Source organism: Paraglaciecola sp. 25GB23A (genome assembly GCF_040012495.1).
Lineage (GTDB): Bacteria > Pseudomonadota > Gammaproteobacteria > Enterobacterales > Alteromonadaceae > Paraglaciecola.
Genome location: NZ_JBDYKM010000008.1, coordinates 1 through 115,343 on the forward strand (window position 1 = coordinate 1; position 115,343 = coordinate 115,343).

The 115,343-nt window shown below is 42.3% G+C and carries 97 protein-coding genes, 1 tRNA gene and 1 pseudogene (1 of these 99 running past the window's edge); 40 read left to right on the plus strand and 59 right to left on the minus strand.

Annotation, left to right across the window (positions count from 1 at the left end; genetic code table 11):
* Positions 1-231: 231 nt before the first annotated feature.
* Complete coding sequence (locus ABKW31_RS12815; RefSeq protein ID WP_348616858.1) at positions 232-555, minus strand: DUF2956 domain-containing protein; 324 nt, start codon at positions 553-555, stop codon at positions 232-234.
* Positions 556-756: 201 nt separating this feature from the next.
* On the opposite strand from ABKW31_RS12815, the gene ABKW31_RS12820 reads away from it, so the two are divergent.
* Together ABKW31_RS12820 and cueR are read left to right on the plus strand one after the other, a co-directional pair.
* Complete coding sequence (locus ABKW31_RS12820) at positions 757-3,135, plus strand: heavy metal translocating P-type ATPase (protein ID WP_348616860.1); 2,379 nt, start codon at positions 757-759, stop codon at positions 3,133-3,135.
* 6 nt (positions 3,136-3,141) lie between these two features.
* Complete coding sequence (gene cueR / locus ABKW31_RS12825) at positions 3,142-3,549, plus strand: Cu(I)-responsive transcriptional regulator (RefSeq protein WP_348616862.1); 408 nt, start codon at positions 3,142-3,144, stop codon at positions 3,547-3,549.
* Between the two features lie 63 nt (positions 3,550-3,612).
* Here the strand turns inward: cueR and ABKW31_RS12830 are convergent, their stop codons facing one another.
* Together ABKW31_RS12830 and ABKW31_RS12835 are read right to left on the minus strand one after the other, a co-directional pair.
* Complete coding sequence (locus ABKW31_RS12830; protein ID WP_348616864.1) at positions 3,613-4,764, minus strand: acyl-CoA dehydrogenase family protein; 1,152 nt, start codon at positions 4,762-4,764, stop codon at positions 3,613-3,615.
* Between the two features lie 469 nt (positions 4,765-5,233).
* Positions 5,234-5,413 (minus strand): DUF2986 domain-containing protein, encoded by a 180-nt coding sequence (locus ABKW31_RS12835; protein WP_348616865.1) that lies wholly within the window; start codon positions 5,411-5,413, stop codon positions 5,234-5,236.
* Between the two features lie 220 nt (positions 5,414-5,633).
* Between ABKW31_RS12835 and ABKW31_RS12840 the strand changes: the two genes are divergently transcribed.
* Positions 5,634-5,972, plus strand: coding sequence for a 50S ribosome-binding protein YggL (locus tag ABKW31_RS12840; protein WP_348616867.1), 339 nt, complete (start codon positions 5,634-5,636; stop codon positions 5,970-5,972).
* Between the two features lie 339 nt (positions 5,973-6,311).
* Positions 6,312-6,638: a 50S ribosome-binding protein YggL gene (locus tag ABKW31_RS12845; RefSeq protein WP_348616868.1), complete on the plus strand. Its 327-nt coding sequence runs from the start codon at positions 6,312-6,314 to the stop codon at positions 6,636-6,638.
* A gap of 483 nt (positions 6,639-7,121) precedes the next feature.
* Here the strand turns inward: ABKW31_RS12845 and ABKW31_RS12850 are convergent, their stop codons facing one another.
* Positions 7,122-8,036, minus strand: a complete 915-nt coding sequence (locus tag ABKW31_RS12850; RefSeq protein WP_348616870.1) for a LysR substrate-binding domain-containing protein — start codon at positions 8,034-8,036, stop codon at positions 7,122-7,124.
* 127 nt (positions 8,037-8,163) lie between these two features.
* Between ABKW31_RS12850 and ABKW31_RS12855 the strand changes: the two genes are divergently transcribed.
* Positions 8,164-8,487, plus strand: a complete 324-nt coding sequence (locus ABKW31_RS12855) for a hypothetical protein (RefSeq protein WP_348616871.1) — start codon at positions 8,164-8,166, stop codon at positions 8,485-8,487.
* Between the two features lie 208 nt (positions 8,488-8,695).
* Here the strand turns inward: ABKW31_RS12855 and ABKW31_RS12860 are convergent, their stop codons facing one another.
* From ABKW31_RS12860 to ABKW31_RS12890, 7 genes are all read right to left on the minus strand, one after another.
* Positions 8,696-10,594 (minus strand): diguanylate cyclase, encoded by a 1,899-nt coding sequence (locus tag ABKW31_RS12860; RefSeq protein ID WP_348616873.1) that lies wholly within the window; start codon positions 10,592-10,594, stop codon positions 8,696-8,698.
* 301 nt (positions 10,595-10,895) lie between these two features.
* Complete coding sequence (locus tag ABKW31_RS12865; RefSeq protein WP_348616875.1) at positions 10,896-11,366, minus strand: GNAT family N-acetyltransferase; 471 nt, start codon at positions 11,364-11,366, stop codon at positions 10,896-10,898.
* Positions 11,367-11,526: 160 nt separating this feature from the next.
* Complete coding sequence (locus ABKW31_RS12870; protein ID WP_348616877.1) at positions 11,527-13,065, minus strand: tryptophan halogenase family protein; 1,539 nt, start codon at positions 13,063-13,065, stop codon at positions 11,527-11,529.
* Between the two features lie 39 nt (positions 13,066-13,104).
* Complete coding sequence (locus ABKW31_RS12875) at positions 13,105-14,604, minus strand: tryptophan halogenase family protein (protein WP_348616879.1); 1,500 nt, start codon at positions 14,602-14,604, stop codon at positions 13,105-13,107.
* Between the two features lie 20 nt (positions 14,605-14,624).
* Positions 14,625-15,647, minus strand: coding sequence for a cupin-like domain-containing protein (locus ABKW31_RS12880; protein ID WP_348616880.1), 1,023 nt, complete (start codon positions 15,645-15,647; stop codon positions 14,625-14,627).
* A gap of 32 nt (positions 15,648-15,679) precedes the next feature.
* The gene (locus tag ABKW31_RS12885) at positions 15,680-16,411 is read right to left on the minus strand and encodes a SapC family protein (RefSeq protein ID WP_348616881.1); all 732 of its coding nucleotides are present in this window, start codon (positions 16,409-16,411) and stop codon (positions 15,680-15,682) included.
* 180 nt (positions 16,412-16,591) lie between these two features.
* Positions 16,592-19,666 carry a TonB-dependent receptor gene (locus tag ABKW31_RS12890; protein WP_348616883.1) on the minus strand — a complete coding sequence of 1,025 codons (3,075 nt, stop codon included), beginning with the start codon at positions 19,664-19,666 and terminating at the stop codon, positions 16,592-16,594.
* Between the two features lie 521 nt (positions 19,667-20,187).
* On the opposite strand from ABKW31_RS12890, the gene ABKW31_RS12895 reads away from it, so the two are divergent.
* From ABKW31_RS12895 to ABKW31_RS12915, 5 genes are all read left to right on the plus strand, one after another.
* Complete coding sequence (locus ABKW31_RS12895) at positions 20,188-20,811, plus strand: gluconate 2-dehydrogenase subunit 3 family protein (protein ID WP_348616885.1); 624 nt, start codon at positions 20,188-20,190, stop codon at positions 20,809-20,811.
* A gap of 41 nt (positions 20,812-20,852) precedes the next feature.
* On the plus strand, positions 20,853-22,580 hold the full coding sequence (locus ABKW31_RS12900) for a GMC family oxidoreductase (RefSeq protein WP_348616887.1): 1,728 nt from the start codon (positions 20,853-20,855) through the stop codon (positions 22,578-22,580).
* A gap of 59 nt (positions 22,581-22,639) precedes the next feature.
* The gene (locus ABKW31_RS12905; RefSeq protein ID WP_348616889.1) at positions 22,640-23,533 is read left to right on the plus strand and encodes a TIM barrel protein; all 894 of its coding nucleotides are present in this window, start codon (positions 22,640-22,642) and stop codon (positions 23,531-23,533) included.
* Between the two features lie 483 nt (positions 23,534-24,016).
* Positions 24,017-24,601 (plus strand): DUF6151 family protein, encoded by a 585-nt coding sequence (locus ABKW31_RS12910; RefSeq protein WP_348616890.1) that lies wholly within the window; start codon positions 24,017-24,019, stop codon positions 24,599-24,601.
* Entirely contained in the window at positions 24,594-24,827 is a 234-nt protein-coding gene (locus ABKW31_RS12915; RefSeq protein ID WP_348616892.1) for a DUF6500 family protein, read from the plus strand. The genes ABKW31_RS12910 and ABKW31_RS12915 overlap by 8 nt, the downstream gene beginning before the upstream one ends.
* Before the next feature lie 225 nt (positions 24,828-25,052).
* Here the strand turns inward: ABKW31_RS12915 and ABKW31_RS12920 are convergent, their stop codons facing one another.
* Complete coding sequence (locus ABKW31_RS12920) at positions 25,053-25,922, minus strand: alpha/beta fold hydrolase (RefSeq protein ID WP_348616894.1); 870 nt, start codon at positions 25,920-25,922, stop codon at positions 25,053-25,055.
* A 248-nt stretch (positions 25,923-26,170) separates the two neighbouring features.
* Here ABKW31_RS12920 and ABKW31_RS12925 point away from each other — a divergent pair, with 248 nt between their 5' ends.
* Positions 26,171-26,419 carry a DUF6482 family protein gene (locus ABKW31_RS12925; RefSeq protein ID WP_348616895.1) on the plus strand — a complete coding sequence of 83 codons (249 nt, stop codon included), beginning with the start codon at positions 26,171-26,173 and terminating at the stop codon, positions 26,417-26,419.
* A 183-nt stretch (positions 26,420-26,602) separates the two neighbouring features.
* On the opposite strand, the gene ABKW31_RS12930 is transcribed toward ABKW31_RS12925, so the two are convergent.
* Positions 26,603-27,136 carry a hypothetical protein gene (locus ABKW31_RS12930; protein WP_348616897.1) on the minus strand — a complete coding sequence of 178 codons (534 nt, stop codon included), beginning with the start codon at positions 27,134-27,136 and terminating at the stop codon, positions 26,603-26,605.
* 116 nt (positions 27,137-27,252) lie between these two features.
* Positions 27,253-28,782, minus strand: a complete 1,530-nt coding sequence (locus ABKW31_RS12935; protein WP_348616899.1) for a YHYH protein — start codon at positions 28,780-28,782, stop codon at positions 27,253-27,255.
* Between the two features lie 253 nt (positions 28,783-29,035).
* On the opposite strand from ABKW31_RS12935, the gene ABKW31_RS12940 reads away from it, so the two are divergent.
* The gene (locus ABKW31_RS12940; RefSeq protein ID WP_348616901.1) at positions 29,036-31,309 is read left to right on the plus strand and encodes a CehA/McbA family metallohydrolase; all 2,274 of its coding nucleotides are present in this window, start codon (positions 29,036-29,038) and stop codon (positions 31,307-31,309) included.
* A gap of 413 nt (positions 31,310-31,722) precedes the next feature.
* Positions 31,723-33,003: pseudogene (locus ABKW31_RS12945) on the plus strand (CehA/McbA family metallohydrolase); the annotation flags it as partial.
* A gap of 574 nt (positions 33,004-33,577) precedes the next feature.
* Here ABKW31_RS12945 and ABKW31_RS12950 read toward each other — a convergent pair.
* Entirely contained in the window at positions 33,578-33,949 is a 372-nt protein-coding gene (locus ABKW31_RS12950) for a VOC family protein (protein WP_348616902.1), read from the minus strand.
* Positions 33,950-34,144: 195 nt separating this feature from the next.
* On the opposite strand from ABKW31_RS12950, the gene ABKW31_RS12955 reads away from it, so the two are divergent.
* Both ABKW31_RS12955 and ABKW31_RS12960 read left to right on the plus strand, forming a co-directional pair.
* Complete coding sequence (locus ABKW31_RS12955; RefSeq protein WP_348616904.1) at positions 34,145-35,434, plus strand: serine hydrolase domain-containing protein; 1,290 nt, start codon at positions 34,145-34,147, stop codon at positions 35,432-35,434.
* Positions 35,435-35,584: 150 nt separating this feature from the next.
* Complete coding sequence (locus tag ABKW31_RS12960) at positions 35,585-36,244, plus strand: pyridoxamine 5'-phosphate oxidase (protein WP_348616906.1); 660 nt, start codon at positions 35,585-35,587, stop codon at positions 36,242-36,244.
* A 539-nt stretch (positions 36,245-36,783) separates the two neighbouring features.
* Here ABKW31_RS12960 and ABKW31_RS12965 read toward each other — a convergent pair.
* From ABKW31_RS12965 to ABKW31_RS12980, 4 genes are all read right to left on the minus strand, one after another.
* A complete protein-coding gene (locus ABKW31_RS12965; protein ID WP_348616907.1) occupies positions 36,784-37,632 on the minus strand; it encodes an alpha/beta hydrolase in 849 nt (282 codons plus the stop codon).
* A gap of 114 nt (positions 37,633-37,746) precedes the next feature.
* Positions 37,747-38,334 carry a peptide-methionine (S)-S-oxide reductase MsrA gene (msrA, locus tag ABKW31_RS12970; RefSeq protein ID WP_348616908.1) on the minus strand — a complete coding sequence of 196 codons (588 nt, stop codon included), beginning with the start codon at positions 38,332-38,334 and terminating at the stop codon, positions 37,747-37,749.
* 85 nt (positions 38,335-38,419) lie between these two features.
* Entirely contained in the window at positions 38,420-39,973 is a 1,554-nt protein-coding gene (locus tag ABKW31_RS12975) for a DHA2 family efflux MFS transporter permease subunit (RefSeq protein ID WP_348616910.1), read from the minus strand.
* A gap of 93 nt (positions 39,974-40,066) precedes the next feature.
* Complete coding sequence (locus ABKW31_RS12980) at positions 40,067-41,158, minus strand: HlyD family secretion protein (protein WP_348616912.1); 1,092 nt, start codon at positions 41,156-41,158, stop codon at positions 40,067-40,069.
* Positions 41,159-41,294: 136 nt separating this feature from the next.
* Between ABKW31_RS12980 and ABKW31_RS12985 the strand changes: the two genes are divergently transcribed.
* Entirely contained in the window at positions 41,295-41,948 is a 654-nt protein-coding gene (locus ABKW31_RS12985) for a TetR/AcrR family transcriptional regulator (RefSeq protein ID WP_348616913.1), read from the plus strand.
* A 589-nt stretch (positions 41,949-42,537) separates the two neighbouring features.
* On the opposite strand, the gene ABKW31_RS12990 is transcribed toward ABKW31_RS12985, so the two are convergent.
* The 7 genes from ABKW31_RS12990 to ABKW31_RS13020 all read right to left on the minus strand — a co-directional run bounded on the left by ABKW31_RS12990 (position 42,538) and on the right by ABKW31_RS13020 (position 49,057).
* Positions 42,538-43,317 (minus strand): NIPSNAP family protein, encoded by a 780-nt coding sequence (locus tag ABKW31_RS12990; protein ID WP_348616915.1) that lies wholly within the window; start codon positions 43,315-43,317, stop codon positions 42,538-42,540.
* A 461-nt stretch (positions 43,318-43,778) separates the two neighbouring features.
* Positions 43,779-44,708, minus strand: a complete 930-nt coding sequence (locus ABKW31_RS12995) for a methyl-accepting chemotaxis protein (RefSeq protein ID WP_348616916.1) — start codon at positions 44,706-44,708, stop codon at positions 43,779-43,781.
* 40 nt (positions 44,709-44,748) lie between these two features.
* Positions 44,749-44,976, minus strand: coding sequence for a nitrate/nitrite transporter NrtS (gene nrtS, locus ABKW31_RS13000; protein WP_348616918.1), 228 nt, complete (start codon positions 44,974-44,976; stop codon positions 44,749-44,751).
* 213 nt (positions 44,977-45,189) lie between these two features.
* Positions 45,190-46,329, minus strand: coding sequence for a hypothetical protein (locus ABKW31_RS13005; RefSeq protein ID WP_348616920.1), 1,140 nt, complete (start codon positions 46,327-46,329; stop codon positions 45,190-45,192).
* A gap of 122 nt (positions 46,330-46,451) precedes the next feature.
* Positions 46,452-46,961, minus strand: coding sequence for a GNAT family N-acetyltransferase (locus ABKW31_RS13010; protein WP_348616921.1), 510 nt, complete (start codon positions 46,959-46,961; stop codon positions 46,452-46,454).
* A gap of 172 nt (positions 46,962-47,133) precedes the next feature.
* Entirely contained in the window at positions 47,134-48,375 is a 1,242-nt protein-coding gene (locus ABKW31_RS13015; RefSeq protein WP_348616923.1) for an acyltransferase family protein, read from the minus strand.
* 82 nt (positions 48,376-48,457) lie between these two features.
* Positions 48,458-49,057: a CIA30 family protein gene (locus ABKW31_RS13020; RefSeq protein WP_348616924.1), complete on the minus strand. Its 600-nt coding sequence runs from the start codon at positions 49,055-49,057 to the stop codon at positions 48,458-48,460.
* 202 nt (positions 49,058-49,259) lie between these two features.
* Between ABKW31_RS13020 and ABKW31_RS13025 the strand changes: the two genes are divergently transcribed.
* Together ABKW31_RS13025 and ABKW31_RS13030 are read left to right on the plus strand one after the other, a co-directional pair.
* Positions 49,260-50,888 (plus strand): sigma-70 family RNA polymerase sigma factor, encoded by a 1,629-nt coding sequence (locus tag ABKW31_RS13025; RefSeq protein ID WP_348616926.1) that lies wholly within the window; start codon positions 49,260-49,262, stop codon positions 50,886-50,888.
* 363 nt (positions 50,889-51,251) lie between these two features.
* A complete protein-coding gene (locus ABKW31_RS13030) occupies positions 51,252-51,518 on the plus strand; it encodes a hypothetical protein (RefSeq protein WP_348616928.1) in 267 nt (88 codons plus the stop codon).
* Here ABKW31_RS13030 and ABKW31_RS13035 read toward each other — a convergent pair.
* From ABKW31_RS13035 to ABKW31_RS13045, 3 genes are all read right to left on the minus strand, one after another.
* Positions 51,421-51,882: a hypothetical protein gene (locus ABKW31_RS13035; protein ID WP_348616930.1), complete on the minus strand. Its 462-nt coding sequence runs from the start codon at positions 51,880-51,882 to the stop codon at positions 51,421-51,423. The genes ABKW31_RS13030 and ABKW31_RS13035 overlap by 98 nt on opposite strands.
* A gap of 219 nt (positions 51,883-52,101) precedes the next feature.
* Entirely contained in the window at positions 52,102-52,470 is a 369-nt protein-coding gene (locus tag ABKW31_RS13040) for a rhodanese-like domain-containing protein (protein WP_348616931.1), read from the minus strand.
* Positions 52,471-52,520: 50 nt separating this feature from the next.
* Positions 52,521-53,222, minus strand: a complete 702-nt coding sequence (locus ABKW31_RS13045) for an MBL fold metallo-hydrolase (protein WP_348616933.1) — start codon at positions 53,220-53,222, stop codon at positions 52,521-52,523.
* A 1,195-nt stretch (positions 53,223-54,417) separates the two neighbouring features.
* Between ABKW31_RS13045 and ABKW31_RS13050 the strand changes: the two genes are divergently transcribed.
* From ABKW31_RS13050 to ABKW31_RS13060, 3 genes are all read left to right on the plus strand, one after another.
* Positions 54,418-54,735 carry a hypothetical protein gene (locus ABKW31_RS13050; protein ID WP_348616934.1) on the plus strand — a complete coding sequence of 106 codons (318 nt, stop codon included), beginning with the start codon at positions 54,418-54,420 and terminating at the stop codon, positions 54,733-54,735.
* A gap of 116 nt (positions 54,736-54,851) precedes the next feature.
* Positions 54,852-56,747: a copper resistance system multicopper oxidase gene (locus ABKW31_RS13055; RefSeq protein ID WP_348616935.1), complete on the plus strand. Its 1,896-nt coding sequence runs from the start codon at positions 54,852-54,854 to the stop codon at positions 56,745-56,747.
* Positions 56,748-56,775: 28 nt separating this feature from the next.
* Positions 56,776-57,483, plus strand: a complete 708-nt coding sequence (locus ABKW31_RS13060; protein WP_348616937.1) for a copper resistance protein B — start codon at positions 56,776-56,778, stop codon at positions 57,481-57,483.
* A gap of 223 nt (positions 57,484-57,706) precedes the next feature.
* Here the strand turns inward: ABKW31_RS13060 and ABKW31_RS13065 are convergent, their stop codons facing one another.
* The gene (locus ABKW31_RS13065) at positions 57,707-57,952 is read right to left on the minus strand and encodes a hypothetical protein (protein WP_348616938.1); all 246 of its coding nucleotides are present in this window, start codon (positions 57,950-57,952) and stop codon (positions 57,707-57,709) included.
* 506 nt (positions 57,953-58,458) lie between these two features.
* The gene (locus ABKW31_RS13070) at positions 58,459-59,280 is read right to left on the minus strand and encodes a tetratricopeptide repeat protein (RefSeq protein ID WP_348616940.1); all 822 of its coding nucleotides are present in this window, start codon (positions 59,278-59,280) and stop codon (positions 58,459-58,461) included.
* Between the two features lie 635 nt (positions 59,281-59,915).
* Here ABKW31_RS13070 and ABKW31_RS13075 point away from each other — a divergent pair.
* The gene (locus ABKW31_RS13075; RefSeq protein ID WP_348616942.1) at positions 59,916-60,791 is read left to right on the plus strand and encodes a hypothetical protein; all 876 of its coding nucleotides are present in this window, start codon (positions 59,916-59,918) and stop codon (positions 60,789-60,791) included.
* A 159-nt stretch (positions 60,792-60,950) separates the two neighbouring features.
* Here ABKW31_RS13075 and ABKW31_RS13080 read toward each other — a convergent pair whose 3' ends face one another.
* The 4 genes from ABKW31_RS13080 to gcvT all read right to left on the minus strand — a co-directional run bounded on the left by ABKW31_RS13080 (position 60,951) and on the right by gcvT (position 67,612).
* Positions 60,951-62,798: a hypothetical protein gene (locus ABKW31_RS13080; RefSeq protein ID WP_348616943.1), complete on the minus strand. Its 1,848-nt coding sequence runs from the start codon at positions 62,796-62,798 to the stop codon at positions 60,951-60,953.
* A gap of 265 nt (positions 62,799-63,063) precedes the next feature.
* Positions 63,064-65,976 carry an aminomethyl-transferring glycine dehydrogenase gene (gene gcvP, locus ABKW31_RS13085; RefSeq protein WP_348616945.1) on the minus strand — a complete coding sequence of 971 codons (2,913 nt, stop codon included), beginning with the start codon at positions 65,974-65,976 and terminating at the stop codon, positions 63,064-63,066.
* Between the two features lie 118 nt (positions 65,977-66,094).
* Positions 66,095-66,484, minus strand: coding sequence for a glycine cleavage system protein GcvH (gene gcvH / locus ABKW31_RS13090; RefSeq protein WP_348616947.1), 390 nt, complete (start codon positions 66,482-66,484; stop codon positions 66,095-66,097).
* Positions 66,485-66,532: 48 nt separating this feature from the next.
* Positions 66,533-67,612, minus strand: coding sequence for a glycine cleavage system aminomethyltransferase GcvT (gcvT, locus tag ABKW31_RS13095; RefSeq protein ID WP_348616949.1), 1,080 nt, complete (start codon positions 67,610-67,612; stop codon positions 66,533-66,535).
* A 155-nt stretch (positions 67,613-67,767) separates the two neighbouring features.
* On the opposite strand from gcvT, the gene ABKW31_RS13100 reads away from it, so the two are divergent.
* Complete coding sequence (locus tag ABKW31_RS13100) at positions 67,768-68,616, plus strand: LysR family transcriptional regulator (protein ID WP_348616951.1); 849 nt, start codon at positions 67,768-67,770, stop codon at positions 68,614-68,616.
* Positions 68,617-68,706: 90 nt separating this feature from the next.
* Here the strand turns inward: ABKW31_RS13100 and ABKW31_RS13105 are convergent, their stop codons facing one another.
* From ABKW31_RS13105 to ABKW31_RS13120, 4 genes are all read right to left on the minus strand, one after another.
* Positions 68,707-68,874: a hypothetical protein gene (locus ABKW31_RS13105; RefSeq protein WP_348616953.1), complete on the minus strand. Its 168-nt coding sequence runs from the start codon at positions 68,872-68,874 to the stop codon at positions 68,707-68,709.
* A 148-nt stretch (positions 68,875-69,022) separates the two neighbouring features.
* On the minus strand, positions 69,023-70,060 hold the full coding sequence (locus ABKW31_RS13110; protein ID WP_348616955.1) for an XrtA/PEP-CTERM system-associated ATPase: 1,038 nt from the start codon (positions 70,058-70,060) through the stop codon (positions 69,023-69,025).
* A 167-nt stretch (positions 70,061-70,227) separates the two neighbouring features.
* Complete coding sequence (locus ABKW31_RS13115; RefSeq protein ID WP_348616956.1) at positions 70,228-70,869, minus strand: hemolysin III family protein; 642 nt, start codon at positions 70,867-70,869, stop codon at positions 70,228-70,230.
* Positions 70,870-70,985: 116 nt separating this feature from the next.
* A complete protein-coding gene (locus tag ABKW31_RS13120; RefSeq protein ID WP_348616958.1) occupies positions 70,986-71,957 on the minus strand; it encodes a sigma-54 dependent transcriptional regulator in 972 nt (323 codons plus the stop codon).
* Between the two features lie 269 nt (positions 71,958-72,226).
* Here ABKW31_RS13120 and ABKW31_RS13125 point away from each other — a divergent pair, with 269 nt between their 5' ends.
* From ABKW31_RS13125 to glnE, 3 genes are all read left to right on the plus strand, one after another.
* Entirely contained in the window at positions 72,227-73,993 is a 1,767-nt protein-coding gene (locus ABKW31_RS13125) for an SLC13 family permease (RefSeq protein ID WP_348616959.1), read from the plus strand.
* Between the two features lie 98 nt (positions 73,994-74,091).
* A complete protein-coding gene (locus tag ABKW31_RS13130) occupies positions 74,092-74,397 on the plus strand; it encodes a GIY-YIG nuclease family protein (RefSeq protein WP_348616961.1) in 306 nt (101 codons plus the stop codon).
* A 10-nt stretch (positions 74,398-74,407) separates the two neighbouring features.
* The gene (gene glnE / locus ABKW31_RS13135) at positions 74,408-77,284 is read left to right on the plus strand and encodes a bifunctional [glutamate--ammonia ligase]-adenylyl-L-tyrosine phosphorylase/[glutamate--ammonia-ligase] adenylyltransferase (RefSeq protein WP_348616963.1); all 2,877 of its coding nucleotides are present in this window, start codon (positions 74,408-74,410) and stop codon (positions 77,282-77,284) included.
* Between the two features lies 1 nt (position 77,285).
* Here the strand turns inward: glnE and ABKW31_RS13140 are convergent, their stop codons facing one another.
* The 3 genes from ABKW31_RS13140 to ABKW31_RS13150 form a co-directional block, all read right to left on the minus strand.
* Complete coding sequence (locus ABKW31_RS13140) at positions 77,286-77,867, minus strand: toxin co-regulated pilus biosynthesis Q family protein (RefSeq protein WP_348617032.1); 582 nt, start codon at positions 77,865-77,867, stop codon at positions 77,286-77,288.
* A gap of 100 nt (positions 77,868-77,967) precedes the next feature.
* The gene (lpxL, locus tag ABKW31_RS13145) at positions 77,968-78,900 is read right to left on the minus strand and encodes an LpxL/LpxP family Kdo(2)-lipid IV(A) lauroyl/palmitoleoyl acyltransferase (RefSeq protein WP_348616965.1); all 933 of its coding nucleotides are present in this window, start codon (positions 78,898-78,900) and stop codon (positions 77,968-77,970) included.
* A 78-nt stretch (positions 78,901-78,978) separates the two neighbouring features.
* The gene (locus ABKW31_RS13150; protein WP_348616967.1) at positions 78,979-79,242 is read right to left on the minus strand and encodes a DUF3081 domain-containing protein; all 264 of its coding nucleotides are present in this window, start codon (positions 79,240-79,242) and stop codon (positions 78,979-78,981) included.
* Positions 79,243-79,371: 129 nt separating this feature from the next.
* Here ABKW31_RS13150 and ABKW31_RS13155 point away from each other — a divergent pair, with 129 nt between their 5' ends.
* From ABKW31_RS13155 to ABKW31_RS13175, 5 genes are all read left to right on the plus strand, one after another.
* Positions 79,372-80,904: a cryptochrome/photolyase family protein gene (locus ABKW31_RS13155; protein ID WP_348616969.1), complete on the plus strand. Its 1,533-nt coding sequence runs from the start codon at positions 79,372-79,374 to the stop codon at positions 80,902-80,904.
* Positions 80,901-82,448 (plus strand): deoxyribodipyrimidine photo-lyase, encoded by a 1,548-nt coding sequence (locus tag ABKW31_RS13160; protein WP_348616970.1) that lies wholly within the window; start codon positions 80,901-80,903, stop codon positions 82,446-82,448. Before ABKW31_RS13155 ends, ABKW31_RS13160 begins: the two co-directional genes overlap by 4 nt.
* Before the next feature lie 5 nt (positions 82,449-82,453).
* On the plus strand, positions 82,454-83,746 hold the full coding sequence (locus tag ABKW31_RS13165; protein WP_348617033.1) for a DASH family cryptochrome: 1,293 nt from the start codon (positions 82,454-82,456) through the stop codon (positions 83,744-83,746).
* Positions 83,747-84,145: 399 nt separating this feature from the next.
* Positions 84,146-85,999 (plus strand): EAL domain-containing protein, encoded by a 1,854-nt coding sequence (locus tag ABKW31_RS13170; protein WP_348616972.1) that lies wholly within the window; start codon positions 84,146-84,148, stop codon positions 85,997-85,999.
* 95 nt (positions 86,000-86,094) lie between these two features.
* The gene (locus ABKW31_RS13175) at positions 86,095-86,670 is read left to right on the plus strand and encodes a thymidine kinase (protein WP_348616974.1); all 576 of its coding nucleotides are present in this window, start codon (positions 86,095-86,097) and stop codon (positions 86,668-86,670) included.
* Positions 86,671-86,735: 65 nt separating this feature from the next.
* On the opposite strand, the gene ilvN is transcribed toward ABKW31_RS13175, so the two are convergent.
* The 6 genes from ilvN to ABKW31_RS13205 form a co-directional block, all read right to left on the minus strand.
* Positions 86,736-87,233, minus strand: a complete 498-nt coding sequence (ilvN, locus tag ABKW31_RS13180; RefSeq protein ID WP_348616975.1) for an acetolactate synthase small subunit — start codon at positions 87,231-87,233, stop codon at positions 86,736-86,738.
* Positions 87,233-88,951, minus strand: a complete 1,719-nt coding sequence (locus ABKW31_RS13185) for an acetolactate synthase 3 large subunit (RefSeq protein WP_348616977.1) — start codon at positions 88,949-88,951, stop codon at positions 87,233-87,235. Before ABKW31_RS13185 ends, ilvN begins: the two co-directional genes overlap by 1 nt.
* A 204-nt stretch (positions 88,952-89,155) precedes the next feature.
* Positions 89,156-89,527, minus strand: a complete 372-nt coding sequence (locus tag ABKW31_RS13190) for a DUF413 domain-containing protein (RefSeq protein WP_348616978.1) — start codon at positions 89,525-89,527, stop codon at positions 89,156-89,158.
* A gap of 155 nt (positions 89,528-89,682) precedes the next feature.
* On the minus strand, positions 89,683-91,071 hold the full coding sequence (locus ABKW31_RS13195; protein WP_348616980.1) for a TolC family protein: 1,389 nt from the start codon (positions 91,069-91,071) through the stop codon (positions 89,683-89,685).
* Positions 91,064-94,243 carry a multidrug efflux RND transporter permease subunit gene (locus ABKW31_RS13200; RefSeq protein WP_348616981.1) on the minus strand — a complete coding sequence of 1,060 codons (3,180 nt, stop codon included), beginning with the start codon at positions 94,241-94,243 and terminating at the stop codon, positions 91,064-91,066. The genes ABKW31_RS13195 and ABKW31_RS13200 overlap by 8 nt, the downstream gene beginning before the upstream one ends.
* An 11-nt stretch (positions 94,244-94,254) precedes the next feature.
* Positions 94,255-95,496, minus strand: coding sequence for an efflux RND transporter periplasmic adaptor subunit (locus tag ABKW31_RS13205; RefSeq protein ID WP_348616983.1), 1,242 nt, complete (start codon positions 95,494-95,496; stop codon positions 94,255-94,257).
* A 306-nt stretch (positions 95,497-95,802) separates the two neighbouring features.
* On the opposite strand from ABKW31_RS13205, the gene ABKW31_RS13210 reads away from it, so the two are divergent.
* The gene (locus ABKW31_RS13210) at positions 95,803-96,435 is read left to right on the plus strand and encodes a TetR/AcrR family transcriptional regulator (protein WP_348616985.1); all 633 of its coding nucleotides are present in this window, start codon (positions 95,803-95,805) and stop codon (positions 96,433-96,435) included.
* Positions 96,436-96,531: 96 nt separating this feature from the next.
* On the opposite strand, the gene ABKW31_RS13215 is transcribed toward ABKW31_RS13210, so the two are convergent.
* The 5 genes from ABKW31_RS13215 to orn all read right to left on the minus strand — a co-directional run bounded on the left by ABKW31_RS13215 (position 96,532) and on the right by orn (position 102,738).
* The gene (locus tag ABKW31_RS13215; RefSeq protein ID WP_348616987.1) at positions 96,532-97,020 is read right to left on the minus strand and encodes a DUF4442 domain-containing protein; all 489 of its coding nucleotides are present in this window, start codon (positions 97,018-97,020) and stop codon (positions 96,532-96,534) included.
* 78 nt (positions 97,021-97,098) lie between these two features.
* Entirely contained in the window at positions 97,099-98,664 is a 1,566-nt protein-coding gene (locus ABKW31_RS13220; protein WP_348616988.1) for a sulfotransferase, read from the minus strand.
* A gap of 54 nt (positions 98,665-98,718) precedes the next feature.
* Positions 98,719-101,196, minus strand: a complete 2,478-nt coding sequence (locus ABKW31_RS13225) for a TonB-dependent receptor (RefSeq protein WP_348616989.1) — start codon at positions 101,194-101,196, stop codon at positions 98,719-98,721.
* 708 nt (positions 101,197-101,904) lie between these two features.
* Positions 101,905-101,979 (minus strand) — tRNA-Gly (locus ABKW31_RS13230).
* 213 nt (positions 101,980-102,192) lie between these two features.
* Positions 102,193-102,738: an oligoribonuclease gene (gene orn, locus ABKW31_RS13235; RefSeq protein ID WP_348616991.1), complete on the minus strand. Its 546-nt coding sequence runs from the start codon at positions 102,736-102,738 to the stop codon at positions 102,193-102,195.
* A 112-nt stretch (positions 102,739-102,850) separates the two neighbouring features.
* On the opposite strand from orn, the gene rsgA reads away from it, so the two are divergent.
* The 4 genes from rsgA (at position 102,851) to ABKW31_RS13255 (ending at position 106,456) form a co-directional block, all read left to right on the plus strand.
* Entirely contained in the window at positions 102,851-103,885 is a 1,035-nt protein-coding gene (gene rsgA / locus ABKW31_RS13240; protein ID WP_348616993.1) for a small ribosomal subunit biogenesis GTPase RsgA, read from the plus strand.
* A 122-nt stretch (positions 103,886-104,007) separates the two neighbouring features.
* Positions 104,008-104,868, plus strand: a complete 861-nt coding sequence (asd, locus tag ABKW31_RS13245; protein ID WP_348616995.1) for an archaetidylserine decarboxylase — start codon at positions 104,008-104,010, stop codon at positions 104,866-104,868.
* 3 nt (positions 104,869-104,871) lie between these two features.
* Positions 104,872-105,741, plus strand: a complete 870-nt coding sequence (locus tag ABKW31_RS13250) for a DMT family transporter (RefSeq protein WP_348616997.1) — start codon at positions 104,872-104,874, stop codon at positions 105,739-105,741.
* Positions 105,742-105,745: 4 nt separating this feature from the next.
* Positions 105,746-106,456 carry a glycerophosphodiester phosphodiesterase family protein gene (locus tag ABKW31_RS13255; RefSeq protein WP_348616999.1) on the plus strand — a complete coding sequence of 237 codons (711 nt, stop codon included), beginning with the start codon at positions 105,746-105,748 and terminating at the stop codon, positions 106,454-106,456.
* On the opposite strand, the gene ABKW31_RS13260 is transcribed toward ABKW31_RS13255, so the two are convergent.
* From ABKW31_RS13260 to gpmI, 5 genes are all read right to left on the minus strand, one after another.
* Positions 106,437-106,856, minus strand: a complete 420-nt coding sequence (locus ABKW31_RS13260) for a MerC domain-containing protein (protein ID WP_348617001.1) — start codon at positions 106,854-106,856, stop codon at positions 106,437-106,439. The genes ABKW31_RS13255 and ABKW31_RS13260 overlap by 20 nt on opposite strands.
* Positions 106,857-106,946: 90 nt before the next feature.
* Complete coding sequence (locus tag ABKW31_RS13265) at positions 106,947-107,891, minus strand: DUF808 domain-containing protein (protein WP_348617002.1); 945 nt, start codon at positions 107,889-107,891, stop codon at positions 106,947-106,949.
* 13 nt (positions 107,892-107,904) lie between these two features.
* On the minus strand, positions 107,905-108,684 hold the full coding sequence (locus ABKW31_RS13270; RefSeq protein ID WP_348617004.1) for a divergent polysaccharide deacetylase family protein: 780 nt from the start codon (positions 108,682-108,684) through the stop codon (positions 107,905-107,907).
* Between the two features lie 140 nt (positions 108,685-108,824).
* Positions 108,825-110,000 (minus strand): peptidoglycan DD-metalloendopeptidase family protein, encoded by a 1,176-nt coding sequence (locus ABKW31_RS13275; protein WP_348617005.1) that lies wholly within the window; start codon positions 109,998-110,000, stop codon positions 108,825-108,827.
* A complete protein-coding gene (gpmI, locus tag ABKW31_RS13280) occupies positions 109,984-111,519 on the minus strand; it encodes a 2,3-bisphosphoglycerate-independent phosphoglycerate mutase (protein WP_348617007.1) in 1,536 nt (511 codons plus the stop codon). Before gpmI ends, ABKW31_RS13275 begins: the two co-directional genes overlap by 17 nt.
* Positions 111,520-111,729: 210 nt before the next feature.
* Here gpmI and ABKW31_RS13285 point away from each other — a divergent pair, with 210 nt between their 5' ends.
* Genes ABKW31_RS13285 through gpsA form a run of 4 tightly spaced genes read left to right on the plus strand, consistent with a single transcriptional unit; the run spans position 111,730 to position 113,974 of the window.
* On the plus strand, positions 111,730-112,155 hold the full coding sequence (locus tag ABKW31_RS13285) for a rhodanese-like domain-containing protein (protein ID WP_348617008.1): 426 nt from the start codon (positions 111,730-111,732) through the stop codon (positions 112,153-112,155).
* A gap of 13 nt (positions 112,156-112,168) precedes the next feature.
* Positions 112,169-112,426, plus strand: a complete 258-nt coding sequence (gene grxC, locus ABKW31_RS13290; protein WP_348617010.1) for a glutaredoxin 3 — start codon at positions 112,169-112,171, stop codon at positions 112,424-112,426.
* A 29-nt stretch (positions 112,427-112,455) separates the two neighbouring features.
* Positions 112,456-112,962: a protein-export chaperone SecB gene (gene secB / locus ABKW31_RS13295; protein WP_348617012.1), complete on the plus strand. Its 507-nt coding sequence runs from the start codon at positions 112,456-112,458 to the stop codon at positions 112,960-112,962.
* A 13-nt stretch (positions 112,963-112,975) separates the two neighbouring features.
* Entirely contained in the window at positions 112,976-113,974 is a 999-nt protein-coding gene (gpsA, locus tag ABKW31_RS13300) for an NAD(P)H-dependent glycerol-3-phosphate dehydrogenase (protein ID WP_348617014.1), read from the plus strand.
* A 236-nt stretch (positions 113,975-114,210) separates the two neighbouring features.
* Here gpsA and ABKW31_RS13305 read toward each other — a convergent pair whose 3' ends face one another.
* Positions 114,211-115,343, minus strand: the 3' portion of a protein-coding gene (locus ABKW31_RS13305) for a multiheme c-type cytochrome (protein WP_348617016.1). Its footprint extends 889 nt past the window's final position; only the last 1,133 of its 2,022 coding nucleotides appear in the window; its start codon lies off the right edge, out of view; the stop codon is at positions 114,211-114,213.

The following is a 115,343-nucleotide window of genomic DNA, read 5'->3' on the forward strand; positions in this document are numbered from 1 at the left end:
GAGTATCAATAAGACTGATTTGGCTTTGACGTGATTGTGGCATGACAGACCATCCGTGGTTGTTTGAACCTTTAAAGCGTAGTTCAAAACTGACTTTTTGCCAGTTTATGATGGCTGTCTCAATAGCATTTTTTTCACTGTAGCTAGTGTCTATTTACTGGCGACTACTCTTCGATACCTCTCTAAGCTAAAATCTAAGTCCGCTTTTTTAAAATGTCAGACAATCAGCAGTTAACTAGCTTGCCAGACAACATAAGCGATAAAACCCACCCAGCTTAGCGACAACAAAACCCAGGGTAGATATTTTAAACGACTGTCGTTGACTACCTCTTGCACGGATTCAGTACTTTCATTCTCCCGTTGCCTGATTGTTTGCTTCCGTTGTTTGTCTATTTTACGTATTTTTATACCGTGCTGCTTCTTATATTCAGCAACACCTTTTTGAATACCTTGAGCAATTAACTTGGTCTGCTCTTTAGTTTGCCCCTCTTTTTGCCTACCTTTGGCTATTTTTAGCGCTTGAGCTTCAACTTCTGGTGATACTTTATTTTTCATTTTTTGCATAACACTGATTAAAACTGATGGGTAATATTAGCAGCTTCTAGCTATATTTAAGACAAGTACTTTTTCAAACCTTGTCATCTCAAAAATAATTTACCTCACTCTGCAAGACTAATTTATCAACGCCTATTGACCTTACCATCATGGTAAGCTTTACCCTCTTCAACATTGTATGTAGGTATCAACGAGGTTGTTATGAATGACGTCATTCAGTTAAAAATTGAGGGTATGACCTGCGGGTCTTGTGTCGGACGAGTTGAAAAACAACTTAAGCAAGTCAAAGGCGTTGAAAGCGTCAACGTTAACTTAGCGGTTGAAACCGCAAGTATTCAAGGTTCAGCGAAGCTTGAAGCATTAGTGTCAGCGGTTGAGTCCGCCGGATATCATGTTCAAACGACAAACAGAATCTACTCTGTATCTGGCATGACGTGTTCGTCTTGTGCAGGGCGTGTCGAAAACGCACTACTCAAACTACCTCAGGTGTTAAAAGCAGGCGTCAATCTCGCAACTGAGCAAGTCTCAATTAGCCTTATTGCCGAACTTCAAGAATCTAAAGTGGCGACGACGCTAGATGATGCAGGTTACAAACTGCTTAGTCCCAACAAACCCACTGATGCTAAAACGAGCGGCAATCACCATAAGACCCCGTTTTACCATGCCGACTGGTTTGATGCTTTGGCTGCCAGTGTGCTGTCTTTACCCCTTGCCCTACCTATGTTTGGCATGTTGTTGGGTAAAGAATGGATGTTACCTGCGTTGTGGCAATGGCTGTTAGCAACGCCCGTGCAATTTTACTTTGGTGCGCGTTTTTATCGGGCTGCGTGGGGAGCGCTTAAAGCAGGCACTGGCAACATGGATTTGTTAGTGGCTATCGGCACCAGTTCAGCTTATGCCTTGTCACTTTACTTATGGTGGGCCCATAGTGGCCACTCTGGCTCGCCGCACTTATATTTTGAGAGCAGCAGCGTAGTATTAAGCTTGGTGCTGATCGGTAAATACCTTGAACACAAAGCCAAACGCCGCACCACCGACGCATTAAGAGCGCTAGAAAATTTAAAACCGACCACAGCCACGGTATGGCGTGACGATGATTGGCGACAAGTCACCGCCTCTACTGTCCAATCTGGTGAGCGGGTGCAGATTAAACCGGGTGAAAGAGTGGCGGTAGATGGTGAAGTCTTATCTGGGCAAAGCCAACTCGATGAAGCCTTGATTAGTGGTGAAAGTCTGCCTGTCAGCAAAAAAATCGGTGATGCGGTTACCGGTGGTTCTATTAATTTAGACGGCGTATTAGAAATTAAAGCCAGTAGTGTTGGCGCAGAGTCTACTCTAGCCAAAATAATAACACTGGTTGAAGAAGCACAAGGTGCCAAAGCACCGGTACAAGCGCTAGTCGATAAAGTGAGTGCGGTGTTTGTTCCTGTAGTCATGGTGCTAGCACTGCTCACCCTAGTCAGTTGGGGTATGTTTAATGGTAATTGGCAACAAGCCATTCTCAATGCAGTTGCCGTATTGGTAATTGCTTGCCCTTGCGCCCTCGGTTTAGCAACGCCGGCGGCTATCATGGCAGGTACTGGAACGGCTGCTCGCTTTGGTATTTTGATCAAAGATGCCAGTGCCTTAGAACAAGCCACTGCCATTGATATGGTGGTGTTTGATAAAACGGGCACACTGACCGAGGGAAAGCCGTCCTTAAGCCAAACAACGGCCTTAATTGGTAATGAACAAGAACTGATTCAGCTTGCGGTTTCACTGCAACAACATAGTGAACATCCTTTGGCCTTAGCGATTGTTAACAAAGCCAAGGACATGTCGATCTCCGCCCTCGATGTAAGCGATTTTCATGTAATGGCCGGTTTAGGTATAAAGGCCAAATTGGACGATGCCACCTTATTCTTGGGTAGTAGTCATATGATGAAGGACTTGGGTCTCAAGCTGCCCAATGACGCTGTACAAACGAAAGGAGCATCAACCTCGTGGTTAGCCAGACAAAAAGGGGATAAAACAGAGTTACTCGGTCTTTTTTGTTTTACCGATAAGCTTAAAACAAATGCATTATCCGCAGTCAAACAGCTAAAACAACAAGGCATTAAAGTGGCCATGTTGACTGGTGACAGTCAGGCAAGTGCTGATGACGTTGCCCAGCAATTACAACTTGATCAGTATCAGGCACAAGTTATGCCGGCAGATAAATCGACTTTTATTAAACAGGCTCAACAACAAGGCTTGCAAGTGGCGATGGTAGGAGACGGTATCAACGACGCCCCTGCCCTGGCGCAAGCGGATTTAGGCATTGCCATGGCAACCGGCACCGAAGTGGCGGTCAGTGCAGCAGCTATTACCTTAATGCGTGGTGAGCCTAATTTAGTGGCATCGGCTCTTTTAATTTCAAAATTGACCTACCGTAAAATTAAACAAAATTTGTTTTGGGCGTTTATCTTTAACTCTGTTGGTATTCCATTAGCGGCATTTGGTTTTTTAAGCCCTATCATAGCCGGCGCTGCCATGGCATGCAGTAGTTTGTTTGTCATCAGTAATGCTCTATTGTTACAACGTTGGAAAGCAAAGGAATAAGCCCTAATGACTAAACTAGCCACGATCGGCGAAGCAGCAACAATAAGCGGCCTATCGGCTAAAATGATCCGCCACTATGAAACAATAGGTTTGTTAGCTAAAGCTAATCGCACAGATGGGGGTTACCGTCTTTATAACCCTCAGCAATTAAAAGTAATGGGGGTCATTAAGCAGGCCAAAAAATTGGGATTCTCCTTAAACCAAACACATTCACTAGTGGACTTATGGCAAAATCCAAAGCGTGCCAGTCGCGAAGTTAAGCAACTGGCCGAACAACATTTAGTGGAGATAAACGAAAAAATTAACGAACTAGAGCAAATGAAACAAGCCTTACAAACATTGTCAAATAACTGCAATGCGGATGATAATGCCAGCTGTTCCATTCTTGATGGCTTAGCAAACAACCAAAACTAAGGACTGTTTGCCGCCCAAATTATAAGATATTAGTAGGATTGTTATTAACGATTCAAATATAAATTAACGACCTAAAATGCTGCGCGCAATCACTTCTTTCATAATCTCAGAACTGCCGGCATAAATAGTCTGTACACGAGCATCACGATAAAAGCGTGAAATAGGGTATTCATCGGTGTAACCATAGCCGCCAAATAACTGTAGGCATTCATTCACCATTTTAAGTTGCATTTCAGTTGCGGCCAATTTCAACATCGCGGCATCGGTTACCGTCATTTTATCCTGCTTGTACTTGCTCATATGCTTTTCAAGCATGGCTCGGCACAGTTCAAGTTCAGTCAGACATTCGGCAAGTTTAAAACGCGTATTTTGAAATTGCCCAACCGATTGGCCGAAGGCTTTACGTTGTGTCACATAATCAACTGTTAAATCTAAGGCGCCTTGTGCATGGCCAATTGCTTGCACTGCACAACCTAATCGTTCCCGCGGTAATTCTTGCATCAAATAAGTAAAGCCTTTGCCCTCTTCGCCCAGCAAAGCATCGGCGGGCAAACGCATGTCTGCAAAAAAGAGCTCAGCGGTGTCACTGCTGTGTTGACCTATTTTTTCAATGGGCTTACCCCTTGAAAATCCGGGAAGACTGGTATCAACTAAAAATAGCGAGATACCTTTTGCACCAGCTTTTAGATCTGTTTTAGCGCACACCACGATCATATTGGCCATGTTGCCATTGGTTATGAAGGTTTTTGAACCATTAAGAATATAGCTGTCACCGTCTTTTACAGCCTGCGTTCGCATACCCGCTACATCGCTACCTGCACCCGGTTCTGTCATGGCAAGTGCGGTTATCACTTCACCTGAAACCATAGGCGGCAACCAACGATCTTTCTGCTCTTCAGTGGCGATATTAAGGATATAGGGTGCCACAATATTGGCATGAATATTATAGCCAGTCGCTAAGCCATGAAGACCCAAACGACACATTTCTTCTTGGATCATTTGGCAAACATCAAAACTAGCGCCTGCTGCACCATATTTTTCAGGCATATCAACCAACAAAATGCCGGCACTGCCTAGGGTATTCCACACTTCTCGTGGCATATGATGATTTTTTTCCCAACCATCATAGTGGGGTATTATTTCCTGCTCTAAAAAGCGCAACACCATGTCACGAAAAATTTGAATTTCTTCATTATCAATAAGATCATTTGTCATCAGTGTGCCCTTTTACAGCCGGATAATTTGAATATGCTAAAAAGACGATTAACTCGTTTTTCTAAACATAGATTTCTAAAATTGCTTACTTCACTGAACATCAGACTTGCTGAGCCAAAGCCCGCCCACTCATCTATAATCAGCGCAAGTATATCTTTTCATCATAAACAGCATTGATGCGACAAAAAACTTATTAAATCTTATAGTTAAACATAAGTCCCCATGAGCGCTAAACGGAAAGAATAGCCGGGCTCAGTATCTAATTTAACTGTTTCAACAGAAGGGTTATGCAAACAGGTAGGCGGCGTGAAGTTTTATCAAGTTGATAAATTGAAAGTTTAAAAGCCAGGCGCAAAGTCACTGAAAATGGGGTAGCAAACCTTAAATCCTACCTTGGGTTAGTAATATCTTCAGGCAATCAATAAGTTACTATCACAGCTAGATCATGTGGGTAAACACTGCTGAAACGCTATGAAATATTAATAGTCGAATCTTCGGCTTCGTTTTCGGATTCTGACTCTGTTGATGCCTCTAGCTTTGCGCGATCGGCTTTAGAAATATAGGTACCCTTTTTTTTCACATTACCTTTTGCTTTAGCGGCTTTAAGCCGTTTCTGGTGTATTTGATTGATTTTCTTTTTTTTATTCATGACGATATCTTTATTTTTTAAGCGAAGAATTGTGGCTGAGATAAATCAATTTACCCCGTTATTTTGGCCATTATAGCCCATCTGTATTGCGCGGCTATTTTTACTTCAATACAAAGTGAAAAAAACTGGTAGTATGCGCGCAATTATCACTGAACACCGACGATCAACTCTTCGGTAGCCGTGACCGATTGAATCCTTTTTAGCTTTTATAGGTACCAGAATGTCAGAAAAAATCACTAGAAACAGACGCTTAAGAAAAAAATTGCACTTGGAAGAGTTTGCTATCTTAGGCTTTGAATTTAGCTTTACTTTAGCCAGTTTAAACGGTGATGATTACGAGCAGTTTTTTACTAGCTTTGCAGCGTTTGCCGATAGCCAAAACCTATATATTACTCTTGGCAATGATGGCGAGTTGTTTGAAGGTTCAGTTACTTCAGCAGAGCGTTATGGTAATGCTACAGACGAAGACCGAGCAGCGATGGAAGCTCTACTCACTAGTCACGCTATCGTGACTGACGTAAAAGTAGGGACTTTGGTAGATGCCTGTTACGCCATGTAAGGCTTGATTAGCATTACAAAACCAACCCAGCTCTAATGCCAGTGAGTTACGCTGACTGGCATTAAACTTTAAAACCTGTTTTGCGATCCAACAGTCTTAGGTTTCAACCCTCTGCTCGAGTAAATACTCCAAGCCATTCAGTCCTTGAAAAAACCAATACTTTTTAATAACTTGTCAGCGACGTCATAAACTATAAAAGCCCCCATATTTGTGATTAATCAATCGCTACTGACGAGGTAACTATGTTTGCAACCTAGCAAACATAATATCAATCAGTATTTGTCACCTCACCTCAACCATGAATTTTAATATTGTTAACAGGACATCCATGGTAACGAATTGAAGAAATCGCTCTTTGTGCATTTTGTTATGATGGGTGTCTCGGTAAATCCTTTAGGCTTTGAATTTAGCTTTACTTTAGCCAGTTTAAACGGTGATGATTACGAGCAGTTTTTTACTAGCTTTGCAGCGTTTGCCGATAGCCAAAACCTATATATTACTCTTGGTAATGATGGCGAGATGTTTGAAGGTTCAGTTACTTCAGCAGAGCGTTATGGTAATGCTACAGACGAAGACCGAGCTGCGATGGAAGCCCTACTCACTAGTCACGCTATTGTGACTGACGTAAAAGTAGGTATTTTGGTAGATGCCTGTTACGCCATGTAAGGCTTGATAAACCAAACCGAGCTCTAATGCCAGTGAGTTACACTGACTGGCATTAAACTTTAAAACCTGTTTTGAGATCCAACAGTCTTAGGTTTCAACCCTCTGCTCGAGTAAATACTCCAAGCCATTCAGTCCTTGAAAAAACCATTACTTTTTAATAACTTGTCAGCGACGTCATAAACTATAAAAGCCAAAGTAATTGTAACTAATCAATAGCTACTCACGAGGTATTTTTAGCAACCTAGCAAACATCATATCAATCCGTATTTGTAACCTCACTTCAACCATTAATTTCAATATTATTAACGAGACATTCATAATAACGAATCAAAGAAATTACTCTTTGTGCATTTTATTATGATGGGTGTCTCAATAAATCACTTAAATTTCAATATTATTAACTGGACATCCATAATAACAAATCAAAGAAATTACTCTTTGTGCATTTTATTATGATGGGTGTCTCGATAAACACGATAAACACTACCATTGGTCTAAATCAGCAAAGGATTCTGTTAACTTCGGAATGAACCAATCTTCAAATTTGCGTATCTTGGGCCATGAAAAATGTTGTTCCGGCGCGACAAGGAATAAGCAATAAGGGCTGAGAGTGCTGAAATCAAGCAGTTTAATTAGCCTACCTGTGCGCAGATGGTCGATCACAAGACTTTTATTAGTCAGGGTAAAGCCCCTACTGGCAAGGGCATTTTCTATTAGAACTATGGAATTATTCGAGCGGATACTGGCGGTCAGTTTGCCCCTGTCTATATTGAATTTGTCACATGCCTGCTGAATGATGGGCTGGGTGTCTGCGCTGATATCTTCTATCCAAGGCAAGCTAAATACTTTCTGACTATTCTTAGCGTCGGCTTCACTAATCAAATCTGGACTGGCGATAAAAATCAAGGTGTCATTAACTAAGCGCTTTTCCGCAAGCCCTTTATAATTGCCAGCTCCCATTCTAATCGCCAGATCTATTTCACCTTGATCGAAATCAACTAACTCGTTGCTCGGAGCTAACTGCACCATTAGCTCTGGATGCAATGACTGAAACTCAGACAAACGCGGTAGTAACCACAAAGAGGTAAAGGAATTTATCGCTGAAATACGCAGAATATTTGGATTGTTGTCACCCGAAATCAAGCGTATCCCGGTTTCAAATGATTCGAATCCTTGTTCGATAAAGGGCAATAGTCGCCGCCCCTGCTCTGTCAAACAGGTTTTTTGGCTGCTGCGGATAAACAAGCGCATATCAAGCTGTTGTTCTAGGTGTCTGATCTGTTGACTAACCGCTGCTTGAGTAACATGAAGAGTAATAGCTGCCTGCTTAAAACTGCCTGCTCTGGCTGCAACTAAAAAGAACTGAAGGGATTTTAATGGAGGTAAACGTTGTGACAATACTGTGCACCAAATAGAAAGTTAATTAAGTTTTTCTTAATTATAGTTCAGTTTTTATCGTTTGTACGGTGGAATTTCAAGGTCTATTATTTTCACGCTATCAACACACAATGCTCTGGAGAGCGAGATGAAATATTTGCTGCTAATCTTATCTGTTTCAGCTTTTACTGCAACAGCAACAACCAACACCCGACTAACCGAGAAACTTTATGCAGAGGAAAGTTATCCCTATAACTTATTGGTCGAGCGAGCCGATTCAATTAAGATAAACTACATTGAAGATCTAGATAAGAAAGAAGTATCTTGCTCTACCACAGTGCTCATTGATGCCGACACTGCCACTACAACCACCCTAGTGTCTTCTTATAATGCCTTTAAGATGCGACCTTTAGTAAGTTGTCTTAGACACGCAGATGCAAAGCGCTTGCTAGGAAGAACCTTTGCTCAGTAAGACTTTGGCATTATGATAATGGCGTGTGCACTTAAATATTAAGTTGCTTGCGCCATTGCTCATTCAATTCGAATGCATATAGCTATGCAATGAACAGTAAGCAGGACAGCCATAACAAAGAATTCCCCCATCTTGGCTATATTTGTGTAATTGCGTATAACTCAGTAAAAGGTCATGTTTTGTGAGGGTTTATTGTGAGCCCATTGATTTAACTGCAAATACGATTTCTACCTTCTTGTTTACCTTTGTACAAAGCATCATCTGCCCGTTTAAATAGGGTTACAAAGTTATCGCTCTGATTAGCCTGAGCGACTCCGCCTGTCACTGAAACTGTTACGCCAATCGGTTGCCCGATAGGTTGGGCGTTAATGATTTCTCTAAGCTTTTGCCCAATAGCCAATGCCCCATCAAGAGTAGTATCCGGCAGTAAAATAAGAAATTCCTCGCCACCCCATCGAGCCAATTTATCTTGTTCTCGAATTCCGCTTTTTATTAAATCAGCTCCTGTCAACAACACGATATCCCCCACGTCGTGTCCATAATTATCATTAATATCTTTAAAATGATCATAATCGATAAGTACAATGCTAAATGGCTCTTGCGAGCGCCGATATCGCTCAAATGCGGCTTGAACATACTGTTGTAAACCATGTCGATTATAGGTGTTGGTTAAAGGGTCATTGTTAGCTAGGGCTTTTAGTTCTTTATTAGCTAGTTTCAGTTGCCGAGTACGTTGCTCAACTTTAGTTTCTAATAGCTCACTCATCAGTTCTAAATCTGCATTACGCTCCTTAAGCGTTTCAGTCAGCGTCGCGTTTTTATTAATAAAATTATTAAATCGAGTATTGGTCACAAAACTCTGGCACATGATAAAACCGACAACGCCCAAACTAAAAAAACGGCCCGTAGTTATAACGCTATTCATATTTAACAGATCGTTTAGTGCAAAAGCAAAAGCGATCAGCGAGCCAAATAACATGACCCCAGCACCTCTTTGTTTTTTACTCATTGCTACCCAAATTCTCTGCAATATATAAAGCATAACGATCAGCGCAACAACCTGAAATATCGTCACTGAGACGCCAAAATAACGAGTTGGAAACAGCAAAATAAAAGCAGCAAAAACAACACAAACGGTATATACCATTGAACAGAATTTTTGATGAAATTCGCGGGGATAACATGATTGAAAAAAATACAATGCAGCCGGAATACCAGCGTAAAAACTAAAGAAATTCAACTTTGTTATTAATACAAAGCCACCAGCAAAGGTTGATAATGCAAAACTCATGTGTTCAATCGTCAACTCCCGCAGAAACAGAAGTAGGCACAAACAAGCAAATACCAGTGGAATTTTATCTGTCGGTCGCAGGAAGAACTGGATCAACGAATGAATAACAGTAATTAATAGTGCCCCTAAGATGAACATACTTAAAGCAACCTGATCCCTTTGTAATGTATGCAAAAAGTCAGCATCGCCTAAAATGATAGGTGCCCACAAGCCACCCCAGCCTGAGTGATAGTTTGATACTTGAATGGTGATAGAAAATGTTTTGAGCCCATCAGGTATTCTAACAATAGTAGTGTTGTATCCGGGGCTTGCCACTGATTCAGAGTCTGTCACTACACCACCTGAAGCCATGAACTCAGCATCTATGTAGAAACGATAGGCGCTTTCAATTTGCGGAATACGCACAGCAAAATTACGAGTACTTTGTTGCAAAACAACATTTAGATGATAAGTAGCAAAACCAATAGCAGTATAATCTGTATCGTATTGATCCTTTTGCCAGCCGCCGCTACCTTTCATCAAAGTGGACTGCGGCATCGACATAAGAATTTGCTCTGGCTCAAGTAATTGTTGCCAAAAAAAAGACCAATCGCCAGCTAAAGCCAAGGTTTTTCTTTGAGAGAAATCAGAGGATTGGATCGTTATTTGCCCAGCATCTGCTTGTTTTATAGCAGGTTGCAAAGCCACACCGAAATGGTAAATAAGTGGCAAAAATATCAGCATAGTCATAAAGAACAAAGCTATCGACAGCCCCTTTGACCAAATAGCCATGTGATATTTACTTTGCGCTGTAATATTTTCCTTAATTTTTAGCACTACCATATTGTCCTTAAATGGAAGAGAACATTTATCTAAGACTTGTAATTCGGGGATATGTTAGCAATTTCAGCACTTGAGTGCCTATAAAGACAGAGTTAATTTCGATACTTAGTATTTATTACAATACCTTTTTCCTCAACCAAGTAATCTGATAAGCCCATCATTAGAGTGAGTGATTGATAAAAAATAGGCGGGGCCTAGCTCCCCTCAGGCGTAACCTTTTTCTAAGGGACCTTAATTTGCTCTCTTACTTAGCTGTTTTTCCTTGTAATAAATTTCTAAAACCGAGGACAAGCTACTATTCGACTGAATTGTTATATAAAATCACCTCGTCTCCAGAACCATATCCTTTCAATAATGCTGCTCTAGATACCTTCAAAGTGGATTTATAAAGATCTTCTGCAAAATTACCCTCTGATGTCGTCACAATAACGGCTCCTACACCGTGACCAATTTCTGCCACGTGGCTTTTAAACAAAACAAACGAATCAGTGATCAGCCTGCGCCCCAGCCCCTTACGACTATTTACAGTGTCCACAGCAATTTGTTCAAGCTCTAGGATACATGCATCTCTAAAGCCATTTTTAACACACCAAAGAATATAACCGGATATAATATCACCCTCTTCAATGACGTAATAAACTGCGCGAGGAAATGAACTAAATGAAGCACGAACCCACAACAAATGATTTCGTTCATTTGGAAAACACTGTAAATAAATCTGCGCGACCCGATCCAAATCTTGCTCTGTCGCTTTTCGTGTTTGCATAATAAGTCCTTAATAGTGAGAAAGTTTCATCTATCATGGCTATTGCCTTGGGTAGATGAAAAGCCGTGATGACATAAATTAAATATTTATTGAATTAAGGGATTAACTTCCCAACTTACTTTAGCTATATGTGCCGCGCAGTGTTAATCGACCTAAGCTTTTAAACTTGTTGTATGCGACTTAAAAATTGCCGATTAGTGGGCAATGCACCAAGCAATTTTTCAGTACTGTGCAAAGTTTCATTGCGTAGGCGTTTTATTAACAAGTCTTCTTTTTGACTTATCTGGGTAGAGCAGCTTTGATCGACCTTAAAGCCCATACCATAAAGTACATACTGTTTACTGGCCGATGAAAACAGCTCAAAACGTTGATTTGTTTCATAAACACCAGGCGCCTGAGTGCGCCATAACAACAATGACTCTTGCAAACTATCTGGAATACTCTGAACACTTTGGTGCGCTCGCCAATATTCACTGTCACGGCGATTGCTTAGCAAATAATGTAACTTCAAAAAATCAATAATTTCTTGCCATCGTTGTGATGTGAGTAAATTAAATCGTTTCGCCAACACCGTCATGGCACTGCGCTCTCGAGGAAGTTGTTGACTGATCCATTCGGCTGATTTTTCAATTAGGACTAAAGCGGTGGCTTCTAATGGCTCTACAAAACCGGCTGAAACGCCAATGGCGACACAGTTTTTAAACCAGAAGGTTTCCCTATGACCTGGGGTAAACTTAATCGTGCGTGGCAGGATTTTCTTTGACGCGAGATAGGGATCATTTTGCACATAATCGAACAAGGCTTGTTCTGCTTGCTCTACAGTGGAAAAATCACTGCAAAATACATGGCCGATACCCCGGCGGTTTTGTAGGGCTATATCCCAAATCCAACCATTTTCCTGAGCGGTAGCGACAGTACAAGAGGCAATAGGAACCTCATCTGACCCGTGCTCCATCTGCACGGCTAGAGCAGTATCGTTAAATAGAATATGCTGTTTTGATGCAAATGGGATTTGATAGTGCTTGCCAATCAAAATGGCGGCAAAACCACTACAATCAATGAATAAGTCGCCTGCTATCTGCTCGCCACTGGTCAATGCAATTGTGGCAATATCACCGTTCTCGGCCGGAATGATCTGCTCTACATGGCCTTGAATATATTTCACCCCCAGCTTCTCAACACAGTGCTGATGCAGCATCTGTACAAACTTGCCCGCGTCCAGATGGTAGCCATAGTTCTGGCTAAAGGCATATTCAGGCATTTGCGGTAGTTTAGGCGCCAAATTTTGTTGGCAAATTGTACCTTGGGCACACACCCAGCTTTCAAAATCCACATTGTTGTCTTTGGCTGACCAGGCCTGAGCCATACTCACAGCACCGTAGCCTGCAGGAGCGGTAAATGGATGATAATAATACTCATCACTGCCCTCAGACCAAGCGACAAATTTAGAGGCCTGTTTAAAACTAGCCTGACAACAGGACAGAAAAGTGCGCTCAGAGATGCCTATTTGTCGCAGAGTATCGCGCATGGTGGGCCATGTGCCTTCGCCGACCCCAAGGTTTTTAACCTCTGGAGACTCCACTAACACAACCTCGGTTTGCTGAGTTGAGGAGCTATTGGCACAATGTTTAGCCGCAATAATCCCCGCGCTTAACCAGCCTGCCGTGCCGCCACCGACAATCACCACTTTAGTTTTCATTTTTTACTGCCGTCATAGTAGTGCACTTATTTAGGCGACTCATTCCTGCTCCTGAGCTGGGCAATAGCTTTGAATAAAGTCTGCATGTTCGGGTAGTTGCGAGACAGAACGGTCAATCATACTTTTTAGCGCCATCATCTGGCTTTTTAAACCATCAGCGGCTAGAACCCGACCGGCGCCGTGATGCTGTTTGGGCATCAGGCCCTGCCCCATCATTACTTGTACCCAAGAATCCACTCTAAATAATGCGACATCGTCAGGCCATGCATAGGCGTTTTCTCGGAACATTGCCATGCGATGAGTAAGAGAGTCAGGAATCTGCATGCTTTTGTAATGCTGCCAAAACGGGCTGTCATTGCGCTGGGTTAGGTGATAATGCAAAATAATAAAATCACGAATTGTCTCGAGTTCTAGTTGCGTCTCGCGATTAAAGTGTTCAGCCAGCAAACGGCTATTGCCCTCAAAGGGAAACAACTTCATCAAACGTAATATTGCAGTGGTAATAAGGTGAATACTGGTGGACTCTAAAGGCTCTAAAAACCCACTGGATAAGCCAATCGCAATACAGTTTTTGTACCAGGCTTTTTTGCGGCGACCGGTCGTAAAGCGTATTTGGCGGGGCTCGGTAATAGTCGGGCCCGTGAGATTGCCTAGCAAGGTACTACGGGCCTCATCATCCGATAAAAATCGACTGCTATAGACAATGCCATTGCCCACTCGATTTTGCAGCGGAATACGCCATTGCCAGCCAGCGGAATGAGCCATTGCAATGGTATAGGGCCGAGCAGACTCTGTTGCCTGAGTTTGCACGGCAATAGCACTATCAGCCGCCAGTAAGTGACTCCAGTCTTCAAAATCAACCTTCAAATGCTCACCAATCAGCAATCCTCGAAAACCGGTACAATCGATAAACACTTCACCGACGACCTTAGAACCATTGTCTAGGGTCACAGAGGCAATATTACCGATATCATCGTTTTCTATATGGGTGATTCGACCTTCTACCCGTTTAACTCCTGCGGCTTCGCTTTTTTTACGTAAAAAAGCAGCGTAAGCCGTGGCATTTAAATGATAAGCAAAATTAACCGGCTTTTTGCCGCTTGAAGTAGCAAATTTATTTGCTTTAGCGGCTTTGAGTTCAAGGCAATAATCATCCAGACTTCCACCAAAACCTTGGGCTTTAGCCTCTAACCAAAATTCGTGAAACTCAGCCATCCATGAGCGTTGGCCGATTTCGCCAAAAGAGTGAAAATAGCTGTCATTTTGCTGGCCCCAATTATCAAAGCGGATGCCTAATTTAAATGTCGCTTGGGTAGCAGACATAAATTCCTGCTCATCAATACCAACCAAACGATGAAAAGTACGCATAGTAGGAATGGTCGCCTCACCAACGCCAACACTGCCAATCTGATCAGATTCGACTAAAGTAATATCAAGCAAATTGCCCAAACGAGTGACTAAGCTATATGCCGTCAACCAACCGGCCGTGCCGCCACCGGCCACCACAACTTTGGTTTTTGCCTTCCTATCGACTGCCATGTTACCTCTTAAAGTGCGTATTAGCGGTTGAGATTATTACGTATCATTGCACGTAAACGTCTAGTCAGATTATCATCCATGGGGGCAAGTGCACCGTGACTCTGAGGTGGCAGATGTGCCCTTACTTGTTCGCTATCAGCAAAAATGTAATAGTCAAATAAGGCTTTCCACGCTTGTTTTTCTTTTTCTGGCCTGTCTCTGACACTCATCATCGCGTGCATCAGTACATCCATTGGACTGCCTAAATAAGGGGCCGCTGTCATCCACCAAAAATTGATCATGGCATTAAAACGGTCAAAAGCTTGAACTTCATGCCACCACATACTGGGGTAATACAAGGCATCGCCGGGCTCTAGGTCGGCTATATAAGCGTTTTCAAGTGCATTCTTCAAGCGTGGGAACCGCTCAAAATCAGGTTGACTGAGATCTGCCATAGTGACAACTTGGCCACCAGGGGTTGGACTCAAAGGTCCAGGATATAGATTACTCACCTGCTCAGGAGGAAATAAAGTAAAACGACGCTCCCCCAGCACACAACAAGCAATATTTTTGGGTTGGTCAAAATGGGCTGCGGCCACAGACTCTGTGCCTAACCAAATTTTAGCCACTGGCTGGTTATTATTAAATTCAACATGGTCAAAAGTGAGTTGGTGAGTGTCACTTAGCGCAGGAAAACCATCGTCGAGCCTGAGTGAATTAATATACAAATAATCATGAACTTCGTCAGCCAATTGGCTGCGGATCGCGGCAAATACTTCGGCTATGTTGCTACGCTCACTGCTAAAATTAAAACCCGTACAGGATTGATCATAAGCAAAACGGCTTTTGATTGCTGCAGGACCTTTGTAAACCAGCAGTGGCCGCCCACTATCATGCTGCTCTAGCTCTTGCATGACAGTATTTGCAGACTGCTGCCCCGCTTTGACCAAAGGCCAGTCTTTAACCAGACCTTTTAAAATGACCGGCTTATCCAGTAAAAACAATTCATCATAAGGTATGGATTGCGGCGTAATACCTTCGAGTACCAGAACTTTATTTGTCACCTAAATCACCTACGCTCTGTTTTTTAACGAGCTTAACACATTGCTGATTTTGCATTTTTCAGTGCGATTAACTGTTGAAAATTGCCCATTGAAGAGAGCACAAAAAACAGCAAACTCAATACGCCATATTGATGTAACTTGCTGAGGTTTTCACTGTCGAGTTGCGCCAGTTTTTGCTGATTAATCGTATAATAATGGCTGAAATTAACCTCATCTATATTACTGAGTTTGATTTGAATGGATACCGGCTCGAGTAAATCCATGTCATCAACCAAGGTGTAAAGCGTTTTATCAAACTGTAAACCCTGTTCAATGGTTTGTAGGGCTTTTTTGACATAATTAAGGTAGGGCGCTTCGCCGCCGAATTGCAGAAAAATATCTTCACCCTGCTCGGTATTAACACGGGGATCGAGCAGGTCAATACAGATAAGTGGCTCAGATTGTGCGGAGTCATCGACCGCGTTTTTTTTGTAGCCTAAACTAAAGGGGCCTCTAGCGAGCAAAGCCGGCACAAATCGGCTGGTCCAACCCTTGTTGCCAATAAACAGATTTTCATCTTTTTCAAGACCAAGAATGGCATGTAATTGGGTCTGTCCAGTATCTGGGTGTTTATAAAAAACTAAGGGAAACTCTTTATGCAGTTCGCTTATTTCGGTGCTGTGCACCAACGAGCGATTCACTGTTTGGGTTTTACTGCTTTGGGGCCGAGTATCAACCTTCAAATTTTTATGATCAACATTATTTAAGACTGTTGTCTTACTCATAGGCTTACATCACTTCACTGTTTATTTAAAAAATTGCATTGTTTTCATCTTTACCAGCTAAAAATAACTGTGCAATGAAATAAGAGTGAAACATCAATGGCCTGTTTCACTCTCGTTTAATCTCAAGGACTTGCATCCCCTTAGCCAGACTATGTGCTAAGGGGACAACGTGCTTGTTACCTAGAAGTTGTAACTAGCACTTAATACAAAGCGTCTGTCAGCTTCTTGTACAAAGAAGACATTATTATAACTACGACCATACTGACGCTGACCTTCTTCAGTCAAGTTGATAATATCCAAACTAAGGGATAAATCATCATTAACTTGGTAGTTTACGTTAATATCAAGTTGTTCAAAGGTATCAACAAAAACCGGGTTACGGTTACCAAAACCACGGTTTACCTGACTTAAGAACTTGTCACGCCAGTTGTAAGCGATTCGCGTGGAGATATTGTCTTTTTCATAGATTAACACTACGTTAGCGGTATCACTCAAACCTTCCAATGCAAATTGATCCGCACTGATAGAGCCACCAACGTCATAACCAATGTCACCATTAACAGTGGTGTAATTTAACTGGTAACCAAAACCAGTGTCACCAAAGAAATGTTGCCAAGCAAATTCATAACCATCGATTACCGCACTGTTATTGTTAACAGGCAGTGTTACTTGGAAGTTCAATTCAGGGTCGCCTGCTACTGGCAAAACATCATAGGCACTAAATACCGCATCAGCAAAACTTTGAGTATTTTCAAAATCAGCTGCTCCACCAGGGAACGCATCTGGGTTTTGCAACATCGCTGTCATGGTAAATAAGTTACGTTCGTTATTATCAAAACCTAAGTTTGCCAGCTCAACTGCCGCTTGAGCAGATAAGGTACCGGGAGAATTAGATGACGCATCCAACAAGCCAAATAATGGTGTGCTAGTTTGTGCCGTACCCACGAAGTTTTTAACGTCTTTTCTGTAATATCCAAGCGATACCATACTTGAGTCGCTGTAATACCATTCTAACGACAAATCAACGTTAGTTGACTCTAATGGATCTAACTTTGCGTTACCCGAATTACCTGTTGGCGTGCCACCTAATGCAGTAGGACGGGCAGGCGCAGATACAGTAGTCGAGTTAAACAATTGATTATATGAAGGTCGAGCCAGTGTCTTACTGAAAGAAAATCTAGCTTTAACTTCGTCGTTTACATCCAAGGTCAAATCAAGGCTAGGCAATAAGTTAGCGTAGTCATGCTTAGCAGATAAACTTTCTGAACTGGCACTGGGTTGCACCAAAAAGTCGTTATCTGATTCCCAGATTATGGCCTGAGGTACCAATTGAATAGAGGTTGAAGTGACATCAGTTTGCTCGTAGCGCAGACCGGCCACAATACTAAGTGGCATTTCACCAAGTTCATAATCTGTCTCGAACTGCACATAAGCAGACATTATGTCTTCTTCAATTGTATTGTCGTCGAAACTATTAATGGGTAGGGTTGCTAGCGTAAGGCCATAAATTGGACCAATTTGACTTAACAGTTCAACCGGATCACCACCGAATGAAACACTACCCAGGGCAATAGTGGTTGAACCTGCTGGCAATGCAATGGAATCCGCGCCTTCTACACCAGACATATCGTTGTCTTCAAATGCACAAGCAGTGCAGCTCTGCTCAAATAAACCTTCAGGAATATCGCCAGGAAAATCCACACCCCAACCACCTAATGCTTCACTGGAAGATTCACGACTTTGTCGCATTTCTGTTGACAGATAACCTACACCAAAATCTACTGTGTAGTCGTCTTTTACCCAGGTGCCGTCAAGGCGGAACTGGTCTACGTCGGTTTGTTGGTTAGACTTATCAGTTTGGGTTACTTGCGAACCCACATCAGGCTTATCAAAAATACCGTTGTTATTACCTTTGACTAAATCGTCAATAACGATGCTACCTTGAGGAATGGGGCGAGTAAAATCAACCGCTTGCCACCCAGCATTTGAACCTGCCATATTAAAACGGATCGAGTTCTGACCTAGGGGTCCATTACCACCACTTTTAGCTTGTGACGTCGCCGCATCAAAGCTGAGGTTTAATGAATCATTCACCCAATAATCAGCGTTGAAGCCAAAGGACTTTAATTCATCTTTGGTGGCTAGTGCTAGATTTTGGAAAAAGAAGTCTTTACCACCCTCGATGTCCTCAGAAAATTTAACCGGAGTAGATACAACGGGGTTACCATCAAACTCTACACTGTTGAATTGCTGTGAAAACCAAATACCATCAATCAGTGATTTAGAGTTTTGCTCATTCTTTGCGTAAGTGACATCAGCTGTTAAGGTTAAATTATCCATCGGTGCAAATTGCACCGTCAACATGGCGTTAGTACGCTCACGATTATCTTGGTTTGTACCTAAACCAATATTAGACGGAATAGCAACAATTTGTCCTACAGTCGGTGGATTGACGACTTGTACGCCAGGTGCCGTAAAAGTGTCGATATCAGTGGCTGCCCATTCGCGCAGTTGAAATTGTTCAACACTTGCATGGCGGCTGCCAGAGTCACGCTCTTGAAATGAACCAAACAATGCAACACCGAAAGTAGATTCGTCATTTACCCAATTAGTCAAACCACTTATTTCTGGGGTGATACCGTCGCCACTTTCATCTTTGACCGCTTTTACGCCTACAGATGCGCGGTTTTTGCCTGCGGCTAAGGGTTTAAGGGTATTGATATTTATCGTTGCACCTATACCACCTGAAGGAATACCGGCTTGACCGGTTTTATACACTTCGATACCACTAACACCTTCAGACGCTATATTCGAAAAATCAAACGAGCGACTTGAACCTGTTGAACCTTTGTCTTGTGGATTACCAGTAATAGTAGATACGTTAGCAGCCGGCATTTGACGGCCATTTAAGGTGATTAGGTTAAAGTTACCGCCGAAGCCACGAACGGTCACTTCAGAACCTTCACCATTAACACGATTAATTGATACACCGGTAATACGCTGCAGCGACTCGGCAAGGTTAGTATCAGGGAATTTACCCATATCTACCGCAGAAATAGCGTCAACAACACCTGATGACTGGCGTTTAATGTCCATTGACTGTGACAAACTGCCGCGTACGCCTTTGACCTGGATAACCTCAGTGTCATCTGCTGCTTCCTGCGCTATTGCAGGCATTAACACAGCGCTGCCAAGCAATAATGCGATACTCTGAGTGAGTAATGAACGATTAAATTTCTTATGTGTTTTGGTCATATTTATTTATCCTGTGTCCCGTTATGTACTTAAAAATATAAATGCTTATACGCCGTTAATTTATTGTTAACCGACCGTTAACTGCCTTTACATTAAGTCAAACGATTGATAACTATTTTTCCTCTAGTAAATATTTAATTAAAAAATAAATATTTATTTTTTATCTGTTTCAGATCTTGTTTTAAGCGCCGCAAAAAAAGACTATTAGCTCTATACATGGTCGAAATTATGAGTCTTTATATTCGATACTTAACAAAGATCAATATTGATAAAACGACTATGGAAATTTGCAGAATTAAGTTTTGCGTTGCATATTTACAATAAATCCCTCTTAATAATGTGAATGTATTGTAAACAAGATACTGCGATACATTTGCAGTGTCTGACCATGACCTTGGCGAATTTAAGTATCCTCACCATGCGCCAAACTTTAAGTTCGTCTTGTTATTTTTTTGCCGCAAACTAAAAACGCGGTGATGAAAACGAAAACGCGCTAATGAAAAATATTGATGGAGGTGCATATGCAAAAAAACCTAGATAGCGATGTGATTCAAGATCGCACTAAGCGCAGATTTATCCTTGGACTAAGCACATTGGTTGGCGCTGTAAGCGCTTCTCAGTTGCTAGGCGGTAATGCCTTATCAGTTGCTATGGCATACACCCCACAACAAAACAGCATTGCAGCACCCGGCAAATTATTCAGTCAAGCTGACATGCTGATGTTGCGCGACATCTGCGCTTTGGTGATCCCAAAAACACAGACACTTGGCGCGGCTGAAGTAGATGTGCATGGCTTTATTGATAATCAATTATTTCATTGTTTTGCGAAAGAAGAGCAATTGCAGGCTCAAGGGATTTTACTCAGTATAAACACCGAGGCCCAGCAGCGGCACAAAACCACTTTTAGCCTGTGCAGCCCAGCGCAACAATTGCTGCTATTAACCGATTTAGAGAAAACCCGCAGTGGCTTTGATGCTAGGCAACAAAGCCAATTCAAAGCGCTCAAAGCACTGGTGATCTTTGGCTATTACACCTCAGAAGTAGGGGCCACTCAAGAGCTGGCTTATCTGGCTGTTCCTGGCGGATTTAAAGGTTCAGTGCCCTATGGCACTGTCGGAAAAACATGGGCGCCTTTAGGGTTTTAATCAAGAACAGACAGCTTACAGGTTAAGAAGAGGACAGCTTAATGAGTGAAGATTTATACATCAAAGAATCGAGCCAAGTATTTGATGCTATCGTTATTGGTTCGGGTATTACCGGAGGATGGGCGGCCAAGGAGTTTTGTGAGCGCGGCTTTAAGACCTTAATGATTGAGCGCGGTCGGATTGTTGAGCATAGAAAAGACTATATCGGTGAAGGCAAGCCCACATGGGAGCAACCCACTCGTGCGGTGGTTGATAATTTGCTGGTGCAGCAACAATACAAAGTGCAGCAGGAATGTTATGCCTTCACTGACGCGACCAAACATTTTTTTGGTAATGATCGCGACTTACCTTATAACACGGCAAAAGATTCGACTTTTAGCTGGATAAGAGCCAATCAATTAGGTGGCAAGTCCCTATTGTGGCATCGGCAGTCTTATCGCTTAAGCGATCACGATTTACAAGCGAATAAACTTGATGGTTATGGTAACGACTGGCCCATTCGCTATAAAGATTTAGCCTCTTGGTATAGTTACGTTGAAATTCATGCCGGTATCAGTGGTTCAGCCGAAGGTCTAGAACAGTTGCCGGACAGTGAATATTTGCCTCCCTTTGAAATGACAGTACCTGAACTAGCAATTAAAGCGTCGATTGAAAAAAACTTTCCAGGTCGCAAGATGATCATGGGTCGTACGGCTCATCTCACCAAGCCGACTGAATTACATCTCTCTCAGGGACGAGTGCAGTGTCAGGCACGCAATGAATGTCAAAAAGGCTGCTCGTTTGGCGCCTACTTTTCAACCCAAAGCTCAACACTACCTGCGGCGGCTAAAACAGGAAACTTACATATTGCGCCAAATAGTGTGGTGCATAGTCTTATTTATGACGAGAGTAGCCAGCGCGTGAAAGGTGTCCGAGTTATCGACAACGATGATCTCAGTGAGCGTGAATATTATGGCAAGGTTATCTTTTTATGTGCTTCGACCCTTGGCAGCACCCAAATCATGCTTAACTCAAAGTCGAAAAGCTTTCCTGATGGAATCGCCAATAGTTCTGGCGTATTAGGCCATTATTTAATGGATCATAACTATAATGCGGGGGCATCGGGTGATGTTCCGGGTTACGAGGATGAATATTATCGAGGGCGACGTCCCAGTGGCATTTACGTTCCCAATTTTCAATACGAGCCGAAGCGTGCTAGTAAAAAATATTTAAGAGGTTATGCCTTCAGTGGCGGAGCTCATCGAGAGGACTGGATTGATAGAACTCACTTAGATGGTTTTGGTGAAGAGTTTAAACGTACCTTAAGCCAAGCGGGCACGTGGAAATTTGGTCTAAATGCAAATGGTGAGATGCTACCCCGTTATGAAAACCAAGTTGCGCTGCACGCCACGCTTAAAGACAAGTGGGGGATCCCTCAGCTCGACATTAATTGTCGCTGGTCTGACAATGAAAATCTGATGATGGAAGACGCTGCACTAGAAGCTGAAAAAATGCTGAAAAAGGCTGGTTTAGAGAATATTTCAAGCTATGTTACTCAGCGCCCACCCGGTATTGCCATTCATGAAGTAGGTACAGCCCGTATGGGGTCTGATCCTGCTACCTCAGTATTAAACCCCTACAATCAGTGCCACGACATCGACAATTTGTTTGTAACTGACGGTGCCAGTTTTTGTTCAAGTGCCTGGCAAAATCCTTCATTAACCTTTATGGCGCTGACTGTCAGGGCCGTTGATTATGCTGCCCGTGAAATGCAGCAGGGACGCATTTAGTTTGCGTTTAAATCCGACACTGAAAACACCAAAATCAATCTATTAATCGAGACAATAAAATGAAAAATATTAGCCGTGCTGAGCAAAGCACATGCATTGACACCGAATATAAAAGTAGCCGCCGTAACTTCGTCAAACTAAGCGCCGCGACCATGGCTCTAGCCGCTATGCCAGGCTCGATGGCCTTTGCTGCAGACGCCATGAGCAAATCAGCCAAGGTCGGTCTTCAACTATATACGCTCAGAGACATGATGGCGGTTAGTTTGCCTGCCACTCTAAAATTGGTCGCCGCCGTGGGCTATAAGGAATTAGAGTTCGCTGGCTATTTTGAGCATAAACCAAGCGAAATTAAAACCATACTCAACAACGAAGGTTTAAGCGCGCCTTCGGCCCACATCGCGCTCACCACCTTTGACAGCGGCGTAAACGCTGTCATCGATCACGCCTTAGAAGTAGGTCATGACTATATCGTTATTCCTTATTTGACCGAAGAACAACGCGGCACAGGTATCGATGTTTACAAAAAACTGGCGGCGCGCTGCAATGTCATAGGCGAAGCCTGCAATAAAGCCGGATTAAAGTTAGCCTATCATCACCATGATTTTGAATTTGAAATGCGCGACGGCCAATTGCCTTATGACGTGCTACTGAATGAAACCGACCAAGATATAATGGCCATGGAAATGGACTTGTTCTGGATGTATAAAGCCAAACAAGATCCCCTCGCCTACTTCAAACAATACCCAGGTCGCTTTAAATTATGGCACGTTAAAGATATGGACAAAACCGGTAACTTCGCCGATGTTGGGACAGGAACCATTGACTTTGCGCCTATCTTCGCCCAAGCGAAACTTTCAGGCGTTGAACACCGCTTTGTCGAACGAGATATAACCGACGACAAATTAAAAACGATTCAACAAGGCTATAAAGCTGTATCGCAGTTATTAGCCTAATAAACACATAAACGTTTTCTAAACCATTAAAAACAAAAAAGCCGTGAAAACTTAAGTTTCCCACGGTTTTTTTGCCCCCCCCCTTTTTTTTTGTAGGAGTTCCTTTAGGGACGAACAAAAATCTACCACAGATGTGGATTTTTCTACCGCAGATGTGGATTTTTCGCAGCTAATAACATCCGTTACGGCAACTCCGTTGGGAAGCAAACTCCTACAATAGCCCCCTTGTGGGAGTTCCTTTAGGGACGAACCAATCAACCGCAGATGTGGATTTACCATCAATGACGGCTTATCAATCATGGTTGATTGTTCGCAGCTGATAACATCCGTTACGGCAACTCCGTTGGGGAGCAAACTCCCACAAGGGACCAACAAATAAACCGGATTTAAATTTAAAAAAATGAAATTGAAATAGACTTGCACCCTACGCTTTGATGAACAAAGATACATGGTGATATCTAATTCGATTTGAGAGTAATGAATATGCCAGAAATTAAACTGCGTTGTGCTTGCGGACAAGTTAAGGGAACGACTGAGAATGTTAATGCCGATTCAGGTACGCGGATTGATTGCTGTTGCGTTGATTGCCAAAAATTCGCCCAACTTTTAGGCAATAAAAACCAAATACTAGACCAATATGGCGGCACCGATATTTTTCAAATTCCTCTTGCCCATGTGTCGATATATGAGGGGCATGAGCAATTAGCTTGTGTAAGATTAAGCCCAAAAGGTTTATACCGCTGGTATGCAAAATGTTGTAACACTCCCATTGGTAACACTATGAATGGCAAGATGCCTTTTATTGGTATTATTCATAACTTTATGGATAACAAAGCGACTCGCGATGCTGACCTAGGAAAATCGAGAGGCCATATACATGTTGAATCAGCCATAGCAGAAGTACCAGCAGCCTTACGAGTATCCCTATTTAAAATTACCCTCAGAGTGTTGCGAAAATTGATTATATGGAAAATAAAAGGCTTAAATAAACCCTCGGCCTTCTTTTGCCAAGACGGCAAAGTCATAGTCAAACCGAGCATTGCAGCGTTGCAAACAAATAATGCGTGAGCAATTACAAAATAAAATTATCCAGGTCTGTGACAAAAAGATCGCCGCCAAAGGCCCAAAGGTTGGATTATCCTTTTACGCATTTTTTGCCAATAAAAATGATGATCCTGAGTTGTTAATGGAAGCGGCAACGTGGTGGATACAAACCCACCGGTTAGATCATTTTGAAAAAGCGCAAAAAATTAAAGATATGTTACTGCATCATCCTGATGGAGGGTCAGTTTAAACACAATTAAGGGCTAGCAATCGACTTGCACAGCTCCTCCCATTATTCACTGCAACCCTGCAGATCAAAAAAGGGTGTTATGCATTTAGTTTGCTTTGCTGACCTTAAGATAAATACGATTATCACCAATACATGTAACGGGAAAGACTGCCTGTCTCTTGTTTGTATATAACGTCACAATAAGCACAACTCCTCCCCCATAAGGCAGATATTTTTTGCCATTTATTACCTCTTTACAGGAATGGTATCATTCAGCCATCTAACCGTATGGGTAATAACCCGAGCAACATAGGGGCTATCAGGAGCTAACGAATGATAAATGTGGTCAGCCCCACTGATGAGATATGATTCTTCTGGCGAGGCATTGGCGCTAGCAAATATCTTAGACTCTTGTGGTGTGACAAAATCATCAGTGCCACGAATAGACAGCAAAGCGCCCTGATATTTTTCTAATGGCGTAAATATATCGTATCCAAGCATACCGAGCAGATGCTGACGGGTAATGGTCAATTCAACCCATTCTTGTACCTTAGCTTCGCCTTTGTTCAATATCTCATTGACCACATCAGCAGGCATTGAGTTTAACATTTCAGCAGGATCTCCGGCACTCGACCATAATACCAAACTACTTATTTTATCTGGGTTGTTACCCGTCAAGGCCATAGCAGTGGCGCCTCCTAAACTAAAACCCACCACTGCAATCGGTGTATCTGGATATTGCTCACGCAAAAAATTAAGACCAGCTTGTGCGTCTGCAATACGAGAGCCAAAAGTACTATTCATTTTGAAATTAGTTTTTTCACGCTCACTTTCACCCCGAATATTAATACGAAGCGAAGCATAGCCCTGCTCGGCTAGTTGCTCAGCCAAACGTAGATACATGTCACCCACTTCATTCATCTGACTGGCCCAACCATGGATCATCAGAACTGCCGCTTTAGGAGCAGGGCCTTCTTTAGCAATATTACCCATGTTATGAATGGCCATTAGGTCGCTATCAATCATAATATGTTGCTCGTTGGCTAGAGCCCCAGTCGCAACAACTATGGATAAGAAAAAAATGCAGGTTCGACAGATTGGCTGGTTAATAAACATAGTGTCTCGTCTTTATGTTGATTGAATAAAAGGCTTGGATTTAGACTAAATAGTAATTGCACGATATGCCAACTTTTTTGCTGCTCAACTTCGCTTAAACAGTCATTTTTATGATTGATTAAGGGCTAATAAAAAAAGAACTACCATAAAATAGTGATACTGGGCGTACAGTGTCTCTTAATATGCGCTAAGTGATCCTGTCGCGCACAGTGCACGTTTCTATATTGGGTTAATTCGGAGTAACAAATATGAAACTGCATATTGAGTCCATTGAAGGCGGCATTTATCTAGCATCGATTTTTGAAAATGATGAGTATAAATTAGTCAGAAATAAAAGTAATGAGCCGATTTCTTTCCATTGTCTGAATGAAATTAAACAACATTTTAGCAAAACAACATTCGAGCAAGTTTGGTTAAAACAAAATACGCCCTACGATGAAATGTGTGGTTTAAGTGTCGATAACGAGAAGCTTGAGCTGCTGATTGATTGGCATTGAGCCAATAGCTAGGGACAATCATAATGTTCTAAATTAGCCAAGAATTCTGTTAACTACGGAATAAATCAATATTTAAATATTCTTTAGTTTATTTAAAGTTCGGCGATCTAAGGGCTTAATACAGAAGCTGAGCGAGGTATGCTTATAATGAAAAGTATAAAATACCTCTTCATCTTGAATTAATTAACTCGCAAATAAATGCATAATATTGATATCAGGCGTTAACCTAATGGCTTGTTGCAAAGCTTTCATTTTATTTGTTGCAGTAATTTCTAGTACTCGCTCCGAGGGCTGAGTCCCAAACAAACTGACCTGATATTTTAATGGACTGCCAGGTTTAGGTGGCTCAAACCTGCCCATTACGATTAATTGTGACGCCGAGTCTGTTGAGGAGTCATGTGCTGTAACTGGCGAAAGTAACAGGCCTTTCAGGTCAAGTTTGCCATTACCATCTGCTAATACAATCTGGTCTTTCACTGCTAGCACGATGGCTGAGCGATGAAGGTCAAATTCAGCTTTAGACAATCTACCATCGTCATTATCATCAATTCCTGCAAAGGCAGTAATTGGCAGAGACAGCACCATATAAACCCCATCCTCGGCAATATTGAGAGTGCCATGTTGTGCCACCATTACATGGGCGTAAGTAGGGTGAGTAAACAATATACTCATCAATACGAATAAAGCTAATGCAGCATAGTGATTTGTTAATTTCATTGCTTGAGTCCTTTTTATATTGAGATTACTACTGGCTGGAGAAGGCCTTATAAATCAGGATAACTCCCAGCATAAAAGGCGGGGCTATCCTGATTAAGAGTCATAATTCCAATTGATTAAGGAGGACCCGCAGCGTCTACTTCGCCTTTTACACATCGTTGAAAATAAGGATAAGTATCCGTGGCATAATAATGATAGATACCATTAGGAAATTCAGGGCTTACCCCATAGCGGCCGTTACATTCGTCTAAATCACCTGAACCCGCGACATATTGCCAATCTTGAGCAAAGGTACCCAAAGCATAAACACTGGTATCAGGGCGAGAAGCCGACACGCTAGTCACTAGCTGATAACTGCTAGTCATAGCCACTAAAGATGAAGCGGGATTATTAGCTTCGCTGTATCCATAACGGGCATAGATAGGAAAACCATCAGCTGCCCAACCAATAATAGTCATCGTCGAACTGCTACCACCTTGCTTGCTGATAAAACCTTCTGGCATACCATGGTAATGATAGGCCCCAGTGGGTTGCACATGAGCATTATTGTCATCTGTGCCAAAATCAAAACTAGTTTGACCCAAGGCTTCGATACTCCAATTACCGCTATGATTCACCAGACTACAGCTTGAGCCCGAGTCATCGCAACTTCCGGCGGTGCTAGCGTCAATCTTAACCCCGTTTAAAATATAACCAGTTGAGCCCCTTGGGCCACCTAATGTTGTAACGGTGTCTGTTTGCACAGGATCTAAGACGTAGTTTTCAGAAATCGTTTGGGCTGAAATAGTATTTGGATTGCCCGCATTGGGAAAAGTACCCACCTCGTGATCAGGAATACCGTTGGCGACAAGTATGCGGCCACCGCCAGAGCAGCTCCATTGTGCGCTACTTAAATATTGTATCGAGGCTGAATCATTAAATTCACTGTAGTCATAGTCACACAATATACCCTCTGTTGAACCCACTGTTTGTTCAACAGCACTAATCTGCACGCTGTCTATTTCGCTACTATCGGTGCCATCATCGACAACAAGTTGCAAGGTATAACTGCCAGCTATGTCGACTTCAAAGTTCGGAGAAATACTGCTTTCATCTGACAATGAAATGGCGCTGCCGTTGGGAATGTCAACAATACTCCACAGATAGCTTAGCGAGTCACCATCGGCATCGCTGCTTAGCTCACCCGAAAGACTTACCGTTTCTCCAACAAGAACTGATTGGTCGGTACCTGCGTTTGCGATAGGTGGCGTATTAGTGTCAACGCTGTTAGTTACATTAATATTGACCATATCGCTGGCGATATCACCATCATCATCTGTGACAGTAAGGTTAAAAATGAGCGTTTCATCAGCAGTGACGATCGGAGCAATAAAAGTCGCATCTAAGGTTTTTGCGTTTCCAAGGGTAACGGCCGTTCCGCTTGTTTGCAGCCATTGATAGCTAACAAGAGAGCCGTCGCTGTCACTAGCCGAACCGCTCAAAGTCACGGAGCTTTGTTCATCAACAGTCTGTTCACTCCCCGCATCCACTATCGGTGCAAGGTTGCTACTATTGCTGCTCCCACCACAAGCAGTTAGCAGTGCAGTGAGCAGAAGGGTATAAAAACTCGAACATATAAGGTTAAAATTAAAACGTCTGTGTTGCATAAGCAGATTACCTGTTGGGTGAGCGTTAACTTGGACTGCTTATAAATCTACAACTTCAAAGTGCAGAAAATGTGCAGAAAGCATCCAGAAACAGGCTATTTGTGAATAAGTGACTAACATGGGTGTCATGTTAATTCTGCATCACTGCAACTCAAATAAAGCCTATTGCTCATTGCTTAGAGTAGAGGCAGCGTTTACCCTTCTTAGGCTCATACTCCAAATTAAAAATTCTATTCATCCTTAGGTAACCTTCATGTTAAACCCGTTTTATAAAACCCTGCTTATTAGTGCCTGCATATTGGTGACTGGATTGAGTGTGGCTGTACAAAGTCATGCAACTGTTTCCATTATTCATGGCAAGACTATTATTCCCGCCGGCAATGCAAACTCTGACAAAGACTTAACCATCAGAAATGACAAACTGGCTTTTTCCATCGCGTTGGGCTCTGCGCCTCCTTGGGGTGTAGCACGTGGCTGTATCGTTGATATTGCCAATGTTAAAGCAGATGGGTCCTTAAGTAATGACCGTGTTGCCTTCGCTGATTTCATGCCCAATAACTGGTCTAGCTGGCCAAATACTTATCAAAATGTCGACATCATTAAAGACAGTAAAGAGGAGGCAATAGTCCAGGTTACGCGTGATTTTAGCAACGTTGTTATTAGTACTACTTATAGCCTTGCAGCAGGCTCTGACCGCATTCATGTAAAAACCGTTATGACCAACCAAGGTGAAGCCATAGCTGACATGTTATCCGGCTACACATTATGGCCAGATGGTGGTTATAAGTTTGCTGTGCCCAGTTATATAGGCGAAGACGGGGTGGCTAGCGATAATTATATCGCAGACCGTTTTGTTGGCTATGACGCTGATTGGGCCATTGCCTTGCACGCACCCTATATGACAAAAGCCAGATACCAATCACGGGATTTATATACTCAACATAGTCTGAAAAAATCAGAGTCCATGACGTTTGAAGGCGATTATCAAGTGTTAGCCAGTGGCGACCTAGCGCCAGTTATTCGCGCTGAGATTGAGCGTAAAAAACTGCAGGCAGGTACCTTACAGGGCAGTGTTAAAACGCCAGAGGGTAAGCCAGTAAATGAACCCGCGGTTATAGTACTTAAAGACGGCCTGCCCTACATTTGGGTAATAGGTAAGAATGGCCAGTATAATATTGACTTACCAGTGGGCGATTATCAGGTTTATGCCACAAGTAAAGGCTACTCCGATAGTATTAAACACAAGGTAAGTATCAAAAGTAGTGAGTCTCAAACGCTTTCATTCGATGACCTTCTGTCCCCAGGAGAAGTCAGTATTAAGGTCACAGACGCGAAAACCAAGATTGCATTAGACGCTAAAATTTCCATAGAAAAGGGCAATAAACCCCTGATTGAATATTTTGGCGCAAAAACATTCTTCACTGAATTAGACCGCGTCGGACAGGCCTCATTCACCTTAGCCCCTGGTGATTATCAGCTCAAAGTTTCCGCTGGCAGTGACTTTGTGGCTAAACCTGTATTGATTGACGTCAGTATTGTTGCTAATAAAACAAGCAACCTTGTCAGCGCAGTCCCTGTCAGTACCTATCCAAGTCAACACGGTTGGTATGCTGGCGATTTGCATCATCATGCCGACGTATTAGAAGCTTCAACACCTGCTGAATATTTAGTACGTTCCCAGTTAGCGGCGGGTCTTAATGTGATTTTTGTAAGTGATCATGACTCAACAAAAAACCATGAGGCCATTAAAACACTAGCGGATAAGCGTGGAATACCCTTTATCCCGTCGATAGAAATTTCACCATCGTGGGGGCATTTTAATGTATTCCCAGTTGAAATTGGCGCGCAGTTATCGGTAGATCCAGGCGTGGACAATGTTCATGACATCATTAAAGATGCTCGGCATATGGGTGCAACGGTTGTCGCATCTAACCATCCTTTTATACCTTACGGCTACCTGAGCAGTCTGCAGAAAAAGACCGTACCAGGCGGATTTGACCCAAGTTTTGATCTGATCGAAATAAATTCAGAAGTAGACTATAAACAGGCGCTTGAGAAAGCCCGGCAGCTATGGTCTGACGGTTTACCTTATTATTATACTGCCGGCACCGATACCCATGATGTTTGGAATGAAGCAAGCGGTCATATCCGCATGTTTGTTTATACAGCCAGTAAACCTAAGGCAAAAGCGTTTGCCCAAGCCATGAAAAATGGCCGCTCTTATGCCTCTTTTGGGCCAGTGATCTATCCGCAGAATGTAATGTTTGGCGATACATTGAAGCTGGCTAAAAATCAGCCTCAATCAATCAATTTCGAACTTTTATCGGTTAATGGACTTAAGTCAGTTCAGTTGATTGGTAATGATGGGCTTATCAGTGAGCAGCCCCTATCAGGTGACAAGGCATCGGTAGTATTTGAAGTACCACAAAAATCAGGGTGGGTAAGTTTAGTGGTAGAAGATTCCAAGGAACACAAGGCCTACACCAATCCAATATGGCTTAAGATGGTTGATAAAACCCAATTCTAAGCATTCAGTCCCATCACGCCTCGCTTTAAAGGTGCTGATTAGGATATTGATGTTGTTTGGCCATAATAATCGGGGCACAGGATTTAACATGTCCTGTTCTTTCATCCCAAACCATTTATTCTTGTATAGCGTGACTCACACTTTCAACAAACTTCATCTTAAGAAGCCCTTGGCATGGTTGTCCAGTTAATTGCTGCTCTTGTAGGAGGCCCTTTAGAGCCGAAGAAACAACAATAAATGATAATCAGCTGAGCTATTTCAAAGTAAGCTCCACTAACATGCCTGTCCAGTTAATTGCTGCTCTTGTAGGAGGTCCTTTAGGGCCGAAGAAATAACAATAAAGGATAATCAGCTCAGCTATTCCAAATTAAGCTTTACTAACATGCCTGTCCTGTTAATTCATTAAACACAAGGTAAGTATCAAAAGTAGTGAGTCTCAAACGCTTTCATTCGATGACCTTCTGTCCCCAGGAGAAGTCAGTATTAAGGTCACAGACGCGAAAACCAAGATTGCATTAGACGCTAAAATTTCCATAGAAAAGGGCAATAAACCCCTGATTGAATATTTTGGCGCAAAAACATTCTTCACTGAATTAGACCGCGTCGGACAGGCCTCATTCACCTTAGCCCCTGGTGATTATCAGCTCAAAGTTTCCGCTGGCAGTGACTTTGTGGCTAAACCTGTATTGATTGACGTCAGTATTGTTGCTAATAAAACAAGCAACCTTGTCAGCGCAGTCCCTGTCAGTACCTATCCAAGTCAACACGGTTGGTATGCTGGCGATTTGCATCATCATGCCGACGTATTAGAAGCTTCAACACCTGCTGAATATTTAGTACGTTCCCAGTTAGCGGCGGGTCTTAATGTGATTTTTGTAAGTGATCATGACTCAACAAAAAACCATGAGGCCATTAAAACACTAGCGGATAAGCGTGGAATACCCTTTATCCCGTCGATAGAAATTTCACCATCGTGGGGGCATTTTAATGTATTCCCAGTTGAAATTGGCGCGCAGTTATCGGTAGATCCAGGCGTGGACAATGTTCATGACATCATTAAAGATGCTCGGCATATGGGTGCAACGGTTGTCGCATCTAACCATCCTTTTATACCTTACGGCTACCTGAGCAGTCTGCAGAAAAAGACCGTACCAGGCGGATTTGACCCAAGTTTTGATCTGATCGAAATAAATTCAGAAGTAGACTATAAACAGGCGCTTGAGAAAGCCCGGCAGCTATGGTCTGACGGTTTACCTTATTATTATACTGCCGGCACCGATACCCATGATGTTTGGAATGAAGCAAGCGGTCATATCCGCATGTTTGTTTATACAGCCAGTAAACCTAAGGCAAAAGCGTTTGCCCAAGCCATGAAAAATGGCCGCTCTTATGCCTCTTTTGGGCCAGTGATCTATCCGCAGAATGTAATGTTTGGCGATACATTGAAGCTGGCTAAAAATCAGCCTCAATCAATCAATTTCGAACTTTTATCGGTTAATGGACTTAAGTCAGTTCAGTTGATTGGTAATGATGGGCTTATCAGTGAGCAGCCCCTATCAGGTGACAAGGCATCGGTAGTATTTGAAGTACCACAAAAATCAGGGTGGGTAAGTTTAGTGGTAGAAGATTCCAAGGAACACAAGGCCTACACCAATCCAATATGGCTTAAGATGGTTGATAAAACCCAATTCTAAGCATTCAGTCCCATCACGCCTCGCTTTAAAGGTGCTGATTAGGATATTGATGTTGTTTGGCCATAATAATCGGGGCACAGGATTTAACATGTCCTGTTCTTTCATCCCAAACCATTTATTCTTGTATAGCGTGACTCACACTTTCAACAAACTTCATCTTAAGAAGCCCTTGGCATGGTTGTCCAGTTAATTGCTGCTCTTGTAGGAGGCCCTTTAGAGCCGAAGAAACAACAATAAATGATAATCAGCTGAGCTATTTCAAAGTAAGCTCCACTAACATGCCTGTCCAGTTAATTGCTGCTCTTGTAGGAGGTCCTTTAGGGCCGAAGAAATAACAATAAAGGATAATCAGCTCAGCTATTCCAAATTAAGCTTTACTAACATGCCTGTCCTGTTAATTCCCTAACATGCCTGTCCCGTTAATTCATTGTTCGTTGCCGCGAACATAGAATTCCAGCAGGAACCTCGATGTTCATCGATAGCATGCCTTGGAGTATTTAACTATGGTGTATGGGAGTAGTAGCGTGATGAGATGAATTCAAGCACAGCCATCGCTGTGCTTGAATTTGAATACTTAACCGAAGTGATTAAAAGCGATTTTATTGCCATCTAAATCACGGAAGTAAGCACCGTAAAAAACGTTAGGAATACGTTGGCCTGGTTTACCGTCGCACGTTGCGCCTAAGGCTATTGCCTTGTTATATAATTCGTCACACTTCTCTTTTGAACCAGGAGCAATGGCCACCATATTGCCATTACCACAGTGTTGTGGTTCTGCGTTATATGGAATACAAATGGCCAGCATAGGCTCTTGCATACTCTTACCAATAAAGATTATACGGTCCATTTTTATTAGCGTTTTTGCGCCAATGGGAGCCAATAATTCATTATAAAACGCTTCTGATTTTTCTAAATTGCTTACGCCGATGGTTGCATAACTGAGCATGTTTTTTCCTATTTTTATTGTAGTTAATAATAATTAATGACACCTGATATAGCGTCTACCCTTCTTATACACAAATTTCTGATTATGGTTCTATTACCCTTAGAATAATCTTTGAGTTTATTGAGAGGACACTGGATTGGCAATCCTTATTCCAACGGTTACACTGCCCACTACACCCAACAATAAATTATAAATATGAAAAAAATTCTATTAGTCTTATTGAGCCTATCGCTAACGGCCTGTGTTGTCTCGGTTAACGAAAACGGTAGTAAGGCACCACAGTCAACTGTCACGTCATCTTCCTTAGATACTAAACAAGGCTTTTCTGAGCAACGTTTGCTGCGCATTGACAAAAAAATGCAAGAATATATCGATGAGGGCAAACTTGCTGGCATCATGACTTTGGTTTCGCGCAACAATCAAACGGTGCATTTTACTGCACAAGGCATGCAAGACATCGCTGCGGGCAAAGCCATGCAACGGGACAGCATCTTTCGTATTTACTCGATGACTAAACCGATTACCACTGTTGCAGCACTAACACTGTGGGAGCAGGGCAAGTTTCATATGAATGACCCCATCTCATGGTACTTACCTAAACTTAAAAATTTAAAAGTCTATGTTAGTGGCAGCGGCGACAGCATGGTTGTGGAAGACATGAAGTCACCCATTCGTATTATTGATTTGTTTACTCATACTGCAGGTTTCAGCTATGGATTCACTGGCAGTGAAGTGGATAAACTATATCGTGCATCGCCGATGATGCAAGGCAAAACGAAACCAGAAGATACCTTAACTGAACTAGCTAAATTGCCACTTAATCATCAACCAGGTACGCAATGGAACTATGGCATTAGTATCGACGTTATTGGCTACTTGGTTGAGAAACTCACGGGTATGAAACTCGGTGAATATGTTAAACAGGAAATTCTTGATCCCTTAAATATGCAAGACACCGGTTTTTATGTTCCCGCTGATAAAGTGCAGCGCTTTGCCGAGGTCTATCACAATAATAAAGAAGGCAAAACCGCAGTGATGGAAAACGAACCCTTAGGTGATTTCCTAAGTGATCCGGCTATCCATAATGGCGGCGGCGGTATGGTATCGACCCTAGACGATTACCTTACCTTTGCGCGCATGTTGCTCAATAATGGTGAAGTAAACGGCGTAAGAATTTTAGGGCGCAAAACAGTTGAATATATGCGTTCAAACCATCTTCCAGCAAACTTGGTGCCTTTCAGTAGTTGGGCTGACGGCGAAGGATACGGACTAGGCATGTCGGTGGTAACAGATAGCGGCTCGCTCAAATTTATGGGCTCTGAAGGTAACTATGGTTGGGGTGGTATGGCATCAACCTACTTTAGAATAGACCCTGTTGAGAATCTAATCATTATCGGTATGGCGCAGTTTATTCCCAGCGGGACTCATCGTTATGCTGATGACTTACGTAACTTAACTTATCAAGCCTTGGTTGATAAAAAGTAGTTCCAGCAATACCTTGCAAGCTCATAAGGAATAGTGGCAGAAAATTAGCCAAGGATGGTGTTTCTTTTGCTGCTAAGAAGGGTAATTTTGCTTACTTATGGTGCGATGACTAAACACTTTTTTCATTCACATTGATTATTAAGAAGTAGCATGACTGAAATATTATACCCACCATGGCGCCAACGACTGGCCAGAAGTTTACACATCAATCGCAGTCAAGTGCACGCTAAATATTATCAAGTTGCGAGTGTATGCCCGGCTGGCCGACCTAAAAACAGAACGATGGTATTTAGAGGATTCTTGGCCAACTCTCAAAGTCTTTTGTCAGTAACGGATATTAGGAGTGAAAAGGTCGCTCAGTGGCAAAGTAAGCATAAATCGCATTTTGAAATTTGTTGGTATTTTTCTGGCTCTAGAGAGCAATATCGTTTATCGGGTGAGGTTGCTTTGCTATCTCATTCTTTAGATCTAAGCTACACACAGGCGGTTTTAGGCCAACAAACCAAGCAAAGCCTGTTAAATCAGCAATGGTCGAACTTATCAGCCAACGCTAGGCAAGCTTTTTATTCAAGCAGTCCCAAAGCTCCCTTTGATGAAAATACAATACTGGCCAACCCAGCACAGGAGCAGCTTACTCAAGGCAAGCAGCCAGAGGAAATTGATATTGACTCAAGACAAATCAGTGACAATTTTTGTGTCGTTATTTTTATTCCAGACACCGTCGATTATTTAAATCTAAAATCGAAACCGCAAGAAAGATGCCTTTACGACATCCAAGATGACTGGAAAGAAAGATGGGTCAATCCATAAATAGGATGCCCTATATATCAGAATTTTTACGCAAAGAACCAGCCTCTGCAGCCCAATGAATAAACCTTTCGCAACTGAACAACTCCGTTGGGGCAACTCCGTTGGGGCAACTCCGTTGGGGCAACTCCGTTGGGGCCACAACGGAGTTGCAACGCCTACAAAATCCCAATCACCCCTTGTAGGAGTTCCTTCAGGGACGAATCAAAGAACCAACCTATCAACAACCAATGTTAATTCACCAACAATACCCAATTATCAACGGGGGCTGATTGTTCAAGATAAAAACTTCGCAGCTAAACAACTCCTACCAAACCCCAATCCCCCCTTGTAGGAGTTCCTTCAGGGACGAACCAACGAACCAACCAATCAATCAACAACCCATGTTAATTCACAAACAATACCCAATTATCAACGGGGGCTGATTGTTCAAGATAAAAGCTTCGCAGCTAAATAACACCGCTGAGCGGCAGCGCCAACGTCGCCCCTAAATAAAACACATAGCGCAGCCCCAAATTACTCAACGACTAAAACTGCAATTATTAATGAGTATACGTCTTAAAAAAATCATCCACGTCCTGAGGTACAGGCAAATCCGCAGGGTTTGCCCAACTAAAAGCGGCTACTGAAGCAGCATGATCGCCCTTAGCATAGATGATGGTTTTCACCTCTCCCTTGGCTTTTTCAATACCAGCCTTGAGTAATTCTAAGTTTCTAGGATAAACAGTGTCATCTTCAGCGGTATATATCAGCAACATAGGGGGCTCATCGCCAGCTATAAAGTTGGTGACCACCATATTAGGAAAATTTTCGGGTGGGCCAAACATATCCCTTATATCAGTTGCTTTAGGCACAAAATCATAAGGGCCAGACAGGCCAGCGAAAGCATTTACAATATTAGGTTTAAGTCCATAAGCGGCTAAATAGGAGCCGTCAGCAAGTATTAACGCGCCTAGATGGGCACCCGAAGAATGACCGGATATAAACAGATTCTGGTTGCCTTTGTAACGAGAGATATTTTGCTTTACCCAGGCAACAGACTTTGCCGCATCTTCAGCAAAGGTTGGAAACTTCACATCGGGATATAAGCGAGTATTAGGCAATACCACAACATAGCCCATATTGGATAATCTCATGCCGACAAATTTGTACTGGTCTTTAGACCCATCTGTCCAGCGCCCACCATGAAAAAAAACCACAACAGGAAAGGTTTCCTGGTCGATGCTGGGCACATAAATATCTAACTTTTGCCGGGGCAGTTCGCCATAGGATATATCTTCCGATATTTGCCCGTCGTAGGCCAGCGAAGGCGCATTGACTAAGGCAAATTTGACTTGTGTGCAGGCAGTGAGCAAGGTGAATAGAACGAGGGTACAAAATATTTTTTGCAAAAGTTGAGACTCTTTAAACTTTAAATAGTGACATCGGCCCAAAGAGTATAATCATTGGCAAAAAATTACGATGGGAGTTTTATTAAATAGCGTATTAAGACGCCCACTCGATTTTTAATGGCTTGCTCTATCACCCCAAATTTCTTCTAAGCGTTGATCACGTCCGCAGTTCCAGCGATATAAATTATATCGAACCGGGCTCTTTTTATAAAAATCTTGATGATAAATTTCATCACCTTTAATCGGATAGAACGTCTTTGCTTCCAAAATAGGCGTTATCACGTTTTTGTCAGAGAATTCTGCCTGTACAGCTGCTTTTGTTTGTTCTGCAATCGTTCGTTCTTGCTCGTTAGCCACAAAAATAGCACTTAAATAACTCGGACCTTTGTCACAAAATTGCCCTCGAGCATCAAAGGGGTCAATATTAAGCCAATAATGATCCAGAATTTGCTGGTAGCTGACGATACTTGCGTCATAGGTTATTTTGACCGCTTCATAATGTCCGCGATGATCACCATTGTATGTAGGATTAGGGATATCGCCGCCAGTAAAGCCTGATACCACTTCACTTACGCCATCTAATTTTTCGAAATCAGATTCCATGCACCAAAAACAACCACCAGCCAATACGGTTTCATCGGCTATCAAGTTAGTAGAGAAAAACGACACACTGAGTATCAGTGCTGAAAAAACAGATTTCATAAATATCCTTGCAAGCTGCCACTATGCGTCAACAGAAATGTGACGCTCCTAGATAAAAGAACCGAGAAACGACTGTAAACTTTCATTAATGCGCGCCGCCAGTATCCTCGTTTTGAGTCTTGCGGATGAAAAACATGATAGGCAAGACACACACATACATAAGGCCAATCCATACAAATAGATCATTAAAGGCCAATACTTGTGCTTGTTGCATGACCCTGTCAGCAATCTGCTTGATTGCAGCTGCCGCGGGATCGCTCGCCACGCCTGCCACGGACAGCTGAGCTTTAGTCAACTCTTCAATCACCACGGCGCGATTGGTGTCGATAGCAGGTATCAGTTGCGCCCAATGATAATCGACACGAATGTCACGAATGGTATCCATAAAGGCTAAGCCCACTGCCCCGCCTAAGTTGCGCAATACATTAAACAAACCTGCTGCGTTGCTGATTTCGCTGTTAGGCAATCTGCCCATGGCAATGCGTGAGGCCGTAAGTAAGCACATCAGTAAGCCAACCCCGCGCACCATTTGTGGCCACATAAATTGTTGGAAGTCTGCTTGATCTGTTAGATTCGCATTCATCATCGCGCCCATGCCTACCATGGCTAAACCCACGGCCAACATATAACGCGGATCAACCTTGTCAGATAAACGACCGATAATAGGGGCACTGCAAAACATAGAAGCACCGGTAACAAACATCAGCTGGCCGATTTGCAGGCTATTAAAGCCGCGTACCGTACCCAAAAACAGCGGCATCAGGTAGACCATACCGTACAGCGCAATACCGATCATAAACCCGAGCGAGGCACCTAAGGCGAAATTTCGGTCACGAAATACCTTCAAATCAACAATGGGTAAAGTTACACGAAACGCGCGCCAGAAAAAACCTAGCGCGCCTAATACACATACCGAGCTCAGTAACAAAATAAGGGTGCTATCGAACCACTCCTCTCCCGGCCCCTCTTCAAGTATGTATTCAAGAGGTCCTAGAAACAGCGCTAAATAAAGCAAACCGAGGAAGTCGATTTTTTTGAACAAGGCAAAGTCGGGTTTATCGATACGCAAAAAGAACCACACGCCTGCACTGGCCAATATACCTGGCACCACGTTCATTAAAAACAGCCAATGCCAGCTTGCATGTTGCGTAATATAGCCACCTAAAGTTGGCCCAATAGAGGGTGCAGTAGTGGCGATCATGCCGATCACAGCCTGCACTGCGCCCATAACTCGAAGCGGAAATAGTTTAAAACTCAGCGCATAGGCAATGGGGATCATAGCCCCGCCAACAAAACCTTGAATAGCCCGCATTATAATTAACTGATCGATTGTTTGGGCTAATGCGCAACCGATACTAGCGACGGTAAAGGCGAGGCAAGAAATAACAAAAGTTAGGTGGGTTGACAACCAACGAGTGAGCATCCCAGACAGTGGGATCATAATGATTTCGGCAATAAGATAGGCCGTTTGCACCCACGATATTTCATCTGGAGTGGCTAAGACCCCAGCTTGAATTTCATTCAGTGAACTGGCCACTATTTGAATATCAAGAATGGCCATGAACATGCCAAGCATAACGGCCACAAAGGCGATCCGCTGCTTCATAGAAGGCATCTCGGTCACTCTTTTATCACTCATGTCAGGCGCCTTGCTGGTTGACATCAAATAGCCCTTAGATAATTGAGGCTAAAACCATCGCTTCGATTATTGACTCTTTATTGACAGAATCGACTAATGCAAATCTCGTTGCGAGCTTAAAACCTGATCATTTGCCAAATAGGCGCTTTGTTGATTAAAGCCTTGGGTATCAACGTGAGCCACTACCGATAATCCTGGGCGTAATAAATGCACATACTCACTTGGACCCGTGACTTGTATCCGCACTGGTACGCGCTGCACTATTTTATTGAAATTACCGGTGGCATTATCTTTGGGTAACAAACTAAATTCAGTGCCAGTAGCGGGAGAAATCGACTCCACAACGCCGCTGAACTCCACATCTTTCTGAGCATCGACGGTAAGTGTGACCGCTTGTCCTATGCTCATATGGCCGATTTGCGTTTCTTTGAAATTGGCGACAACGTAAACTTCAGGCAGCGGCACCAAGTAGAATAAGGTCATTGTGGGTTGTACCAGACCACCGCTACGCGCACCTAAGTTACCCACAATACCGTCGCTGGGGGCGAGTATATCGGTTTTTGCCAATTGGCTTTGGGCATAGGCAATTTGGGATTCGGCGGAAGTTATATTTGCCTCTGCACTTTGCTGCTGGGCATCGAGTACCGCAAACATCTGCTGAGCCGCAGCATGGGCGGCTTGAGCTTGGGCGAGCTTCGCTTTCGCAATGGCCATATCAGCTTGGGCGTTTTGTAGTTGCTGTTTGGAATCAAATGACTGTTTATCTAAAATTTGAAAACGTTCTAAATTAAGCTCTCCGCGTCTTACTTCGGCTTTTGCTGCGTCAATATTAGCCGTCGTTTCATCGATCTTTTTATATTGTAAATTAATTTGCTGCTGGGCATTAACCAAGGCTGCCAGTGCGACACCGCGTTCAGCATTGGCCTGGGCTAATTTGGCTTGATACTCGCTGGCGTTAATTCGCACCAGCAACTGGCCCTTTTGCACCTGTTGATTCTCTTGAACAGCGAGAGTGTCTAAACGGCCGGAGATCTCTGCACGAATTGCGATACTATCGGATTTAATATAAGCATTGTCAGTTTCTTCAATGAAACGCCCATGCTCATACCATTCAATGCCTTTTGTAACGCCCCAGCCGGCGAGTCCAATCAACAAAATCACAAAAAAACCTTTTTTTAACGACATTTGCTTGCTCAAGTTTGAATGCTTTGCCCATCAAGTGTAATGTATATTACACTACACATTAAAACGATCAATCATAACAAAGCCAAAAGTGTAAATATTTGTTATTGTGCTTTCGTCTCGTTAAAAAAATTGAATCATGACAGCAAATAAACCCACAACAGAAAACGAATCTCCACAATATGCCCCTCGTGAACGTGGCCTGATCAGGCGCGATAAAATCATTCAAGCAGCGACGAAAGTATTTGTAAAGTCGGGATACGAAGCCGCGAGTCTACAAGAAATTGTTGCTTTAGCTGGTGGCTCACTCGCCACACTCTATCGGTTGTTTGGCAATAAAGAAGGTTTGTTTTACGCCGTTATAGAGCGTAAAAGTGATCAATTACTGAGTGACTTGAATTACAGTGAATTGCAGAGTAAAACGCCCCGTGTCGCATTGTTTGAGATAGGTAGGCGTTTTTTTAGTCTCATTATTTCACCAGAGGTAGGGGCGATTCACCGTTTATTGATAAGTGAAGCGGTACGCACACCAAGACTTCGTGAGATATTTCTAACCCTTGCCACAGAGCGCGCCATACGTAATCTCGCTGACTATCTGCAAAGCCAAGTAGATAAACAAAACCTCGACATTAAAAATTGCTTTATTGCCGCCAGTCACTTTATGGGCGCACTCAAAGGCAATTATCATATTCGCAGTATGCTAGGGGAAACCGTCAATTTAAGCACCGCACAACAAGAAGAATTTGTGATCACAGCGGTTGATATGTTCCTCAACGGATATACTCACCGCTAAAGCATTTCTCTTATAGGAGGCCCCTAGGGCCGAAAAAACAACAATAAATGATTACCAACTACCCTATTCCCAATTAAAACCAGGCGGTTGATTGTCCGTAGCTAAATAACACCGTTTACCGACCGCTACACCACCCTTGTAGGAGGCCCTTCAGGGCCGAAAAAACAACAATAAATGATAACCAACTACCCTATTCTTAACTAAAACCAGGCGCTTGATTGTCCGCAGCTAAATAACACCGTTTACCGGCCCCTACACCATCCTTGTAGGAGGCCCTTCGGGCCGAAAAAACAACAATAAATGATAACCAACTACCCTATTCCCAATTAAAACCAGGCGGTTGATTGTTCGCAGCTAAATAACACCGTTTACCGGCCCCTACACCACCCTTGTAGGAGGTCCTTCAGGGCCGAAAAAACAACAATAAATGATAAGCAACCAAGCTATTCTTCATTCAAACTCAGCCTGTGCCTACATTATTACCAGAACTAAAAGAACCTATTCAATTATTTCCCGCTACTCTGCTCTCGATATTAACCTGATATTTATTCTAACTAAAAAATCAGGCGCTACTCATAAGCCAATGGACTTACATTTGCGAATAAGATGTCGGTTGCAGAATAACATCGGTAATACCTGAAACTGTCGTTTTGTATTTTGGGATGTCTTTCATATTTTTCCATCCTTCACTTTTCACAAATGTATCCCAGTTTATATCTCGCTCAGCCATGTTTTCAAAACCAAGTATATAAACCAGATTGGGCATACCATTACCGGCTATTGTTTCGCCAAACATAACAGGATGCAGGCCAGTCTCTCTAAAAAGTGCAATTTCCCCCCCCTCATTAAACATTTCTATCTTCATTTTTGAGTCGTGCCTACTATGACTTTCATAAGTACGCATTTCAAATATACGCCCGCTTTTGCCTTTGATATGAAGAGGTACTTCTGGTTTGGGCATATGACTAAAGGCTTTTAATAATGAGGTGGAATATCTGAAAAAAACCGGCTCTTCTTTGGGGCGATTAATAAAACTAGCACCCACTTTTTGATACTCAGCATCAGCTGCTATTTTACCCCAAGCTAGTGTGTATGATTCAATTGTGTTGTGAGGAATAAGTACAAATAAATCTAATCCGTGGGCACCAAATTGCGGTTTAAACACACCAATGAGTTCGATACCTAAACGATTAAAGGCGGGTATAGCCGCCTCTTTCCAATAAGTTTCTATTTTGTCCATTTGTGAGTTATTCACAACTTGGTATTGAATGAGCTCGTAATATACTTGTTCGCTTTTTTGAGCGAATGCTGTCGTTGCAGACAACATTAAAGAAATAATGACCATTGAACGTGTGATGAGTCGTTTCATTACTGTAGCGCCTTGTTAAAGATTAATTTCAGCAATGTTGAGAAAGTATTCAACATTATATAGCCGTTTAATCATCTCACATTACGGTACAAATACACTTGCCTAAACACTATTCTCTAACACCAAAAGATATTTCATAATAGCCTGCTTATTAAACATTAATTGTTCAAACCCGTTGGCTAATTCTGCCAGAGCCCTTTCTACGAAAACTATCACAATGAAAGCGTTAGCTCTTCGGTTCAATCACAATCATGGCTGTCCTAATAATTTCCTTACATAACTATAGGTAATTTGCGCTCTTGTAGGAGGCCCTTTAGGACCGAAGCAACGACAATAAATGATAATCAGCTCAGCTATGACAATATAAAAACCATGCGATTGATTCACTATCATGGCTGTCCTAATAATTCCAGTTAGCTAATTAGCTCTGCTGTCAAATCTCTTAGTTGAGATTTTTGATTTCATCGGCTCTGAGCCCGCAGGTCAACCCCAGCGGTCAAAGGGGCAAGCTCTACCATCATTTGTTCACCTAATTTCACATTATTTGATGAACCCGAAACAGCATTACGCGTGTCTTCAACAATAAAACCTATATTTTCAAATATTTGTTTTGTGTCTTTTACTTGATTTTTAACTTGCTGGATAACTGCTTCTGCTGCAGTACTGCTTTCCAGTGATAAAGAGTGTAAGCCGCCTAAATTAGCAATGATATCGCTTGTAACGGCTCTGCTTTCTTCAATACTACTGACAACATTATTCTGTTGATGAATTATATTTTCAGAGATATCCATAATTTTAGTCATCTCATTCTGGATCTGCTCAGCAGAGTCATTAGCTGTGCTGGCTAGTGATCTTACTTCATCTGCAACTACGGCAAATCCTCTCCCATGTTCACCTGCACGCGCAGCTTCAATAGCAGCATTAAGTGCAAGTAAATTGGTTTGACTAGCTATGCTTTTGATTGATTCAACCAATTGAGAAATCGTTTTATTATTATGAGTCAGACCTTCAAGAAGCTCAGTGAATTGAGAAATATTATTCTCTGCGGCTAATATTTTTTGCGATAAATCTGTTAACTGCTCAATACTTGTTGCACTTTTCTTAGATGTCTCTTTTGCGGTTGAAACGGATTTTTCAGACAAATTAGCAATCATTGCAGACTGCTCAGCAAGTTTGCCAACAAGCTGATAATTATTTTCAACATTCTCTAATCGTTTTGAAGAAGACTGATTCACCGACTTTGCCGTTTGAGCAATTTGCTGCGCGATTTGTTGAGGTTGACTGGCAACTAATTTATCGAATACAGAGGCTTTAATCATTAACGTTTCAAGGAGGGATTTATTGATTACAGTTTCATCATCAGCAACGGGATTCTTTCTAGCTATAAACATGGTTGATCCTTAGTCTAAATATAAAAATGAATTTGAAAAACTAGTGATTTAGTTTGGACTCCACACTGCTGTAGGTAGAAACTAAATAAGGTACTAAATAGGTTAATACTATTTTTAGTAAATGGTGTACTTCAATATCTCCATACAGAAGAATATCACCATGATTAATTAACATTAGGATAGTGCCAACGATAACGGCAACTTTTATTGAACGTTTTAGCGTCTCAATCTCTATAGCAAGCATAAACCAACGTAGTATTTTATTCACGTAATTAAACCCTTAATGCCTTGCTCTAAAGCCCTTCGACTTTCAGTTTTTGCTCTAGTATAAAGAGAAATTTCAATTTTTATAAAATGCGTTTTCACACATTCAGAAATACTGTCTGACGGGTAAACTGCTTAACATTTAGGCGACAACACTCCTGACATAGCGGGTTCGGTTTAAAGCGATCACCCGTTTCGGTTTTAACGACTATTTTAGCTAATTATTCACAACACAAGTACGCGTAGTAAAAGAATATCCTGAAGAGGCATTTTCGTCTTTTTTAGCCACTAATATGTCATCATCACTGATATAAACGACTCGCTCGTTTGCTTCTTTTTGACAATGTGAGTAACTGAACGTTTCATAGTTATAAACAAAGGAAGCAATGAGATTGTCTAAAAAATAGACTTTAGGTGTTGCTTTATTTGCAGATGGTAATACCTGCTCACTTTGCGGTTCATCTAGAGAGGCATCGTCGGTAACTGCAACTTTTTGCATTGAATCAAGATTAATATCTTTCGCAGTACCGTCTAATAAAGCTTGTTTAGCCGCCTTTAATTCTGCCAACTCTTGCTCACTCAAATTGTTTTTTTGCAGTTCCTTTTCTATTAAATTTAAGCCCATCTTGGTCATATTTTTTTCAAACATCTCATCTGAATTATTTGAAAAACTTAACCATGGAGTATCCGGTAAATTGAGTTGTTCACTGTACCACTCTAGCAAAGTAAGCATAGTCATAGAAACGGGGGCCAATAGAATCAGGCGGATAAGAATAAAAGTTTTGGGGAATGCTTCTTTAGGCTGCGTCTTTTTACCTATGATTCTGATTAAAACCAAAAGTCCACGAAACAAGCGTAGAATCTGCATCAATCCAAAAATGACTATCATGCCAACCACACTGAACACCATAAGCCACAAAGGCAACACCAGCAGCGTGGTTACACCTAGTGTATGATAAAGTTGGGTCGGATCGGCATTGATAATATTGTTGACTTTTTGCGCAGCGACAGCAAGAGTGAAATTTGCAATAGCGGCATAGATTACTAATAAAACGAGTCTACCGAATGTTGATTCCCATACTTTTTTAAAGATTGCCCATAGTTCTCTAGCCATACCAAAAAAAGCCAAAACACCTACATACCAAATTAAAGTGTTTGGCTCTTTTAAATCACCATCCACAGTAAAAAGTAAAAAAAGTGCAATGATGTAGATAATTTGATTGGTATGAAGTTGCGCCCAGCGCGTGCCCAACCCCGCTCGCCAACCCTTTATTTTTTCGACCAAGGTCGGCTTAATGGGAAATTCAGCATCTTGCTGTGCAAACAGTTTGGCTTGTTCCTGCAGTTCTTCTGACATGACTCCAACTTCCAATGTAATCAATTAAATTGACGAATTAACTTAAGTATTACTAAGGATATGACGAACTACAAACTATAATTTTATGAAGTTGATACTTATTAGCATAACGCTATTCATTGTTAATCCCTAAAAACTAATCGCCAGTTAAACTGCTCGTCTGATTCGCCCACTTTAACAAAATGATTTTTTTCTAAAATTTTGTACGAAGCGACATTTATCTTGTCTGTTGCGGCAATAATAGCCTTAACTCTAGCTTGTTTTTTTGCCCAAGCAATCATGGCTTGTACCGCTTCACACATATAACCTTTTCCTCGAAAGTCTTCGTAGGTGCCATATCCAATTTCTATTTCACCCAGTTGATTAGGTTCACCTTGAAAGCAAACATCAGCTACAGCAGTATTTTCAGACTTATCAATAACCGTCCATAAGGTTGAATATAAATAATCTTTCGATTCATCAGCGACACTGGGCAAAATACTTTGCTCCAAGGCATCTTTTAACAATGATGAAATCTTCATCGATGTATTATTTAACTTCAGCTCCGCTTCTAAAGAATTATCATTCTGAATATATTTCAGCATTTGTTGATAGCTTAATGGCTTTAAAACTAATCGAGAGGTTTCTAACATGCTTTTTTCTTCCTTGCAGTACAGCTTATTTAAAAATGCATTCTAACTAATAATGACTTTGATTACTTTGTCATCATGGCGTTATTGTTTGTCAAACAGGCGCTTCAGCTAATTTCGGTTGTCCTAAATACTGGGTAATTGTTCGCGACTAAAGTCGCTCCTACAGTCGTTTTTACAGTTGGCCTTTAAGGGGGGTGTCGTACTTAACGGCACGACTTCGCTTAAACAACATTCTTGGTTTGCGTTTGCCATTTAATATGGCGCCCACAAAGGTAGAGCGGATTAAAGCATCGTACAATACGATTGATAATAAAATAGCAATTGTGCAGATGCTCAACAGTTTAATTGACCAATGCAGTGGTAACTCGGCAAAGGCGATTTGCAAGCAAATTACCACGGGTAAGTGAATAAGGTATAGCCAATACGCGGAGTCTGCGACGTAACGGATAAGTTTGCTAGTTCGGATAAATAAGCGTTTGCATATACCGATAGTGAGCGATATCAATGACCACATAACGATCCCATAACTTAACAAAAAACCGACTTTGATCAGGTCATATTGTGGGTGTGCGAGCTGTCCCTGAAAGCCTGACAGTTTGACTGCAAAAATGCTAGCAACAATACATAGGGCGAGTTTGGTCCAAGTTAGGCGCGCAAAGTGCTCTATCAGACCCGCCTGACGATGAAGTAACCAGCCAAAGAGGAAGAATCCACCGTATATCACTGTAACGGGAACACTCGGGATCAAAGATTTGTCTGGCGTATCCATACCCCAGCCATCCATAAACCATAAACAACTGGCGGTAGGAATCGCCACCACCAGAGTAGCGAATGGATTATTACTCAGCCAAGCCACAACGTGATCCGCCACAGATGCTAAGTTATATTTAAACGACTGAGACAAGCCGATAAAATAACGCAGCAACAGCGCACTGGCTGATATGATTAACAGGTAATACAAAAACCATAAATGAGTGCCAACCAGAAACCCGTTTGGAAATTCACTCAGACTTGTGATGCCTTGAACCAATGCGCCACCAATATTGGCATCGCCACGCATACTTTCTGCGCCCATGATCCAGCCCGATACCAGCATAGGACGAAGTATCAACCAGCCGAGAACAAAGGGAATAGCCAGTTTTACCAATCGTGATTTAACAAAGCTGGGTAGACCTTGCTTATGAAAAGTCATGTGGCTAAAAAAGCCAGCAATGAGAAAAAACAACTCCATTCGAAATGAATGACTGATCAGTGCAAAAACCGGAATGGTCGCACTTGTGGAAATATCCATCACTGCCCAGCCGATAAATATCGGCATAAACGACAAGCTGGCGTGGAAAATGACGCCCAATATCAATGCGTAGCCGCGGACCGCATCTAGATAATCGAGTCTGTTACCGTTTAGTGATGACATGTGCATCTCCTTAATTCACTTTCATCCGAAATAGGTGATTAAGGGCTTGTTCAATAAAGCCCTTTAACCTTGATAGTTACGCTTAGTAAAAACTGACTTCGTCGAGCTCAAAATCAAAACTCGCGGGCTGCAGACTAAAAGCAACAATACTTAGGCTGTTGAGCGTCGCCGTATTGAGTGGTGTTTGTTCCGACCATGCACGCTTCATTGATTCGAATGGTATTTTCACTTCGTGAAATTTGCCATCTGCAGCTACGGCAATAGGGGCGGCATGATAATCATAGTTAGTCACCTCAGTACTGTTGGCAGAAAGAGTCATGTTGCCGCTATGAATTTTAACTAATAGTTTAATACCGCTGAATTGACTGGCATCTTCAGGCTTGCCTTCAGTACTAAGTGGCAATATTGAACTGGCCCAACCGGGTTGACCACGGGGTGGCACAATGTCCCCTTTTACCTGCATAATGCCAGCAGAGATCATGGGCTTAACCTGAGTCTGGCCGCCCGCCACAGCATCACTCATAAACTGCCTTGGTAAGTTTAAGTTGTTGTCTTTTAGATTATTAAAGTCGTCGACTAAAGCGGGTAATGACGCACTAAATACGCCACTTGAAAAAGCCAACAATGAGCTTAAGGCAATTGTTTTCATTAGGTTAAACGCTGTTTTGTTTACGGTTTTCATATTAGGGTCTCTGTAATAATAAGGTTAAGTTGCACACTTGGTAATTGAACTGCCTCGTTGCAGTCTTGATGCTTAAGTGCCTAGCAGCACCAAGAAGGTGACAAAACTTTTGGAAAATATTTCCAATTAATAAAAATTGAAAAAAGTTGTCACCTTATGCCGCAAGGAAGGCACATAGTGGAAAAGCCAGAGAGTGAGAGACATGCCAATCTTTAAAAAGCGAAATCTGATAGCCAATACAAACGACGAAACCTTAGTGATGTATTCATTAGGGGGCGACCGTGATGCATTTTGTGCAATCGTAACTCGCTACCAAAGTTTACTGTGCTCGCTTGCCTATTCCTTTGTTGGCGACTTCAAACATAGTGAAGACATTGCCCAAGAGGCGTTTGTGGAAGCATGGAAAAAACTCGACACGCTGCGCGACCCAGCGAAACTAAAGTCATGGCTGTGCGGCATACTGCGCTTTAAGGCCAGTCATCATCGTCGCAAGGAAGCCAACCAAGCGATTAAAAGTGCTGAAGAAGTAGAAGAGCTTCAGGTTAGCGACACCGAAAACGCGGCTTTAGACGAACAAGCAATCCAGCAACAAGAACAGACACTGTTATGGCAAGCATTGGACGGCATGGAAGACACTTATCGCGAACCACTTATATTATTTTACCGTGAAGAACAATCCATAGAGCGGGTTGCCGCAGCATTAGATTTATCTGAGGATAATGTGAAACAGCGCTTATCACGGGGCCGAAAACTGCTCAAACGGGCGATGTCCAGTGTAGTAGAAAACGCCTTAAGCAAAAGTAAACCTGGTACGGCATTTACGGTTGGTGTGTTGGCCGTCATTAGCGGTATTGCCCCACCAGCAAAAGCGGCCGCACTCGGATTAGGCACAGGAGTGGGAGCCGCAAAAACAGGCAGTGTATTCAAATTAGCGAGTTTACTAACGGTATTGGCAGCTTGTTCAGGGCTGATTAGTGCATTTTTTGGTTTGAGAGCCAGTTTGGATCAATCACGCACACAACGTGAGCGCCAACTCGCCATTAAGAGCGTGACATTGTTTATGTCATTTGCACTAATTTATGTGTTGGGTTCCTTTACATTAAAACATGTTGCATTCAGTCATACTCTTTACGCTAATTACTATGCGTTTGGCGCATTATTGTTAACAGTGGCTTTTGTCGTTAGCTATTTAATCTCAGTTAAACAGATGTTTACCGCAACGCGCAGGCTTAGGGTCGAAGAACGGCTATTTCATCCAAACGCATTTTTAAGTCAAGTCGACCAACAAGGCTCAAAACAAGGTGAATACAAAAGCGCTTTAACCTTGTTAGGCGCGCCATTATTCCATTTTCAATTTGGCATGCATGAAGTCAATGACAAACCAGTCTTTGGCTGGATAGCCGGCGGAAGCCGCGCTCATGGTTTATTGTTTGCGTGGGGGGGAGTGGCAATCGCCCCTATCAGTGTCGGTATCGTAACGGTTGGGGTTATCAGTATTGGTGCAGTAAGTTTTGGACTATTTAGTTTAGGCACCGTGGCGATAGGCATGTTTGGTTTTGGCGTCTCTGCTATTGCCTACAAATCTTATGGGGCGTTCTCAGCATTTGGCTGGGAAAGTGCCTTCAGTAATGGCTTTTCGGTTGCAGCCGATGCGGCTATTGGGCCCTTTGCCTATGCGGCACAGATCAACAATCAGCAAGCGGCTGAGTTGAGCAACTTAGCAATGTTAAATCAGAGCGAACATTGGATATTGGCCATGATAGCTATTTTTGTCATTGTTCCGGCCGCTTGGTACTCACGTAAAGTGAGACAAAAAATGAAAAACAATTAGTATTATTAAGCTGCGAATTAGACCGTTTCGCTTCACTTATTGGCCAACTATCATTCGCGGTTTATTAGAGTGTTGTGTTTCAAGGAGTCATAATGAGTATTCGAGAAGTCACTCAAAATAGCTATCAAGATTTAATCGAAGTTTGGGAAACCTCCGTTAGGGCAAGCCATGATTTTTTTACCTGAGGAAAATATTGCAGAATTGAAGCCATTAATTTTGCAATACTATTTTGATGCAGTGGAATTACGCTGTTATATGGATAGCAAACATAGAGTGCTTGGTTTTATTGGTGTTGAAGATTCAACCATCGAAATGTAATTTGTAAAACCAGACTGTTTTGGCCAAAAAATTGGCAGAAAATTAATGGAGTATGCAATCAAAAACCTAAAGGCAACTAAAGTAGATGTTAATGAACAAAATCCAAATGCAATCCGATTTTATAATCGTTTAGGGTTTGTGCAAACGGGCCGTAGCATGATACCCAAGCCGACATTTAGCGCGACTTCAAAAGTTAACTTGGCAATACCCGTTTCTACGATGCCCCCACCGTCTGCTGGCGAACAATCCAGAGAATCAGTGGTGGCAGAATCAACCACTGCAAAATCGGCAGCAACCCCGTACCTAGTATAGGCAGCTCAGGCATGTTTGCCGCGTACTGCCAGCGGTCCAATACGTCGGTTGCCAGCCACTCCATGAAAGTCGTGACGACCAGCCCAGCAGCCAGATAAGTTATCGCCGGAGTAACGGCCATCGCATGGATCCAATCTCTGGATCGAGCGATCACGACGGCACTCCAGTAAGCCAACACGCTGATCACACCATCGCCTAGACTCGCCTGAGTGCACGTCCGAACGACGCTCATGTAGTCCAGTGTTTTCAGCCCCTCGTAGAACGGCATTTGCCACATCTCCCAAACGAAATTGAAGAGAAAGGAAATGAGCAAGAAATTCGCTTCCGGATTCCGGACCGCGCGACCAATCCAATGTTGACCCATAACCCTACTTTTGCTTCGAACGCAAGTACTTCCAAAGTGCGGCAATTGATAAAACCAAAACGCAAATGATTAATAGCCAAACCAATCCCATGCCCAACATCATCCCATACCCATATCGTTCATCATATTTCTGTCCTCTCCTGTTGATATTCCGTGAGACCACTCAAGCGTGCTCCGAGTTGCTATCGCAAAGACACATGCCTATGTTTGTGTGGAAATTTAGTCGGGATTATTACAAGGTAGTCCGGCAGCCTGCAAATCGGCAAAGCCTGCTTCCGATGCAAGAGCTGCAATGTAGCCCATTTGTCGTAACGTTGCTGCGGCTAGCACGGCACGACCACCGCTGGCACAATAGGTGACTATAAGCCGTTGGTGATCGCTTTCTTCGTCGGAAATTTTCATTTCCAATACACCACGCGGGATAGCGACGGCACCTTCTAGGTGGCCTTCCTGCCACTCATTGGGTTCACGAACATCGAGCACTAGCGCGCCGCTGCCAAACAGAGCCTTTACCTTTTCAACTTCGACGGTGTCAGCCACTTTTTTGGCTTCATCGATCATTTGTTGTGCAGTTAAAAACGTAAGCATTAAAATTTCTCCTGATTGTAGTGTGAATGAATGTTCAAACTGTCAGTTCGCTATGCATCTGCAGCTAAACCGCAGCCAAGGTTTGCCGGAACAGCCACATCCATCATCTTCGGATCAGGCAGATCTAGGTTGTTCATAATGTCGATATATTCCGCACGACTCTTGCCGGCTAACCGCGGGTTATGAGCCTTTTCCTCAGCAACGCTGCTGCGGGTCCAGCCCTTATAATCGTGCGCCGGGTATACCAGCGTTGAATCCGGTAGCGTAAATAGCTTTTTAGTAATGGAATCATAGCTTTGACCAGCGTCGCCGCCTTGAAAGTCGGTTCGGCCACTGCCACGAATCAGCAGCACGTCGCCGGTGAATACTGCTGGCTGCTCGCTATGAAGCAAAAAGCTATAAGACTCATCGGTATGGCCAGGTGTGTACAACGCTTCCAGATCAATACCATCCAACCGGATGTACTGGCCCTCCCGAATGGTTTCAGACACACAGTCGGCTTCTGTCTGTTCGCCCATTACCGTGATGCAACCGGTCTTTTCCCGCAACTTTCCAAGACCGGTGATGTGATCCGCATGGGTATGAGTATCGATGGCTCGCACTAGTCGAACATCGAGTTGTTCGACTAGTTTCAAGTACATATCCACCTTGTCGATTACCGGGTCGATTAGTAACGCTTCGTGGCCAGTACCGCTGGCCAACAGATAACTATAAGTACTAGATTCAGAATCAAAAAATTGGCGAAATAACACGTTTATCTCCCATTCGTATTTAGTGTATCAATAACGGTAGTCAGCCCAATATCGAAAGGTATTTGTAATTGCACACTGAATCCATACATGGGTAACTCCTATATATTGGCTGAACCAATATCGATAATAAAAAGCAGCTTTGTTGGTAAAGGCAGATTAATGGGTACTTTATCGTTGTATTTATAATTGCTCTGTACGCTAACGTACTTAATAAAAGATTTTTGGCGCCTATGTAATAGTCAGAATTAAGTAGTAGTAAGACAAAAGAAGCGTCTCTATACCCAACATCACTCAATATATCGCCCGATATATTGAGTGCCAAAATAACCGGAAGAATGTTCGTTACAAGACAAGCCAACATTGAGTAGAATATATGATTTAAGAGATCTCATCTGTTCGCAGCCGAACATTTATAGAGCTTCTGCCTCTCATAATGAGGGGCTACTTGTAGGGTCAGACCTGCCATACAAATGGTTTCATCGACTGGCGGCTTTCTTGGACAAAGCTGCCGTTCGACTGAGCTAACTCCAATGACCGCAATTCGCTCGAAGTCGTCTGTCGTCTGAGTGCCTGCGCTGTGTGAAAAATATTGTTCACATTTTAGTCTAAGCTCCACTTTCGTAGTGGCAAATCAAGGTGAAAAGCGGTTAAAAAAACCACTACTTTAGCTTTTTACCTACTATTTAATATTGTAAGTAACAATCAAATAAGACTAATTTCAACTCTCACCGCCCCTTTTTATTTTTTAAATAGCGACTTGAAAAACTTAATCTGCTGCTAAAACATGTAAATAAATGACATTAATATAAACGCGGAGTGAGCTTAGTCACGTCATAGCTTTATAAATAAAAACCATATAACCATGACTTTGAAAAAAGTGTATTTTTGCGAGCTTTAGAGGCTCTACTTCAATATCGTAGTAATTCTTTGAGTTTTTCAATTCTGTAATCACTTATCACTTGAATCATATGCCACGCAGCGAGAGTTTCCCTCATTGTTTTGAACAAATAAAGCAAACAAATTCGACTCGAGTAGATAATTGATTTAGGGTGTAAGAGTGATTTTTTCTAAAAATCACATAAACATAATGAGACTTCCATATGTATTCGTTAGTAATATCCAAATGTTAAAACGCTTATTTTTAGTCTTTTTCATTCTTCACAGTCTCACGACAAGTGCGTTAGCTGGGATGGATATGTCTACGGTAAATCAAGCGGAAAAATCTCAAATGCCCATCATGCATCACGTGACGGTCATAAATGCGATGCAAACAATGCTCTCTTCATATGGCTCAAACGCTCAAATACAGACTATGATGAATTGTAGTGAATGTGATCAGGATTCAATTTGTCATGATCTAATTCGTAGCTCTATTCATGCGGCAACGCCATTTTATGCACAAATAGAGATGATTCAACCAGCTATTTTAATGAGCGGCAGCCTAACACCTACCTTAACTATTTCAGTTAAATACTCTAATAGCCAGCCAGAATTACCTCCCCCAGCCGTCTAGCTCTGGCGAAATACGTTCACACTGACAACCGACCTCTTTTTAGAAAAAGTAATCCGTCTTTTAATGAGCGCTATCACCTTCAAAAAAACCTTTTATTTAATATTTTTAAGGAGTTAATGATGACCTCTTCTACTAAAAACACACACTCTATAATGAACCGCCGTCAATTTGTCCGTGGCTTAGCATTAACCTCCGTAGCGGCTGCCGTAGCAACAAACATCCCATCAGCCATGGCCAACAATGAGTTTATCTCGCAAGGCTCGGCTAAGTTCAATCCAAAACAACCCATGTTAACGGGAACAGAGTTTGATTTAACCATCTCCGAAACAACCGTTAATATTACCGGCACTCCGGCTGTAGCAACATTGGTTAACGGCTCTTTACCTGCACCAACACTTATTTGGCACGAAGGTGATGAAATTACATTGCGCGTGACTAACAAATTATCGGTAGATTCCTCTATTCATTGGCATGGGATTGTTTTGCCAGCGAATATGGATGGTGTACCAGGTTTAAGTTATGACGGCATTAAGCCTGGCGAAACTTATGTATATCAATTCACTGTAAAACAAAATGGTACCTATTGGTATCACAGTCACTCCGCGTATCAAGAGCAAACAGGTGTCATCGGTGCAATTGTTATTTTGCCAAAAAAACAAGAACCCGTTCATTCCGACCACGATTATGTAATTCAACTCTCTGACTGGTCAGATACCCCTCCTGAAACCATTTATGCCAACCTTAAAAAGATGAGTAGTTACTATAATTACAACAAAAGAACGGTCGATGATTTTTGGAGTGAATTAAAGAAAAAGGGATTTTCTCAAGCTTGGGAAGATCGTTCAGTGTGGAACAATATGAAAATGTCCGATCGAGATTTGTCGGATGTGACTGGCGCAACCTACACCTATTTAATGAATGGTCTCTCCCCAAATGCACATTGGCGTACCGTGGTGGAATCTGGCAAGAAAGTAAGATTGCGTTTTATTAATAGCTCTTCTATGACGTTCTTTGATGTACAGATTCCTGGTTTAAAAATGACCGTTGTGGCTGCTGATGGAAACTTAATTCAACCGGTCGAGGTGGATGAGTTCCGCATTGGTGTAGCAGAAACCTATGACGTCATTGTGGAACCTGATACAGATAAACAAGCTTATGCGATTTTTGCTCAAGCCATTGACCGTTCCGGTTATGCGATAGGTTCCATTACCTCCGATGCTTCAAAATTGGCGACTACCCCAGCAATGGATCCATTGCCTATTTTAAGCATGACAGACATGGGCATGGAAATGGACGGCATGGATCAGAGTGGTCAGGATATGCTTGGTGGCATGCAAATGAATGGTATGGATCAGAGTGATAATGACATGTCTGGTAGCATGCAAATGGGCCAGGATGTTAGCAATGTTTACGATTCAAGCAATGCACAGACTATGTCTAACATGAATGTTAATTCAGATGACGAGCAAATCCCAATGGATATGAATCCAAAACTGCCTCTCATTGATGTGCCTAAGAAGAAAGGACCACAAATTGCGATGCGTGCCACTGGCGCAAAATATCGACTAGATGATCCAGGCGTTGGCTTGCGCAATAATGGGCGCAAGGTCTTAACCTATGCCGATTTAAAAAACCTTTATCCGACACGCCATGAGCCTAAACCCACTAAACAACTGCTATTGCACTTAACGGGCAATATGGAGCGTTATATGTGGTCAATTAACGGCATTCCCTATGATGAAGCACAACCATTAAAGTTTAACTTCGGTGAGCGCATTCGCGTTACGTTTATTAATGACACCATGATGAATCACCCTATGCACTTGCACGGCGTATGGAGTGATTTAGAAACGGGAGATGAAAATCACATTCCTAGAAAACACACAATCGTTGTACAACCAGGTGCCAAAATCAGTTATCGAGTGACTATGAACGCTCTCGGTGATTGGGCCTACCACTGCCACATGCTATATCACATGATGGGTATGTTTAGACGTGTACAAATCCGATAGTCAAATTCAGTATTCTAGGAGAAATAAAATGAAAACATCATTCAAAGTACTATTACGTACCACATTTATCTCGTCTATATTAATGACATCACAAGTACACGCAGGCGGAGAAACAGACCCTTTATTGACATACTTTCTAATGGATAAGCTGGAAATTAGCGACAAAACTGGCAACCCTACTTCTTGGGGAGTGACAACTTGGATAGGTAAGGATTGGCACAAACTCTACCTTAAATCCGAAGGGGAAACACTTCATGGACAAACCGAATCTGAGAACCAACTGCTCTACAGCCATCCCATTGAAAAATATTGGGATCTTCAAATGGGCTTAGGTTATGACACGACTCCTGAAGAAAAACAAAACTGGGCCGTAATCGGTTTACAAGGCCTTGCCCCCTACTTCTTTGAAACCAATGTAGCATTGATGGTTAACAACAAAAATATTGGTTTTAGATTCGATACGGAATACGAGGCTTTATTTACTCAAAAACTGATATTAACGCCCAGCCTAAAACTGAGCGCCTATTCCTCCGATGATGCATCTATGGGAATTGGATCTGGATTATCATCTGTTGAGCTTGGGTTGCGTTTACGCTATGAATTTTCTCGAGAATTTGCGCCCTATGTCGGGCTTAAGTTTAATCGAGCCTTTGGCAAAACGGCCGACTACCTTGTCGCGGAAGGCGTTAAGAAATCAGACGCCAGCCTGATGGCCGGTTTAAGATTCTGGTTTTAATTCAACGTATTATTCCAATAATTCCGTCAGACTTATTTATAAATAAGCCTAACACCATACAAATAGGCAAAAAACTATGACAGCACTGCTCGCGTCTACTGATTTCAGTAATTAAGTCGTTTACAAACTATCGTTCTTTGCCCGTGTTGTGCCAGAAGCAGATCTATGTGTAACACTTACGCGGCGATCCCTATTGGCACTAACCCGATTATTTAACAATGGCTTAAAGTTTGTGCATGGTGGCATTGGCCCTAATGAGGAAGTTACTAGCAAAGCCCAAAGTTCCAACTTTTCCTCCAATAGCGCTTGCCCCAAGAGCATTTGGATCTATGGCGGTGGGCGTGGTATTGCTAAAAATCCAACTACGTTCGGCTGAAGGCCTGTCAGTATCTGCGCTGACTGCAAAGTCCGTTGATTGAAACCCAACGTAAAACCACTCACCATCAGCAAAAGTAACTGACGAAGGCAATAGGTAATTATTAAAAGTATTGGTATGACTATTTTGAATTGTTCCAAGAAACGTACGAACAACAACCGCTTTGCTCTTTCTTGCCTAACTAGCTTCTAGCGTCTATCTACTAGGCATTGCAAAAACCAAAAACATTTGAAACACGGAGATTTTCGGCCACCGCGTGCTGAGCGTTACACTGCAAAGAAAAAAGCAGTGAATAGTGGCTAGTAAAAAGATACTAGCTAACAGAAAAGCGGATTTGTTCGTTTTCCGGTAACCAGCTTCTAGTATCTATCGACTAGCCACTGGAAAAACATGTAGGAGCTGTCGGTGACCGGCATGCGATGCCCGGCATGCGATGCCCGGCGCGGCCGTAACGGGTGTTATCCCCAACAGAGTTGTTAACTGCGAAGAAACAACAACCAAAGACAAACAATTCAACTCAGAGCTTGCCGGGAACTGGTCATCAAGAAAAATTTCATCCGCTCTGACCCAGAAGATATTCATCGCCACTGCCCCCGCAGTTATTGGCCTGTTTTCAGAGTATCGCTAATTATTTTCCACTTATCTTTTTGGTGGATTTCGATTTTTTCACCATCGATTTCATTGGTTAATACTCGCCCTTTGTCTAATTCCAATTGTTGTACATAAAAAAGTGCCAAGTTAATTTTTGAGTTCGTAACGGTCGACCTTTGAGCATCTTTTTCAGCGTGGACGAGTGCTTCTACGAAATTCAGCTCTGCTAACTCAAGCTGATTTGTTGCTTGATACATACGAGCAACATGGGCATATAAAGTTGAAATTTGTTGTTCATTTCCTAATTCAATGGCGAATTCAAGAGACAGTTTATAATTGGCTAAGGCAGCGTCATAATTTTTTAAATGTCGATGCACATGGCCTAAATTACCGTACAGATCTAACTTTAAATATATATCTCTACTGCTTTCAAAATCAGTTTTAATTTTCTCTAATAAAGTTAAAGATTGAGCATATTGTTCTAAATCTTGCATCAAATTTGCAATTTTTATCATACGCAAGGGGCTATAAAATGATTGATTTAATTGTTGTAAATCTTCTAAGGACAACTGTAAAAGTTTTTTCGCATGACTCTTATTGCCATCAATAAGATCTAATTTTGCCTGATATATTCTCATGTGGACGGAAAACATAGGAGGAAGTTTGCGATTAACTTTTAATGAGTTGAGCTCACGTTTTAATTCATTGAACTCTTTAATTGCAATTAAGGAATCTAGTTGCAAAAGTTTGTAGTTATACCATTGCATTGAGTAGGGCTTAACATTTCCCAACTCTCCATTTACCCATGTCAGGCAATTTTTTGAAGGCACATCACAGACACTAACGTTGTTACTCTGGGCCAATAAAAATGTCGATTGCCAACAAGCCAACATTAGAAATAAACAACGAATTAGCATGGTATAGTTTTGTTCCTATTGTAACGAGCATCAATGAAATTATTGTTGAAATACTAACAAAATATAACTGGGATTATGTCATTTATCCTCGAAATAAAACTAACCTGTTTTATACGAGAAAGCGTTTACCCCAGAGTTATTGGCTTTGAAAAGACAAAGCACAAAGATATCGAACCACAGAGAAAAAGCAGTGAATAGTGGCTAGTAATAAGATACTAGCGAACAAACAAGCTATTTTGTTCGTTTTCCGGTAACTAGCCTCTAGTATCTATCGACTAGCCACTGCAACAACATGTAGGAGCTGCCGGTGACCGGTGTGGCCACAACGGAGTTGTTCAGCTGCGAAGAAACAACAGCCAAAGATAAACAATTCAATACAGAGCTTGCCAGGAACTGGTCATCAAGAAAAGTTTCATCCGCTCTGACCCCGAAGGTACAGATTATTGAGTCCTAGATAGGTTAACCTATCTACTTTAAATCTGATTTTGCTCCAAGAAATCAAGGGAGTTACTATGTAACTGTCGTAAAAGCATGGAAACTGATACTAAATGAAAGTCAAAGAATCGAATGTGCACTATTTAATGCTTTTTAGTGGATTTGCGTGCTTCTTTTTGTTTGCCATTGGCGGCTGGGCGCTAGCAGAACAGTTCTCTTGGTTTGCTCAATATTGGCAGCACAAACCTACTCGCTTTTTCAGTATTTTCGCTAGTATGATAAGCATGATGATATTAGCGGCATATTCCCATTCCTATTTCTGGGGTCGTAAAAAGTTAATAAGGACTTACAAAGAGATCAGCAGAAAGAAGTTAGGTACGTGTAAAGATAATGAGCTGGTTAGAGTGCAAGGCGAGGTTTTGCTGCTAGGCGAGCCACTTATCGCTCCTTTATCGAATAATAAATGTGCAGCATATGAAACTAAAGCTTTAAAAAAGGAAGATGTTACTACTTTAAGTAGCAGTGAAAGCCATGTTGGATCAAATACTATTTGGCAAACTATTAAACTTGTGAAGGAAAGCAGAGACTTTTTGATTCAATGCGAAGAGTCATTTGCCCTTATACGTGTTGATGGGGGAAAACTAAAAATTTGCTTAGACATTACCCATGATCAAGGTTCATATAAAAAAGATCGCGGCGGTTTTCTTACTGAAGAAGAAAATACAACAAGGCAAAGGACTCTAGAGCAAATGGGTTTACCCTACAAATCATATGTTGGCGCTTATTCTAGAGATATAAAATTTGAAGAAGGTGTTTTGGAACAAGGCAAACAAGTGGCTGTCAGGGGTGCTGGAAAGTGGATAAGTACTAATAATTTGGAGGAATTGTTTTTTTTGAACAAACATGGTGTCAAAAAAGTATTTGAAATCGTTAATAGTGCAGACAATCAACTCCATCTGAGTAATCTGCTTGACGTTCTCGAAAAATAAATTTTATTGAAAGCTAACGAGCGACTGTTAAGTAAACTACAATCGCCGCATGAATTTCCCATTATCCGCTAAAGGCGGAAATGGCTATACGCGGAATTTGTATCAACATCTTAATGTTAAAATTAACTCCGCGATCCGGCTCTAGTAACTTATCAAGCCTTAAATATTTTTCGCTATTAAATCAGCCTTCAACAGCCCACCTTTGGTAAACAGCTTTGCTGAAAACTTAGGATTTCGCCTAGATTTAAATGCATCCAATATTTGTTTTAATCCTGAAGCCTCTAACAATGAAATATTTATTTCTGTATCCATTTCAGCTGATTCAACAAAATCAGCTGAAAACGTTGGTGCCACAATTAGCACTTGTGCTACTCTTTTACCAACATTTTCGCAGCGGTTGACATAAGCTTTGACTTGTCTTGAAGTTAAAGAATATTTGGCAAAATCACCATTTTTACAGGTTTTAGCTTCACCGATAATAACGTCATCTTCACTAACAGAAATAAGTATGTCTGCTTTATCTTTAGCCGTATTGATAGACTTACGTAGATCCTCATCTACCGCTAAGCCTAGTTGTTCAAAAATTGCTTTGGTGACTTCTTCAAATTTAACTCCAATTTCAGCCTCAGCAATATCAATTCCTTGGTTCCTTAGCGTGGCTAGGTCTCTGCAAGCAAGAGATGCATAATTTTCAATCAGCTTGTCTGTGGCATCCGCAAAGCTTTCCAATATATTCAAACGATGATTCCCTCGTTTGCTTAAGCCCATACTTTCATTTACCGATTTAACTTCATCATTCGAAAGCATGAAAAGGATATCGTGCGGGGTAATACTCAATGCACGCAATATATCAACGTCAAGCTCTTCATTCTCCTCCAGCTCAAACTCTTGCTTAAGCAGTTTTGGCAGTGTTGAAAAATGTTGTTGGAGTGTGGCAAATAACTCTTTGAATCCTGAAGCACTCAATGCATCAAACTCTTTATCTGAGCAATTGTTAAGTGCATTGATTATCAGCGCTGAACGCTCATCAAGCGTACTCCCCAATTTCTCAAGGCCTAGATCCAAGTCGTTGATAAGATGTTTTAAACGTTCTTTTCTATCATTTATATTTGTGTCTAAATTAAAAAGATCGACTTGAAGTATCTGTGACGCTAATAAGCCCATGTGCAATATGACATCAATTTTTTCTTTACGCTCAACACCACGAATACGTTTTCCATGATTTTTAAGGATGTTAGATAACTCGGCATCGCTAAATGTTCTTAGTATCCTTAGTAGATGTTTGTCGGCAAGCTCTTTACCTTGAATCTTATTGAGCATCGAGACAATTTCGTCAGCAACGTAAACCACCTGATTCTTTCTGCTAATAAACAGTAATCCGATTTCTCTGAGAACATTCAGACTATCCTGAACTCCTGATTTAGGAATTGCGTCAACTAGGTGTTCTATTGCCGCTTTGTCATCAGAAGTGATATCTAACTTTTTAGCAAGTAAGTTTAAAATCCCTCTCTCGTCATCACTAATTTTTGCTTCTCGGTTAATTCTTTCGTCATTTAAATAAGCTTCTTTTAAACATGAATAGTAAATATCTAATCGTCTAGCCTGATCAAAAACATCATCATCAAATTTGGCAAGTTGTATAATCTGTTGTAACTCTTGTGCGCGACTACTGATGAGTTTCCACTCTTTGCTATATAGGGTCTCAATCCATGACTCCCTGGCAATACTATTGCCATCGCGGCTTAAGATATTTACTAACAGAGTCGCTTGCGCGCCATTCATAGCAAGTTGCTCTTTTACTGCTTTTTCGAAATAAGAAAGTACAAGAGAAAATAATTGGGTGATTTCACCACTTGAGGCATTTTTTATCTGACCATCAAGGTTATTAACGCGTTTGGCTAACTCTTTATCGTGGGTGATTGCTTCACTACAAATACGATCAAGAAAATTAATAAATTTTGATTTTTCAACCTGATTAACTGTAGAGAGAATGCTAGTAAGTTTCATATTGAAGCGCCTGTATCCTTGGTCTTTTCAATAAGTTAGCACTAATAATTTAAAAATAACAGTCAATAAGTGCGATGTTTTTTATCCAATATGATTTATGAGTTCCACCTTATTGGTCCCTCTTATATGCAATTGATAAGCTGAGCATAATTTTAAACGCTTCGCAGCTAATAACATCCGTTACGGAGCAGATCCTACAAGGGATTGATGTCAAAACAAAAAAACGAGCCTAAGCTCGTTTTTTTAGTATAACAAAAGTAAAAAGTTACTCTTCTCTATAACTATCAATATCTGGGCACGAACACTGTAAATTACGGTCCCCCCACACATCATCAATACGATTTACTGAAGGCCAAAATTTATTTCTAGCGACAGCAGCTACTGGGTAAGCAGCGAGTTTACGATCATAACTGCGGTTCCAGTTGTTATCGCAGATATCGTCCAAGGTATGCGGTGCATTGTGTAATGGGTTATCAATAGCATCCCATTCGCCTGATTCAACTTTTATGATCTCGCCATGAATACTCAGCATCGCTTCGATAAAACGATCTATCTCGGCTTTAGCTTCTGATTCAGTCGGTTCGATCATCAACGTGCCCGCTACCGGGAAGCTCATGGTTGGTGCATGGAAGCCATAGTCATTTAAGCGCTTAGCTACGTCCATTTCGGTGACACCAGAGGATTCTTTCAGCTGACGTAAGTCGATTATACATTCGTGGGCTACACGTTCGTTACGGCCACGGTATAGCACGGGGTAATGAGCACCGAGTTTTTTGGCTACATAGTTGGCGTTTAAGATAGCTACCGCTGTGGCTTTTCTGAGACCTTCGCTGCCCATCATTTTAATGTACATGTAGCTGATGGGTAAAATTGAGGCACTGCCCCACGGCGCGGCTGAAACGGCACCGTTGCTGCGTACTTGCCCATCACCGACGTTTTCTACGCCAACCACTTTGTGGTTGGGTAAAAACGGTGCTAAGTGAGCCTTAACGCCGATGGGTCCCATACCTGGGCCACCGCCGCCGTGTGGAATACAAAAGGTTTTGTGTAAGTTTAAGTGCGAGACATCTGAGCCAATTAGGCCCGGCGATGTGATCGCCACTTGGGCGTTCATGTTGGCGCCATCCATATACACTTGGCCACCAAATTGATGCACGATATCGCAGGTTTCTTTGATGGTTTCTTCGTATACCCCGTGAGTAGAAGGGTAAGTGATCATCGCACAAGCAAGATTATCGGCTACTTCAGCGGCTTTTTTGCGCAAATCGGCTAAGTCGATATTACCGTGTTTGTCACAGTTAACCACCACCACTTTGTAGCTCACCATCTGCGCCGAAGCGGGGTTGGTGCCGTGTGCAGAGCTTGGGATCAAGCAAATATTGCGATGACCTTCGCCGCGACTTTGGTGATATTTTTGGATAGTGACTAAGCCCGCATACTCACCTTGTGCGCCTGAGTTAGGCTGCATAGATAAGGCGTCATAACCGGTGATGTCGATAAGCCATTCACTGAGCTCATCCATCATTTGTTTGTAACCGAGCGCTTGGTCTATGGGCGCAAAGGGGTGTAATTTGCCAAATTCAGGCCAGGTCACTGGGATCATTTCGGCGGTAGCATTCAATTTCATGGTGCAAGAGCCCAATGAAATCATTGAATGGTTTAAGGCTAAATCTTTGTCTTCTAGTGACTTGATATAACGCAGCATTTCAGTTTCTGACTGATAGCTGTTAAATACTGGGTGAGTCAGTACTTTTGACTCACGTACTAGTTGCGCCGGAATAGACTGGCTGCCGTTGCTCATGATGTCTTTATCAAAAGCGCTGATATCTAATTCAACATTGGCACCGGTAAACACACTATAAACGGCCTGTAGATCGGCGCGTGTAGTGGTTTCATCTAAACTGATGGCCAAAACGCCTTCAATGTCGGTACGTAAGTTTAAACCTGCGGCTAAGGCCTTAGCTACGATGGCGTCTTTTTGTGCGCCAACCTTAATCGCAAAAGTATCAAACCAAGTTGAATTAACTAATTCGAAACCGGCTTTTTTGAGGCTAGCGGCAAGAATGTCGGCAAAGCGATGAATGCGTGACGCTATTGTCAGTAAACCTTGTGGACCATGGTAGACCGCGTAAAACGAGGCCATGTTGGCCAACAATACCTGAGCAGTACAAATGTTGGAGTTGGCTTTTTCGCGGCGAATATGTTGCTCACGGGTTTGTAGCGCCATGCGTAAAGCTGGGCGTCCACGGGTGTCTTTAGACACACCAATAATACGACCTGGTAGTGAGCGTTTATAATCGTCACGGGTAGCAAAAAATGCAGCATGAGGGCCGCCATAACCCATCGGTACACCAAAACGTTGGGCAGAACCGAGAACCACATCTGCACCCATTTCACCGGGAGGCTTAAGTAACATTAAACTGAGTAAATCTGTGGCAACCGCTACTATGCCTTTTTTGGCATGTACGGCTGCAATGATGTCGCTAATGTCGCTAACAGCGCCAGTGGTACCTGGGTATTGCAGTAAGGCACCAAAAATATCGTGTTGGCTGGCTTCAACGGCCTTGCCTACAATGATGTCAAAACCAAACATCTCAGCACGAGTAGCCACAACATCTAATGTTTGTGGATGCACGTCATCTGCGACAAAAAACGCATTGGCTTTGCTATTTTTTGATACGCGTTTGGCTAAGCCCATGGCTTCTGCAGCGGCGGTAGCTTCATCTAACAATGAGGCAGAGGCCAGTTCCATACCGGTTAAATCAATAGTGACTTGTTGAAAATTCAATAGGGCTTGTAAACGGCCTTGGGCAATCTCTGGTTGGTAAGGCGTATAGGCGGTATACCAACCGGGATTTTCGAGTACGTTACGCAAGATCACATTGGGCGTTAGAGTGTCGTAATAACCCATACCAATAAACGACTTATTTAGCTTATTTTTACCTGCCACTTGTTTCAAATAAGCCAGCGCTTGCACCTCAGTTTTGGCTTCGCCAACCTTAAGGGGTGACTGCAACAGTATGCTGCCTGGCACCGTTTGCTGAATTAAATCTTCAAGACTAGTGGCGCCAATCGATTCTAACATTGAGGCAATTTCTGACTCACTGGGACCAATGTGACGACGAATAAAATCTTGGTTTTGCTCAAGTTGTGATAGTGAAAAATTTGCTAATGACATAACGGACTACAATTTCCTAATGAGATGCCTAAGAGGTAAATGCACTATTTACCCCCAAGCTATTGAATTAAAAACCGTGCACTTAGCAAAGCGCGAATACGCTTTGCCCTGTCTGCATTTATTCTTCGTCGATACTGTTTTCGTAACCTTCAGCGTCGAATAAACCCTCTACTTCTTCAGGATCTTCCGCTTTGATCTTAAACATCCAACCTTCACCATAGGGATCATTGTTAACGAGTTCGGGGGAATGCTCAAGGGCGTCATTCACTTCGATAATTTCGCCACCGATTGGCGCATAAACATCAGACGCGGCTTTAACAGACTCGGCCACTGCAATATCATCACCCGCGCCGACTACAGCGCCAACATCGGGTAATTCAACAAAAACCATATCACCCAACAATTCTTGAGCGTGGTCACTGATGCCTATAGTAAAGATATTGTTGCCTTCTGGGCGAACCCATTCGTGAGTAGAAGCAAAGCGTAAATCGGTTGGTATATTGCTCATAACGTTTCCTAATTAATAGTTGGTGATTTGCTAGTTAAGTTTGTGTTGTTATAAAGTACTTTTGCCATTTCTGACAAAACTGGGTTTAACCACATTGACTGTAACCCACTTTTTGCGCATTTCCACTTCCACTGTTGAACCGACAGTAGCAGGGACTCTGGCCATGGCAATACTATGGCCTAAAGTAGGTGAAAAAGTTCCAGAAGTAATCACCCCCTCTACCCCATCAGCTACCACTTTTTGCCCAGAGCGTAATACGCCTTTTTCGGTCATAACCAGACCCACTAGTTTTTCTGTGCCAGCCGCTTTTTGCTGCTCAAGTGCACTACGACCAATAAAATCGCGGCTTTGCGGCTCCCAAGTAATCGTCCAGCCCATGTTAGCGGCAAGAGGCGACACGGTTTCGTCCATATCTTGGCCGTATAAATTCATACCGGCTTCTAAACGCAAAGTGTCGCGGGCGCCTAAACCACAAGGCGTTACACCAGCATCTAACAATGATTGCCATAATGTGGCAGCATCATCGTTAGGTACAATAATTTCGTAACCTGCTTCACCAGTGTAACCAGTAGTGGCAATAAATAAGTCTTCAGCTTGCACACCATAAAATACTTTCATACCGCTAACTGCTTCAATTTGCGCAGCTGAAAAAACGCTGTGGGCTTTTTGCTTAGCATTAGGGCCTTGCACCGCAATCATGGAAAACTCGGGGCGCTCAACGACTCTGACATCAAAGCCTTGAGTATTTAAGCTTAGCCATGCCATGTCTTTTTCACGAGTTGCCGAATTAACCACTAAACGGTAATTAGTTGCGTCAAAGTAGTAAACAATAAGGTCGTCTACCACGCCACCAGTTTCATTTAACATACCGCTGTACAGGGCTTTACCTTTGTCCTGCAGTTTTTCAACATCGTTAGCTAGCAAATAGCGTAAGTAGTCTTTGGCCTGCGAGCCCACAACATCAACAATGGTCATATGGGATACGTCAAACATACCTGCGTCTTTACGCACGGCATGATGTTCTTCAATTTGTGAACCATAATTAATCGGCATTTCCCAACCGTGGAAATCCACCATTTTGGCGCCTGATTCGATGTGTTTTGTATATAAGACAGTTTTATTAGACATGATAATTACGACAGTTAAGTGAATTAAGTGAATCGAGTATAGGCAGCACACCGCAACACAACAAATTGAAAATGTTAATATATACATTTACAAATCTTATGTATTTACCGATAATCATCAGCTTACCTTATTGAATGGGGCCTGAAGACAAGACGATGAAACAACTGTCACTGGATAATTTACGTACATTTGTCACGGTCATTGATTTGGGCGGCTATGCCAAAGCGGGCGAAAAAATCGGTCGCTCTCAACCCGCGATTAGTTTGCAGATTAAAAAATTAGAAGAACAATTAGCCACTCGCCTGTTTGATAAGGTAGGGCAGCGTCACCAAGTGAATCACGAGGGTTTAAAATTATATAAAAGCGCCCAACAGTTGCTGGCCCTCAACGATGAGATATTTAACCAGTTTCAACCTGCCCCCTTAAAAGGCCGTTTACGTCTAGGTATTCCCAGTGAATTTGCCACGACCTTATTGCCCAGCATTATTGGCGAATTCAGCCAGCTCTATCCGAATGTATCCCTTGAGGTCACATCTGCGCTGAGCAAATCATTACTTAGCAAAGACAATAATAGTGGATTTGATTTAGTCATGGCCTTATTAGATCCGGAAAAAAGCACCGAAGGCCAATTGATACTCAACGATGATTTGGTGTGGGTGGGAGATAAAAATCGCCCCTTCAGTCAAGATAGTTTGTCATTGGTGCTAGCGCCCGACGGTTGTGTGTATCGTAGTCGGGTGATCAGTAAATTAAAGATGCAAACCTTGAAGTGGCGTATTAGTTACACCAATGCGGATTTAACCGGTATTACTGCGGCAATTAAACAAGGCATGGGGATCAGTGCGCTGGCAAAAAGCAGTGTGCCGCCGCAATTAGATATAGTTGAGCATCCTAATCTGCCTGCCTTAGGCCGAATTAAGATTTGTTTGTTTCATAAAGAATCACAACATCCGCAAGCACGGGCCAAACTGGCTGAGTTTATTCAGTCGCGGTTAGCTGGCTAATACAGCTTACTGTTACCCATAAAAAAACACCGCGGCTACCCTTTTCGGTAATCGCGGTGTTTATGTTGCTATCTAATTCGAGTGTTGGGTTTAAACGCCTTGGCGCACAATGAAGGTCGCTACGCCGGCAGCAAGGACTAAGATTGAAAAGACTTCTTTGTTGTACTTTCCATGATAATACGCTTTACGACGGTCTTTCATAGCTTGAAAACCCGCTACATTCCCGTAATCCGTTTTATCCAATCTTGCCCGTTTCATAACTCCCCCAAAAAAACACATGTTAATGACTTATATTGTTAGAAAAGATATTAACCAAATAGTTCAATAAGTACATCAATTTATTAACAATTTCCTTGCTTTACTTGTCCTTTGCTTATTTTATCGGCAGAAATAAACAATTCATGACCTAATCGTCCGATTTTAAGCGAATATAGGTTTTATATTTCTTCTTGAGCAAGCGATCAATATAGCGTGTTAGTTTGATCTTTTGACTAATAGCGTTGTCTAGCGCATCCACTAATTCGGTCAACATGGTTTTATAATATTCAACATCTTTGATCTGCCCTTGTTCGACTGGGGCATCTAAAATACTGGCAGGCTCTGCAGCTGCTTGGGATTTTTGTTCCGGATGAAACATTTCTTCAGAGACTTCTTTAATGACATTTTCGACGGCATCTTCGTCTAAGGTCTCTAACTCTTCTAAAAATCCGTAGAGTAAAATTCGGTCCATCAAGGTATTTATTTTACGTGGTACACCATGGGTAAACTGAAATATTCTGTCGTAAGCGCCTTCAGAGAATAACTTTTTTTCACCTTTCCAACCGGCATGCTGCATACGATATTCAATATAAGCTTGGCATTCGCTATCAGTTAATGGCGCCAGATGACATGAGGCCACAATACGTTGGCGAAACTGCTCCATATTAGGGGCACGAAGTATTGGTTGTAATTCTTCTTGGCCCAGTAAAAAGCTTTGTAAAAGCGGCTTACCTGCGGCCTGAAAGTTTGACAACATCCGCAGCTCTTCAATGGTTTCTAAGGGTAAATTTTGCGCTTCATCTACCAGCAATAAAGCGCGTTTACCTTGTTTATGCAAACTCATTAAAAACGCTTCAAGATCGTTCAAAATATCAGATTTGGTACTGCCCTGCACATTGATATGAAACTTACTGGCCACCATTTTAACCAATTCATCGGGGCTAAGTTTGGGCGTGACAATTTGTGCGGCGACAATGTCGTCCTGCATTTGGTCAAGCAAACTGTTGGCAATGGTTGTTTTACCGGTGCCAATATCACCCGTAATAACAATAAACCCTTCTGCCTGCGACAAGCCATACTGCAAGTAAGACATGGCGCGCTTGTGCCATTTACTGCCAAAGAAAAAACTGGGGTCTGGCGTTAATTGAAATGGCTTCGAAGTTAGTCCGTAATAATTCTCATACATAAATAATGATCGCTTGATCCAAATATCTTACAAAAAATGAAGGCTTAGCTTATGCCAATAAGCAAAAGGTTAGCAATAAATAACAACGCTCAATTTGACTGTTTGTAGCAAGTATTGTGTTTGTTCTAAGCCTTTATACCATAGCTTTATAAACTGTTTATGCTGGATTATACAACGTAATGATAAATCGCCAAAAAATGGCACATGCAACCCGCGACCACAAATGCATGCCATATCGCGTGGGTAAACTGCACATTTTTAGCGATATAAAACAACACCCCAATGGTGTAACACAATCCCCCCACGACTAACAACCACATTCCACCAGCGGGTAAGGCTTGGTACAAAGGATAAATGAAAAACAGAGCTAACCAGCCCATTACAATATACAGGATGACTGATAATTTCTGGAATCCGCCTTTAACAAAACACTTAAATACAATACCGCTTAAGGCAATAGTCCAAATCATGATGGTGGCACCTATGCCTAACCAGCCACCAACACTGAGCAGCATAAAAGGTGTGTAAGTACCCGCTATCAACAAATATATCGCACTGTGGTCGATTACTTTTAAAAGTAGTTTTAAATTGGGCTGAGAGACTGAATGGTAGAGGGTAGAAGACAAAAACATCATCAGCATTGAAACAGCATAAATAGTCACAACAGTTTGCGCATAGGCACCTTGCGCTTTGACTAAGAGTGCCACTAAACCCACTATGGCGGCGACAAATCCCAGACCATGTGTGCTGGCGTTTAACCATTCTTCAATAACAGAATAAGGTCGTTTGCTGTGGCTTTGTTGAGTCATTGGAGCTTCTTAAATAGAGTGGGAATCTAATCATATATTTTGAGCGTACACTTGTACACGTTTGAATAAATAAGGCTGCAAAAATTGAGACCCCTAAGTTTCCTACACTTTGCTCACTAAACATCATTAAATTTCGTGATCCCTAACTTGTGGATCTTAGAGCGCAAGGTATTGGGGTTAAGATCCAGGCGTTTAGCTGCGCCAAAGGGACCTTCGATTCTGCCGTGACAGTAAATCAATGTTTTGGTGATATGTTGACGAATGACATCATCTAAACTGATAGGGCTAGCTTCTTGTTGGACGATATCCGTAAGCTGACTGCGTGCCACTGATGACAGCAGTTCTGGTTTTATAATTAAGGATTCTTCAATGGCCAAATGTGAGCCTTGTCCCAGTATCGCGGCTCGCTCAATAATAACCTGTAATTCTCTGACGTTTCCCGGCCAGTGATATTGCATCAGGTAGTTGATTTGACTTTGGCTGGGTAAGGTAAGGGGCAGACCCAGCTTTACCGAGGCCTTTTGGGCAAAGTATTCAGTCAATTCTCTAATATCTTCAGGACGATGGCGTAAGGAAGGTAAGGTAATAGGAAAGACATTGATACGAAACCATAAGTCTTCACGGAAACCGCCATTTTTCGCAGCTTCTTCTAAATTTCTGTGGGTTGCCGCAACAATACGCACATCAACGTTTATTTCTTTTTCGCCCCCCACTCGACACAGGGTCCCTTCTTGTAAAACCCTCAGTAGTCTGACTTGCGCCGCCAAACTTAGCTCACCCACTTCATCCAAAAACAAGGTGCCGCCATGAGCACGCTCAAACCAGCCTTTTTTTAATGAGGTCGCACCGGTAAAACTGCCTTTTTCATGGCCAAACAACTCAGAGTCAATCAGATCGGATGGGATAGCGCCGCAGTTAACTCGGATAAAACTATTGTTAGCACGGGCTGAGTTCATATGGATATGTCGCGCAATAATCTCCTTACCCGCGCCCGTCTCGCCTAAAATTAATGCCGTTGAATCAGTTTGTGCAACAAGTTCAACTTGTCGCATGGTCTTTTTTAATCCCTTGTTGTATCCAATGATCATGGGTCACCCTCTTTTCAACCTATACACACCAGTCAAGCGCCTTGCTTAGTCATTAATGACAAACGACCGCTGTATTATTTGCTATCGGCTACTTAATACAACATAAATTCCACTAAATATCATAGATTTTCAGTTAAATATCACCAAAAAATAAATGAGCATTCAAAAATAGCATATAAATTAATAACTTAACTATAGGCATGTTTGTTGCGTTAGCTTACTGCTACAGCAGATATCATTAACTCAAACAATTAGCACAAGGAAAAAACATGTTGGAATGGCAAGGATGGTTGTCTCTTGGCTTAACATTAGCCGTGTTGGTGGTGTTGGTGGTCAGCAAAATAGCCCCTCACTTTGTAATGATGGGTGCGCTGGTTGTGCTCAGTGCTACAGGCATTCTAAGCCCAGTAGAATCATTAGCGGGATTTAGTAATAGTGGTTTGATCACCGTAGCGGCTATGTTTGTGGTGGCTGCTGGCATACAAGCCTCTGGCGGGGTAGACATGCTAGTCAATAAACTCATGGGCACCCCTACCAACGAGCGCTCTGCCTTACTACGAGTGTTTTTTCCAGTGGCTGTGCTGAGTGCTTTTTTGAATAATACGCCCGTTGTCGCGACGATGATCCCCGCTCTCAAGTCTTGGTGTAAAAAAATCAATATAGCCCCCTCAAAACTGATGATCCCACTCAGTTACACCGCTATTTTAGGGGGCACTATTACTCTCATTGGCACCAGTACTAACTTGGTAGTCAATGGTCAGTATCAGGTGCTTACCGGTAATCCAGGATTCTCACTTTTCGACATAAGCTTAATAGGTTTGCCCACTGCCTTGGCAGGCATGTTGTTTATGTATCTATTTTTTCCTCGTTGGCTACCTGATTACAAAGATGAAAGTCCTTTTCTCAATGTGCGTGAATTTACCATCGAAGTGCAAGTAATCGCTGGAGGCTCTTTAAGCGGAAAGAGCATCATCAGTGCTGGTTTACGCAACTTAGGTCGTTTGTATTTGGTTGAAATTGTGCGCGGCGATCACATTATCACCGCCGTTTCATCAGAAGAAATATTGCACGACAACGACAGACTGGTATTTGCCGGTGACACCGAAGCCATTACTGATTTACTAAAAATAAAGGGCTTGAGCACTGCATCGACTGATCACCAAGCAAAATCTGCAGTTGCACTGAACGGCTTAGTCGAAGTGGTGGTATCACCTCATTGTGCTGCCTTAGGTTATGCCATTAAAGAAGCGAATTTTCGTCAACAATATGGAGCATCTGTGGTAGCGGTTGCCAGAAACGGGGAGCGTATTAAACAGAATTTAGGTACTACAATATTGCAAGTCGGCGATACCTTGTTACTTGAAGCCAATGCCGAATTTATTAAGCGCCAAAAATATAATAGGGATTTTTTACTGGTGAACCAAATTGACTATGAAAAACCACGTCATGAAAAAGCGGGTTTAGCTTGGTCAATTTTAATCGCCGTGGTGGTGATGGCGGGTTTTAATTTCCTATCTATGTTAGATGCCGCGTTACTGGGGGCAGCACTGATGTTATTGACTGGCTGTTTAAAACCCCATCAAGCTGAGCGCAGTCTTGACTTGTCTGTGATTATTACCATTGCGGCATCGTTTGCACTGGGCATGGCATTACAAAAAACCGGTGTAGCAAGGTTTTTAGCTGAACAAATTGTTGCGTGGAGCATGGGTAATGCCATTATTTTACTGATACTGACCTATTTGTTTGTATCTTTGCTCACTGAAGTTATCTCTAATAATGCTGCGGCCTTACTTATGATGCCGATTGTAATTGAAATCACCAACGCCGCATCACTCAACCCCATCCCCTTTACCTTGGCCATTATGATGGCTGCTTCAGCTAGTTTTGCCACACCTCTGGGCTACCAAACCAACTTAATGGTCTATGGTCCGGGTAACTATCGCTTTGTCGATTTTCTCAAAGTAGGCTTACCAATGAATATCTTAGTTGCTTGTGTCGTTTTGCCCCTATTGATCTATTTTTATCCACTGAGATAAGTCAATTTGAGTAAAGTACGGTGCGAGCTAAAATTGCACTTAACATCAACTAGCAATCTGGTAACGTAGCGTATTTAGGCGAAACAACTTTAGTCTCTATGTGGTTTGTATATATCATCGAAAACAAATTTGGCCATTTTTACACTGGTATTTGTAAAGACATGGCCCGTCGCTTTAATGAGCACAATTCTAATGGCCTAAAGTGCGCTAAAGCACTTAAAGGTAAAGGTCCGTTAAAATTACTGTATTGTTGCCAGATTAGCGACCATTCTGCTGCGCTAAAAATGGAAATTTGGATAAAAAAATTGAGTAAAGCAGACAAATTTAAACTGGTTGCCAATACCTTAACGTACCCTAACGCCCACGAGCGCCAATCGCCGTCTTTTATTCGTGAACTAGCTTGAGGAAGTAGCCATGTCAACGCCATTAGCATTACCCGCTAGTCTGCAAATTTTAGCGCAACAACGCTGGGATGAATTCAGACAAATGCCAGAATTTGAGTCCAATTTGCATGAGCACCAACTTAGCATTCAACAGGCTTTTGCTTTAAGTGATTTTATTTTTCAACAAAGTATACAGTCACCAAACTTTATTAATGAATTACTGCATCAACAAGCGGGCCCTGTATCAGAAGATATTTATCAGCCTTTGCTGCGCGAAAAAATTCAGCAAATCACTAATGAATCTGAGTTGAACCGTTGTTTGCGCCAGTTTCGCAATCAGCATATGGCCGCGATTGCTTGGCGAGACTTACTCAATTTACAAAGTATTGAGCAATCTTTACTGCAAGTCTCTGAGTTAGCCAATCAATTAATCATCCAAGCCAATGACTGGTTATATCATAAATTATCTGAACGTTATGGTGTGCCTCAGGGTGAGTTTGGTCCTCAACCTCTGCTCATTATTGGTATGGGTAAATTAGGTGGCAGAGAGCTAAATTTTTCTTCTGATATTGATTTGATTTTCACCTATCCGGAGCAAGGTGAAACCTCGGGCGGGCGGCAGAACATCGAGCACCAACAATTTTTTACTAAATTAGCCCAGGGCTTAATTAATTCCCTACACAATATGACGGCTGACGGTCAGGTGTACCGAGTTGATATGCGCCTGCGTCCCTTAGGTGACAGTGGCCCCTTAGTCATGCAATTTGGCGCATTTGAAGATTATTACCAAGAGCAGGGGCGAGATTGGGAACGTTATGCCTTACTCAAAGGGCGTATTCTTAATCCCAGTAGCGCTTATACCGAAGAAGTACAACAGATACTAAAACCGTTTATCTATCGGCGTTACCTCGACTTTAGTACCATAGAGTCATTGCGCAATATGAAAGCCTTGATTCAACAAGAAGTGAGAAGACGAGGTTTAGTCGACAATATTAAGCTTGGACAAGGGGGTATTCGTGAAGCAGAGTTTATTGTGCAAAGTCTGCAACTTATTCGCGGCGGACGTGAATTAAGCTTACAACTACATAGCCTGTTGGCCGCCGTAAAAGAATTAATTAATCTAGATATGCTGCCACAAGATGACGGCACTAAACTGGTATCCAGCTATTTATGGCTGCGTAAGGTTGAACACTGTTTACAACAATTCAACGATAAACAAACCCAAGTCTTGCCCGACAACGAACAAGACAAACTGCGTTTGCAACATGTTATGCACTGCAGCAGCTATGCAGAATTTTTAGCCCAATTAGGGGATTACTGCCACTTTATACATAGTCAGTTTTTATTACTTATTGGCGAAGATAAAACCAGCGAAGCAGAGTCAATAAGCCCTGCACAACAAGCCGCTTTTGACCTTTGGCAACTCGATTTAGACGAGCCTGAGTGCCAAGAACTATTAGCGCCATGGTTAGAGCCCGCTGAAGCCGATAAATTTCGCGAACAACTTATTGATTTTAGTCAGCGCTTGAAGAGCAGTAGAATTGGCCAACGAGGCTATAACACCCTTAACAGTCTGATGCCTTTGTTGATTGTCAATGTACTGCACTGTGAAGAGTTACCCACCTTAGAGCGTCTAGAAAGAGTGTTGTTAGTTTTTAAAGCCATACTGGGCCGTACTGCTTATTTAGAATTGTTACTCGCCAACCAAGGTGCATTAACACAGCTGGTTAATTTATGCAGTGCCAGCCCTTGGGTGACTGAGCAGCTATCCCGTTTTCCATTGCTGCTGGATGAGTTAATTAACCCTACTACCTTATATAACCCAACCGAACTGCATGAGTATCCCAGTGAATTGCGCAGAGCTTTATTGCGGGTTGAAGCCGATGATCTTGAATTACAAATGGAAACCTTGCGCCAATTTAAATTGAGTCAACAACTTACAATCGCCGCCGCAGATATCGCTAATGCACTGCCTATAATGAAGATAAGTGATCATCTGACATTTTTAGCCGAAGCAGTGATTGCCCATGTTATTGATATCGCCTGGCAACAACTGGCAGAAAAACACGGTGAACCCCATTGCCAACAAGCAGGACCACGTGACTTGCAGAATAAAAGCTTTGCAGTATTAGCTTTTGGTAAATTAGGTGGTTGGGAGCTGGGTTATGGCTCAGATTTAGATTTAGTTTTTGTGCATAGCTGCGAAGGTAATGAACTTACCCAGGGCTTAAAACCGATTGAAAGCAGTCAATTCTATTTCAAACTAGCCCAACGCATTTTGCATATATTTACCACCAAAACCGGCTTAGGCATACTGTACGATATTGACATGCGTTTACGTCCTGCTGGGCAATCTGGCTTACTAGTTTGTCATTTCAATGGCTTTGCCACTTACCAGCAAGATGAAGCGTGGACCTGGGAACACCAAGCCCTGTGCCGCGCTCGCTATATTTACGGTGATAATGGCTTATTAAAAGACTTTAATCAATTAAGGCTTGCTGTCCTTGCCCGTCAACGCGATGTCAGCGAATTGCGCACCCAAGTAGTCGAGATGCGCGAAAAAATGCGCCTTCATTTAGCCAAAGGCACTGAAGAACTGTTTGATCTTAAACAAGATCAAGGTGGCATCGCTGACATCGAGTTTATTGTACAGTTTCTGACCTTGGCACATTGTCATGCTGCGCATTCAGTGGCTAAGTGGACCGATAATGTCAGGGTGCTTGAGTCTTTAGTAGAAAGTGATTTTATTAGTGCCGCAGATGCCCAGAGTTTAAAAGATGCCTATTTAACCTATCGTAATCAAAATCATCGCTTAAGCTTACAGAATAAAACGTTCACCCTTTACACCGCTGAGTTACGCGCTCATAAAGCGCAAGTGATGAGGATTTGGCAGACTATTATGCAGTAGGCTACATGCGCGCTTCGACGCATTGTTTGCTAAGGTAGTCGGATACTTTATCGGTTATGACTAATGAGCGTTGTTTGGGGCAAACATAGGCTTTTACATCGCCATCAAAATTTGCATCGATAGCGCTTGAGATAGTTTTTAAGCTCCCTAGTATGGTGTTTTCCATTTGGAATTGATTTTTTACGATAAAGTCCTGATCGAGTTCCCAAATAACTTGCATGCCCTCTGCTTGGGCATAATCAGTAATCGCACTGCGCAAGGTGGTGCCGGCTTTGAAAGTGCGGTGTTTGTATTCGCCTACCCAGCGACCCGAAATCGGTTTCTGCAGACTTTCCATTTTCTGTAGTCGCTCATTCAATGGCGTATCGGATTCTTTGACTTCTAATACAAAGTCGCCCAAACCATCATCTCTTGGGTGACGGGAAGACAGGCGATATTCAGAATAGAACTTACTCATGTTTTCAGACAGTGATCTCGATTTTACTTCGCCTTCTGGTTTAGGCATCGATTCATTGCGTTGTTGCAAAAATATAACGATCCCACCGACCACAATAATCAGTAAGGCAAGAGCCACATGGCGCATCCAAAATAGAGATTCTGACGAGCCCTTAACCTTAGGTTTTGACCTATTTGCGCCAGCCAACTTAGCTCTATTGGCTTTAATTTTGTTCTGTTGATTAGCGTTAGCCATACAAAGAAGGCCCATTTGGATCAGGGCGGGTTTTAAAGCGTTTGTGCATCCACAAATATTGTTCTGGGGCAATGAGTATCATTTCTTCTATCTTGCGATTCATTCTGGCTACATCATAGTTATCGTCACCACTTGGGAAATTCTCCAGTCCGGGAAAGATCTTTATTTTATAACCTGTCTTGGTGCGAATCGACGCAAGAAACAAGGTTTCACAATTGGCTTGACTAGCAAATAACAATGAACCGGTGGTGGTGGCTACCTCAGGAACGGCAAAAAATGGGGTAAACTCACATTTATTGCGACCATAATCTTGATCTGGTAAATAAAAACACACTTCTTTTTCGTTTAAAGCCGACATTAAACCGCGAATATCTCGTTTGTGTACCATGTATTTGTTGGAACGATTGCGCCCATGGTATTGCATATAATCCATTAATTTATTGTTGTGTTTTCGGTAAAATGCGACTGAGGGTATTTTTAAACCGGCGACACGACAAGAAAACTCTAAATTCATATTGTGTATGGCATAAACCAGTACCCCCTTACCTTTTGCTAGAATGGCATCTACCTGCTCGTAGCCCTCAAATTCAGCTTTTCTGGCCACACGCCACGTTGGCCACCACCAGCCCATACTGGTTTCTAATAAAGCCATGCCTGCATTGGCGACGTTAGCTTCTAGGATTTGACTACGCTGCTGGGGACTATAATCAGGAAAACACAACTCTAAATTGCGTTTTGCAATTTGGTAGCGCTTGGCTGCGAGTAATTTAATCAACTGGCCCAATCCTCTACCCAACCATAGTTGCAGGCGATAAGGTAACCAAGATATGGTGTACAACAAAATAATGCTCAACCATGTCAACCAGTAATTTGGTAATAAAAACGACCAACTAAATTTAGGTGCCCTGACCTTTTTATCTCGCAAACTACGTCCTCTTAATCAATTTTTGTTTATTCTAACCTAGTGGGCCTGCAAAACCACACTGACCAGCCAATCTAGCTGTTAAGTGTTTTTTATCTCAGCAATCGCTTTGAGTTTACGAATGAATTGCTCTGCATGCTCTTCTTTTTCATAATTGAAATGATATTGATTGTGAAAGCCAAAACTAAGTTCCACTAAGGCATCTTTTAAAAACAAGGTGTAACCATCAAAATCGGTGCTCGCCTCTACCCCTTCAAGAAAGTAATGTTGGTCTGTTTTGCTGCCTTTTAAGCGAATGGTTTCAAATACTTTGAGAATAAATTTACTATCAATGTCATTTTTCATGTCTTAAACCTCAATATTAATCAAACAAGTTGGAACGATTATTTGTTATAGAACTTTCGGTATTGGTGATCTAATTCATCCCAGTAACAGAATAGTAGTATCTAAGCTAAGCCAAGTTGAACGTACTTTATGCCAAAACTCTGCCTGATATTGGGTGACCAATTGAGCCTTTCGCTGTCTGCCTTGCAGATGTTAGACAAGGACAGCGATCATATCATGCTGGCCGAACTCTATACAGAAAGCCATTATGTAAAACATAACAAATTAAAAATTGCCCTTATTTTTTCGGCTATGCGCCATTTTGCGCAGCAATTACGTGAAGCCGGTTATCACGTTGAATATTACGCATATGAAAATACAAAAGACCAGTTCTCAAGTTTTACTGATGCGGTCAAGCATCAACTCACTCAGCATTCATACACGCAGTTAATATGCACCGAGCCGGGTGAATATCGCGTCAACAAGGAAATGCAATCTTGGCATCACGACTTGGCCTTAGACATCCTTATCGAGCCCGATAACCGTTTTTTCTTCAGTCTTACGCAGATGCACAGCTGGTTTGCTGAGCGCAAAGTGCCACGTATGGAACATTTTTATCAATTTGCCCGCAAACAAACGGGTTTGTTGATGGAAGATAACAAACCATTAGGCGGCCGTTTTAATTTTGATAAAGAGAATCGCCACGCTTGGCAAGCAAACACGCCTTTGCCACCTACTCTTGAGCACCAACAAGATAAGATCACCCAAGAGGTTCTTAATCTTGTTGAGCAAGAGTTTAGCGACTTCCCTGGCAAACTAGAACGCTTTAATTTTGCTGTGACAAGGCAACAAGCCTTAGCGGCATTAGCGCATTTCATCAGCCATAAACTGCCGCAGTTTGGCCAGTTTCAAGACGCCTTATCAGATAAAAATAACACTCTATTTCATAGCTTAATTGCCAGTTATATCAACATTGGTTTGTTGTTACCTCAAGAGGTTTGCCAAGCCGCGATCGAGGCTTATCAAGATGAAAAGGCTCCCCTGAATGCAGTCGAAGGCTTTGTAAGACAAATTCTCGGCTGGCGTGAATATGTGCGCGGCTTGTATTGGTATGCAGGTGAGAGCTACAAAGAAAAAAACGCCTTAAATGCCACCACACCGCTACCTAGCTGGTTTTGGACCAGTAAGACGCAAATGCGCTGTGTCAGTCAGGCAATCAGTCATTCGCTAGATGATGCCTATGCCCACCATATTCAGCGACTAATGATTATTGGTAATTTCTCTTTATTGGCAGGTCTAGACGTTAAGCAAGTGTGTGATTGGTACTTAGCGGTTTACATTGATGCATTTGAATGGGTAGAGCTCCCCAATACCCTAGGTATGGCGCTGTATGCAGATGACGGTCTATTAGCCAGTAAACCCTACGCGGCGAGTGCCAACTACATTAACAAAATGGGCGATCACTGTGCTTCATGTCGTTATAACCCTAAATTAGTGACCGGGGCTAAAGCCTGTCCATTTAATGCCCTTTACTGGGATTTCATTCAACGTCATGAGAGCAAGTTTGCGCATAATCCCCGCATGGCATTAATGGTCAAACAGTGGCAGAAAAAGGATGTTAGCGACCAAAAAGCCATTGTTCAGTGGGCAACAAGTTTAATCGAGAAACTGGATCAAGTGTGATCAATCTAGTCTGGTTAAAACGAGATTTGCGGCTGTCAGACCATAAGCCCCTGTGGCAAGCTGTTGGGCAAGATATTCCCTTTGTCCTTGTCTATGTGTTTGAGAGCGATTATTGGCAGTTGCCTGATACCAGTGCCCGCCAATGGCAATTCATTTATGACAGCCTGCTAGAATTAAAACAGCAAGCCCAACGCTTAGGGGGGGATCTGTGGTTATTACAAGGTAATACCATTAAGTGTTTTGAACAGTTGCACCAACGTTTTAGCATAAAAAACATTTTCAGCCATGAGGAGACCGGCAATGATTGGACTTATCAACGCGACAAGCAACTTGGCCAGTGGTGTATTGCTCACAATATAAACTGGCAGCAATACCCACAATTTGCTGTCACCAGAGGCAAGCTCAATCGAGACAGTTGGGACAAGTTATGGCAGCAATTTATGTCGCAGCCTACTTTACCGGTACCTGATCTGCATCAGGCATTGGTGCAAGAGCCTTTATTCGGCTGCAGCGAAAACACCGCTTTAACCACTACCTCAAATACAGTAAATACATTGAATGAGCCATTGGATAAACTCACTTATCTAGGTAACGACACCCTTACTTGCGCTCAACCGCAGCGAGCGGGCAGTTTAGCCGCTAAGCGGGTACTTAATAGTTTTATTGAAAAACGCCATAAAGCGTATCTGATGTCGGTATCGAGTCCAATTAAAGGCCAACAAAATAGCAGTCGATTAAGTTGTTATCTGGCCTATGGCAACATTAGCTTGCGTGAAGTGGTGCATACAACTATTGCAGCCCTGCCTCACACAAATCAGCAACGGGCATTGACGGCCTTTAAATCGCGCTTGCACTGGCATTGCCATTTTATCCAAAAAATGGAAACCGAACCGCAATTAGAAAAACATGCCTTACACCAAAGTCTGCGTCTTTTACGTTCAGAAAGCTTTCAACAAGATGCATTTGACGCGTGGAAGAAAGGTTTAACCGGCGTGCCCTTTGTTGATGCCTGTATGCGCATGTTGCAGCACTATGGCTGGATTAATTTTCGCATGCGGGCCATGTTAATTTCTTTTTCGAGCTATCAACTTTGGCTACCATGGCAACAACCTGCGCAGCATCTTGCCCAGCAATTTACCGATTACGAACCGGGTATTCACTATCCGCAGATCCAAATGCAATCAGGTACAACGGGCATTAATCCTTTTCGTATTTATAACCCGGTCAAGCAAGGTGAACGCTTTGACCCCAAAGGCGAGTTTATTCGCCGCTGGGTGCCTGAGTTAGACACAATCAGTAGTGCCTATATTCATCAGCCGTGGTTAGCATCTGAGGCGCAACGAGGACACTACCCCAAACCAGCAATGGAGCCATTGCAGGGCGCACGTTTGGCCCGCAATACACTGTTTGAATACTATAAAAACCATGTTGAAAAAGAAGAAACGGCGCGGGTTATTCAAGTACATGCCAGTCGAGCCTTTCGAAAACGCATGCCCGCTAAACGCAAAACCACTTTAAACCATAAACAAATGAGCTTGTTTTGAACCCTATGATAAATACTGATGCTACTGCTGTACTATTGTTTCAACACAACTTAAGACTGCACGATAACCCAGCCTTAGTTGCCGCAGCCAAACATAAGCGTTTAATTTGTTTATATTGTTATGACGATTGGCAGTTCGACACTCAGTTTGGACTGAGTCATTGTGGCCCTCACCGAGCTGGGTTTATTTGGCAGAGTTTACAAGATTTAAGGGAAAAACTGCATAAACTCGGACAACACTTGTATATTGTTAAAGGTGCACTCAACGCTATCATGGCGCAAATTGAGCAACAAATACCCGAGTTGAACATTTATGTGCAAGCTCACGCTAGTCTTCAACAACATCAGCAGTTATGTCAGCTTACACAGCGCTTTAAATGTCATCTCATGCCCGGAAATACCCTACTTGATGCAGACCAGTTGCCCTTTGACTTATACTCACTGCCAAGTGTTTTCACGCGCTTTAGAAACAAAGTAGAAAAAAGTTGGCCTAAGTTGTCACCACTCGCCAGTCCCCTAGCCTTGCCTTTTGCACCCAAACTACATCTACCTTCACTGGATAGCTCGCCAACGCGCCAGATGGACAAACGTGATCCAAGACGGGCGCTGGATTTTGTGGGCGGAGAATCTGCAGCTTTAAGTCGACTTGACCACTACATTTGGCAAACAAAAGCGCTTCAGACTTATAAAGAAACCCGCAATCAGCTGCTTGGTAGTGACTATTCAAGTAAGTTTTCTCCTTGGCTAGCCACTGGATGTTTATCGGCTAAACACATTTATCAACAGGTCAAACTATTCGAAGCCAAACATGGCGCAAATGAATCCACCTACTGGTTGATTTTTGAATTACTGTGGCGCGATTATTTTGCTTTTAGTGCACAAAAAGACTTAGCGAGTGAGTCAGTCTTAGCAACAGAACAGCCCAAGAATAAACTGGGTTCGGTACAACAAAGGGCCTTTGAATCTTGGTGTCAGGGCAACACCGGCAATGATTTTGTCGACGCTAATATGCGCGAACTACTCCACAGCGGTTTTATGAGTAATCGGGGTCGGCAGAATGTGGCATCATATTTACTTAATGAACTTAATCTAGATTGGCGTTGGGGGGCGGCTTGGTTTGAACAACAATTAATCGATTTTGACCAAGCCAGCAACGTGGGTAATTGGCAATATATTGCGGGAATAAAGTCCCCCAATGGTGCGCGACGTTTTAACATTGCCTTGCAAACCGAGCAATACGATGGACAAGGTGCTTATCGGCGTCATTGGTTAAAGTCAGATTCAGCCGAGGAGGAATAGCGATAACGGCTGAAAACTGCGTAAATTGTGGTATCGCATCTATAGACATGCAGATAAAATTGTATCTAGAGCAAGAAGCAGTATGCCGATAGTTTGACCTAGGTGATTACTTAACAAAACTGCTAGCTTAATTAATAAATATGGTTACAATTTGAGACGAATCCGAACTGTTAGTCAGTCCGCCTTTGTCTCATTAAGTATTACAACTCTGTTAAGTTAAGGTAGTGAGAGATCAAAACCGCGCATAACCTCAAACAATTACTCGACTTTGATTCAGCTAAGTTGCTTTACAGCAATGGCTTTATCAGCATGTTGGCGACCCTGTTAACTGCTAGCATTCTGAATTTCGGTTTTCAAAATGAGCTAATCACGCAGAGCAAAACGATCTGGTGGATTTGCATGCTGGTGATCGTCTTTATTCGACTCATCGATATTGCTGAATGGACTTTTCGCAGCAGTAAATCTCAGTTTGTCAGTGGTAAGGTCGGTATAGTACGATTTTCTGCAGGAAGTATTGTGACTGCCCTAGGCTGGGCAAGTTTCTGTGTTTTATTTATTGAAGATCTGATCATGGTCGAATATGCGACCACTGTAATGATTATTTCCTCAATCGCCGGTGGTTCGCCTACTGTGTTAGCTGCCAGTCGAAATTTATCTATTATTTTTTCAACCTTATTGATGATTCCCCTCTCGACAGTTAGTCTTCTAGCCACCGAACAATATCAAAATTATTTGGGACTTTTAGGCTTTGTGTTTTATACCATTATGGTAGCGTCGAGCTTAAAAGTATCGAGTTTTACCCGCGAAGCCCTGCGTGTAAAAAATCAAAACATACAACTTCGCAACGAAGTGGCTAACAAAGGCAATTTAGTTTCTACGGTCAATGTGGAGTTAGAAAATGCCACCACTAAACTCAACGATATTAACCAAGATTTAGAATTAGAAGTCAAAAAACGCACAGAGAAAATATTTCAACTGAGTAATGTTGACAGCTTAACTGGGCTAAAAAATCGCAAGGCCTTTACTGCTCAATTAGATGTATTAATTGAAAAGGCTGTATCTAACGGCTCACCCGTTGCTTTGTTGTTTATCGACTTGGATGGTTTTAAGAAAATTAACGATACGATGGGCCATCAAATAGGTGACCGCACTTTAATCGAAGTGGCTAATCGTTTGGCCGCATTTTCTGATCTCGAACGAACCGGACGCTGGGGAGGTGATGAGTTTTTAGTTGCCCTGCCTTATAGCGATCAAACTACGGCCATGTCTATCGCCAGTGCGATGATGACCAGTGTAGCGCAACCTATCCATGTTAGCGGCAATGAACTTTATCTAACCGCCTCAATCGGCATAGCCTTGGCTCCAGTGCATAGTTTAAATGCTGAAGATTTGATTCAATTGGCTGATTTGACCATGTGTGAACAAAAGCAGTCCGCCCAGCGTAAACCGCGGATATTTTCAACCGAGTTAAAAAGTAAGATTGAAGCGTCACAAATGATCCTTGAAGGCCTACAACACGCCTTAGAAAGAAAAGAATTGTATTTATGTTATCAACCCATTCAATGTGCCAAAGAGAATACATCTTGGGCCTTTGAAGCTCTGTTACGCTGGAATTTTAATGGTAAATTTATCGGACCAGATGTGTTTATTCCTCTGGCTGAAAAATCAGGTTTAATCAAGGAAATAGGCACATGGGTGCTTAATCGCGCCTGTATGGATGCCAAACATTGGCAATTCAATCAAACCGCAGCGGTGTCGGTGAACGTATCAGTCATCCAATTAATGGATGATGGTTTTATTCGCACACTCGACAATATTCTGCGCAGTAGTGGCCTGCCTCCTGAGCGTTTGCATTTAGAAATCACGGAATCAACCTTTGTTGATAACGAAAAGAAAATTCGCGCACAATTAGAACAAATTCAGAACCGTAATATTCATGTTTCTATTGATGACTTTGGCACCGGCTATTCTTCACTATCACAACTACAGACCTTGCCAGTTAATTACGTGAAAATTGATAAAGCCTTTGTGGATAATATTGAAGGTAAGGGTGAGGCTATTATTCGTGCAACCCTGTTTATTGCCCGCGAGCTACACTGTAAAACAGTGGCTGAAGGCGTTGAGACCAAAGAACAAGCTATGGCACTGTCTGCTATGGGCGTAGATTTTTTGCAAGGTTATTATTTTGCCAAACCCATGAAAAACGAAGATTTAATCGTATGGCAAAATCCTATCTCTAGCTTTTCTGACTAAGTAAGCTGAGTTTTGATTAAGTAAACAACCCCGCTTTCACATTTTAATTTGCCTGCAAGATTGGCAAACTAACATTTTTGTATTTTGGATATCCTATGGCCCAACTGTACTTTTATTATTCAGCAATGAATGCAGGTAAATCCACATCACTGCTGCAATCTGCTTACAACTACGCAGAACGAGGCATGAATGCCGAGATTTATACCGCTGCCTTAGATAACCGTTTTGGAGAGGGCCAAGTGGCGTCACGCATTGGTTTAAAAGCAACAGCGCATTTATTTAACTCCCAGTCGCAACTTTGGAATGAAATAAGTCAACTACACGCTAAAAAACCCATTCATTGTCTATTTATTGATGAAGCGCAATTTCTAAACAAACAGCAAGTGCAGCAGTTAATCGCGGTGGTGGATGAATTAGATGTGCCTGTTTTAGCTTATGGCCTGCGCACTGACTTTTTGGGTGAAACCTTTGAAGGCAGTCGGTATTTACTGGCTTGGGCAGACAAACTGATTGAGCTAAAAACCGTTTGTCACTGTGGCCGCAAAGCCAATTTTGTGGTGCGTATTGACCAAAATGGCCAAGCGGCAAAAGAAGGTGAACAAGTAGAAGTGGGTGGTAATGATCGTTATGAGTCTATGTGCCGCAAACACTTTAGAGAGCTAGTTTGGTAAAGTAAATTCAGCATCAAAAAAGGCGCCGTAATTCGGCGCCTTTTTGTATTTTGTATCTCGGTGAATTATGGACGTAAGGCCTTTTCACCTCGAGCTAAACCACAAATACCTGTGCGTGAAGCTTCAATAATCTCAGTGCTTTGACTCATCGTATGAGAAAATGCGTCTAGCTTGTCGCTGGTACCCGTCACTTGAATGGTGTAGTTGTTACTATCTACATCGACAATTTGGGCACGATAGATATCCACGTTACGGTGAATTTCAGAGCGCACTACTTCACTGCGTGTTGCCACTTTAATTAGCATTAATTCGCGTTCAACATGACTACCATCAGTTAACTCAACCACTTTGAGCACGTCGATAAGCTTATTCACCTGTTTAGTGATTTGCTCAATGACTTTGTCATCGGCTTGGGTGGTTATGGTTAAACGTGACAAGCTCTTGTCATCAGTTGGTGCTACACATAAAGAATCAACGTTGTAGCCGCGCTGGGAAAACACGCCCACTATACGTGACAAAGCTCCAGGAGCGTTTTCCATTAAAACTGATAAAATACGTTTCATTAGGTGCGCTCCGTTTTGCTTAATCTCATATCATCCATAGCACCGAACTTAATTTGCATGGGGTAAACATGTTCATTTTGATCGATTTCAATGTCCATAAACACCAATCTATCTTTCATCGCAAAACAACGCGCCATTGCTTCGTCTAAGTCAGCTGGGTCGGTTACACGAATACCCACATGACCATAGGCTTCTGCCAACTTAACAAAGTCAGGCATTGAATCCATGTATGAATGAGAATGGCGACCTTTATAATTCATGTCTTGCCACTGCCTAACCATGCCCAAAGCGCGGTTATTCAATGAAATAATTTTGATAGGCAAATTGTATTGCATACAAGTAGCCAATTCTTGAATATTCATTTGAATACTACCATCGCCGGTAATGACAAGAGAAGTTGCATCAGGATGCGCCATCTGTACGCCCATGGCGGCAGGTAGACCAAAGCCCATAGTGCCTAGGCCGCCAGAGTTAATCCAACGACGAGGTTTGGCAAAGGGATAATATAAAGCTGCAAACATTTGATGCTGGCCTACGTCGGAGCTAACATAGGCATCGCCTTTGGTATGTTTATATACCGACTCAATGACTTCTTGTGGTTTGATTAGTTTACTGTCTTTTTGATAGGCCAAACAATCTCGAGCACGCCATTGATCAATTTGTTGCCACCAGTCGGCTAACTTTGCTTTTTGCGCTTTGCTGTCAACTTTGCCCATAGTGTCGAGTAACTGTTCAGCGACTTTATCAATGCTACCAACGACAGGAACATGCACTGCAACAGTTTTAGAAATTGAAGCGGGATCAATATCTACATGGATGATCGTGGCATGAGGACAAAATTTTGCCACATTATTGGTTACACGATCATCAAAACGAGCGCCCAAGGCCAAAATACAATCGGCGTTATGCATCGCTTTATTTGCTTCCAAACGGCCGTGCATACCTAACATGCCCACAAACTGCTCGTGCACACTTGAAAACGCACCTAAGCCCATCAAGGTCGAGGTCACAGGTGCTTGTAATTTTTCAGCTATCTGAGTAACGAGTTCACAAGCTTCCGCAATGATTGTTCCGCCGCCAACATAAATTACCGGACGTTTTGCTTCAAGTAAGGTGGCAACGGCTTTCTTAATTTGTTTATTGTGACCTTTTAGCGTCGGATTATACGAGCGCATGGTGACATCTGTCGGGAACACATAAGGATGTTCATCTTGTACGTTAACGATGTCTTTGGGTAGGTCAACCACCACGGGACCTGGACGACCCGTACTGGCAATATAATAGGCTTTGGCAATCGCTTCAGGAATATCAACCGCACGTTTAACTAAAAAACTGTGCTTAACGATAGGGCGAGAACACCCCACCATATCGGTTTCTTGAAACGCATCTTCACCAATATGCATTGATGGTACTTGCCCCGATAGGATAACCATAGGAATGGAATCCATGTAAGCAGTTGCAATGCCCGTCAAGGTATTGGTTGCGCCTGGGCCTGAGGTTACCAAGACTGTGCCGGTTAAACCGGTTGAACGTGCGTAACCATCAGCCATATGTGCTGCAGCTTGTTCATGACGGACGAGTACATGTTCGACATCTGTTTGTGCATATAATGCATCATAGATATCAAGTACGGCACCACCTGGGTAACCGAAAACATGTTTAACCCCTATATCTTTTAGCGTTCGCACAACCATGGCGGCGCCTGACATCATTTCCATCAAAAACTCTCCCAAATTTCAAAACTAATAACAATATAACTCAACGAACGAAAACTATACTTGAGCGAAGAGGAAGATAAAACAGTAAAAACAAGAAAAGCGAGATATATATCCCAATATTGCAATATATTAGGATATATATTCTAAAATGAAGGTAATTTAGTCAACTAATAGGATGAAACATCAAGTTTTGCTAAACCTGTATTAATCATCCATTTCGATTTCTAAATCACTGTCTTCGACTACGGTATCTTCATCATCACTTAAGGAAGTACGATGCGATCCATAAATACTGCCCATTTTAGGACGGTTAATTCGCTTCTGATATTTAACCCACGCTTTTTCAGCCGCAGTCTCAGGCGCTTTTTGTCCGTGAATGGCAGCTAAATACCCTTCATCTTCTGCATTTTCAGGACCAATTTTAGCATCTGCTAAGGCAGCAATTAAACAGCCATATTGGCTTAACGCTTTGCTTTCACTAATTGAAAAATCTCCAGAACGCGAAAAACCATAAGGATAATTTTTTGTGTCACTGAAGGCACGAGCAAGCAAAGATTCTCTAGTAAGTTTTGTCATCACAACACCCACAAAATAAAGTTAAAATAACGAAGTTAAAGATCATTGATCTTTGGTTTGCTTTATAATTTAAAACGAGATTCTGTCAACGTTTAATTCAGTTTATTTAGTGCTAATGAATATGTTTTTTGACATAAGTCTTTTAGGGAGCAAACCTAAAGCCCCTCTATCGCTAGCCCGCCGCCAAAAACTCGATAAATCGAGACTAAATGAGCAAAGCTTTGCAGTTGCACTTGGGCTTGTTGATCGCGGCTGCGCAGCCAATCTCGCTCAGCATCGAGTAAGTCATAAAACTCACCATTGCCCGCCTCGTATCGTACCCGCGAAATGATCATGGCTTGCGTGCTTGAAGTATACTGTTGGTTTTTGATTAACTGCTGTTCTCGGCTCAAATTATAGGTATCAACTGCTGATTGAATTTCGTTGACCGCTTTTATTACCTGTTGTTCAAAATGGGCGAGTGATATCTGTGCACTAGCATTGGCGGCTTTTAATTGTGCTTTAACCGAGCCCAAATCAACGCCCACCCAAGAAAGTTGCGGCGCCACTGACCAAGCTTGTGAATGACCAACAAGAGATAACCCTGGGGCTGATACAAATCCCAAAAAGCCTGAAACTGACAAATTAGGATACAAATCTGCAGTAACGATACCAATATTGGCGGTACTTGCTGCTAAATTACGCTCTGCACTGGCGACATCAGCGCGATAGCGCAAGTAATTTTTACTATCGTCAATCGCTACGGGTTGGCTTAACTGTGGTAGCCCCGCATGCTCGCTTATGTTGAGTTGGCCAGGACCATAAGCTAACAGTGCAGATAAGGCGCTCTGAGCTTCGCTTAATACACTTTGGAAAAACGGTAACGAGGCCTTTATTTCATCATATTGAGTATCAATACGAGCTAATTCATAATCAGACGCTAATCCGGCCTTTACCCTAAGGTTGACGATGTCACGAGTCTGCTGCAAATTTTGTAAATTCTGCTCAGCAATAACTAAGCGTTTTTGCGCGCTACGGTATTGTCCGTAAGACGACGCCACCTGACTAATAATATCGACCTGAGCGTCATGCCATAATAAGTGCGCATCTTCTGCATTTGCTGCAGCAGCTTGGCTAGCTCGCTCAATTTTGCCATATAAATCTGCATCCCACGATAGATTGCCGCCCAGCGTCCATCCTCGACTTACGGTATTATCGTCAATACTGGAGACACTTTTGTTTTTACTGACTTGAAAACCGCCCTCTCCTTTGACTATGGGTAATTTATCGTTAGAAGCATCGGTAAAAATTGCCGCGGCTCTGAGTACATTTGCCTTAGCTTTGACTAAATTGCGGTTTTGCGCCAGCGCAATAGTTATTAAGCGATTAAGCTGTGTATCGTCAAATGCCTGCCACCACGTGTTTGCGTGTATTGCTTGTTGATAAGGCGCATCAATTTCAATACTGCCCACCTGCTGCGGTGCAACATAGTCAGGGCCAACTACGCATCCCGCCACTAAACTCAATGTTGCCGCCAAAGTCGTCAAACGCTTGAATTTAATCACGTTGTAGAGCCTCCACTGCTGAAGTTGTTGTCGGCGTATGTAGCCGCTTATTATCATCACGCTTGGCCAACACATAATAAAATAAAGGAGTAAGGACTAGACCAAATAAAGTTACGCCAATCATGCCTGAGAACACTGCAACGCCCATCGCATGGCGCATCTCTGCACCAGCGCCACTGGAGAACACCATAGGCACCACCCCCATAATAAAAGCAATTGAGGTCATCAGTATGGGCCGCAGACGCAAGCGGCCCGCCTCTAAAATCGCTTGTTTGGCCTGCATACCCTGATCTTGCAGTTCCTTAGCAAATTCGACGATCAATATGGCATTTTTGGTCGCTAGCCCCACCAGCACAATCAGCCCTATTTGGGTAAAGATGTTATTATCGCCTCCGGTTATAAGTACGCCACTTAGTGCAGATAGTAAGGTCATCGGAATAATCAAAATGATGGCCAATGGTAAGGTTAAACTCTCGTACTGCGCTGCTAACACCATAAATACCAGTAAGATAATCAAGGGAAAAATAAACATGCCCGCATTGCCTGCTAGAATTTGCTGATAAGTAAGTTCAGTCCACTCATACGTCATGCCATTAGGTAATGTCTCGGCCAAAATTTTCTCAATAGCCGCCTGGGCCTCGCCACTACTAAAACCCACAGCAGCCCCGCCGTTGAGTTCAGCAGTAGTAAAACCGTTATAGTGCATAACGCGATCGGGGCCGGCGCTATCGGTCACTTTAATAAATGAACCTAGCGGTATCATTTGGCCTTGCTCACTGCGCACCTTTAGCTGACTAATCTGCTCAGCTGTTTGGCGGAACTGTTCATCAGCCTGCATATTGACCTGATAGGTGCGACCGAATTGATTAAAGTCATTCACATAGACCGAGCCCATGTAGGCCTGCAGAGTTTGAAATACTTCATCAAGTGAAACCGATTGTTGCTTGGCTTTGGTTCGGTCGATGTCTAAGTCCAATTGCGGTACATTGACTTGGTAACTGGAAAAAACACCGCTCAGTTCGGGCGTCGCCCAAGCTTTTTGCATAACTTGCATCGTGACCTTATACAACTCTTCATAACCATAATTTGCACGGTCTTGAATTTGTAATCTGAAACCACCGATGGTTCCCAATCCTTGCACCGGTGGTGGTGGGAAGATGGCAATAAACGCACCTTCAATAGCGGCAAATTTTTGATTTAACTCGGCTGCAATCGCAGTCGCTGATAATGAAGGGTCTTGTCTGAGACTAAAATCATCTAATGGGGTAAATACAATTCCGCTATTGGGACTATTAGTAAAACCGTTGATACTTAAGCCTGGAAAAGCTACTGAATGAGCTACGCCCGGCTGGGCTAGGGCAATATCTGACATCTGTTTAACCACCGCTTCAGTGCGCTCTAATGAAGAAGCATCAGGTAGTTGAGCAAAAGCCACCAGATATTGTTTGTCTTGACCCGGCACATAACCCGTTGGTGTATTGGCAAATTGCAAACCCGTTAAGGCTAATAAAGCGACGTATACCACAGCAACAATAGCGCCAAAACGGATGACTTTACGTACCAGCCAACCGTATCCATCTGACAGACGACTGAAAAAGCGATTAAAGGGGGCAAAGACCCACCGACCCAATATGTTATCCATAATACGCGTTAGTCGGTCTTTTTTCTCATTTGGGCCTTTGAGCAATAAAGCTGATAAGGCTGGGCTTAGGGTCAAGGAATTTAAGGCCGATATAAAAGTAGAGATGGTGATGGTTAAGGCAAACTGCTTGTAAAATTGGCCAGTCAAACCCGACATAAAGGCCGTTGGGATAAATACTGCAGCCAGAACTAAGGTAGTCGCTACAATAGGCCCTGTGACTTCTTTCATGGCTTTTTGCGTGGCGGCAACAGGTGATAGGCCATCAGCAATATTACGCTCTACGTTTTCTACCACCACAATGGCATCGTCCACTACGATACCAATGGCGAGGACTAAACCAAATAACGATAGGGCATTAAGCGAAAAGCCAAGCAAGTGCATAAAAGCAAAGGTACCGACCAACGAGACCGGAACGGCCACCAAAGGAATAATAGACGCGCGCCATGTTTGTAAAAACAACACCACAACCAAGACCACCAGCAAAATAGCTTCAAACAAGGTTTTAATAACCGCATCAATTGAACCGCGCACAAATACGGTTGGATCGTAAACAATGTCGTAACTTAAACCATCGGGAAAGGACCTCGCCAGTTCAGCCATTTTAACTCTTACATCGTCGGATATTTGAATCGCATTCGACCCAGAAGCCTGAAAAACCGGTAAAGCTACCGCATATTGATTATCTAACATTGAACGTAAAGCGTAAGTAGACGCCCCTAACTCAACTCGCGAAACCTCTTTTAAGCGGGTAATTTCTCCGCGCTCGCCGACTTTTATAATGATATTTTCAAATTCTTCGACGCTATTAAGGCGACCTTTCACATTGATGAGTAATTGAAAATCGGACTCACCACTTGGCTGGGCGCCTAGACTACCAGCGGCGGCTTGCTGATTTTGCTCACGAATGGCCGCGGTGATTTGGCTAGGAGATAACCCCAAGGCCGCAACTTTATTTGGGTCAAGCCAAACACGCATACTGTATTCGCCGGCGCCAAACAGTCTGACCGCGCCAACACCTTCGATTCGAGCCAGCTCGTCTTTTACATTCAAGGCGGCATAATTTGACAAATATAATCGGTCGTAACGCTCATCGGGCGAGGTCAAATGCACCACCATAGTTAAATCTGGCGATGACTTTGCGGTGACTATGCCTAAACGTTGAACTTCTTGGGGTAAGCGTGGCTTGGCACGATCAACTCGGCTTTGTACCTGTGACTGTGCGCGATCGACATCAGTGCCTATGGCAAAGGTAACAGTTAAGGTCATTCGACCGTCAGAGGTTGCTTGTGAAGACATATACAGCATATCTTCAACCCCATTGATTTCTTGCTCTAATGGCGATGCAACTGTTTCAGCTATGACCTTAGGATTGGCGCCAGGATAGTTGGCAGTTACTACCACAGTCGGTGGCACGACTTCTGGATATTCAGTAATTGGCAATTGCCAAACCGCAAGTGCCCCGGCAATAAAAAACAACAGTGAAAGGACAGCTGCAAAAATAGGCCGCCTAATAAAAAATTGAGATAACATGATGTTTCCTATTAACTACGAGTGACAGAATCATCAGTCTTAGCTGTGAGCTCTGTTTGTGTTTGGTCAAGCAGCAGTTGTGCGTTACGAATATTACTGAGGGTTTCTTGATCGCTCATTTCAACTAGGTTTGGCTGAATTTGCATATTAGGCCTGACTCGCTGCAGACCGTTGACCACTATTTTATCGTTCGCAGTGAGCCCATCAGTAACAATACGCAGGCCATTGAGTTTGTCTCCCAATGTAATGGCTCGATATTCTAGCGTTTGCTCATTAAGTACCAATACATATTTATTACTTAAGTCTGTACCAATCGCTTTTTCATCAATCAAAATACCTTGATAAGACTTACTACCCACCAGCTTTAAGTGAGCAAACAACCCTGGGATCAATTGATTATTTTCATTTGAAAAAATAGCTCTGACTCGGATAGTGCCAGTTTGTTGATTGACGCGATTATCGACAAAATCTACTTGGCCAATGTGCTTATATTGCGTTTCATTCGCTAAGGCCATGTAAACTGGGTTGGCTTTGTCATCACGGGCATCCGCACGCTGTCCAGTATTGGCTAATTGTGCATATTTCAAATAGGTTTGCTCATCAATATCAAAATAAGCATACATCTGTTCAGTTGAAACAATCTGAGTGAGCTTACTTTGCCCAGCAGTAACAAAATTACCGGCAGTGATTTGCGCATACGAGACCCGACCACTAATGGGTGACTTAATTTTTGTATAGGATAGGTCGAGTTCTGCACGCGTTAAGGCCGCCTGTACTGAGGCCACCGCAGCTTTTGATTGCTGCTGCGCGGCACGACGACTATCCACTAACTCTGCTGACATGGCTTTTTGCACCGCTAACTGCTGTGCACGACTAAAGTTAGCGGTGGCTAAGTCAACGGCAGTTTGAGCACTTTGCAACTCTGCTTTTAAACGCGCTACTTCAGCAGCGAATGCGCGATCATCAATTACAAACAACAATTGACCTTCTTTGACCAACGCACCTTCACTAAAGGTTACTGTATCAATATAACCAGAAACTCGAGGCACAAGTTCTACCGTTTGTGGGGCTTGAAGGCGACCGGTAAATTCATCCCATTCTGTTACGCGCTCATTTAATACTTGAGCGACAGACACTTGAGGAAGGCTTTGGGTTTGTACTTGCGATTGGCTTTGGTCGTCGCCACAGGCCGTCAACACTATTGACACAATACTTCCCAGTGCAATTGCCTTTAGTGTTTTGCTAATCCTCATTGTATTTCTCTCCGCTCTTAGCTTACTTTTTAGATGAATAAATATTTGCTAGCACAAGTTATGTACCATACGGTACAATATATATTGAAATGCAAAACAGTCAATCTGATTTTGTACTGATTGGTAAGTAATTATAAATCTATGCTAGAAATAAATGAAATGACGAAAGCATAAGTTGAAAACAAGCTGAACTATTGCGCTAAATAAGAGACCAATTATTGTACTGCTCAGTATATTAGTCTTACTGGACAAGTGCTGAAGCAATATTTACAATGCTTTAACAATCTTTAGAGAGGTAAAGTGGGCATGACAAGTGCGTGTGCAAATTCGGTAGGAAGACCAAGAGCCTTTGACAGTGAATTAGCCTTAGAAAAGGCGCTAAATGTATTTTGGCGCAAGGGCTATGATGGTACTTCCTTATCTGATTTAACTGAAGCGATGGGCATTAACAAACCCAGCTTGTATGCGACCTATGGCAATAAGGAACAACTCTTTTTAAAAGCTATTGAGTTTTATGAGAATCGTCCCTGTTCATTTTTCTTACCGGCCTTAGAAAAAAACAGCGCTTATGAAGTAGCCGAATATATGTTACTCAGCGCAGCAGAAAGTTTAGCTGATGATAGCCATCCGCAAGGATGTGTTATTGTGCAAGGCGCTTTGTCTTGTAGTGAGGCAGCTGAATCGATTAAAGAAGCTTTGATTGCCAAACGCTTAGACAGTGAAGCAAAAATAACGGCTCGTTTTATTAAGGCACAAAAAGAAGGCGACTTGCCTAATGATGCTGATCCAGCCGCACTATCCCGCTATCTGGGCACAGTGATGCAAGGAATGACCATTCAAGCAACCAATGGCTCTTGTGCACAAGGATTACGTGAAGTGGCTGAGCTCGCTTTGTTAGCCTTTCCAAAACCAGTGGCTTCTGTGAGCCAAGCTAGCTAGTAAACTGGCGATTAAATAAGCTCAGTGCGGGTAGCGGCAAAAAGTTACTACCCCCAAATAAGCTGAGCTATGCAAAAATAGTAAGGCTCAACACCGTTATTTTTTTGGCACCCACGCCCAGATCATTTCGCACTTCACCGGTTCAATACCTGTTTCATCGGTCACTATGACCTGCACATTGATATCGCCTTTCTCTGTGGTTTGCATCAGTCCAATCTGTTCGTCGGTTAAGGTCGCCACAGCAGTCATATCGCCAGTTGCTCTTTTAACGTAATTTAAATTCATGGTTTTAATCAACGGTAACTTATCACCAGGCAGGTTTATGCCCACAATAAAACCCGTGCAAGACTCAGCTAATAAGGCACTGGCCGCAGCATGCACACTGCCAATATGATTTTGCGCTTTACGATAGTTTTTCTGTCGGTAGGTTGCCGTTTTGCCATCAGTGAATAGCACTTCAATTCCCGTGGTGCCTGCAAGCTTGACCTTAAAGCGAAAAACTTTAGTCATTAGAAAGGCACTAAGCCACTGCGGATACTGATTCACTTTATTGACAAAATCGCGTAAGGGGTTTCTTTTACTCATATAAACACCATCTGGTTTGACCAGTATAGAGTGTGCACTGAGCCTGTCATACTTACAAATAAATTTTTATCATAAACCCTAATAAGGAATATTTTGCTCGTCGAAAAACTGCTGCAAAGCCAAAGTTGCATCACCGTATTTGCGCCAGCGACCAATAGACGAGGTATTGATAGGTTCGCGCACTTGCACTTTGCTGGCCGTAGAGACGGGCGCTTTATTGGTTTCAACGTGCATACATTGTGCTTGCCAATCAAGCTCACAGAACTGTAATAGCTGCTGAATTTGGCTCTGCGGATGTTGAACTAAGTGCTCATAGTTCAATAATAAAAAATTGTCAGTTTGTTTTGCCTGCCAATATTGCCCAAGACGGTAAAACTCGGCGTAAAAACGCCCTATATTCAGCAAATCGTAAGCGTAGGCATAGTAGGGGCTGTTGATGGAAAAAAGTTGTCGAAAATTACCGATACAGGTGTCCATGGGGTTACGTTGTACCAAAATGATTTTGGCGTTAGGCAAAGCTTGTTTGATTAGTCCAATGTAGAAAAAATTAAAAGGAAGTTTGTCAATAAAACGCCCCGCTTTGCCACGCACCGCCGCAGTAGTTTGAAGGTAACGTTGCCCCAGCGTTTTCATATCTAATTTTTTAGCGGCGGCGAGAGTCGCCAAATCTAATACTTTGCTTGAAGAAGTTTGACTGAGTTCTTTTACCGCCACACCAAAATCTTGTAACTCACCACATGAATCAACATCACTATGATTACTTAAGATACGCTCAACTAAGGTCGTTCCAGAACGTGGCATACCCATCACAAATATTGGGGCATTATCTTCATAACCAGATACCTGACTTGTCACATTGGCGAACAGTTTTAATGACGCAGAAAATAACGCGGCATCTTGAGAACATTGATACTGAATAGTGCTTAACTTAGTCGATTTCACTGTTTTTAACTTGTTAAACGCTAATTTGTACTGTCCCAAGGCTTCATATTCTTTTGCCAATGCATGACCAATGTGCAGTGCAGCATCGGTTGAAATAGGCTGAATAGCGAGCTCTTCTAAACGTTCTATATGATTATTATCTTTGGATATCTGTCCCAAATCAGATAAGGCAAAATGCGCTTGATAGTAATCTGGTTTTAATTTTATTGCTTGCTCAAAAGCAATGCGTGCCTGCTCAAATAAGCCAGCAAATTTACTTGAAACACCATAGTTGTAATAGAATGTAGGATGACTGGCGTCGAGATTGAGTGCTTTTTTAAAATATTCCAAGGCTCGTTGATGGTCACCTACACGACTTAATGCGACGCCTAAGGTGTCTAAGGTGAGTGGTTTATTTAGCTGCTCTAATGATACTTTATTTACACAATCTAGCGCTTCAGTCATTTTCCCTTGCAAGGCATAACATTTGCACAGATACGCATAATATTCGCTATTTTGGCCATGTTCTAAGGCTTTATGTATGAGCTGCACAGCCTTGTTAATTTGACCCACTTCAACATTTATCATGGCCAACAAAAAGTAACTATCTGCGTGTTTTGGGTCCTGTTGAATGATCTCGAGACAATATCGATGACCTTTAACATAATCTCGATGATTAATGGCTTGTTGAGCTAAGTGATGCAGTTGGCTAATAGTATTCATGTTTTCCAAACAAAAAAGGGGCACTTGGTGCGCCCCTATAGAAGCTATTTATATTTACATTTCAAAATTATAAGTAAACTTAAGTCCCACAGTTCGTGGCGTCAATAAGTAATGCCCGTAGTTACGTGAAATGTCATAGCCATTTGAATTTTGGTCAGCAAATGTTGCTAAACCAATATCGCTGGTGTCACGACGTGTTGAAACAAACGAGTAGTTATCAAACAAGTTATCAACATACAAAGTCACTGCCCAATTATCTTCTGATAAAATTGCACTGATATTGCTGAGAGTATAACCTGGCAAAGATTCACCATCAGCACGTAAACCTACTTTGGTAATCACGTCACTTTGTGCAGTTAATCCGTACAAAAGATCTAACAATTTACCGTCCCAAACTTCTGTTGAATATTTCACACCAAAAGAAAATTGATGCTCTGCAGATCCGGGTAGTCTGTCACCGTCTTTACCTTCGTAATAACTTTGAATAGGTTCGATTGGCACACCATTATCATCCACAAAGATATCGAATAAAAACGGGGCATCAGCAGTTAGTTGCGCTTTGGTATATGCGTAGGTTGCATAGGCTGTGAGTTCATTAGAAATAATCGCACGAGTCATTATCTCTAAACCTTTACTATTGGCCCCAGCTGCATTAGCTGTAATTGGTTGTTGACCATTGACTGTTGCACCAGATACCTGTGCGTCGTCCCAGTCAACATTAAATAAGGCGGCATTAAAGTGAAATTTATTTTTAAACCACGTACTCTTAAAGCCTAATTCATAATTGGTTGTCGTGTCTGCGGTATAAATAACTTCATTTGGTAAAGCACAGACGATCTGATTCTCAATTTGATCAATATCAGAAGGACAAGCAGCGACACCATTTGCACCACCAATTCTAAAACCTTCACTTACTGTAAAATAAGCAAGCAAGTCTTTATCAATTTTATAACTTGTGTTGAATTTAAATAGATTACCCGATTGGTCTGCCTTTTCAGTGGAGAAATCTAATTCAATTGAATCCGAGTCTCTTCCATCAAATACAGAATAATAAAGCGGTAGGTCTACTGCTGAAGTAGATGAAACCTTGTATTTATATCGACGCAAACCAAAGGTAACATCCCAATCTTCCGTAATAGCATAAGTTAGTTCGCCAAACAGCGCACTTTCAGTAACGTCTGACATATCAACAGAAAAATATTCTAATGAATCTGGACGGTAATTTCCGCCTGTTTCCCAAACATCGACCGCATAAACATCAAAACCGGGAGTAAACTCTTTACTGCTGCCGTTTCTTTCTAGCTTGTTGTAGTAACCACCGACAATCCAAGAGAGCGGAGATTCACCTTTAGATACCAAACGTACTTCTTGAGTAAAGATATCAGCTTCATCTAATTCTCGAGTATAGGCAGAAAATGCTGGGAATTCTTCGTAGCTGTAATCTAAACGAATAAGTAAATCAGTTTGGTCACGTTGGCCGTCTGCATCATATTTTGACTTACCTGTTGCAGACACCAATTCTGCAAAACCTAAATCTGCCGTCATTTCCAAGCTTAATAAAGAATCTTTTTTTACTCTTGGCTCTTCATAACGATAAGCAGACTCATACTTTCCGACCAGTTGATTTAAAGGGTTTTCAGTTGATAAACCGTCATAATGGACTATAGAGCGCCCTTCAACATCTTGTTTTTGATAAAAATAGGTTAGGGTGGCATTAAACTTGTCATTGGGTTGCCATCGCAGTGCGGCTCGACCAGTTAAAGTATCTTCACCGTTAGCATCTTTTACTTTGCGTAAATTGTTGTCTACGTCTGCCTGATTTGACCAATCAGGATCGGGCAAAGATACGCCACCTTGTTTAACTACATAGTTGTAATCAATAAAGCCAGGGTCGTTAAACTTGTTCAAAGACATCCTAAAACCAAGTTCGCCTTCAATTATCGGCGTATTAAATACAAAACCACCTTCACCACCCAAACTGTCACTTTCATTTACAGAAAACACATCACCATAGATTTGCGCTTCCATTAAGTCCAAATCAACTTTATTAGGAATATAACGAATCGCCCCACCCAGAGTTCCTGCACCGTACAATGTTCCTTGTGGCCCGATAAGTACTTCAACACGTTCAACATCATTTAAGCGCATATTGATAAACAAAGGAATTTCGCCGAAATAGGTAGCAACTGTCCCCCCATCAGAACCAGGACCAGATGAATTGGTATTGAGCCCGCGCACTATGATGGGAGAATCGCTTCGACCACCTTGATCAGTCACAGTTAAACCAGGCACCCAACGCGCTACATCTTCAAGATTACCAATATTTTGTTCGGACAATAAATCCGCATTTAACGCCGTAATGTTTAAAGGCGCATCTTGCACTGTGCCTGCGCGACGCGTCGCGGTAATTTCGATTTTTTCAATTTCCTTATCAACTACCTGTGCTTGTACCGTTGCAACCGGTAACAAACTTGTAGTAACGGCTAAGGCAATCAGCGAATAATTGAAAAGTAAGGTGTTTTTAACTGTCATTTGTATTCTCTTAAAGTTGGAACATAGTATGTGTATCTGAGCTGTTAAAGCATGATTTATGCCGCATTCAAAGCCACTATGTGGGCTGATAAAGAGCGTTAGTGGCATAGGAATGGATATTTATCTAAAAAAAACAATGAGTTTGTACAACTACGGTGGGATATTAATAGTTCCAACTCACTAAAAAGGTGCATGCCAAATAAATTATTTTATATTAAAATCAAAAGTATACGTAAAAAAAAACCAACAGCAATTGGATTGCCCTATATTAGAGCGCTTAGTAAAAAGCATAAATATGCAAAAGCCTAATAGGCTTACGACAATCTTGATGGTTTGTGCCCCTTTGGAATTGACTCAGCCATACTTTCTAAATTTACATAACTGGGGACGTAAATTTGGAACGGGAAACGAGATTCGATACCGACAACCGCGTTGTCGCGCACCCCTTGGGGTAGCCACAAACATATTCAACAAACTTAAAACTACTGGGGATGTAAATTTGGAGCGGGAAACGAGATTCGATACCGACAACCGCGTTGTCGCGCACCCCTTGGGGTAGCCACAAACATATTCAACAAATTTAAAACTACTGATGATGTAAATTTGGAGCGGGAAACGAGATTCGATACCGACAACCGCGTTGTCGCGCCCCCCTTGGGGTAGCCACAAACATATTCAACAAATTTAAAACTACCGGGGATGTAAATTTGGAGCGGGAAACGAGATTCGAACTCGCGACCCCAACCTTGGCAAGGTTGTGCTCTACCACTGAGCTATTCCCGCATAATATGGCTTGTCTTGCTGTGGTTTGAAAGATTGTCACCTCAAACCGGACGCGCATTTTACAAAAATATATTATTGATGCAAGTGCTAATTGAATTTTTTATCTAAAAGGCCTGCTTTTTTAATTTAACTGCCTAATTATCAAACGAACTGACCATTTAAAACTAGGCTTAAGACTCGACACTTAACGCCACAAACTCAAGCAAAGGAAAATCAGATACAAAAAACATGCTGACGGTAATACACCATCTCGGCAATTGACTCTCTAATATCATCTAATGCCAGGTGAATACCTTTCTTTTTGAAGCCATCTAAGACTTCAGGCTTCCAACGTTTAGCCAATTCTTTAACGGTGCTCACATCGATATTGCGATAATGAAAATAAGCCTCAAGTTGTGGCATATATTTCACCATAAAACGTCTATCTTGGCCGATGGTATTGCCGCACATCGGTGATACACCTTTGTCCACATATTTTTTTAGAAATTCAATGGTAAGTAATGTGGCTTGTTCTATATCTACCTTAGTGGAACGGCAACGTGCAGTTAAACCAGATTTACCATGAGTGTCGATACACCACTGGTCCATATTATTTAATACAGAGTCGGGTTGATGAATAGCTAAAACCGGGCCTTCGGCTAATATATTCAGATTTTTGTCTGTGACTATGGTGGCGATTTCTAGCACTACGTCAGTTTCAGGATGTAAACCTGTCATTTCCATATCTACCCACACCAAATTGTCATTATTTATTGTCATACAGGCTCCTGAAACCAGTTTTAAACTAAAAGGTAAAAACTATCGGTATGCAGATAGTTCGGCAAACGGTAACATGTAAGCTGAATTTGCGCCAAATAAAGTAAAGCTAATCGTGGCAAAAAAACCAAAACTTACACTCCAACAAAAACGTCAAGTTTCGAGCAATCGCACTCGTAGAATGGCCAGTAAAAGACCCACCAGTGAATTAGATGACAATCAATTAGGTGAGCAACAAGCTGGTAAAGTGATTGGCCGGTTTGGCAAACATGCTGATGTAGAAGATCAACTGGGCGTTGTGCATCGCTGTCATATGCGCCGCACTATAGGCAGTGTGGTGTGCGGCGACAATGTTTTGTTCAGACCAGGCAAAGATCTAACGCTTAATGTCGCTGGAGTTATTGTGGCTGTTGAAGACAGGAAGTCTGTACTGACTCGTCCTGACTACTATGATGGGGTAAAACCCGTTGCTGCTAATATTGACCAAATTATAATTGTTAGCTCGGTGATACCGAGTCTTTCTTTGAATCTTATAGACCGTTATTTAGTTGCCTCAGAAGATGTCGAAATTACCCCTGTCATATTACTCAATAAAGTAGAACTATTGAGTGATGAAGAATTCAAAGATGTGGATAAGCAACTCGATATTTATCGAAAAATTGGTTACCAAATCGTTTACACCAGTTGTAAGACCTTAACCGGGCTTGAGCAACTTTCAAGTTGTTTAAAAGATAAAACCAGCGTATTTGTTGGTCAGTCAGGTGTGGGAAAGTCTAGTTTAATCAATGCTTTACTACCCGATGCTAATGAAACAATTGGTGATATATCCGATATCTCTGGTCTAGGCCAACACACGACTACTTCAGCTAAGTTATTACGCTTTGAACTGGGCGGCGAATTGATTGATTCCCCTGGAGTACGAGAATTTGCATTGTGGCACCTGCCTATCGACCGCCTTACCTATAATTTTAAGGAATTTAGAGATTATCTTGGTGGTTGTAAATTTAGAGACTGCAAACACGGTAATGATCCCGGTTGCATCATTCGAAAAGCAGTAGAGGACGGAGAGATCAGCGCCCAACGTTTTGACAACTATCATAAGATACTCAGTAATATGGATGAGTTACGTCCAGCCCATATAAAAGTCTAAGAGGTAGACCAGACTGTATTAAACAAGACTAGCATATAGCCTAATTGACTTAGTGACTGTGCGATATTTTTGTTTATTGGGTTACAATCTGTCGTGGTTAGGTTTTATTCTAAGGTGTTATTTTGTTGGATTCGTTGAAAATTGGTTTGCAGTACATTTTGCCAAAACATTTAATTTCTCGTTTTGTGGGTTATTTAGCTGCCGCTGAGGCGGGCGCGCTCACGACCGGTTTAATTAAACTTTTTATCAAGCAGTATCATGTCAACATGGCTGAAGCTCTGCATCCAGAGCCTGAACACTATCGTTGTTTTAACGAGTTTTTCACTCGTGAGTTAAAAGCAGATGCTCGGACTATTTGTGAAGGTGATGACACGCTGGCTATACCGGTTGACGGCGCAGTAAGCCAGTTAGGTGACATCAAACACGACAGCATTTTTCAAGCCAAAGGTCATGATTACAGTTTAACCACTTTACTTGGCGGCAAACCAGACATTGCCGCGCCATTTAAAAACGGAAAATTTGCGACCATTTATTTAGCCCCCAAAGACTATCATCGTATTCATATGCCTGTAGATGGCACGTTAACCGACATGATTTATGTGCCTGGTGAGTTATTTTCTGTCAGCCCACTCACAGCCCAGAGAGTGCCGGGGTTATTTGCACGTAATGAACGTGTTATAGCCATCTTTGATACTAAAATCGGTAAATTTGCCATGGTGCTGGTAGGTGCAACCATTGTCGCCAGTATTGAAACGGTGTGGGCGGGTACAGTAACACCACCAGCCGGAAAAAATGTGCAACATTGGCAGTATCCCCTTGCAGGTGAACATGCTGTTGAGTTGAAAAAAGGTCAAGAAATGGGGCGTTTTAAATTAGGCTCAACTATCGTTGCTTGCTTTGAAGAAGGCAGTCTTGAATTTGCTGCCTTGGCCGAAGGAGACCCAACTCGCTTGGGTGAATTGTTCGCAACAATAACGAAGTAGGTCGTGGACCCCATCAAGAAGAGCTTGTGGTCACTGCACATCACGGTAGTGCTGCTAGGTGCCACAGCTCTGTTTTCAAAAATAATCCCTTTATCTGCCGTTGACATTACCTTTGGTCGTGCAGTTGTAGCCTGCTTGATGCTGTTTAGTATTGTTAAATTAACCGGTGGTAAAATACGTTTAGCCAGTGCTAAAGACTATTTGGTTGCAATGGCTCTAGGCCTATTGATGGCCTTACATTGGGTGAGTTATTTTGCTGCAATGCAGTATTCTACTGTGTCCGTAGGCATGATCGCCCTGTTTACTTTTCCGGTTATTACCGTACTGCTTGAACCCTTTTTTGAGGGCATACGCTTAGTTTGGCAAGATTTACTGAGTGCTGCAGTGGTGTTTTTTGGTATCTACTTAATTGTGCCAGAAGTGAGTATTGAAAACGATATAACCCTCGGCATACTTATCGGTATTGCTTCGGCCTTTCTTTATGCAATCCGAAACTTAACCATGCGTAAGTATTTTTCGCACTATTCAGGCGCACATTCGATGGCCTATCAAACCCTCGTCATTGTTTTGTGCTTGAGCTTTTTTGTGAGTCCTAATATCGTTGCTGCCAGTCAGCAGACCTATATCTGGTTAGCCGTACTTGGTACCCTACTGACTGCCCTACCACATACCTTAATTGCTACAAGTCTTAAACATCTGCGCGCTAAAACCTTCTCTTTGGTCGCTTGTATGCAACCCCTGTATGGAGTAATTTTGGCGATACTTATTCTTGATGAGCAACCCACTTGGCAAACATTTTGTGGCGGTCTACTGGTTATTTCGGCTGCAATATACGAAACTATTAACGCCCAGAAACTTCATAAAAAGTCGTAATAATATGCAAATTTTTGCACATCGTGGTGCCAGCGCACACGCCCCTGAAAACACCCTTTTAGCCATCAAAATAGCCCTTGAACAAGGCGTTGATGGAATTGAAATTGATGTACATCAAATTGAACAAGAACTGGTGGTGATCCATGACAGATGGGTACATCGCACCACAAATGGTCATGGACAATTAGCGAATCTGAGCTTTGCGCAGATTCGCACCTTTGATGCCGGACAGGGAGAACAAGTACCAACTCTTTGGGAAGTCATGGCTTTGATAGGCGGTAAATGCAGGTTAAATATAGAGGTTAAAGGCCTTAAAGATAAGACATTGCTTATTACGCAGCTACTTAAAGCTGAAGCTGAGTTGGGTTTTGACCTTGAGCAATTTATCGTTTCTTCCTTTGACCATCATCTCATCAGTCAAATAAAGACGCTTAATACCAACATAAAAATTGGTGCCTTAACCGCCAGTAAGCCTATAAATTATGCTGCATTTGCGGCCCAGCTAGACGCTTTTTCAGTTAACGCAGACATTGCTTTTTTAGACGAAGCTTTCGTGCAAGACGCACATCAACGCGGCTTGCAAGTATATGTTTATACGGTAGATGAACCTGAAGATCTAAAAATGCTATATTCTTGGAAAGTTGATGGGGTATTTTGTAATAAGCCTGGGGCAGCTAAAACGTACATTAAATCTCTTAACTCTCAGCTCCGCTAGCGCCAGAGCAAGTTGATTCACAGCTGCGACAACTTTTGCATAATTTCAAATTAGCAACGTGAGCAGCTACTATCAAAAAGGCACCAATTGCAACAGTAAATGGCTCATATGCATCGCCAAACATTCCCTTATTCCAATAAATAAGCCCACCAAGCATTAAACTATAAAGTGGATAAAGTTGACGGTGATAACGATAAAAACCCGACAATAGTGCCCAAAATCCAACAATCATTGATATTGACAAGATAGTTCTTTCGAACCAATTTTGCGCAAAAAAACTGGCACTAACTAACGGAAGAAGTGGAATAAGAATAGGCAAAGACAAACAATGCACAGCACACAAGCTTGAAGCCCAAATGCCTAGTTTGTCTAATAACGTTTTATCGGTATTAATTTGCATAATCTGTCGTCCCACCCAAAGATAACGTTATAATATAACATTACTTAATAAAAGCAAGTCTAAGGTTTAAAAATTTACGCTCTACTAAAATTATTTTTTACCCCCCATGGTAGACCATAATTTCTGTGTCATCGATACAACAATTAATGTAATGATTCCGGCAAATATGCCTATTAATCCTTCGCTAAGAACAGGCACAAGCGTAGATAAAATACTGATGTTTTCGACACTCTTGCTAATGGGGTCCATGATGTGATGAAAATAGCTAATGCTGTGGACTAGTATCCCTCCTCCAACCAAAAACATGGCCGCAGTACCGACATAGGACAGTGTTTTCATCAGCAAAGGGGCAATGATCAATAAGCTTCTGCCTAACCAACGTTGCAGAGCACTAAATGAACCTGAAAGCGAGCGTCTTAAAAGATAAAGACCTAGATCGTCAAGCTTTACAATTCCAGCAACAATGCCGTATACCCCAACTGTAATAGCTATGGCCAGTAGTGACAGCACCGTTAACTGTGTAGTAAATGTTGCCTCTTGCACTATTCCCAGTACGATAACCACGATCTCTGCAGATAAAATAAAATCGGTACGAATAGCCCCTTTAATTTTGTCTTTTTCCAATTCAACCAGATCGACATTAGGGTCAGCGATGGCTTGTAATTTTTGTAGGTGTTCAGCTTCAAGTTCCTGTTTGTTATGACTTAAATAATGATAAATCTTCTCGACGCCTTCAAAACACAGATAAAGACCACCAAGCACTAGTAATACTGTTATTAGCCAAGGCACCAAGGCGCTAATTAATAAGGCTGAAGGTACCAAAATTAGTTTATTGAGAAAGGAGCCCTTTGCAACAGCCCAGACAACGGGCAATTCCCGATCCGCTTTTACCCCTGACACTTGCTCAGCGTTTAGGGCTAAATCATCTCCCAATACCCCTGCAGTTTTGCTGGCTGCAGTTTTTGATAACACAGCAACGTCATCGAGTAATGTCGCAATATCATCAATCAGAGCTAGAAGATTGGCAGCAGGCATGGGTATTCCTTAATTATTGGGTAGTGGTGACGACGTCCAGAATCTGGGCTTCACTTTTAGCAATACGGTTTGTTTCCAGCACTATATCGCTTAATTTAACTAATCGAATACCTTGCTCTTCAATAACTGGCAAATATTCTTGCAAAAATTGTAGTGTTTGTGGGTAAGGATGTGCAATAGCGACTGCTTTACCCTGCTTTTTCGCTATCGCAATTAAGCGATTAAATTGTCTTAATATGCTAGGTAAATCAGCCTGATGGTCTAAGAACACATCCCGCTTGGTAGTTAAAACCCCTGTTTTATAAGCAATTTTCTCGGCTAAAGTATACTTAGTGGTGCGACTGTCGACAAAAAACAAACCATGCTCTAATAAAAACGCCATTGTCACTGCCATAGGCTCGTCTAATTGCGTTAGGCGACTACCCATATGATTATTTAAACCGGTCGCAAAGGGCACTGACTTTAGGGCATCAACTAAGGTGGAGCGCATATTATCAGCTGACATCCCCACTAGCAGTGAACCTTCTTCCTGTTTAATACCAGCCAAAGATTCCATAGGCATATGCAGAATAACTTCACGGTTTTGTTGGTCAGCTCGCTCAGAAAATGTTTTAGACAGAGGCTTATTAGGTAAGATTGCAAATGTCACATTAGTCGGCAAATTAAAAGCTAAGGCATCTTGTTTTTTATTACCCATGTCATCGATGATTAACGCAATTTCAGCCGCCTGACCATCAGAAGCAGAGGACAAACAAGACAGAAAAATAAAAAATAAGGTAAGGTAAATTTGCATTTTTAATTATTATTCTTAGCCTAATGCTGGATTAACATGGCGGATTTTGGCTCATTAAACGAAAAGCGGCAAGCGAGATTCCTAGGGGCTATCCACCGCAACATGTATACGCCTTAACAGCGTGCAAAATATAGTTTGTACTATTTTAGCCAACTACTTGGATTAACAGGTTGACCTTTGTGTCTGATTTCAAAATACAAATTAGGATAATTTTGGCCGCCACTTTGCCCTAGTAGCGCAATAGTTTCACCGGCATCGACGCTATCGCCAGCTTGTTTCAACAAGGCTTGATTATGCCCATACAAGCTCATATAACCATCCCCATGATCCACGACAGTAACTAAACCGAAGCCACGTAACCAATCAGCGTATAAGACTTTTCCTTGATGCACGGCAATAATCGGGCTGCCTATTTGACCTTTTATTATGATACCTTTCCATTTTATTTGGCCTTGTCTGATCCGGCCAAACATACTCAACATTTCACCTTGTGCTGGCCTTAATAATCGCCCTTTTTCCTTGCTTAGGCCGGAAAATGTTTGTTTTTGTTTCTCCGCTTCTCTTTGCGCTTTTGTTAAGGCTTCTTGCAGACTTTTTTCATTTTGTTGCAGAATTTCAATTTTTGCTTCTTCTGATTCTATGGCATTTCTTATGTTGACTAAGGTTGCTTCACGCGCAACTTTTTGCTCATTAAGCTGCACTTGTTGCGCTGTTTGTTCACCTTGCAAAGTGCGTAATTCAGTTTGCTTTTTTTCTAATTCAATATTGAGTAACTCTAGCTCAGAGACAAGCTGCCTAAATGCATCAATCTTTGCGCGTCGCTCATTGTTTAAATATTGGTAGTAAGTAATAGTTCTTTCAAAATTTGCTGCATCCTCTTGATTTAAAAGCATTTTAGCGAAATCATAGTTCCCCGTCATATAAGCACTTTTAATCAGTTTAGCCAAACCTTCTTGCTGCTGACCTATTTGCGATTGCACATTCTGTCGTTTAGCATTGAGCTCTTTACTTTGACTCGCGTTAGCACCTAAGGCTGCCAATGTTTTATTCAGGGCTTTTACAGCAATGGCAATATTGACTTCTGAACGTTCTAATTTACTTTGGAGCTTCTTAGCTTCTTTGAGTTGCTCAGCGACTTGCTCTTTTTTAGCTTTAATTTGATTTTGGATGACTTCAAGATCTTCACGCTGCTGTGCCCAACTCTCTGAACTAAGCGCCAACGCAAGCAACACCACACAAAAGCAACTTGCAAGGGTTGCTTTTGTGGCTATTTTTTTCGCTAAACTAATAGGCTGCTGACTAGTCCAAGGTAACAATCGGTGTTCCTGTCATTTCCTTGGGCTGCTCCAATCCCATCAAATGCAACATAGTTGGAGCAACATCGCTCAATGTCCCACCTTGGCGCGCGGTGGTATGACGACTTCCGACATGTATAAAGGGCACCAACTCACTGGTATGAGCCGTGTGAGCTTGACCGGTAGATTCGTCTTGCATTTTTTCAGCATTACCATGATCAGCTGTAATCAAACAATCACCACCATTACGCTCTATGGCACTAACCACCCTACCGATACATGCATCAACCGCTTCACATGCTTTAACCGCAGCATCAAAATTACCCGTATGGCCTACCATATCGCCATTGGGATAATTACAAATAATCGCATCAAATTTGCCTGAGTCAATGGCATCAACTAACTTATCAGTCAGTTCTGTTGAGCTCATTTCAGGTTGTAAATCATAGGTAGCGACCTTTGGCGATGGTATTAATATCCGCTCTTCACCGCGATATAACTCTTCACGACCCCCACTGTAAAAAAACGTTACATGGGCATATTTTTCAGTTTCAGAGATGCGTAATTGGGTAAGGTTGTGTTGCGCCAACCAGTCACCCATCACATTAACTAAGGGCACTGGTGGGTAAGCACTTGGTGCATCAATACTATCGGCATATTGAGTTAACATGACAAATGCACTCAATTTGATATGTTTTGTTTTAGCAAAGTCAGAAAAGTCAGCCTCTACAAAGGGACGGGTTATTTCTCGAGCACGATCAGCTCTAAAATTCATAAAAAATAAAGCATCTCCATCTTCTAAGGGTGCAGCATCACCAATAACGGTTGCTTGCACAAATTCATCATTTTGCTCTCTTGCATATGAGGATTCTAAGCCTTCGAGTGCAGAATTTACCTGATGGAGTCCTTCGCCATTAGCAATAAGATTATATGCCGCTTCTACTCTATCCCAGCGCTCATCTCGGTCCATTGCATAATAGCGACCCACTATTGTGGCTATTTTACCTGTCCCTAATTCAGCGAACAGTGTATCCATTGCTAATAATGAGGCCTTAGCACTTCTGGGAGGGGTATCTCTGCCATCTAAAAACGCATGTAAATAAAGTTTTTTAGCCCCACGCTGTACTGCCATTTTTAGGATCGCTGCAATGTGTTCTTCGTGGCTATGAACTCCACCTGGAGAGAGCAAGCCCATTATGTGAACCGCTTTTCCCTGGCTAATCGCTTTATCCATATTGTCAGTCAGTACGGTATTTTCAAAAAAATCTCCGTCTGCAATCGCCTTGGTGATGCGCGTAAAGTCTTGATATACCACTCGTCCTGCGCCTAAATTAACGTGGCCCACTTCAGAGTTGCCCATTTGGCCAGGTGGCAAGCCAACATCCATGCCAGAACCAGAAATTAAGGTATTGGCGTATTTTTCCTTTAATCCGTTTAACACTGGTGTTTTGGCATGTGCAATGGCATTGCTGGTTTTATCTTCTCGGTATCCCCAACCATCTAGGATGATTAATGCTGTCGTTTTTTTAACTTGACTCATTTCGTATATTCCCAAAAGTGATGCGATACCTAATATTAACCTTTTGCGGCTCTTGCCGTCACGGTCAAATCTAATTAAAAACCAAATGCTTATCCATAACTTATTCTAGTATGTTGAATTGAGACCCACTCAGGGCTGGTTTCCCCCTGTAAAATCTATATACTTTGCACTCTTTTTTTCCTTGTTACTCTTCTGTGAGGCTAAGCTGTTATGGATCAAGCGATTGAATTTGCTACTAATCATTACGTACTATCGGGCGTGTTTGTCGCTCTTATCGTTGCGTTAATCTACTCATTTTTTGCTAGTGCCTTATCTGCATTAAAAGAAATTACTACACATGAAGCTACATTATTGATGAACAAAGAAGATGCCTTTGTTTTAGATATACGCGCAGCGGCTGAATACAAAAAAGGCCATATATTAGGCGCCAAGCAGGTAAAAAGCGAATTGTTGAATAAAGGTGACTTTAGTAGCCTTGAAAAACACAAAGCGACACCCATTATTGTTGTATGCAACATGGGTTCTAGCGCCAAAGGAACAGCATCTAAGCTACTCAAAGCAGGATTTGAAAAAGTCACTGTGCTAAAAGGTGGCATGAATGCTTGGCAAGGCGCTAACTTACCAACATCTAAATAAATAAGGTATTTTTGTGAGTAAAGTTGAAATTTATACCAAGGGTCATTGCCCTTATTGTCATCGTGCAAAAGCACTGTTGACCCAAAAAGGGGTTGAATTCGAAGAATTTGCGATTGATAAACACCCTGAGTTAAGACCTAAGATGATCGAAAGGGCGAATGGTGGTTCAACCGTGCCGCAAATTTTCATCAATGATCAGCATATTGGCGGTTGTGACGACATGTTTATTTTGGAATCACAGAATAAACTCGATAGCCTACTTACCAAATAATCATTTAAATTACTAATAGGAACCGCCACATGGCTGACGAACAGAACATCAACGAAGCACCAGCACAAAACGCAGTTGCCAACCCGCAATTCTCTATTCAGCGGATTTACACTAAAGATATTTCTTTTGAAACACCTAATTCACCTGAGATATTCAAAAAAGAATGGAAGCCAGAAGTTCAATTAGACCTTGATACTCGAAGCAATAAAATTGACGAAGATCTTTATGAAGTTGTGTTAGCTGTTACCGTAACCGCTAAAATTGGTGAAGAGACTGCGTTTCTTTGTGAAGTTCAACAAGCAGGTATTTTTACCATCGGTGAAATGCCAGAAGCGAATAAAGCACATATGATGGGCTCGTTTTGTCCCAATACCTTATTCCCTTATGCACGTGAAACCATTTCAAATCTAGTCAATCGTGGTACTTTCCCAGCACTAAATTTGGCTCCGGTTAACTTTGATGCCATTTTTGCAGCTTATTTACAGAAGCGTGCTCAACAGGCTCAAGAAGGCCAGCCTGCTAAGTTAGACGCGTAACAAGATAACAACAGTGAAACAATCCGTTTCAGTATTAGGGGCAGGCTCGTATGGCACTGCCCTTGCTTTCTGTCTCGCCCGCAATGGTATAGTCACTTATTTATGGGGCCGAGATACGCTGCAGATGCAAGCTATGGCTGAGGCACGCTGTAATGTGCGCTATTTGCCTGATGCAAAGTTTCCCGAAGCCTTGCACATTATCACCGACCTTAAAGAAGCAGTAAATCTAAGTCACGATTTGTTGGTAGTGACCCCAAGTCATGCCTTTTCTTCACTATTAAAACAGATAAAACCCTTACTTAATCATAATCATCGACTTATTTGGGCCACTAAGGGTTTGGAACCAGAAACAGGCCGTTTATTACAAGATGTTGCTTTGGACATTCTTGGCGACAATATTCCTTTAGCCGCGATTTCTGGGCCCACTTTTGCCAAAGAGATGGTAGCGGGCTTACCTACTGCCATTTCACTTTCATCTACCGATGATCAACTGGCTGAAGACTTTGCTAATAAATTGCATTGTGCAAAGACTTTTCGGGTTTATCGCAACAATGACTTTATTGGAATTCAACTAGGCGGAGCAGTTAAAAACGTTATTGCTATTGGTGCTGGTTTAGCTGACGGTTTAGGCTTTGGTTCAAATGCTCGAACGGCATTGATAACTCGAGGTCTAGCAGAACTGACTCGCTTAGGTATTAAGCTTGGCGCGCAACCACAAACCTTTATGGGAATGGCAGGTTTAGGTGATTTAGTGCTAACGTGTACCGATAATCAATCTCGCAATAGACGATTCGGTTTAGCGTTGGGAAGGGGCTCGAGCATCGAACAAGCTATGGCAGAAATCGGCCAAGTTGTTGAGGGCTATCAAAATACTAAAGAAGTCAAAATCCTATCAGCCAGAGTCGGGGTTGAACTGCCGATATGCGAACAGATATATCAAGTGCTCTATCAGAACAAATCCCCCAAAGAGGCAGCCTTGGCCTTACTAGGTCGAGATCAAACTTTCGAATAATGTTATTTAACCTCAACTCGTGCTAAGCAGCGCCTCCCTTTAGCGCTATTTTTAGCGCCTATAGTCCTTGTATTTCCTAACAACAACCCACTATTACGCACGGAAAACGGCCTTGCCAACCACAAAAATTTCACTAGTGGGCAATGTTTAAGATCTATAATTCTAGGATGAAATATCTATCCAATAATATTGTTATTTTTTTGAAAAACTTCGACACTCATTAACCCGAGCTGAGCTTATTTAGTGGCAAAGTTATCAGAAGCCTCAACTTTTTCACGGATTGGGATTTGCAAAAAAGCGCGCGCCAAATCAGTAATCGGTAAGGGCTGATATTCGTCTTGCAAGGCCCATTTGGCGTAACGCGTATTGAGTTTCCTATAGCGTACTTGGGCAGTGATAGAAATAGGCCCTTTTACCCAATAGGGAACTGAAAATTGATATTTTACTATGTCAGATTCACCTGCCTTGATCACATTTACTGATGCCTTGCCAACCATATTGAAAAGATCATGTTTCCACACTATCCCCCCCGTCCTGTCGGTAGGTAAGGAACGGTATTGATAAGCTGATTGATCCAAATAGTCTTCTTCATCAATTTCACCGCTACTGAACACTAAAGCACCATCAGAGTCGACCACTTGAATGGCCACCCAGACTTCATTTATATCGATTGTTCCACCGGGGAAATTATGTCCTACACCAGAATTAGTGACTATTAAGCTTACCTCCGCCTTTTCTCCCTTATAAAAATAAAAAGGTTTAATTGCCAATTGACGTAGTTGCTGAGAAATGGGCATCTGATTAGTGGTCGCATCTTTACGATGGGGAGGTTCGATACTTAAGCGTACTTTATTAGACTGAAGGTACCTCTGGGTCTGTTCAAGAAATGCGGTATCACCATTCAATGTGGGTAACATTGTATTGGCCGCTAGAAAACGATGATCTCTAATCATCCCTTCCTGATTAGCTGACGGATCATTACTGGAGACATGCGGCATATGGCAATCCTGACAGCGCATTTGCCGGTTATGAGAAAATTGTTGGTCTTGTTTGCCTGAGTAGGGGCTATCTAGCCACGCACTAAACTCATCCTGCATTTTAACCCATCCCCAGCCATTTAACTCCTTATCAATAAATTGTGCATGACAAGTAGCACAATACTCAGAAGTGGACAGAACATCTGGGGCCATATCCAGCTTGTGCTGTCTGGGATTAAGGTGAATAGCAAGTTTATTTAAACTTTGTAACCAAGATGAATCAGCGGTTTCAAATAGATAGGCAGTATTAATTGCAAAACGATAGCTCGCTACGCCTTTGGTATTTACCACCTCTGAAATACCGTGACAGGATTGGCAGTTGACGCCTTGCA

Excerpts from the sequence above, each read along its gene's own strand:
- ABKW31_RS12980 (WP_348616912.1), bottom strand. The coding sequence starts at position 41,158 with ATGTCGTTAAAAAAAGGTTTTTTTGTGATTTTGTTGATTGGACTCGCC.
- ABKW31_RS12930 (WP_348616897.1), bottom strand. The coding sequence starts at position 27,136 with ATGAAATTAACAAATCACTATGCTGCATTAGCTTTATTCGTATTGATG.
- ABKW31_RS13030 (WP_348616928.1), top strand. The coding sequence starts at position 51,252 with ATGGAGTATGCAATCAAAAACCTAAAGGCAACTAAAGTAGATGTTAAT.
- ABKW31_RS13270 (WP_348617004.1), bottom strand. The coding sequence starts at position 108,684 with ATGCAAATTTACCTTACCTTATTTTTTATTTTTCTGTCTTGTTTGTCC.
- ABKW31_RS13080 (WP_348616943.1), bottom strand. The coding sequence starts at position 62,798 with ATGAAACTTACTAGCATTCTCTCTACAGTTAATCAGGTTGAAAAATCA.
- ABKW31_RS12950 (WP_348616902.1), bottom strand. The coding sequence starts at position 33,949 with ATGCTCAGTTATGCAACCATCGGCGTAAGCAATTTAGAAAAATCAGAA.
- ABKW31_RS12865 (WP_348616875.1), bottom strand. The coding sequence starts at position 11,366 with ATGCAAACACGAAAAGCGACAGAGCAAGATTTGGATCGGGTCGCGCAG.
- ABKW31_RS13075 (WP_348616942.1), top strand. The coding sequence starts at position 59,916 with ATGAAAGTCAAAGAATCGAATGTGCACTATTTAATGCTTTTTAGTGGA.
- ABKW31_RS13100 (WP_348616951.1), top strand. The coding sequence starts at position 67,768 with ATGAAACAACTGTCACTGGATAATTTACGTACATTTGTCACGGTCATT.
- ABKW31_RS13110 (WP_348616955.1), bottom strand. The coding sequence starts at position 70,060 with ATGTATGAGAATTATTACGGACTAACTTCGAAGCCATTTCAATTAACG.
- gcvP (WP_348616945.1), bottom strand. The coding sequence starts at position 65,976 with ATGTCATTAGCAAATTTTTCACTATCACAACTTGAGCAAAACCAAGAT.
- ABKW31_RS12925 (WP_348616895.1), top strand. The coding sequence starts at position 26,171 with ATGAAACTGCATATTGAGTCCATTGAAGGCGGCATTTATCTAGCATCG.
- ABKW31_RS13025 (WP_348616926.1), top strand. The coding sequence starts at position 49,260 with ATGCCAATCTTTAAAAAGCGAAATCTGATAGCCAATACAAACGACGAA.
- ABKW31_RS12820 (WP_348616860.1), top strand. The coding sequence starts at position 757 with ATGAATGACGTCATTCAGTTAAAAATTGAGGGTATGACCTGCGGGTCT.
- ABKW31_RS12940 (WP_348616901.1), top strand. The coding sequence starts at position 29,036 with ATGTTAAACCCGTTTTATAAAACCCTGCTTATTAGTGCCTGCATATTG.
- ABKW31_RS13050 (WP_348616934.1), top strand. The coding sequence starts at position 54,418 with ATGTCTACGGTAAATCAAGCGGAAAAATCTCAAATGCCCATCATGCAT.
- ABKW31_RS12900 (WP_348616887.1), top strand. The coding sequence starts at position 20,853 with ATGAGTGAAGATTTATACATCAAAGAATCGAGCCAAGTATTTGATGCT.
- ABKW31_RS13020 (WP_348616924.1), bottom strand. The coding sequence starts at position 49,057 with ATGAAAACCGTAAACAAAACAGCGTTTAACCTAATGAAAACAATTGCC.
- ABKW31_RS12955 (WP_348616904.1), top strand. The coding sequence starts at position 34,145 with ATGAAAAAAATTCTATTAGTCTTATTGAGCCTATCGCTAACGGCCTGT.
- ABKW31_RS12875 (WP_348616879.1), bottom strand. The coding sequence starts at position 14,604 with ATGGCAGTCGATAGGAAGGCAAAAACCAAAGTTGTGGTGGCCGGTGGC.
- ilvN (WP_348616975.1), bottom strand. The coding sequence starts at position 87,233 with ATGAAACGTATTTTATCAGTTTTAATGGAAAACGCTCCTGGAGCTTTG.
- ABKW31_RS13140 (WP_348617032.1), bottom strand. The coding sequence starts at position 77,867 with ATGCGCCATGTGGCTCTTGCCTTACTGATTATTGTGGTCGGTGGGATC.
- ABKW31_RS13035 (WP_348616930.1), bottom strand. The coding sequence starts at position 51,882 with ATGGGTCAACATTGGATTGGTCGCGCGGTCCGGAATCCGGAAGCGAAT.
- ABKW31_RS12985 (WP_348616913.1), top strand. The coding sequence starts at position 41,295 with ATGACAGCAAATAAACCCACAACAGAAAACGAATCTCCACAATATGCC.
- ABKW31_RS13175 (WP_348616974.1), top strand. The coding sequence starts at position 86,095 with ATGGCCCAACTGTACTTTTATTATTCAGCAATGAATGCAGGTAAATCC.
- ABKW31_RS13190 (WP_348616978.1), bottom strand. The coding sequence starts at position 89,527 with ATGACAAAACTTACTAGAGAATCTTTGCTTGCTCGTGCCTTCAGTGAC.
- ABKW31_RS13225 (WP_348616989.1), bottom strand. The coding sequence starts at position 101,196 with ATGACAGTTAAAAACACCTTACTTTTCAATTATTCGCTGATTGCCTTA.
- ABKW31_RS13165 (WP_348617033.1), top strand. The coding sequence starts at position 82,454 with ATGATAAATACTGATGCTACTGCTGTACTATTGTTTCAACACAACTTA.
- ABKW31_RS12895 (WP_348616885.1), top strand. The coding sequence starts at position 20,188 with ATGCAAAAAAACCTAGATAGCGATGTGATTCAAGATCGCACTAAGCGC.
- ABKW31_RS13125 (WP_348616959.1), top strand. The coding sequence starts at position 72,227 with ATGTTGGAATGGCAAGGATGGTTGTCTCTTGGCTTAACATTAGCCGTG.
- ABKW31_RS13255 (WP_348616999.1), top strand. The coding sequence starts at position 105,746 with ATGCAAATTTTTGCACATCGTGGTGCCAGCGCACACGCCCCTGAAAAC.
- ABKW31_RS12870 (WP_348616877.1), bottom strand. The coding sequence starts at position 13,065 with ATGAAAACTAAAGTGGTGATTGTCGGTGGCGGCACGGCAGGCTGGTTA.
- ABKW31_RS12885 (WP_348616881.1), bottom strand. The coding sequence starts at position 16,411 with ATGAGTAAGACAACAGTCTTAAATAATGTTGATCATAAAAATTTGAAG.
- ABKW31_RS13005 (WP_348616920.1), bottom strand. The coding sequence starts at position 46,329 with ATGTCAGAAGAACTGCAGGAACAAGCCAAACTGTTTGCACAGCAAGAT.
- ABKW31_RS13060 (WP_348616937.1), top strand. The coding sequence starts at position 56,776 with ATGAAAACATCATTCAAAGTACTATTACGTACCACATTTATCTCGTCT.
- ABKW31_RS13115 (WP_348616956.1), bottom strand. The coding sequence starts at position 70,869 with ATGACTCAACAAAGCCACAGCAAACGACCTTATTCTGTTATTGAAGAA.
- ABKW31_RS12915 (WP_348616892.1), top strand. The coding sequence starts at position 24,594 with ATGCGTGAGCAATTACAAAATAAAATTATCCAGGTCTGTGACAAAAAG.
- ABKW31_RS13210 (WP_348616985.1), top strand. The coding sequence starts at position 95,803 with ATGACAAGTGCGTGTGCAAATTCGGTAGGAAGACCAAGAGCCTTTGAC.
- gcvH (WP_348616947.1), bottom strand. The coding sequence starts at position 66,484 with ATGAGCAATATACCAACCGATTTACGCTTTGCTTCTACTCACGAATGG.
- ABKW31_RS13120 (WP_348616958.1), bottom strand. The coding sequence starts at position 71,957 with ATGATCATTGGATACAACAAGGGATTAAAAAAGACCATGCGACAAGTT.
- ABKW31_RS12815 (WP_348616858.1), bottom strand. The coding sequence starts at position 555 with ATGAAAAATAAAGTATCACCAGAAGTTGAAGCTCAAGCGCTAAAAATA.
- orn (WP_348616991.1), bottom strand. The coding sequence starts at position 102,738 with ATGACAATAAATAATGACAATTTGGTGTGGGTAGATATGGAAATGACA.
- cueR (WP_348616862.1), top strand. The coding sequence starts at position 3,142 with ATGACTAAACTAGCCACGATCGGCGAAGCAGCAACAATAAGCGGCCTA.
- ABKW31_RS13170 (WP_348616972.1), top strand. The coding sequence starts at position 84,146 with ATGCTGGTGATCGTCTTTATTCGACTCATCGATATTGCTGAATGGACT.
- secB (WP_348617012.1), top strand. The coding sequence starts at position 112,456 with ATGGCTGACGAACAGAACATCAACGAAGCACCAGCACAAAACGCAGTT.
- ABKW31_RS13215 (WP_348616987.1), bottom strand. The coding sequence starts at position 97,020 with ATGAGTAAAAGAAACCCCTTACGCGATTTTGTCAATAAAGTGAATCAG.
- ABKW31_RS12935 (WP_348616899.1), bottom strand. The coding sequence starts at position 28,782 with ATGCAACACAGACGTTTTAATTTTAACCTTATATGTTCGAGTTTTTAT.
- ABKW31_RS13220 (WP_348616988.1), bottom strand. The coding sequence starts at position 98,664 with ATGAATACTATTAGCCAACTGCATCACTTAGCTCAACAAGCCATTAAT.
- ABKW31_RS12920 (WP_348616894.1), bottom strand. The coding sequence starts at position 25,922 with ATGTTTATTAACCAGCCAATCTGTCGAACCTGCATTTTTTTCTTATCC.
- ABKW31_RS13200 (WP_348616981.1), bottom strand. The coding sequence starts at position 94,243 with ATGTTATCTCAATTTTTTATTAGGCGGCCTATTTTTGCAGCTGTCCTT.
- ABKW31_RS13155 (WP_348616969.1), top strand. The coding sequence starts at position 79,372 with ATGCCAAAACTCTGCCTGATATTGGGTGACCAATTGAGCCTTTCGCTG.
- ABKW31_RS13260 (WP_348617001.1), bottom strand. The coding sequence starts at position 106,856 with ATGCAAATTAATACCGATAAAACGTTATTAGACAAACTAGGCATTTGG.
- ABKW31_RS13130 (WP_348616961.1), top strand. The coding sequence starts at position 74,092 with ATGTGGTTTGTATATATCATCGAAAACAAATTTGGCCATTTTTACACT.
- ABKW31_RS13285 (WP_348617008.1), top strand. The coding sequence starts at position 111,730 with ATGGATCAAGCGATTGAATTTGCTACTAATCATTACGTACTATCGGGC.
- ABKW31_RS13015 (WP_348616923.1), bottom strand. The coding sequence starts at position 48,375 with ATGTCATCACTAAACGGTAACAGACTCGATTATCTAGATGCGGTCCGC.
- ABKW31_RS12890 (WP_348616883.1), bottom strand. The coding sequence starts at position 19,666 with ATGACCAAAACACATAAGAAATTTAATCGTTCATTACTCACTCAGAGT.
- ABKW31_RS12835 (WP_348616865.1), bottom strand. The coding sequence starts at position 5,413 with ATGAATAAAAAAAAGAAAATCAATCAAATACACCAGAAACGGCTTAAA.
- ABKW31_RS13150 (WP_348616967.1), bottom strand. The coding sequence starts at position 79,242 with ATGAAAAATGACATTGATAGTAAATTTATTCTCAAAGTATTTGAAACC.
- ABKW31_RS12975 (WP_348616910.1), bottom strand. The coding sequence starts at position 39,973 with ATGAGTGATAAAAGAGTGACCGAGATGCCTTCTATGAAGCAGCGGATC.
- ABKW31_RS13105 (WP_348616953.1), bottom strand. The coding sequence starts at position 68,874 with ATGAAACGGGCAAGATTGGATAAAACGGATTACGGGAATGTAGCGGGT.
- glnE (WP_348616963.1), top strand. The coding sequence starts at position 74,408 with ATGTCAACGCCATTAGCATTACCCGCTAGTCTGCAAATTTTAGCGCAA.
- ABKW31_RS12830 (WP_348616864.1), bottom strand. The coding sequence starts at position 4,764 with ATGACAAATGATCTTATTGATAATGAAGAAATTCAAATTTTTCGTGAC.
- ABKW31_RS12960 (WP_348616906.1), top strand. The coding sequence starts at position 35,585 with ATGACTGAAATATTATACCCACCATGGCGCCAACGACTGGCCAGAAGT.
- ABKW31_RS12910 (WP_348616890.1), top strand. The coding sequence starts at position 24,017 with ATGCCAGAAATTAAACTGCGTTGTGCTTGCGGACAAGTTAAGGGAACG.
- ABKW31_RS13185 (WP_348616977.1), bottom strand. The coding sequence starts at position 88,951 with ATGGAAATGATGTCAGGCGCCGCCATGGTTGTGCGAACGCTAAAAGAT.
- ABKW31_RS13055 (WP_348616935.1), top strand. The coding sequence starts at position 54,852 with ATGATGACCTCTTCTACTAAAAACACACACTCTATAATGAACCGCCGT.
- ABKW31_RS13010 (WP_348616921.1), bottom strand. The coding sequence starts at position 46,961 with ATGTTAGAAACCTCTCGATTAGTTTTAAAGCCATTAAGCTATCAACAA.
- ABKW31_RS12840 (WP_348616867.1), top strand. The coding sequence starts at position 5,634 with ATGTCAGAAAAAATCACTAGAAACAGACGCTTAAGAAAAAAATTGCAC.
- ABKW31_RS13040 (WP_348616931.1), bottom strand. The coding sequence starts at position 52,470 with ATGCTTACGTTTTTAACTGCACAACAAATGATCGATGAAGCCAAAAAA.
- ABKW31_RS12990 (WP_348616915.1), bottom strand. The coding sequence starts at position 43,317 with ATGAAACGACTCATCACACGTTCAATGGTCATTATTTCTTTAATGTTG.
- ABKW31_RS13205 (WP_348616983.1), bottom strand. The coding sequence starts at position 95,496 with ATGAGGATTAGCAAAACACTAAAGGCAATTGCACTGGGAAGTATTGTG.
- gcvT (WP_348616949.1), bottom strand. The coding sequence starts at position 67,612 with ATGTCTAATAAAACTGTCTTATATACAAAACACATCGAATCAGGCGCC.
- ABKW31_RS13265 (WP_348617002.1), bottom strand. The coding sequence starts at position 107,891 with ATGCCTGCTGCCAATCTTCTAGCTCTGATTGATGATATTGCGACATTA.
- ABKW31_RS12905 (WP_348616889.1), top strand. The coding sequence starts at position 22,640 with ATGAAAAATATTAGCCGTGCTGAGCAAAGCACATGCATTGACACCGAA.
- gpmI (WP_348617007.1), bottom strand. The coding sequence starts at position 111,519 with ATGAGTCAAGTTAAAAAAACGACAGCATTAATCATCCTAGATGGTTGG.
- ABKW31_RS12995 (WP_348616916.1), bottom strand. The coding sequence starts at position 44,708 with ATGTTTATAGCTAGAAAGAATCCCGTTGCTGATGATGAAACTGTAATC.
- msrA (WP_348616908.1), bottom strand. The coding sequence starts at position 38,334 with ATGAAATCTGTTTTTTCAGCACTGATACTCAGTGTGTCGTTTTTCTCT.
- ABKW31_RS12855 (WP_348616871.1), top strand. The coding sequence starts at position 8,164 with ATGAAATATTTGCTGCTAATCTTATCTGTTTCAGCTTTTACTGCAACA.